94 protein-coding genes and 1 pseudogene (2 of these 95 running past the window's edge) are annotated in these 115,343 nt (G+C 47.9%); 55 read left to right on the top strand and 40 right to left on the bottom strand.

Translation table 11 applies throughout. The annotated features are described in order from the left end of the window. Together AT705_RS14540 and AT705_RS14545 are read right to left on the bottom strand one after the other, a co-directional pair. A protein-coding gene (locus AT705_RS14540; protein WP_058797117.1) for an efflux RND transporter permease subunit crosses the window boundary here: on the bottom strand, positions 1-2,166 show its 5' portion. Its footprint begins 945 nt before the window's first position; only the first 2,166 of its 3,111 coding nucleotides appear in the window; its start codon is at positions 2,164-2,166; its stop codon lies off the left edge, out of view. Between the two features lie 3 nt (positions 2,167-2,169). Beyond that, the gene (locus AT705_RS14545; protein ID WP_058797118.1) at positions 2,170-3,219 is read right to left on the bottom strand and encodes an efflux RND transporter periplasmic adaptor subunit; all 1,050 of its coding nucleotides are present in this window, start codon (positions 3,217-3,219) and stop codon (positions 2,170-2,172) included. Between the two features lie 245 nt (positions 3,220-3,464). On the opposite strand from AT705_RS14545, the gene AT705_RS14550 reads away from it, so the two are divergent. The 5 genes from AT705_RS14550 to AT705_RS14570 all read left to right on the top strand — a co-directional run bounded on the left by AT705_RS14550 (position 3,465) and on the right by AT705_RS14570 (position 7,794). Beyond that, positions 3,465-4,181 carry a DUF2982 domain-containing protein gene (locus tag AT705_RS14550; RefSeq protein ID WP_058797119.1) on the top strand — a complete coding sequence of 239 codons (717 nt, stop codon included), beginning with the start codon at positions 3,465-3,467 and terminating at the stop codon, positions 4,179-4,181. A 12-nt stretch (positions 4,182-4,193) separates the two neighbouring features. Next, positions 4,194-4,526, top strand: coding sequence for a hypothetical protein (locus AT705_RS14555; protein WP_058797120.1), 333 nt, complete (start codon positions 4,194-4,196; stop codon positions 4,524-4,526). 141 nt (positions 4,527-4,667) lie between these two features. Continuing rightward, a complete protein-coding gene (locus AT705_RS14560; protein WP_058797121.1) occupies positions 4,668-6,353 on the top strand; it encodes an Lcl C-terminal domain-containing protein in 1,686 nt (561 codons plus the stop codon). Further along, the gene (locus AT705_RS14565; protein ID WP_049863204.1) at positions 6,353-6,892 is read left to right on the top strand and encodes an Lcl C-terminal domain-containing protein; all 540 of its coding nucleotides are present in this window, start codon (positions 6,353-6,355) and stop codon (positions 6,890-6,892) included. Before AT705_RS14560 ends, AT705_RS14565 begins: the two co-directional genes overlap by 1 nt. A gap of 176 nt (positions 6,893-7,068) precedes the next feature. Then, positions 7,069-7,794, top strand: a complete 726-nt coding sequence (locus tag AT705_RS14570) for a YggN family protein (RefSeq protein WP_049863205.1) — start codon at positions 7,069-7,071, stop codon at positions 7,792-7,794. On the opposite strand, the gene AT705_RS14575 is transcribed toward AT705_RS14570, so the two are convergent. From AT705_RS14575 to zapB, 7 genes are read right to left on the bottom strand one after another with little or no spacing between them, the layout of a single operon-like run. Further along, the gene (locus AT705_RS14575; RefSeq protein WP_058797122.1) at positions 7,781-8,623 is read right to left on the bottom strand and encodes an amidohydrolase family protein; all 843 of its coding nucleotides are present in this window, start codon (positions 8,621-8,623) and stop codon (positions 7,781-7,783) included. The two genes, AT705_RS14570 and AT705_RS14575, sit on opposite strands and share 14 nt — an antisense overlap. After that, a complete protein-coding gene (locus AT705_RS14580) occupies positions 8,620-9,348 on the bottom strand; it encodes an SDR family NAD(P)-dependent oxidoreductase (protein WP_058797123.1) in 729 nt (242 codons plus the stop codon). Before AT705_RS14580 ends, AT705_RS14575 begins: the two co-directional genes overlap by 4 nt. A 9-nt stretch (positions 9,349-9,357) precedes the next feature. Continuing rightward, positions 9,358-9,852, bottom strand: coding sequence for an FKBP-type peptidyl-prolyl cis-trans isomerase (locus tag AT705_RS14585; protein WP_049863208.1), 495 nt, complete (start codon positions 9,850-9,852; stop codon positions 9,358-9,360). 41 nt (positions 9,853-9,893) lie between these two features. Continuing rightward, the gene (locus tag AT705_RS14590; RefSeq protein WP_237113738.1) at positions 9,894-11,387 is read right to left on the bottom strand and encodes a transglycosylase SLT domain-containing protein; all 1,494 of its coding nucleotides are present in this window, start codon (positions 11,385-11,387) and stop codon (positions 9,894-9,896) included. 49 nt (positions 11,388-11,436) lie between these two features. Further along, positions 11,437-12,402, bottom strand: a complete 966-nt coding sequence (locus tag AT705_RS14595; protein ID WP_058797125.1) for a hypothetical protein — start codon at positions 12,400-12,402, stop codon at positions 11,437-11,439. Continuing rightward, a complete protein-coding gene (locus AT705_RS14600) occupies positions 12,403-12,690 on the bottom strand; it encodes a cell division protein ZapA (protein WP_010383298.1) in 288 nt (95 codons plus the stop codon). It abuts the gene before it with no gap. Then, entirely contained in the window at positions 12,690-12,917 is a 228-nt protein-coding gene (gene zapB / locus AT705_RS14605; RefSeq protein ID WP_010383296.1) for a cell division protein ZapB, read from the bottom strand. Before zapB ends, AT705_RS14600 begins: the two co-directional genes overlap by 1 nt. Before the next feature lie 223 nt (positions 12,918-13,140). Here zapB and AT705_RS14610 point away from each other — a divergent pair, with 223 nt between their 5' ends. Next, positions 13,141-13,977: a 23S rRNA (adenine(2030)-N(6))-methyltransferase RlmJ gene (locus tag AT705_RS14610; RefSeq protein ID WP_058797126.1), complete on the top strand. Its 837-nt coding sequence runs from the start codon at positions 13,141-13,143 to the stop codon at positions 13,975-13,977. A 3-nt stretch (positions 13,978-13,980) separates the two neighbouring features. Here the strand turns inward: AT705_RS14610 and AT705_RS14615 are convergent, their stop codons facing one another. Beyond that, a complete protein-coding gene (locus AT705_RS14615) occupies positions 13,981-14,784 on the bottom strand; it encodes a substrate-binding periplasmic protein (protein WP_058797127.1) in 804 nt (267 codons plus the stop codon). Positions 14,785-14,933: 149 nt separating this feature from the next. Here AT705_RS14615 and AT705_RS14620 point away from each other — a divergent pair, with 149 nt between their 5' ends. Then, positions 14,934-16,211: an EAL and HDOD domain-containing protein gene (locus AT705_RS14620; protein ID WP_058798016.1), complete on the top strand. Its 1,278-nt coding sequence runs from the start codon at positions 14,934-14,936 to the stop codon at positions 16,209-16,211. Positions 16,212-16,235: 24 nt separating this feature from the next. Here AT705_RS14620 and AT705_RS14625 read toward each other — a convergent pair whose 3' ends face one another. The 3 genes from AT705_RS14625 to AT705_RS14635 form a co-directional block, all read right to left on the bottom strand. Further along, complete coding sequence (locus tag AT705_RS14625) at positions 16,236-17,723, bottom strand: Ppx/GppA phosphatase family protein (RefSeq protein WP_058797128.1); 1,488 nt, start codon at positions 17,721-17,723, stop codon at positions 16,236-16,238. Positions 17,724-17,733: 10 nt separating this feature from the next. Next, entirely contained in the window at positions 17,734-19,821 is a 2,088-nt protein-coding gene (gene ppk1 / locus AT705_RS14630; RefSeq protein WP_058797129.1) for a polyphosphate kinase 1, read from the bottom strand. A 209-nt stretch (positions 19,822-20,030) separates the two neighbouring features. Continuing rightward, the gene (locus tag AT705_RS14635; protein WP_058797130.1) at positions 20,031-20,534 is read right to left on the bottom strand and encodes a glycine cleavage system protein R; all 504 of its coding nucleotides are present in this window, start codon (positions 20,532-20,534) and stop codon (positions 20,031-20,033) included. A 452-nt stretch (positions 20,535-20,986) separates the two neighbouring features. Here AT705_RS14635 and AT705_RS14640 point away from each other — a divergent pair, with 452 nt between their 5' ends. From AT705_RS14640 to AT705_RS14670, 8 genes are all read left to right on the top strand, one after another. Beyond that, positions 20,987-23,221 (top strand): ABC transporter permease subunit, encoded by a 2,235-nt coding sequence (locus AT705_RS14640; RefSeq protein WP_058797131.1) that lies wholly within the window; start codon positions 20,987-20,989, stop codon positions 23,219-23,221. Positions 23,222-23,236: 15 nt separating this feature from the next. Further along, entirely contained in the window at positions 23,237-24,886 is a 1,650-nt protein-coding gene (gene pstA, locus AT705_RS14645; protein WP_049863217.1) for a phosphate ABC transporter permease PstA, read from the top strand. 29 nt (positions 24,887-24,915) lie between these two features. Then, complete coding sequence (pstB, locus tag AT705_RS14650; RefSeq protein WP_058797132.1) at positions 24,916-25,743, top strand: phosphate ABC transporter ATP-binding protein PstB; 828 nt, start codon at positions 24,916-24,918, stop codon at positions 25,741-25,743. An 86-nt stretch (positions 25,744-25,829) separates the two neighbouring features. Next, the gene (phoU, locus tag AT705_RS14655; RefSeq protein ID WP_058797133.1) at positions 25,830-26,531 is read left to right on the top strand and encodes a phosphate signaling complex protein PhoU; all 702 of its coding nucleotides are present in this window, start codon (positions 25,830-25,832) and stop codon (positions 26,529-26,531) included. A 94-nt stretch (positions 26,532-26,625) separates the two neighbouring features. Further along, positions 26,626-26,778, top strand: coding sequence for a hypothetical protein (locus AT705_RS25305; RefSeq protein WP_157576798.1), 153 nt, complete (start codon positions 26,626-26,628; stop codon positions 26,776-26,778). 303 nt (positions 26,779-27,081) lie between these two features. After that, positions 27,082-27,759 (top strand): TIGR00153 family protein, encoded by a 678-nt coding sequence (locus AT705_RS14660; RefSeq protein WP_010383283.1) that lies wholly within the window; start codon positions 27,082-27,084, stop codon positions 27,757-27,759. 50 nt (positions 27,760-27,809) lie between these two features. After that, positions 27,810-29,078 (top strand): inorganic phosphate transporter, encoded by a 1,269-nt coding sequence (locus tag AT705_RS14665; RefSeq protein WP_058797134.1) that lies wholly within the window; start codon positions 27,810-27,812, stop codon positions 29,076-29,078. Between the two features lie 77 nt (positions 29,079-29,155). Then, positions 29,156-30,076, top strand: coding sequence for a hydrogen peroxide-inducible genes activator (locus AT705_RS14670; RefSeq protein ID WP_058797135.1), 921 nt, complete (start codon positions 29,156-29,158; stop codon positions 30,074-30,076). A 67-nt stretch (positions 30,077-30,143) separates the two neighbouring features. Here AT705_RS14670 and AT705_RS25720 read toward each other — a convergent pair whose 3' ends face one another. Together AT705_RS25720 and AT705_RS24960 are read right to left on the bottom strand one after the other, a co-directional pair. After that, complete coding sequence (locus tag AT705_RS25720; RefSeq protein ID WP_010383280.1) at positions 30,144-30,347, bottom strand: hypothetical protein; 204 nt, start codon at positions 30,345-30,347, stop codon at positions 30,144-30,146. Between the two features lie 164 nt (positions 30,348-30,511). Beyond that, a pseudogene (locus AT705_RS24960) lies at positions 30,512-30,691 on the bottom strand (EAL domain-containing protein); the annotation flags it as partial. A gap of 368 nt (positions 30,692-31,059) precedes the next feature. Between AT705_RS24960 and AT705_RS14680 the strand changes: the two are divergent. The 10 genes from AT705_RS14680 (at position 31,060) to AT705_RS14725 (ending at position 53,348) form a co-directional block, all read left to right on the top strand. Beyond that, on the top strand, positions 31,060-32,298 hold the full coding sequence (locus AT705_RS14680; protein WP_058797136.1) for a hypothetical protein: 1,239 nt from the start codon (positions 31,060-31,062) through the stop codon (positions 32,296-32,298). Between the two features lie 2 nt (positions 32,299-32,300). Further along, positions 32,301-44,690: a SpvB/TcaC N-terminal domain-containing protein gene (locus AT705_RS14685; protein ID WP_058797137.1), complete on the top strand. Its 12,390-nt coding sequence runs from the start codon at positions 32,301-32,303 to the stop codon at positions 44,688-44,690. A 5-nt stretch (positions 44,691-44,695) separates the two neighbouring features. Then, positions 44,696-45,208 carry a hypothetical protein gene (locus AT705_RS14690; protein ID WP_058797138.1) on the top strand — a complete coding sequence of 171 codons (513 nt, stop codon included), beginning with the start codon at positions 44,696-44,698 and terminating at the stop codon, positions 45,206-45,208. A gap of 215 nt (positions 45,209-45,423) precedes the next feature. Continuing rightward, a complete protein-coding gene (locus tag AT705_RS14695; RefSeq protein ID WP_058797139.1) occupies positions 45,424-48,042 on the top strand; it encodes an RHS repeat domain-containing protein in 2,619 nt (872 codons plus the stop codon). Further along, positions 48,039-48,518 carry a hypothetical protein gene (locus tag AT705_RS14700; protein WP_058797140.1) on the top strand — a complete coding sequence of 160 codons (480 nt, stop codon included), beginning with the start codon at positions 48,039-48,041 and terminating at the stop codon, positions 48,516-48,518. The genes AT705_RS14695 and AT705_RS14700 overlap by 4 nt, the downstream gene beginning before the upstream one ends. A gap of 352 nt (positions 48,519-48,870) precedes the next feature. Next, positions 48,871-50,118, top strand: a complete 1,248-nt coding sequence (locus AT705_RS14705; RefSeq protein WP_058797141.1) for an RHS repeat protein — start codon at positions 48,871-48,873, stop codon at positions 50,116-50,118. A 4-nt stretch (positions 50,119-50,122) separates the two neighbouring features. Next, positions 50,123-50,755: a hypothetical protein gene (locus AT705_RS14710; protein WP_237113740.1), complete on the top strand. Its 633-nt coding sequence runs from the start codon at positions 50,123-50,125 to the stop codon at positions 50,753-50,755. Positions 50,756-51,087: 332 nt separating this feature from the next. Further along, positions 51,088-52,059, top strand: coding sequence for a hypothetical protein (locus tag AT705_RS14715; RefSeq protein WP_058797143.1), 972 nt, complete (start codon positions 51,088-51,090; stop codon positions 52,057-52,059). A gap of 276 nt (positions 52,060-52,335) precedes the next feature. Then, positions 52,336-52,959, top strand: a complete 624-nt coding sequence (locus AT705_RS14720) for a hypothetical protein (protein WP_058797144.1) — start codon at positions 52,336-52,338, stop codon at positions 52,957-52,959. A 62-nt stretch (positions 52,960-53,021) separates the two neighbouring features. Further along, positions 53,022-53,348, top strand: coding sequence for a hypothetical protein (locus AT705_RS14725; protein WP_058797145.1), 327 nt, complete (start codon positions 53,022-53,024; stop codon positions 53,346-53,348). Positions 53,349-53,473: 125 nt separating this feature from the next. On the opposite strand, the gene AT705_RS14730 is transcribed toward AT705_RS14725, so the two are convergent. Continuing rightward, on the bottom strand, positions 53,474-55,984 hold the full coding sequence (locus tag AT705_RS14730) for a GGDEF/EAL domain-containing response regulator (protein WP_058797146.1): 2,511 nt from the start codon (positions 55,982-55,984) through the stop codon (positions 53,474-53,476). 267 nt (positions 55,985-56,251) lie between these two features. Between AT705_RS14730 and queA the strand changes: the two genes are divergently transcribed. The 8 genes from queA (at position 56,252) to AT705_RS14770 (ending at position 65,256) form a co-directional block, all read left to right on the top strand. Then, positions 56,252-57,292, top strand: a complete 1,041-nt coding sequence (gene queA, locus AT705_RS14735) for a tRNA preQ1(34) S-adenosylmethionine ribosyltransferase-isomerase QueA (RefSeq protein ID WP_058797147.1) — start codon at positions 56,252-56,254, stop codon at positions 57,290-57,292. Between the two features lie 189 nt (positions 57,293-57,481). Then, positions 57,482-58,606 (top strand): tRNA guanosine(34) transglycosylase Tgt, encoded by a 1,125-nt coding sequence (gene tgt / locus AT705_RS14740; RefSeq protein ID WP_058797148.1) that lies wholly within the window; start codon positions 57,482-57,484, stop codon positions 58,604-58,606. Between the two features lie 33 nt (positions 58,607-58,639). Beyond that, entirely contained in the window at positions 58,640-58,978 is a 339-nt protein-coding gene (gene yajC / locus AT705_RS14745; protein ID WP_010383276.1) for a preprotein translocase subunit YajC, read from the top strand. 21 nt (positions 58,979-58,999) lie between these two features. Then, the gene (gene secD, locus AT705_RS14750) at positions 59,000-60,859 is read left to right on the top strand and encodes a protein translocase subunit SecD (RefSeq protein WP_049865614.1); all 1,860 of its coding nucleotides are present in this window, start codon (positions 59,000-59,002) and stop codon (positions 60,857-60,859) included. Positions 60,860-60,868: 9 nt separating this feature from the next. After that, positions 60,869-61,810 carry a protein translocase subunit SecF gene (secF, locus tag AT705_RS14755; RefSeq protein ID WP_058797149.1) on the top strand — a complete coding sequence of 314 codons (942 nt, stop codon included), beginning with the start codon at positions 60,869-60,871 and terminating at the stop codon, positions 61,808-61,810. Positions 61,811-61,876: 66 nt separating this feature from the next. Beyond that, positions 61,877-62,461, top strand: coding sequence for a hypothetical protein (locus AT705_RS14760; protein ID WP_058797150.1), 585 nt, complete (start codon positions 61,877-61,879; stop codon positions 62,459-62,461). Positions 62,462-62,548: 87 nt separating this feature from the next. Further along, complete coding sequence (locus tag AT705_RS14765; protein ID WP_058797151.1) at positions 62,549-64,336, top strand: bifunctional diguanylate cyclase/phosphodiesterase; 1,788 nt, start codon at positions 62,549-62,551, stop codon at positions 64,334-64,336. A 128-nt stretch (positions 64,337-64,464) separates the two neighbouring features. Continuing rightward, the gene (locus AT705_RS14770; RefSeq protein ID WP_058797152.1) at positions 64,465-65,256 is read left to right on the top strand and encodes a substrate-binding periplasmic protein; all 792 of its coding nucleotides are present in this window, start codon (positions 64,465-64,467) and stop codon (positions 65,254-65,256) included. Position 65,257: 1 nt separating this feature from the next. On the opposite strand, the gene AT705_RS14775 is transcribed toward AT705_RS14770, so the two are convergent. From AT705_RS14775 to AT705_RS14795, 5 genes are all read right to left on the bottom strand, one after another. After that, a complete protein-coding gene (locus AT705_RS14775) occupies positions 65,258-65,881 on the bottom strand; it encodes a hypothetical protein (RefSeq protein WP_058797153.1) in 624 nt (207 codons plus the stop codon). 67 nt (positions 65,882-65,948) lie between these two features. After that, complete coding sequence (locus tag AT705_RS14780) at positions 65,949-66,569, bottom strand: hypothetical protein (RefSeq protein WP_082669002.1); 621 nt, start codon at positions 66,567-66,569, stop codon at positions 65,949-65,951. Positions 66,570-67,029: 460 nt separating this feature from the next. Then, the gene (locus tag AT705_RS14785) at positions 67,030-68,661 is read right to left on the bottom strand and encodes a methyl-accepting chemotaxis protein (protein WP_058797154.1); all 1,632 of its coding nucleotides are present in this window, start codon (positions 68,659-68,661) and stop codon (positions 67,030-67,032) included. Positions 68,662-68,786: 125 nt separating this feature from the next. Next, positions 68,787-69,497, bottom strand: a complete 711-nt coding sequence (locus tag AT705_RS14790; RefSeq protein WP_058797155.1) for a pseudouridine synthase — start codon at positions 69,495-69,497, stop codon at positions 68,787-68,789. 82 nt (positions 69,498-69,579) lie between these two features. Continuing rightward, entirely contained in the window at positions 69,580-69,912 is a 333-nt protein-coding gene (locus AT705_RS14795; RefSeq protein WP_058797156.1) for a 5-carboxymethyl-2-hydroxymuconate Delta-isomerase, read from the bottom strand. A 125-nt stretch (positions 69,913-70,037) separates the two neighbouring features. On the opposite strand from AT705_RS14795, the gene AT705_RS14800 reads away from it, so the two are divergent. The 5 genes from AT705_RS14800 to AT705_RS14820 all read left to right on the top strand — a co-directional run bounded on the left by AT705_RS14800 (position 70,038) and on the right by AT705_RS14820 (position 74,555). After that, positions 70,038-70,835 (top strand): hypothetical protein, encoded by a 798-nt coding sequence (locus tag AT705_RS14800; RefSeq protein ID WP_058797157.1) that lies wholly within the window; start codon positions 70,038-70,040, stop codon positions 70,833-70,835. Beyond that, positions 70,816-71,439, top strand: a complete 624-nt coding sequence (locus AT705_RS14805) for a LysE family transporter (protein WP_058797158.1) — start codon at positions 70,816-70,818, stop codon at positions 71,437-71,439. Before AT705_RS14800 ends, AT705_RS14805 begins: the two co-directional genes overlap by 20 nt. Positions 71,440-71,456: 17 nt before the next feature. After that, positions 71,457-71,957 (top strand): gamma-glutamylcyclotransferase family protein, encoded by a 501-nt coding sequence (locus AT705_RS14810; protein ID WP_058797159.1) that lies wholly within the window; start codon positions 71,457-71,459, stop codon positions 71,955-71,957. Positions 71,958-71,972: 15 nt separating this feature from the next. Next, complete coding sequence (locus AT705_RS14815) at positions 71,973-73,550, top strand: serine hydrolase (RefSeq protein ID WP_058797160.1); 1,578 nt, start codon at positions 71,973-71,975, stop codon at positions 73,548-73,550. A gap of 87 nt (positions 73,551-73,637) precedes the next feature. Continuing rightward, positions 73,638-74,555 carry a histone deacetylase family protein gene (locus tag AT705_RS14820; RefSeq protein WP_058797161.1) on the top strand — a complete coding sequence of 306 codons (918 nt, stop codon included), beginning with the start codon at positions 73,638-73,640 and terminating at the stop codon, positions 74,553-74,555. A gap of 10 nt (positions 74,556-74,565) precedes the next feature. Here the strand turns inward: AT705_RS14820 and AT705_RS14825 are convergent, their stop codons facing one another. After that, positions 74,566-74,859: a DUF4144 family protein gene (locus AT705_RS14825; protein WP_058797162.1), complete on the bottom strand. Its 294-nt coding sequence runs from the start codon at positions 74,857-74,859 to the stop codon at positions 74,566-74,568. A gap of 76 nt (positions 74,860-74,935) precedes the next feature. Between AT705_RS14825 and AT705_RS14830 the strand changes: the two genes are divergently transcribed. After that, on the top strand, positions 74,936-77,488 hold the full coding sequence (locus AT705_RS14830) for an EAL domain-containing protein (RefSeq protein ID WP_058797163.1): 2,553 nt from the start codon (positions 74,936-74,938) through the stop codon (positions 77,486-77,488). 15 nt (positions 77,489-77,503) lie between these two features. Here AT705_RS14830 and AT705_RS14835 read toward each other — a convergent pair whose 3' ends face one another. The 12 genes from AT705_RS14835 to rsmD form a co-directional block, all read right to left on the bottom strand. Next, positions 77,504-78,331: a DUF2797 domain-containing protein gene (locus AT705_RS14835; protein WP_058797164.1), complete on the bottom strand. Its 828-nt coding sequence runs from the start codon at positions 78,329-78,331 to the stop codon at positions 77,504-77,506. 115 nt (positions 78,332-78,446) lie between these two features. Further along, positions 78,447-79,730 (bottom strand): phosphoribosylamine--glycine ligase, encoded by a 1,284-nt coding sequence (gene purD / locus AT705_RS14840; RefSeq protein ID WP_058797165.1) that lies wholly within the window; start codon positions 79,728-79,730, stop codon positions 78,447-78,449. Between the two features lie 15 nt (positions 79,731-79,745). Continuing rightward, on the bottom strand, positions 79,746-80,570 hold the full coding sequence (locus AT705_RS14845; protein WP_049865338.1) for a class I SAM-dependent methyltransferase: 825 nt from the start codon (positions 80,568-80,570) through the stop codon (positions 79,746-79,748). A 103-nt stretch (positions 80,571-80,673) separates the two neighbouring features. Then, positions 80,674-82,260 carry a bifunctional phosphoribosylaminoimidazolecarboxamide formyltransferase/IMP cyclohydrolase gene (gene purH, locus AT705_RS14850; protein WP_058797166.1) on the bottom strand — a complete coding sequence of 529 codons (1,587 nt, stop codon included), beginning with the start codon at positions 82,258-82,260 and terminating at the stop codon, positions 80,674-80,676. A 240-nt stretch (positions 82,261-82,500) separates the two neighbouring features. After that, the gene (fis, locus tag AT705_RS14855; protein ID WP_010374122.1) at positions 82,501-82,791 is read right to left on the bottom strand and encodes a DNA-binding transcriptional regulator Fis; all 291 of its coding nucleotides are present in this window, start codon (positions 82,789-82,791) and stop codon (positions 82,501-82,503) included. Between the two features lie 15 nt (positions 82,792-82,806). Further along, entirely contained in the window at positions 82,807-83,778 is a 972-nt protein-coding gene (gene dusB / locus AT705_RS14860) for a tRNA dihydrouridine synthase DusB (RefSeq protein WP_082669004.1), read from the bottom strand. 242 nt (positions 83,779-84,020) lie between these two features. Continuing rightward, positions 84,021-84,893 (bottom strand): 50S ribosomal protein L11 methyltransferase, encoded by an 873-nt coding sequence (gene prmA, locus AT705_RS14865; RefSeq protein WP_058797167.1) that lies wholly within the window; start codon positions 84,891-84,893, stop codon positions 84,021-84,023. 90 nt (positions 84,894-84,983) lie between these two features. After that, a complete protein-coding gene (gene rpoD / locus AT705_RS14870; protein ID WP_058797168.1) occupies positions 84,984-86,828 on the bottom strand; it encodes an RNA polymerase sigma factor RpoD in 1,845 nt (614 codons plus the stop codon). A gap of 103 nt (positions 86,829-86,931) precedes the next feature. Then, entirely contained in the window at positions 86,932-88,689 is a 1,758-nt protein-coding gene (gene dnaG, locus AT705_RS14875) for a DNA primase (RefSeq protein WP_058797169.1), read from the bottom strand. A gap of 73 nt (positions 88,690-88,762) precedes the next feature. Continuing rightward, positions 88,763-89,209 carry a GatB/YqeY domain-containing protein gene (locus AT705_RS14880; protein WP_010383241.1) on the bottom strand — a complete coding sequence of 149 codons (447 nt, stop codon included), beginning with the start codon at positions 89,207-89,209 and terminating at the stop codon, positions 88,763-88,765. A gap of 18 nt (positions 89,210-89,227) precedes the next feature. Continuing rightward, the gene (gene rpsU / locus AT705_RS14885; RefSeq protein WP_010362466.1) at positions 89,228-89,443 is read right to left on the bottom strand and encodes a 30S ribosomal protein S21; all 216 of its coding nucleotides are present in this window, start codon (positions 89,441-89,443) and stop codon (positions 89,228-89,230) included. Between the two features lie 228 nt (positions 89,444-89,671). Next, positions 89,672-90,250 carry a 16S rRNA (guanine(966)-N(2))-methyltransferase RsmD gene (rsmD, locus tag AT705_RS14890; protein ID WP_058797170.1) on the bottom strand — a complete coding sequence of 193 codons (579 nt, stop codon included), beginning with the start codon at positions 90,248-90,250 and terminating at the stop codon, positions 89,672-89,674. Between the two features lie 288 nt (positions 90,251-90,538). Here rsmD and ftsY point away from each other — a divergent pair, with 288 nt between their 5' ends. The 7 genes from ftsY (at position 90,539) to AT705_RS14925 (ending at position 98,240) form a co-directional block, all read left to right on the top strand. Next, positions 90,539-92,707, top strand: a complete 2,169-nt coding sequence (gene ftsY / locus AT705_RS14895) for a signal recognition particle-docking protein FtsY (protein ID WP_082669005.1) — start codon at positions 90,539-90,541, stop codon at positions 92,705-92,707. A 77-nt stretch (positions 92,708-92,784) separates the two neighbouring features. Beyond that, positions 92,785-93,477, top strand: coding sequence for a cell division ATP-binding protein FtsE (gene ftsE, locus AT705_RS14900; RefSeq protein ID WP_010383235.1), 693 nt, complete (start codon positions 92,785-92,787; stop codon positions 93,475-93,477). Then, entirely contained in the window at positions 93,474-94,460 is a 987-nt protein-coding gene (gene ftsX / locus AT705_RS14905) for a permease-like cell division protein FtsX (RefSeq protein ID WP_049865546.1), read from the top strand. The genes ftsE and ftsX overlap by 4 nt, the downstream gene beginning before the upstream one ends. A 313-nt stretch (positions 94,461-94,773) precedes the next feature. Next, positions 94,774-95,637 carry an RNA polymerase sigma factor RpoH gene (gene rpoH / locus AT705_RS14910; protein WP_058797171.1) on the top strand — a complete coding sequence of 288 codons (864 nt, stop codon included), beginning with the start codon at positions 94,774-94,776 and terminating at the stop codon, positions 95,635-95,637. 135 nt (positions 95,638-95,772) lie between these two features. Further along, positions 95,773-96,510 (top strand): 1-acylglycerol-3-phosphate O-acyltransferase, encoded by a 738-nt coding sequence (locus AT705_RS14915; RefSeq protein WP_049865545.1) that lies wholly within the window; start codon positions 95,773-95,775, stop codon positions 96,508-96,510. After that, positions 96,485-96,820 carry a ribonuclease E inhibitor RraB gene (gene rraB, locus AT705_RS14920; RefSeq protein ID WP_010383227.1) on the top strand — a complete coding sequence of 112 codons (336 nt, stop codon included), beginning with the start codon at positions 96,485-96,487 and terminating at the stop codon, positions 96,818-96,820. The genes AT705_RS14915 and rraB overlap by 26 nt, the downstream gene beginning before the upstream one ends. A gap of 166 nt (positions 96,821-96,986) precedes the next feature. Continuing rightward, entirely contained in the window at positions 96,987-98,240 is a 1,254-nt protein-coding gene (locus tag AT705_RS14925; RefSeq protein ID WP_058798019.1) for an HD-GYP domain-containing protein, read from the top strand. Here the strand turns inward: AT705_RS14925 and AT705_RS14930 are convergent. Then, positions 98,200-98,511, bottom strand: a complete 312-nt coding sequence (locus AT705_RS14930) for a hypothetical protein (protein ID WP_010383225.1) — start codon at positions 98,509-98,511, stop codon at positions 98,200-98,202. The genes AT705_RS14925 and AT705_RS14930 overlap by 41 nt on opposite strands. Before the next feature lie 293 nt (positions 98,512-98,804). Here AT705_RS14930 and AT705_RS14935 point away from each other — a divergent pair, with 293 nt between their 5' ends. Further along, positions 98,805-100,061 carry an outer membrane protein transport protein gene (locus tag AT705_RS14935; RefSeq protein ID WP_058797172.1) on the top strand — a complete coding sequence of 419 codons (1,257 nt, stop codon included), beginning with the start codon at positions 98,805-98,807 and terminating at the stop codon, positions 100,059-100,061. Between the two features lie 42 nt (positions 100,062-100,103). Here the strand turns inward: AT705_RS14935 and mutS are convergent, their stop codons facing one another. Continuing rightward, positions 100,104-102,689: a DNA mismatch repair protein MutS gene (gene mutS / locus AT705_RS14940; RefSeq protein ID WP_058797173.1), complete on the bottom strand. Its 2,586-nt coding sequence runs from the start codon at positions 102,687-102,689 to the stop codon at positions 100,104-100,106. Between the two features lie 24 nt (positions 102,690-102,713). On the opposite strand from mutS, the gene AT705_RS14945 reads away from it, so the two are divergent. Beyond that, a complete protein-coding gene (locus AT705_RS14945; protein ID WP_058797174.1) occupies positions 102,714-103,205 on the top strand; it encodes a CinA family protein in 492 nt (163 codons plus the stop codon). A gap of 65 nt (positions 103,206-103,270) precedes the next feature. Further along, complete coding sequence (gene recA / locus AT705_RS14950) at positions 103,271-104,323, top strand: recombinase RecA (protein WP_010383217.1); 1,053 nt, start codon at positions 103,271-103,273, stop codon at positions 104,321-104,323. Positions 104,324-105,335: 1,012 nt separating this feature from the next. Here the strand turns inward: recA and AT705_RS14955 are convergent. Further along, the gene (locus AT705_RS14955; RefSeq protein WP_058797175.1) at positions 105,336-107,309 is read right to left on the bottom strand and encodes a hypothetical protein; all 1,974 of its coding nucleotides are present in this window, start codon (positions 107,307-107,309) and stop codon (positions 105,336-105,338) included. Positions 107,310-107,552: 243 nt separating this feature from the next. Continuing rightward, on the bottom strand, positions 107,553-108,209 hold the full coding sequence (locus AT705_RS14960; RefSeq protein WP_058797176.1) for a Crp/Fnr family transcriptional regulator: 657 nt from the start codon (positions 108,207-108,209) through the stop codon (positions 107,553-107,555). 309 nt (positions 108,210-108,518) lie between these two features. On the opposite strand from AT705_RS14960, the gene AT705_RS14965 reads away from it, so the two are divergent. After that, positions 108,519-108,749, top strand: a complete 231-nt coding sequence (locus AT705_RS14965; protein ID WP_058797177.1) for a YgjV family protein — start codon at positions 108,519-108,521, stop codon at positions 108,747-108,749. A 57-nt stretch (positions 108,750-108,806) separates the two neighbouring features. On the opposite strand, the gene AT705_RS14970 is transcribed toward AT705_RS14965, so the two are convergent. Next, positions 108,807-110,450 carry an amidohydrolase gene (locus AT705_RS14970; RefSeq protein WP_058797178.1) on the bottom strand — a complete coding sequence of 548 codons (1,644 nt, stop codon included), beginning with the start codon at positions 110,448-110,450 and terminating at the stop codon, positions 108,807-108,809. Between the two features lie 134 nt (positions 110,451-110,584). Between AT705_RS14970 and AT705_RS14975 the strand changes: the two genes are divergently transcribed. After that, a complete protein-coding gene (locus tag AT705_RS14975) occupies positions 110,585-111,085 on the top strand; it encodes a DUF1543 domain-containing protein (RefSeq protein ID WP_058797179.1) in 501 nt (166 codons plus the stop codon). Positions 111,086-111,103: 18 nt separating this feature from the next. Here the strand turns inward: AT705_RS14975 and AT705_RS14980 are convergent, their stop codons facing one another. Beyond that, entirely contained in the window at positions 111,104-111,307 is a 204-nt protein-coding gene (locus AT705_RS14980) for a hypothetical protein (protein WP_010383207.1), read from the bottom strand. Positions 111,308-111,486: 179 nt separating this feature from the next. Between AT705_RS14980 and proB the strand changes: the two genes are divergently transcribed. The 4 genes from proB to gltX form a co-directional block, all read left to right on the top strand. Beyond that, positions 111,487-112,611 (top strand): glutamate 5-kinase, encoded by a 1,125-nt coding sequence (proB, locus tag AT705_RS14985; protein WP_058797180.1) that lies wholly within the window; start codon positions 111,487-111,489, stop codon positions 112,609-112,611. A 128-nt stretch (positions 112,612-112,739) separates the two neighbouring features. Then, the gene (locus AT705_RS14990; protein ID WP_157576800.1) at positions 112,740-113,693 is read left to right on the top strand and encodes a GGDEF domain-containing protein; all 954 of its coding nucleotides are present in this window, start codon (positions 112,740-112,742) and stop codon (positions 113,691-113,693) included. Positions 113,694-113,762: 69 nt separating this feature from the next. After that, positions 113,763-114,128 carry a glutaredoxin family protein gene (locus tag AT705_RS14995; RefSeq protein WP_058797182.1) on the top strand — a complete coding sequence of 122 codons (366 nt, stop codon included), beginning with the start codon at positions 113,763-113,765 and terminating at the stop codon, positions 114,126-114,128. Positions 114,129-114,229: 101 nt separating this feature from the next. After that, on the top strand, positions 114,230-115,343 hold the 5' portion of the coding sequence (gene gltX / locus AT705_RS15000; protein WP_058797183.1) for a glutamate--tRNA ligase. The gene runs 374 nt beyond the window's last position; only the first 1,114 of its 1,488 coding nucleotides appear in the window; the start codon lies at positions 114,230-114,232; its stop codon lies beyond the right edge, outside the window.

The raw sequence follows: 115,343 nt of genomic DNA on the forward strand, positions 1-115,343 counted from the left end.
GTCACTGACAGAGACGCCCAGATCGGCGGCCTTTAGCTTGTCGATACTGATTAAAAATTGTGGAAAGGTCTCTTTATAATCGTGGTCGAGTCTGACCAGGCCCTGGTTGGTGCGTGCACGTTTTAGGATACGATCCCGCCAGTCGACCAACTCGTCGTAGTCATTGCCTTGCAACACGAACTCGATGGGACGAGACTGACCCCCACCCCCTATGCCACGACGCATGATAGCAAAGGCGCGCACATCGGTGACATCACGCATTTTACCGCTTATTTCACCCATGACTTCCCAGGTTGAACGTTTACGTTCGTCCCAATCTGGCATGCCCACAATCGCGACGCCGCCACGGCCTCCCCAACCAGGCACCCTGACCAGCACGCGGCTCAGTTCTTCCTGTTCAACATAAGGCAGTAAACGCTGCTCAATTTCCGCCATATTAGCCGCGTTGTTTTCGTAACTGGCCCCTTCAGGGCCATTCATCATGATGAAGAAGGTGCCGCGGTCTTCTTTGGGCGTTAGTTCTGAGGGGATCTGTTGAAACAGCGCAAAGCTGGCAAAACCGGCCAGTGCAAGGGTCAGGAGCAGGCTATAGCGTCGGGTGATGTTGTCGCTGATCACATTGCGATAGCCAGACTCGAGGCGGCTAAACTGTCTGTCCATCCACTGCGAGAATTTGCTTTCTTTATTACTGGCCTTCAATACTTTAGAACACAAAGCTGGTGACAAGGTGAGCGCTGTGATACTCGAGAAAATCACCGCCGCACTGACGGCTAAGGCAAATTCGGTAAACAAGGCACCAATGCGTCCTTCCATAAATACCAGCGGGACGAACACCGCCACTAACACGAGTGTGGTGGCGATAATCGCAAATCCGACCTCGCGGGCGCCCCGGTAGGTGGCCAGCAATCTGGGTTCACCCAGTTCGATCCGGCGATGGATGTTTTCCAGCATCACAATGGCATCATCAACCACCAGGCCGATGGCGAGTACCAGTGCCAGCAGAGTGAGTAGATTGATGGAATATCCCATGGCGAACAGGAAGGTAAAGGTTGCGATCAGTGCAATCGGCACCGTGATAGCTGGGATCAGAGTAGCGCGAATGTTACCGAGGAACAGAAATATCACCAATACCACCAGGCCCATGGCTATACCCAAGGTGCGATACACTTCAATGATGGACTCGCGAATAAACACCGATGAGTCATAGCTGTCCTGAATGGTGGTCCCTTCAGGCAGGTTACGTTTGATTTTTTCCAGTTCCTTGCGGGCATTGTCGACCACATCCAGGGTATTGGCCTTAGCTTGTTTGACAATGCCCAGGCCTATCATGTTTTTGCCGTTACCACGGAAGGTGCTTTCCACATCGGCCGCTTCGAGGCGCACATCGGCGACTTCACCCAGTCTGACCAGGTAGCCCTGTGCACCGCGTTTGATCACCAGGTTGTCAAAGTCTTCCTGAGTTTTGTAGCTACGTGCAATACGCACCGCGAAGTCACGATCCAGAGACTCAATTTCCCCGGCGGGAAGCTCGACATTTTCGTTCCGCAATACTTGCTCAATGTCGCTGGCGGTGATGTCTCGGGCTGCCATAGCACGCCGATCCAGCCAGATCTTCATGGCATATTTACGTTCACCACCGATACGCACGTTTGAAACACCATCAACCACCGCCAGTCTGTCAACGATAAAGCGCTGAGCGTAATCGGAGAGTTGCAGTGTATCCATGGTCTCACTATTGAGCACAAACCAGGCTATCGGACTTTCATCGCTGTTCGACTTGGACACCTCCGGCGGGCGCACTTGCTCGGGTAACCGGTCCAGAGCACGTGATACACGTTCTCGCACGTCATTGGCTGCGGCGTCGATGTTGCGGTCTATGTTGAATTCAATGGTGATATTCGAGCGACCATTGCGGCTGGAAGACGTGATACTTTTTATGCCTTCAATGCCTGAAATGCGATTTTCCAGTACCTGGGTGATCTTGGTTTCAACCACTTCGGCAGACGCGCCGGTGTAATCGGTGCTGACACTAACAACAGGGGTTTCGATATCGGGATATTCGCGCAGCGGCAACATGGTAAAAGCCACTAAACCAAAGGTGAGCAGTAGCAGGTTGATTACGATGGCAAAAACGGGCCGCTTTACGGCAGTATCTGTGATCCGCACGATTTACCCCTTAACCACAACGGCACTGCCGTTACGAATTTTGGTGGTGCCTTCGGTGATCACTTGCTGGCCTGCAGACAGGCCATCGACAGCAACCCAGCCCTGGAAACGAGATAGCACACTAACTTGTTGTTGTTTGGCTTTGCCTTCACTGATGGTATAGATGAAATGTTTGTCCTGTCTTGGGATCAGGCTCTTCTCCGGTACCATCAGCGCGTTAAGCTCACCCAAAAACAGCGATACGTGTAGCAACATGCCGGGTCTGAGCTGGTCTTGCGGGTTGTCAAAGCTGGCTGTGACGCGAATACTGCGAGTGCTGTCATCAATACGCGGGTCGATATGTGTAATGATGCCTTCAAACGTCTTATCAGGGTACGCATCACTGGCGGCCGATGCACGCATCTTAAGCTGGAGCTGTGCCAGATATTTTTCCGGGACCTGAAAATCGACTTTGATGATGCTGATATCATCCAGTGTCGCCAGCACACTGTTGTTGTCAACAAAACTGCCTACAGACACCAAACGTTGACCCAATATACCGTTGAATGGGGCATAAATGGCCATTTCGGCGAGTTTAGTCCGTGCTGTTTGCAACTGAATTTCCAGCGCATCGACGACGGCATGCTGGCTGTCGAGTTGGGAGCGGGCTGCGGACTGGGTTTTGGCCAATTCTGTCAAGCGTGTTAACTGACGGTGTTCTTCTTTAAGGTTGACCTCTAACTCTTGCACTGCCAACTGTTCTTTAAGATCTTGCAGCTGGGCAAGTTTATCGCCACGCTTCACTCTGTCTCCGTCATCAAAATACAACGCACTAATGTAATCGCTTTGTGCGCTGGTGACATTCAGAGCATGATTGGCGCGTGCTGAGCCAATGGCATTTATTGTAATATCCCGGCTCTGTTGTTCTATCGTGACAGCGGCTACTTGAGTTGGTGCGCCAGAAAATGATTTACTATTACCATTACTGGCGGGCAAATAGAGATAGCCGCAAAGGGCAATAAGCACTAAAATTATAAAAGGAAAGAGGGCTTTACCCGATTGACTGGCGCGCATAATTGATTCTCGTTGACTGCGGGGCTTTAGTGTACAAAAATTCCAAATAGAGCAAATCGTCGAACGTCCTGTATATTTGTGCGTTAACCGAAAAGCGAGTTCCCAAGTTCGTTAAATGTGGAATTTTGTACCCAAAAATTAAGGCGTTATGAAAAAATCCAAGCCATGCCCAAGATGTTTGAAAATACGTAAAATGGTGTTCTGGGGGATCATTATGTACGGTTTTTATTTGTGGTTTTATAGTTATGGTTGAGCCGGTCAGATTACGTGCGCTGGCTAATCGCCACAGCATTGAGTTTATGCTGGTTGGTGCAATAGCGCTGATTGTTATCATGGTGTTTGTCACCTTAAGGGCGACGCCGATCTCTGTGCTTGAAATTGCACTGGCGAGTGCCGCGATTGTTGCGATTATGCTGGGCTTCCTGAAGAGCCAGCAACCCTATTATAGTATTGAAATGAGCCCCGGGCAGCTGGTGTATCACCACAAATTTGGTGAACTCTTACTTGAGCATAGTAATTTTCATTCCAGTGGGGTGCCAAGTGTCACTCAAGGAGTTGAAACGCTTGAGTTAAATGTCGTAGGTATTAAACTAAAGGATATTGATGTATTTTTATCCCACCTGACGCCCAGGTTGGCTGGAAAATTACTGATAGAACAGCGGAATATTTTTTTACAAGCTGTTAAAATACATTGCAGTAATGGCAATTGCCCATCAGAATGGTTGATAGAAGAGGCGAGTTACACCTCAGAAAACGGTCAGCATTATTCTGGATTAATGGCGATGTTTGCAAACCGGATGCAAAACTTTAAGATGCTGACAGGCTACGATTTAATGTTGCCTGCCAATGTACTGGACAGGGATATCTGGCAATTTGCCACTGTCATGAATCGTTGGAAGTTAACACCCGAAGAGGTGGTCAAGAACTTGCATAGTGAGTTGGCTACCTCAGCAATGAAGTAACAGGATAGATAGATGAGCTTTGATAAAGCTTTTATTAAAAGTGGTCGCAATACCCTTATCCATAAAGAGAAAAAGCTCGATTTAGTAGTCGTGAACGGAGAGAATCACCCGAAAATTAAGGTGACTCCTACTGGCTTGCTGCCGTTTAAAGAAGAACTGCCAAGAAACCGTCGCGAGGCAAAAGAGCGTTACTTAGAGGTAGTTCACGTGGCCAGCGTGGATGTGTTCGGTGAAGTTAAGAGGCTGTTGTTTATTCAGGCGCTTGATGGGCGTGAGTATAAGGTAGATTACAGCAAGATAGGCACAAAGTTGTTTGTTCGTATCCACCAGGATAGTTATCTCTAAGCTTTTCAAATGTTCACCACTTTGCACGTACAGTAGAGGCGAGCCTCGTCTGTTGCGCACACTCCCCTGGCATAGACCAACTATTTTGTTGGCAGTGAACACATCACTGTGCAACGAATAAGTAACTTTTTAGGAGTTACCATGCTGAAGAAATCAGTACTGGCTTTAGGGCTTACAAGTGTCTTAAGTGCATGCGGCGGGGGCTCTGATGGTAATGAAAATCCGACAATCAGTGTTAGCGTTAACGCCGGCTCGGACATTACCGTCAACGAAAAGACAGAATTTACACTTAAACCTTTGGGTTCACCTTCCGGTGGGGTGTTTAGCTGGCAGATTGTTTCTGGTCCGGCTGTGGAAGGCTTTCCGCAAGAAGGTGAAGAGCTGGCGGTCACTGCGCCGGATGTAAAAGGAGACAGCGAAATAGAGCTTAAGGTGAGCTATATGGCACCTAATGGCACGTCGGCCAGTGACACTCTTATCGTGAAGGTGCTGTCAGTTAATTTACTACCAAGCGCCAAAATTACCCAAACTGCACCTGAAGACGGCACCGCAAAATATGCCGATACCATTACCTTGTCTGCGGCAGACTCCAGTGATAATGACGAAAATGGCCGCATCGTGGCGTACCAATGGAAAATGCTTGAAGGACCCGCCACGGTTAAAGCTGAACGCACCGATCAGGTTACGCTGAGCTTTGTTCATCCCTTATTAGCTGAGGCGGATACTGTAAAGTGGCAACTAACTGTCACAGATGACGAAGGTGCCAGTGCAACCTCAAGCACGCAACTCTCTTTGGTGGCCAATGATGAATTAGTACTGGCTAATGCCGGGAGTGATCAACAAGTGCAGGAGCTGGACACCGTAACGCTTGATGCCAGCAAAAGTGTCACGGTTGATGGCCAGTTTTCTTGTCTGTGGGAGCAGGTGAGCAATGGCAGTACAGTGACGCTGGCTGATGAGCGAGCTTGTAAAACCACGTTTATGGCGCCGCTCAAAAGTGGCAATCAGGCCACCTCAATTGATTTTAAAGTGACGGTAACCGACAGTGCACAGCGCACTGGTTCAGATACGGTGAACATTGAAATTCTGCCCAAACCCCTGGGTAAGTTGAATGATACCGGGACCGCCAAGTGTTATAACAACAGTACAGAGATCAGCTGCGGGGACACCGATTTTCCTGGTCAGGACGCCGAGCTCGGACGTGACGCCGTGGTGCAGTTTCTACCTAAAAGTGGCCAGGGTAACCAGGCCTTTGACTTTACCAAATTCAGTGCTGAATTTGAGCCGTTGACAGCCGATGCCACAGACTTCAGTTGCGTACTGGACAACGTGACAGGCTTGATTTGGGAGGTCAAAGAGGTCACCGCAGGGATATTGCCCAATACCAGTGAACGCAATGCGCAAAACCATTATACCTGGTATCTCACCGAGGGGGCCAATGTGACACCGGGTGCCGCAAACTCAACGTGTCCACAAGACACACACTGTGGTGTACAAGCTTTGATTAGTGCCGTTAATGACGCCAGTTTCTGTGGTGGTAACAACTGGCGTTTACCGACCTATATGGAACTGGCTAATTTGCTGGATCATAATAGTAGTGGTGATTACTTACTCGACCCTGATTATTTCCCGCATGTTCCGGCTGAAGTTTTGTTAGGCCACCAGTATTACTGGACTACGCAAACCAGTGTGGACGGCACCGATGGCAAAGATGATAACCTGGTTAGGGCGCTCGTCATTGATATGAAAACAGGTAATGATGTAACACGCAATAAGTCACAGACTGCCTATGTCAGGCTGGTTCGTCGTTACGGGGAGGATGACTAATGAATAAAGTGATTCTATCTATCGTCGCGCTGGGTAGTGTGAGCGTTAGTCAGGTCGTCAGTGCATCGCAAATTTGTGCGTCTGAAGGGCCTGTGCCAGACACAACGCCTTCGGAGCAGTTTGTGGTCAATGCCGATGGCACGGTATGTGATAAACAAACTAATTTGATGTGGCAACGTTGTACATTTGGCCAGGTGTACAATAGCGAGAGTAGCAGCTGCGATAACGTTGCACAGGAGTTAAGCTGGCAGCAGGCATTACAAATCGCCAGTGCCCAGGAATTTGCGGGTTACAATGACTGGCACTTGCCGAATGTGAAGGAGCTCGCCAGTATCGTTGAGCATCGCTGCGTGAAGCCTTCCATTAATGAAACCATTTTTCTGGCGACATTGGAAAAAAATTACTGGTCCAGTACCACCGTTGAAGGGACACCAACGAATGCCTGGTTGTTTTCTTTTGGGGATGGCAAGGTCAGTAATGTGTTTAACAAAAGCGCTCAGGCCTATGTCAGGTTGGCCAGATATGCCTTCTGTGAATAGCAGCTCCGGTTAATCGTCCTGTGTTCATGCCGTTAGGCGCAAAAATTGGCCAGTCCTGCCGCAAACTGGTGGGTTGGCCGCATTAAATTTGCTACGCTCACGTTATCTTAAGGTGGAGGTAGCACGTGTTCTCCCTACGTATAATACAATTCCTATTACTACCCGTACTGTGGCTGATGTCCACATCGCTTCAGGCTGCCGGAAAATGTGATGTTGAGCTGGGCCATGGTCTGATCATCACGGATTCAGAGATCCGGATTGTGGATAAAAACCAGACCCGGGTGCAGATTAATAATGACAATCAGCTGCTGATTAAGGGAAAGTGGATCCGTCTGAGTGATCAGGATACGCAACTGCTGAACGAGTATGCGCTTGGGATCCGCGATACTGTGCCTGAGCTGGTTAATCTGGCCACCGATGGTGTGAATTTGGGTCTGAGTGCAATAGAGCAGGTCGTTGAGGGGATGTCTGACAACGACCCTGAGGTGTTAAAAACTCAGCTGCAATATGTTGAGCGTGCCTTGATGGACAAGTTTAAGCGGGGCGAGGACTTCTATTTTATTGCCCCTCAGTCGCTGTCCAAAATTGATGACTTTTTTACTAAAGAGATCAGCGAGCGTATCCACTCTGCGGTACATGGTTCTTTGGGGGCAATTTTAGTGTCGGTAGGGGACGCATTCAAAGCTCGGGAAGGTAACATAGAAGATCGTTTCAGTGATATGGGTCAGCGTATGGAGATCATCTCCAGTGAGATAGATAAATCTCTGAAAAAGAAGGCCTATCAGCTGGAAGAAAAAGCCGACGAATACTGTGAGTGCCTGAATGCGCTGGATAAAACAGAAACCCGTCTGCAAAGCATCGTGCCCAGTCTGGCGGCCTACGATTTAGTTAAGATCCGTTGAATCCATACCAGCGTTTGGCATTGGCATAACTGAGCTGATGCCACAGTTGCTCATCGTGTTGGCACAAGGCCTGGTAGCGTTGCCAAAGCGCTTCATAACTATGTTGAATAAGACATACCGGATGGTTTGACGCAAACATCACCCGCTCGTGGCCAAACAGGGCCAGTAAGCTGTCTAGTTGGGCTTGCAACGGCAAGGACTGGTTCAGCAATTCGTGCCCGGAAAATTTGATGGCGCAGTGCGGTAGCCGTGACAGCTTTTTGGCATTGTCCTGCCAATTATCGCCCTGACCGACTAAGCCGCTGTGGTTGAGGACAATCCGCAGTTGTGGCAGTTGGTGCCCAATGTCATACAGACGTTGCACTACGTCCTGGCGGGTGAGCTCAAACTGGGCTTCAAAGTGCAACCCACACTCACTGAGATAAGCCAGGTTATCGGCAACCTGGGGATTGAGCAGGCGTATTGCATCCTGACCTTCAGTAATATCCCGAATGGCAACCAGGTTAGGGTGTTTCAGGGCATCCAATTGGGTGCGAAAGTGTTTGGCCGAGGCATCTATCTGCGCGTAGCTTACCGCTTTGTAGCGCGGGGCTGGTAATATCTCAGCCAGCCACTCGAGTTCACGTCTTGGCTGGTCGTTATCAAACCCCGCCTCGATATGTACACACCCCTCAAGGCTAAAACCGCTCAGGTTAAATAGCGCTTCGGGGAGGTGGTCCTGACGGATCAGATCCAGGTTTGGCCAGGGGGGCGGGGAGTGTTTCAGCCAGTGATATTGACCCTGCTGGAGTGAAAAGAAATGGAGGTGCGGGTCAATAATCTTATTCATCGTGCTGTATATCCGCCGTCTATGGTTTGCAAACTGCCAGTAATAAAGCTGGCGTCGGCACTGAGTAAAAACGCCACCAATGCTGCAACTTCATCCGCCTGACCGAGTCGCCCCAGAGGCTGAAGCGCGGCTTCTTCGGCAACAATCGCTTGCTTATCCGCCCCACTTTTGTCGCAGTAACGGTCGATGGCCTGATGAAACAGGGGGGTCTCTATGGTACCTGGGCACACTGCATTTGCACGAATATTGTAGCTTGCGTAATCCAGTGCGGTGGTTTTTGCCATAGATGCCAACGCTGCCTTGGTCAGATTGTATGCAAAAGAGTTAGGTTTGCCAACCAGCGCCTGATCCGAAGAGATCAGTACGATACTGCCATCACCTTGTGTCTTCATGGTTGGCAGCACTGCCTGAATGGCGCTGTATGCGCCTTTGACATTCAGGGCAAAAAGTTGATCCAGGGTGTCTTCATCGGTGTCTTCTATGGTGGCGCTGAGATGCTTACCGGCATTCGAGACGAGCGCATCAATGCGTCCTGTGGTGGCAATAATCTCAGCAATGGTGCGACGTACAGCGTCGACGTCACTGACGTCACAGTGACGATAGTCACCATGCGCTGCGCTTTGAATGTCCAGATTAAAAACCTGATAACCCTGATTGAGCAGACGTTCGGCAATGGCTTTACCAATGCCGACGCTGCCACCGGTTACAATGGCAACTTTTTGCATATCTATTCCTTAATGGCTGTGACCGCAACCGCCTTCGGCATGCACATGACCATGTGCGACTTCTTCGGCTGTAGCTTCACGCACAGAGAGAATCTCGATGTCGAATGTCAGTGTTTTACCAGCAAACGGGTGGTTCAGATCGCAATCTGCATTGAAGCGGCCCACTTTGATGATTTGTACCTGGTGACGACCCTGATTTGATTCAACGATCGCGGTCATACCTGGCTTCCAGACTTTGTTGTTGCCCAGACCTTGCAGGTGTTTGATTGGGATGCGCTGAGTCAGTCCTTCCTGGTATTCGCCATAGGCGTCTTTTGGCTCCAGCGTTAAGGTCAGTTTATCGCCCGCGGCTTTGCCTTCCAGCCCCGCTTCCAGTCCAGGTAACATGCCTTCGGCACCGTGCAGGTAAACGAGTGCGTCTTGTCCGGTGCTGGTTTCCAGCTGCTCATCTGCTTCGCTCAGCGTGTAGTGGAACTCAACCACCGTATTTTTTGCGATCTGCATAGTAATCTCTATATTTTCGTAGTGTTGTAGTGACAGGCATTCTACGGATCGCGTTTCGGCTTGACCAGTGTTTTTAACTCATCCAGGTAATCTTTAGAAGCGTCAGTCCCGGCACCTGCTGGTGGTGTTGAAGCGGCTTCAACCGGCAAATGCAGGATCAGTGTATCGCCGGGAGAAAGCAGGCTTTGTGTAGTCAGCTGATTCCAGTCGAGCAGATCTTTCATTGGTACCTGATACTGACGGCTGACAGCCCACAAAGAATCGCCATCCTGGATCACATGATGCTTTTCATAGGTTGCCACTTTTGCCGGTCGTTGTTGCTGCAGATAGGGGCTAATCTCATAATCCACTGTAAGATCGTCCTTCGCACGGGCTCTGTGAATAAGGAGCATTTCGCCAACTCGGATCAGATCCCGGGTTTTGTTATTGAGCTGTTTAAGCTGTGCCACACTGGTATTATGGCGTCTCGCGATGCCATACAAGGTGTCATTGAGCTTAACCTGATAATGCGTACTGAACTGGCGACGATAGAAGTCAGTGGCAAACAACTGTTGCTGATCCATGGGCAGCAGGACCTTAAATGGGCCATTGGTCGGGCTTTGGTGGCGCAGATATCCGGGATTGAGTTGATGTAGCCGTTGCTTATCAATATTGAGTAAGCTGGCAAGAATACCAAAATTAAATGGTTGCCCGACATCCAATACCGTTGTTTGTGCCTGATTCGCCAAACTGGGGCGTTGCAGCCCGGTCTGGGGGTGTTGCAACAGGTAGCTCAGCGCCAGCAACTTGGGTACATAGTCGGCGGTTTCTCTGGGTAACTTCAGGTCCCAGAAGTGGCTAATGCGATTGTGCTTTTGATTGTAGCGAATGGCCGCTTTGACGCGCCCCTCGCCACTATTATAGGCCGCCAATGCATGTAACCAGTTGCCATTAAACCTTTGTCGCAGATACTGTAAATAGTCGAGTGCAGCGTCGGTTGCAGCCAATACGTCCTGACGCCCATCATACCAGTCATTACTTTGTAACCCGAAGTGGTAAGCGGTGGCATCGACTAACTGCCAGACACCGACAGCCCCCTGGGAAGAGCGTGCCGTCGGTCGAAAGTCACTTTCGACAAAGGGCAACAAAGCGAGCTCCATAGGTAACTTACGCTGTTCGACTTTCTTCACTATGTGGTAGAGATAAGGGGCAGCACGCTCATTGACACTTAACAGGTAATTCGGTTGTGACAGGTACCATTCGACGCGTTTTTGCAGTCGTGCATTGGGCGAGATATCAAAGCTCAGATTCGCCGCGATGTATTGCCACAACTCCTGATATGCTTGTGACTGCTCGGTGATCGCTGGTAAGGGGGGCGGAGTTTCCGGTTGTGTTGTCACAACGGATGGTGCTGCCTGGGCTGGCTGATTCAATACCTCAGTGATCTCAGTCGGGGTTGCGTGCTGAGGTGCAGTGCTGAGACATGCCGTCAGCAGCATTGAGCATAATACGATGACACCGCAGCGTAACGGGCTAAATACGCGCCACCAAGACATAGAAAAATCGGCCTGAAATCCTCATAAGCTTCACTATACTGGCTGACGATTATTTATTCAAAGCCTTCTTGTGGCTGAGTACTTTAATAGCCTGAGTAAAATGTTGCGTCAGTTGCACTTCATTGTATGCCTGGTTCTGGTACAGAGTAGTAACACGCTGTGGCATCTGAGTGTTGCTTTGGGCCTGTTGTTGTGCCAGATCCATAAATGTGATTGGCAGTGCCAGTTGTTGTGCTTTGTAGGGCTTACCAAATGCGGGCATGACCCATTTTAATGTGGGTATGCTTTGCAGGGCTTGCAAACTGTGTTGCCAGGTGGCGTGGCGCACATAGGGAAGCAGGTTTGCACTGTGTCCGGCAAACAGTGCGCCGTGCTGCGCACTGAATATACTGAGATCATGGCCGCTTTGGCCTTTAAACTGGGTAAGTTGAAGTGTCAGACCACCGAGTTCAAGTGTTCGGGGTTGTAAGGATGGGGCTGTCAGGGCGATACTCTGGAGTGTTTGCCAGCGGGCCAGCCGTTGCTTGGCTAGCGCTACGCGCTTTTGCCACGGAGTCTGTTGCTCTGCCGGAAGTTTACTGAGCCGCTGTTCACTGAGTTCGATGCTTTTCGCAAAGTTGGCGAGCTGTGTGTCTAGTGCTGTGCGCATCGTGCGTTCATTCAGCTGTGGAGCGTCTGGCAGGTGGACACTGGCATCCGGAAAGGCCTGTTTAAGCAAAGCCAGCCCGGTGAGCTGGCGCGTCTCGCTTGACGTCGCAATCAGATGACAGAGCGGGGTAGTGAGGCGCGCCTTAAGTTCATTGATCAGCTGCTCCAGTGCAACAAAATCGCCGTGGCTGTCAATTAGGGCACTGCAGGTATTGCCTTCGATTAAAGCCATATTGGGCAAGATATTGCGCGCTTTGGCTTCGGGGGCGATGAGTGTGATCTGTGGGGAAACCGTGTGCCAACTGGCGGCGATGACGGGGGGCGTCAGTGTTAGCAGGAGAATGAAAACAGAGAGCAGGCGAAACACCTAATTGCTCTCTACTTGAGTACTGATACGTTGCGTGAGTTGCTGCAGCGTTTGCTGGGCTTGTTGGGTATCACTTTGCAGTGCCAGCAACTCATGACACAAGTGCAATGCAGCAAGCAACAGGGCGTTGTGATCGCTGCGCACGGTGTCGCGTTGACGCATTTCGTCAACCCGGCCATTTAGCAGGTCGACGGCGTCAATCAGCGCTTGTTGTTGTCCTGGCGTACAGGAAAACTGATGGCTTTTTCCCAGCAGGGTGACGGTGACCTGTTCGGGCGACTCTGACATTAGCCTGCCTGACTAGCACTCTGCAGTTTTTCTAGCAGCCCACTCAGCGTTGAGCTGGTTTCTTTTTGTTTTTCTTCGCTTTCTAGCACTTCCAGCTGAAGTGTCTCATTTTCGTCAATTAGCTTGCTGTTTTGTTCTTTCAGTGAGTTTACCTGTTCGGTCAGTGTATTGTTTTGTGCAATAAGTTGATCAATCAGTTGCTCGAGTTGAGGGAGAATTTCTTTCATATTAAATGCGCTCATTATCACTGTGTTTATGTCATGCAAATGTAAAGCAAAGTGGGCTGCAAAGCTAGTGATTAGGGCAGGTTATGCTGATTTTTGTCTCGTTTTGAGCGATAATGACAAATACTAACTAATTTGTTCATTTATGGTTCAGCTATTGAGGTAACAAAGTGCCTCTACAGGCGCCTATGAGATGAACAATGCCCACCTAAATTAGGAACGGATAATGCTCAGTTATCGACATTCATTTCATGCAGGTAACCCTGCCGATGTTATTAAACATCTGGTACTGGCACAAGTGCTGGAGTACATGACACGTAAAGACAAGCCTTTTGATTATATAGACACGCATTCAGGTGCTGGACTGTTTGAACTCGCGGCCAAAGATGCACAAAAGACGCAAGAGTATTTACAGGGCATTGCCAAGTTGTGGGCGTATGCCGGTCAGGTCAATGCCATTCGTGATTATGTGGATGTCGTCAAGTCACTGAACCAGGATACACTGGCGTATTATCCTGGATCACCAAAAGTCGCTGAACAGTTTCTGCGTAAACAGGATAAAGGTTGGTTTTTTGAGCTGCATCCGCAGGATCTGAAGTTGCTGGAAAAAAACACCGGGCATAAGCGTTCTTTGCGTGTGAAAGGCGAAGATGGTTTTAAGGGCTTAATGGGACTGGTACCCCCTCAATCTCGCCGTGCCTGTGTGCTGATGGACCCGCCTTATGAAATAAAGTCGGATTATGAAGTGGCTGCTCGCTCAATCATCAAAGCGCACAAACGTTTTGCGTCAGGTACTTATATGATTTGGTATCCAGTGGTCGAGCGCGCCCGGATCGATCAGATGGAGCAAACCCTGATTGAATCTGGGGTGCGGAATATTCAGTTGTTTGAACTGGCTACTGAAGCCGATACTGAGGAACGGGGTATGACGGCGTCGGGCATGATAGTTATCAACCCACCCTGGACCCTTAAAGCGATAATGGATGAAGTGCTGCCTGAGCTTGTTCAGCACCTGTCTTCAGAAACGGGGTTTTTCCGCAGCGAACAGCTGGTGGCGGAATAAGTTTCACTTGTTGCCCGGTGTCTGTCCGGTAGCAACGCGTTGCAGGTAGTCGGTTTCGATCCGGGTGATTTGCCCGGTGTCGCGCAATGTCTGGATCGCCCTGTTGAGTGCCGGTAACAGGTGGGCGTGTTCAGCGCGCAGGCGAATATGTAAGGCACCATGAGAATGCAGCTGGTTAAAATGCAGCGCTACATTATTCTGAGCAGACCAATATTGGGCGGGCAGATCGCCTATAATAGCGATATCGATCCGCCCTTTGTTTAGCGCTTGGATTAGGGCGCGCTCAGACTCAAAGTCAACCCGGACAAACTCATTGTCGTCATGGTAATAATAACCTCTTACTGTGCCCACTATCCTACCCACCAAACTGTTAATTGGGGTCGTGGCGACGCGTGTGACCACATACTCACGAATGGGCAGCATGGGGTCAGAAAAAACAAATTGTGGATCGGTGAGCTGTGAGGCTTTCAGCCAGGCTGGGCTGATCAGGTCAAAGTCAATTTTGCCTGATGCCAGATAGCGGTTAGTACGCTTTGTGGGTAACACAATATTTTCGCCTTCAAGTGCCGACTGCGTGAGGATCCGTGACACTAACTCAGGCAGTATACCTGGGTGCTGTGGGTCGTTGGTGAAGTAGGGGTAGAAGGTACCTGAGCCACTGATACTGTATTTTAAAGTGACTGCTTCGCGAGTGGCGGGTGTGTCAGTACGCTGGTCAACAGGTGCGGCGAGGACGCCCTGGCCAGATAAAAGCCACGAAGTAAGTAAAAGCAGGATGCAAAAAGGCGAAATAAGTGTAAAACTCATAAGACCTATGATAGTAAAAGAGAGGCGGTCCCGGCAACTGCCTGATGCACACTTTCATGTTCCCCCAAGTAGTGAGAAAATAGTTTGCTCAGGGGCCTGAGTTTTCATATGCTGGGACAATGGAAGCCTTTAAAGTACAAGAGTTAAGGATGTTAATGAGCGGTCATATTGCCAAGTCAAAAAAAGACGCGGTGCAATATATTGCACGCCAGGCCATTTTCAATCGTGAACAGAGCGTGGCTGCCTATGAATTGTTGTATCGGGACTCACATAATAACGCCTTTCCAATCGGGGTCAGTGATGGCCAGGCGACAGGACGGTTGTTTTTTAACTCTCTGCTTTTTATTGGTGTAGAACGGCTTGCCGCAGGCGTGCCTGCATTTATCAACTTGTCAGATGAAACTTTGCTTCAGGAGCTTCCAAAGTTACTTCGGCCTCAGGGACTGGTGATTGAAATCGTTGAACGTTCAACCAATCTCGATGAGCTGGTGATGACCGTCACGAAACTGAAAAAGTTAGGGTATCGCTTTGCGTTAGATGATTACGACGGTGACGAGCGTTGGGAAGTCTTATTGCCGCTGATGGATTACATCAAAATCGAAGTACTTGAGCCGGTGATTAAAACCACCATGATGCTGAAAAAGCTTAAGCGACGTTTTCCCTCCACCAAAGTGATTGTTGAGCGTATTGAAACCCTGGAGCACTACAGTTTTATTAAAAGTGCCGGGGCTGATTACTTTCAGGGCTTCTTCTTTGCGGTGCCTGAAATGCTTAATCATGGTAACGTCGAGCCCTCTAAAATGGTAGTGCTTGATTTATTGCGTTGTACCGCCAAAAAATCCCTGTGTTTCAAAGAAATCCAACAAAGAATTGCCAAAGATCTCAGCCTGACCGCGCGGGTACTAAAACTGGCCAATGCCAAAGCCGGGGAAGATAAAATCGAGATCCGCTCGATTGCACAGGCTGTGGTCTATCTGGGCGAGGATGCAATTCGTCAGTTTGTTAAAGTACTGGCTTTAAGTGAGTTGGGGGCAGATAAGCCCAGTGAACTGACGAAGCTGGGTCTGGCGCGGGCGAAGTTTCTTGAACAATTCTTGCTGCCGGGTGGCGATGAAATGGCACAACAAGGCTATCTGATTGGTCTGATGTCGGTGCTAGATGCGGTGCTGGATGTGGAGTTGTCGGTTATTGTCGATGAGTTCTCACTGGATCCAGATCTCAGCAGTGCGTTGCTGAGTTATAAGGGGTTGATAGGTGGCGCATTGCGCCTGGCGATTGAAGTTGAGCGCAATAATATTCAGGAAGCTGAGCTGATCCTCAATGCGATCCGCCCGGCATCCAGCCTTGAACTCCTCTTCTGCCTGGCGTTGGACAGCCGGGTCTATGCCGATGAAATTTATGCTGTCGTGAAAGAGGAAGTCGCCTGAGCCCGCTAACCGGGCTTGAGTCTGTTAGCCCACGGAGGGGAACATCAGCGTCATATTGAGGGTTTTCCAGTAGGCTTGCTCCTGTTGAAGATCAGCCACAAACAGGGAATGTTGGGCGAGCCAGTCAGGCTCGAATGTAAGCAGTAAGCTATCGTCCATCGCCTCCAGTGTAAATTTGGCAACCTGATCGATTTGCCGTTTTTGGTGTACCAGAATAGCCAGTCGCAGTAAGGTCAGTAGACGGGCAAAATGGGTCAGATCGGCCTCGACCATAGTTGACAGTTCAGTGCGTTTGATTTTCTTGCGATGAAAACGGATCAGGGTGCCCAGCAGCTGCTGTTGCTCCTGAGTAAAACCGGGCAGCTGTGCATTGAGCACGATATAAGCGCTGTGTTTGTGGATCCCTGAAGAGTTAATCGCTAACCCTACTTCGTGCAATCTGGCGGCCCAGCGCAGCATTTGCAGGTCGAATTCACTGAGCCCCCAGTTCTGGCGCACCATGTCGACCATCTGATGAAGTGTCTCGCAGATATGTTCAGCATGTTGCTTATCAACGGCATAATGCTCGCCGACTGCACTGATGGTGCGGGTGCGAATATCAAACTCATCATTTTGCGCCATCTCCTGTAACAGGCCTTCACGCAATGAGTTATCGCAATAGGTTAGCTCGTCAATATTGAGCTGTCTGAATGCCCCGATCAGAATCGCCAGGCCGCCGGCAATGCTGGCATAACGCTCCTCGGGTAACGCTTTAAGGTTGAGTGTATGGGGAGAGTCGGCCTCAATCAGACGTTGTTTTATCTGCTCCAGCACAGCCAGGGTCAGGGTATCCTGGGCAAATAACTCCTGGGCTATGGCAGACAAGGTTTTGATGGTGCCGGACGTGCCGATACAGGTTTTCCAACCGGCTTTACGGTAGCTGGCGGAGATGGCCTCAATGTTTTGTTCAGCTTTAATTTCGGCTTTGGCAAAGCGTTTGGCTGTCATTTTCAGGTCTTGAAAATACCCGTTACTGAGCGTGACACAGCCGATATTACGACTGGTGAGTAATTTGTGATCCAGGTGTTTGCCAATGATAAGTTCGGTGCTGCCACCACCAATGTCAATGACCAGGCGGTTATCCTCACTATGAATGTGGTTTGCTACGCCCTGATAGATAAGGCGGGCTTCTTCCTGACCAGAAATGACGTTGATTTTAAAAGGAAATGCTTTTTTTGCTCGGGCCAGAAAATCACGTATATTGCGACAATTGCGCAGCGTGTAGGTCGCGACAACCTGTACGCTGTGCTTATCAAAATCCTGTAAAGTGGCGGCAAACTGTTGCAGTACGTGCAGCGCCCGTTCAATGGCTTCCTCGCTTAAGTTGAACTGTTCGTCCAGACCGGCGGCCAGAAACACACGCTGCTTTTCTTTGTGCAACAATTGCAGACGACCATCGACTTCCCGCGCGACGACTAAATGAAAACTGTTCGAGCCTAAATCAACGGCCGCGATGGAAGGGTATGTGGTCATAAAGCTGCCCTCATGTATTGGATTGATTACTTTCCCACTTTTTCAGATGGTCATAGATAGCTATCTGGGAGCGGATCTTCTTCTTATTACCGCGACGAACATAGAGATTCTTCTGTTCGCTGTCAATGATCCGAGCTTTGGCCCTGTCCTTGAATTGCAGCTCAAGAATATCGATGATCAGTTGCTTGAGTGATTCATCGTAGATAGGCGCACCCACTTCAACCCGGTGATCCAGGTTGCGGGTCATCCAGTCGGCAGAAGAAATGTAGACCTGTGGGTCACCGGCATTTTCAAAGACCATCACCCTGGGATGCTCTAAAAAGCGGTCGACAATACTGATAACTTTGATGTTCTCACTAAAGCGGGGTAATCCGGGTACCAGGGCACACATGCCGCGAATGATCATGCGGACTTTCACGCCTGCCATCGACGCATTGTACAAGGCGTCTATGAGCTCTTTGTCTACCAGGTTATTAACCTTGACGGTGATCTTGGCCGTTTTACCCGCCTGAGCGTTTTTACTTTCCTGATTAATCAAAGCCAGGATTTTCTCTCGCGCATTGAGCGGAGAAATCATCAGGTGTTTAAAGTTAAAGGGTCGGTAGCTGCTCTCAATAAACTTGAACACGTCGTCACACTCATCACAGATCTCCGGGTGTTTTGTGAATAAGCTGAAGTCGGTGTAAATACGTGCTGTTTTTTCATGGAAGTTACCGGTGCCGATGTGGGCGTATTTCACTATCTGGCCTTTCTCTTTGCGGTGTACCACGCACAGTTTACTGTGTATTTTCAGTGCCGGGATCCCCACCATGACCTTGATGCCATAGTCGCTGAGCATTTTCGCCCATTCAATGTTGTTTTGTTCATCAAAGCGGGCTTTGAGCTCGACCATCACGGTGACTTTTTTACCGTTCTTGGCAGCATTGATCAGCGAAGACATCAATCTTGAGCGGGACGCGACACGGTAAATATTGACCTTGATCTGAGTTACTTTGGGATCAAAGGCGGCCTGGCGCACATATTCAAGCATGTGATTGAACGTGTGATAAGGATAATAAAGCAAAATATCTTGTTTGGAGATTGCCCGAAAGATGCTTTGGTGTGCATTGAAGGCTTCACTTTGCAGAGGCGGCAGTGGTTTATTTTCCAGATAGCCACGGCCGACATTAGGAAAGCCGATGAAATCGCGGAAGTTCCGGTATGGACCGCCCGGGATCAGGGCGTCCTGACTGGTCACGCCAAGGCGTTTTTTCATCACCTTGAGTATCTCTTCTGGCATCGCTTCGTCATAGGTCAGGCGGACAGGCTCAGCATATAAACGTTGCTTGAGACCCTTCGACATTTTATCCAGCAGGCCTTCTTCTATTTCGTCGTCGAGGTTGTACTCGGCATCTCGGGTCAGTTTTATCTCATAGCCTTCAATGCTGTCAAAACTCAGAAAGTTTCTGAATACTTCGTTAAGGAAGAAGCGCACGACTTCATCGAGCATGACAATGGTTTTGTGACGACGGGTTTTTTCCGGTGGCAACAGAATAAAGCGTTCCAGGCGATCCGTGGGAAGCTCAAGCAAAGCGTGATGTTGTTTATCACCGCGCATTTCGACAAACAGATAGGTCAGTGCGTCATTGATGTGAGCAGAGTAATCCTTGCTCTCGCTAAGCAAAATCGGACACATGTGCTGTAGTACTTGATCTTGAAAATACTTTGCCAGCCACTGCTGGTGAAAATCCGACAGCTCAGCAGGTTTTTTGATATGAATGTTGTGTTCGTTCAGATCAACCAGGATCTGATCATAAATATGTGAAAACTTCTTGCCCAGTTCCAGCACTTTCTTATTCATCTGGTTGAGCAGGGCTTCGTCTTCGTCAAAGTCCGTATCGGGCAGATTACTCAATAATATGCGACGTTTTACGTCAGCAACACGGACACGGAAAAATTCATCTAAGTTATTGGAAAATATACCTAAGAATCTGATTCGCTCGATAATTGGGTTACTTTTGTCTTTGGCTTCCTGAAGCACGCGCTCGTTAAAAGAGAGCCAGCTCAGCTCCTTGGCAAAGTAGCTGATGGTAATGGGATCGTTAGATAATGCCTGCATCTTTCTGTCCATGGTAATTTAAAGCTGCGCGTAGAATATGTCGGTAGTGTGACACTTATATGACATATGCTGTCATGTCACCAAATTATCAACAAAGTGTAGACCAATCTGCCTGATTTGCTTTGTTTGATATCAAAGTGTCCGTACATTGAAAGCTGATAGGTAGAATGGCCGGTAAGGCACTGTAATGACCTTACCGGATAACGCTATTAAGGTTGTTCAACGTCTACGATCAGATCGCTGGTGATTGCTTCAAGCGCTTCGACAACGTTGTCTTTTAGCATGCCAGCTGGCAAGCTCACGGTGGCAAATGCGCTAAATATCGGTACTCCCCAATTTGGTGCGCTCTGTTGTTTAGAGTTAAGGTGGGTAATATTCGCCCCCTTATGTCGGATCACAGCTGCCAGCTCCTGTACAATGCCAGGTCGGTCATTACCCGTGATCACCAGATTTAATGTTTCCGGCTCTGTGCCGTCGGTTTGCTCGCCATTTGCAATCCGCACCTCCAGATCCGGGATATCAAGTACGGCGTTTTGTAGCTCTTGTAAGTGCTCCTCTGCTACTTCAACCTGTACTATCCCTGCAAACTGTCCGGCGAAGTGGCTTAAGTTACTGGTTAACCAGTTACCGTGGTGGTTAAGAATGGTTGAGGAAACTCTTTCAACGAGACCTGGTTGGTCCTTGCCTATAAGTGTTAGTACTAACTGCTTCATATCACATGTCTCTTATTATTGGTGGCTCGGTATCTAAGCCCTGAATGAAAGCGAATAATCGCTCTATAAGCCTAGTAAATGAAACTTATTTGTCTACTTCCGATAATGGATACAATGTAAAAAAATGCAAAAATCACCGGTGTCACTGTAATCCAGACCTTACTTCGGGTGTTAAGTTCCTTTGACAGCACGTAATACCATTATTTCCTGACGCCCTGTGCCGTGTCTTTCTCTGTGTGTGGGAGATTTTTTTCGAGGCAATATCGGTACTTTGGTGTAAAGTTGGGAACGGTTTGTCTGTGCTTTGATGCGCCAGACTGAGAAAATACGCCAAGGACAGTACCGAATCACCGCCAGTCTGTAAAAGCGGGCAGACTTGGATTTAGGTGTAACACAACTGTCATCTTGATGAAATATAATGCGCCGCAGTTTGATTATGAAAGGGTATTTTGATGACTTCCAATCCGCAAAAACCATCCTTTAAAACGGATAGAAGCCGTCTCTTAAAGGACCGCTTTGCCCAGTTTGGCATTACCTCAGGTGGGGTAATGGTATTGGTCGCTTTGCTATTGATATTCTTCTATTTGCTTTATGTTGTACAGCCTATTTTTGAGTCCGCTAAGGTCGAAAAACGGGTTGACATTGCATTGTCTGCCGAGAAGCGCTACTTGGCGCTGGGTGTAGAAGAGCAAACAGAGATTGCGTATCTGCTGGACAACACCGGTCAGGTTGATTTTTATCAGGTAAAAGGCGATAACACGGGCTCGCTGCTGAGCACTTTGCAAACACAGCTTGATGGCCAGATCACCAGCTTCGCGAAAAGTGCACCATTTTTAGGTCAGTACGCGTACGGCCTTGATAATGGTGAGGTGCAAATCCTTAAGCCCAGTTTTGTGGTGACTTTTCCGGGTAATCAGCGTGTGATGAAGCCACGTCTGGGTTATCCGCTGGATGGCCAGCAGTTGTTGGTTGATGAACAGCGCCAGGCACTGAAAAAGTTTGCCTTCAGTCATTACGAAGACAAAACTGCCGTAGTTGCACTGACAGCCGATAAGCGTGTGATCTTCGCATCGTTTGCGGCCGAAGAAAATATGTTTTCGGGTGAAATGGAGTGGCAGGTAACGCGCACTGAGTTACCTATTGAAGGCCGTATTGACGATCTGCTCATTTCGCCAGACACAACACGTACTTTTGTACGTTCTGCAAATCAGATTTATATCTTTGACACCCGCTTTGCGGACGATGTCACGCAATTCCAGTTATTGGCAGCCAACGAAGAAAATGCCAACCTGGTCAGCATGGCGTTGTTGGCAGGTGCCAACTCGCTGATGCTGGCAAACGACAATGGCGAAGTGTCGCAGTGGTTTGAAGTGAACACGGACGATGGCCGTGAGTTTGCCAAAATTCGTGCTTTTGACAGCGATAAGAGTAAGCACATGACAGTGCACAGTGAGTTTTATCGTCGTACTTTCTTTACCACCACAGAGCAAGGTGAGCTGGGTGTTTACTACACCACCAGTGAAGCTGAGTTATGGCGCGGTAAAGTGGCAGAGCAGGCCATTGATGCCTTCGCGATTTCACCGCGTGCCAATGCAGCGCTATTGCTAACCGGCAATCAGGTGAGTGTGTTTGAGATCCACAATGAGCACCCGGAAGTAACCTGGTCGGCATTGTGGCAGGAAGTTTGGTATGAAGGTTACCCGGAGCCAGCCTATACCTGGCAGTCCACGTCTGCCAGTGATGACTTCGAATCTAAATTCTCATTAGTGCCGATTTCGTTCGGTACGATTAAGGCGGCGTTCTATGCCATGCTGTTTGCGGTTCCGATTGCCCTGTCTGCGGCGATTTATACTGCTTACTTTATGTCGAGCGAGTTGCGTCGTGTGGTGAAGCCAACGGTTGAAATCATGGAAGCACTGCCTACCGTTATTTTGGGTTTCCTGGCAGGTCTGTGGTTAGCGCCGCTGATCGAAAGCCACTTACCTGCGATTGTCGCTTTACTGTTATTGCTGCCACTGGCCATTCTGGGTACGGCGCTGGGCTGGACTAAGCTTCCTAAAGCCATTCGTCACTTGATCCCGGACGGCTGGCATTCAATCTTGCTGATCCCGGTTGTCCTGCTGGTTGGCTGGGTGTCATTTGCCATGAGTGATGTGATTGAAGGGTGGATGTTCGGCGGTAACGTACGTCAGTATCTGACTAACGAACTAGGCCTGACCTTTGACCAGCGTAACTCTCTGGTTGTGGGTATTGCGATGGGCTTTGCGGTTATCCCGACGATTTTCTCGATTGCTGAAGATGCGGTATTTAGCGTGCCTAAACACCTCTCCAATGGTTCATTGGCATTGGGGGCAACCCAGTGGCAAACCTTAGTTCGTGTTGTGCTACTGACTGCCAGCCCGGGTATCTTCTCCGCAGTCATGATGGGTCTCGGTCGTGCCGTGGGTGAGACCATGATTGTACTGATGGCGACGGGTAACACACCGATTATGGATTGGAGTATCTTCCAGGGGATGCGTACTTTGGCGGCGAACATTGCGGTAGAAATGCCTGAATCGGAAGTAGGCAGTTCACACTATCGGATCCTGTTCCTGGCAGCCTTTGTATTGTTTATTTTTACTTTCGTATTTAACACGATGGCTGAGTTTGTACGTCAGCAGCTGCGTGAAAAATATAGCTCAATGTAACTGGAGTGAGATGACATGGTAAGACAGTGGTTTAAGTCAGGATCTCCGTGGATCTGGATGACAGGTGGTGCGGTCAGCATCAGTTTGATCTCGGTACTGGGTCTGCTTGCAATGATTGCGTGGAAAGGTTTGAGCTTTTTCTGGCCTTCCGAAGTGGTGGAAATGCACCTGCAAGGCTCGGTTCAGAAACAAACAGTCATTGGTGAAATCTACGACAGAGAGTTAGTGCCTAAATCGCGACTGGAAGCGACTGGCCTGGATTTTTCTAATCACCCAGGCGAGTACATCGAGCGCTTATTGGTAAAAACGGGTAACCGTGAGTACGTTGAGCTGGATTTCCGTTGGATCTTGTCCACCGATATCCAAAGTCAATCAAAACCGGCGCAGCTAGCGGTCTTTGAACGTACTAAAAATGGTAACTTCTACGGGTACGTTGAGCGTGTTATTCGCGACGGTCAGGTTGTCACTGACAACCCGGTAGAAGCGCTGGAAGAGATGGTTGAACGTGCTGTAGATCTGAACGATGAAGCGCTTGACCTGCAAAATGGCGAAATTGGCCACATTAACTACGAGCTGGAGCGTTTACGTCTTAAAGAGCGTGCTTATCAGCTGGATAATGAACTGACGCCTGAAATCATCGCTGATCTGGAAGCACGACGTGCTGCCTTACGTGATGAATACAAAGTGCTGGAAAAGACGCTGTTTGAACTGCGTAACGGTGCGAAACGTGACCAGGTCGTGGTGCGCGACATGCGTGGTGAAGAAGTAACACTGCCTTTGTATCAGGTATTAGACTTCTGGTTCCCGAATGACATGGGTTTCTTTGCTAAACTGGGCCACTATATGTCGCAAATTGGTAAGTTCATTAGCGATGACCCACGTGAAGCGAATACTGAGGGCGGGGTATTCCCGGCCATCTTTGGTACTGTGTTCATGGTTATGCTGATGGCGGTGATTGTGACCCCATTTGGTGTGGTTGCTGCGATTTATCTGCATGAGTATGCGGCTAAAAACGCGGTGACTAAGATGATCCGCATCGCGGTGATCAACCTGGCAGGTGTACCGTCTATCGTATACGGCGTATTCGGCTTAGGTTTCTTCGTTTATATGCTGGGTGGTTCACTTGATGCCTTGTTTTATCCAGAAGCTGCACCGAGTCCGGTATTTGGTACGCCAGGCGTGATTTGGTCAGCACTTACACTGGCAATCCTGACGCTGCCTGTGGTGATTGTATCGACTGAAGAAGGCTTATCTCGTATTCCAAGCACAGTGCGTCATGGTTCACTGGCACTGGGCGCGACCAAAGCCGAGACTTTATGGCGTATTATTATTCCTATGGCCAGCCCGGCAATTATGACCGGTCTGATCCTGGCGGTTGCCCGTGCAGCCGGTGAGGTTGCACCGCTGATGCTGGTGGGTGTGGTGAAAATGGCACCGACCTTGCCGCTGGATGGTAACTTCCCGTATATTCACCTTGACCGGAAGTTTATGCACCTGGGTTTCCATATTTATGATGTGGGCTTCCAGAGCCCGAACGTAGAAGCGGCACGTCCTTTGGTTTATGCGACCGCCTTCTTACTGGTAACTGTGATCATTGCACTGAACATCACTGCAATTGGGATCCGTAACCACCTACGTGAAAAATTCAGAGCTTTAGAGCACTAATAGTAAAGTATTTAAATAGGTAAACATTTATGATTACAGTAGCGCCACAGGTAAATAATGCAGGTACCAGCAAGAAGTTGGATCTGGAAAACTTGAGCCCGGAACTAACCGCGTTAGAGATCAAAAACCTTGACCTTTACTATGGTGACAAACAGGCTCTGAGCAATATCAACATGTTGATCCCACGCGGTCAGGTAACGGCGTTTATCGGTCCGTCGGGTTGTGGTAAATCGACGCTATTGCGTTGTATCAATCGCATGAATGACCTGGTCGACACGTGTCGTATCGAGGGCGAAATTAACCTCAATGGCACCAACATTTATGATAAAAGTGTCGATGTAGCGGCTCTGCGCCGTAATGTTGGCATGGTATTCCAGCGCCCAAACCCTTTCCCTAAGTCTATTTACGAGAATGTGGTTTACGGTCTACGCTTACAGGGTGTAAAAGACAAACGTAAGCTGGATGAAGTGGTTGAGCGCTCACTGCGTGGTGCTGCTTTGTGGGATGAAGTGAAAGATCGTTTGCACGACAGTGCATTTGGTCTGTCGGGTGGTCAGCAGCAGCGTCTGGTTATTGCACGTTCAATTGCGATTGAGCCGGAGGTATTATTGCTGGATGAACCTACCTCGGCACTGGATCCTATCTCGACTTTGGTTATTGAAGAGCTGATCAATGACCTGAAAGAAAAGTACACCGTGGTGATCGTTACTCACAACATGCAGCAGGCGGCGCGGGTATCCGATCAAACAGCCTTTATGTATATGGGTGAGCTGATCGAATATTCAGATACTAATACTCTGTTTACAACACCGACTAAGAAGAAAACCGAAGACTATATCACAGGTCGTTACGGTTAAATCATCTGGCTCTGCACAGTGCGGAGTCAGCGCAAGCGCCGCGATAGCGGCGTTTACCGAGTGTTGAAACAAATTAGGAACTGATTATGGAACATAATATTAATAAGCATATCTCTGGCCGCTTTAATGAAGAGCTGGAGAACGTTCGTAACCATGTATTGAGTATGGGCGGACTGGTTGAGCAACAGCTAAATCTGGCCCTCGATGCGGTGAGCCATTGTGATGAAACCAAGGCGCGCAAAGTCAGCGAGAACGACTATCAAGTGAATGCCATGGAAGTGAGCATTGACGAAGAGTGTACTCGCATTATTGCAAAGCGTCAGCCGGCAGCCAGTGACTTGCGATTGGTTGTTGCCATTGCGAAAACCATTGCTGATCTGGAACGAATTGGCGATGAAGCGGAGCGCATTGCGAAAGTAGCACTGGACTCTTTCACCAAAGATCAGCAAGACTTGCTGGTGAATGTTGAAAATATGGGTCGCCTGGTTTCTCAGATGCTACACGATGTGCTGGATGCGTTTGCCCGAATGGATGCGCAGCGTGCATTTGAGGTACATAAAGAAGACGCCAAAGTGGACCGTGAATATGAAGCGCTGACGCGTCAGATCATGACTTACATGATGGAAGATCCGCGTTCAATTCCTAAAATTATGGACCTGATCTGGTCGGTTCGATCATTGGAGCGCATCGGTGATCGTTGTCAGAATATTGCAGAATACGTAATTTATTTCGTTAACGGCAAAGATATTCGCCATACTTCTCAGGAAGACATCGAAAAGACACTATAGTACTAAAAATATGCAAGTACCAATAGTAGACACTGTGTTGTTTTTTATCTATAACTGTTTGTGAGTAAAAAGTAATCAATAGAAGGAATGAACTATGAAACTAGCTCTGAACAAAAAAAGTATGAAACAACTTGCGATGAAAAATAAGTCACTCAATGACAAAATGACGCCCCAGGTTGCCGGGGGAGTCGGGCCCATGCATACGGAGTTAACGTGTTATCAGGATTGCTTTGTAAAAGAAGTATGATCTGATTTGGGCATGGACATGAGCGAGCAATATGCTCGCTTTGTTCGAGTTAATTCCGCTCAGGCTTGCTCATACGTAACAAAATTATCCAATCGCTATACAGGCTTTATCTGACTATTTTTTCTATGTTTATTGTAGAGTTAATCAAAAAGATGGCTGCTGTATCAGAGTGGCAACCTGACTGTTTGTTAAACGTGATTGTGCCGTTAATCAGAACTTCACACGAAAAAGCGTTCACAATTTGGCTTAATACTGTAAAATTGCGCCCTGCACATGCATATTAATATGATTTAAGGGTCAGTTATGCCTAGTAATGCATTTTTAGGAGTGTTCGCAAAGTCTCCTATTAAGCCGATTGAAGAGCACATAAAGATCGTCCATCAAGCCAGTGAAACCTTGATCCCGTTCTTTAATCATGCCTTCAAAGGGGAATGGACCGAGGCCGATGCGCTTCGTGTGCAGATCCGTAACCTGGAAAGAGAAGCAGATACATTAAAACGTGAAGTGCGCCTGCACTTGCCACGTGGTCTGTTTATGCCAGTAGAACGTACAGATTTACTGGAACTCATTACCCACCAAGACAAGATCGCCAATAAAGCCAAAGACATCGCTGGACGCGTAATTGGTCGTGAACTGGAGATCCCTGAATCAATTCAAGCCGACTTTTTGGCGTATCTGACACGTTGTGTTGATGCGACCAAACAAGCCTCAGAAGCCATTAACGAATTCGATGAACTGCTGGAAACTGGTTTCCGTGGTCGCGAAGTTGCACTGGTCGAAAAAATGCTCGTTGAACTGGATGCCATCGAGGAAGATACCGATGAGATGCAGATCCGTATTCGTATGGGATTACGCAGCATTGAAAGTGAACTCAATCCGATTGATGTGATGTTCTTATACAAGATCATCGAGTGGGTTGGTGAGCTGGCAGACATTGCTGAGCGCGTAGGTTCACGACTGGAGCTGATGCTGGCGCGTTAAGCGTGCATCATCTGCCTTCACACAATTAGTTAAGAATTAAAGGTTTTACAATGGATATCATTGCATCCTATGGCACGCTATTGATCATTATAGCGGCCGCAGTTGGTTTCTTTATGGCCTATGGTATTGGTGCGAACGACGTAGCCAATGCAATGGGGACATCGGTTGGTTCTAAAGCACTGACCATCAAGCAGGCGATCATCATCGCGATGATTTTTGAATTTGCCGGTGCCTACCTGGCCGGTGGTGAGGTAACGTCAACGATCCGTAAGGGGATCATCGATTCAACCCCATTTATGGACATACCTGAGCTTATGGTACTGGGCATGATTTCGGCCCTGTTTGCCGCAGGTACCTGGTTATTACTGGCTTCAATGTTAGGCTGGCCGGTCTCGACCACGCACTCTATCATTGGTGCCATCATTGGTTTTGCGCTAGTAGCTGTGGGCAGCGAAGCCATTCAGTGGGGCAAGGTTGCAGGTATCGTGGGCAGCTGGATTGTTACCCCAGCCATCTCAGGCTTTATTGCCTACCTGATCTTTATGAGTGCGCAGAAGCTGATTTTTGACACGGACAAGCCGCTGGAAAATGCGAAGCGCTATGTGCCTGTGTACATGGGTCTGGCTGGTTTCGTGATGTCACTGGTTACTATCAAAAAAGGCCTGAAGCACATCGGTGTTGATCTGGGTGCGGTAGAAGGGTACGCACTGGCTATCGGTATTGCCGTGATTGTTGGTTTGATTGGTAAAATGGCCATCAACCGCCTGAAGATTGACCCGAATGCGGATAAGCAAATGCACTTTAACAACGTTGAGAAAGTGTTTGCTATCCTGATGGTACTAACGGCGTGTTGTATGGCGTTTGCGCATGGTTCGAACGACGTTGCCAACGCGATTGGTCCTTTGGCTGCAGTTGTAAACATCGTTGAGCACAATGGTGAAATTGCCAAGAAAGCTGCACTAGCATGGTGGATCTTGCCACTGGGTGGTTTAGGTATCGTGGTCGGTCTGGCTGTATTGGGTAAAAAAGTGATTAAGACCATTGGTGAAGGTATTACGCACCTGACGCCAAGCCGTGGTTTCGCTGCTGAACTGGCTGCGGCATCGACCGTAGTAATTGCATCGGGCACAGGCCTGCCAATCTCAACAACGCAAACCCTGGTTGGTGCGGTACTGGGTGTTGGTATGGCACGCGGTATCGCCGCTCTGAACATGGGTGTGATCAGAAACATTGTGGTTTCGTGGGTTATCACGTTGCCAGTTGGCGCTGCCCTTGCTATTGTTATATTCTACATTCTGAGAAGCGCGTTCGGCGTTTAACAGAAAGGACAGACTTTTAGCTTGAAAAGATCTCAATGCCTTTGGTGTTGGGGTCTTTTTATTTGTGGGTATAAAAAGTGAATAACTTACCAAGCATTAAACAGTTACAGTATTTAATTGCCGTACATCAGCACCAGCATTTTGGTCGTGCCGCGGAAGCTTGTTTTATTGGCCAGTCAACCCTGAGCAGTGCCATTCAGAATCTGGAGGAAACGCTGGGGTGCCAACTGATAGAACGTGAAAACCGCAGTCTGATGTTTACGGATGTGGGCGAAGAGGTCGTTGAGCGTGCCAAGCGTATTATTGGTGATACCATCAGTGTGGTGGAATTGACTAAGAGCTTTAAACACCCGCTGTCAGGTAAACTGGTTTTGGGGATCATTCCTACTATTGCCAGCTTTATTGCCGCGCCCCTATATCGCTTTTGTAAAGATGCTTTCCCTGAGTTACAACTGGTTCTGGTAGAGGATACCAGCGATCGCTTACTCGACAAGCTGGAGCAGGGTCACATTGATATGGGCATGCTGGCATTGCCCTACCGGACAGAAAAATTTCACACTCAGGTCATTGCCAGGGACCATTTTTCTTTAGTGCGTCATCTCGACTACCAGGTACCTGAGCAGCTGGATGATTTTAATGTGTTGCCCGAGCAAAGTGTCTTTCTACTGGAGCGGGAACACTATATGACCGATCATGCGCTCAGTGCGTGTCACCTCAATCGCAGTGCCTGTATCAACCCGTTTGAAGCTGCCAATCTGCATACCTTGCTGAGCATGGTGGAATATCAAAACGGCGTGACCTTTTTGCCACAGATGGCGCTCAACGCCGGGATCCTGGAAGGTAAACCTATGGTTGCGACGGCGCCGCAACCTGATGCCTACCGAGAGATTGGTTTGCTATGGCGTAAAACCACCGGACGGATCCGTGATTTTCGTTTGTTCAGTGACAAAGCGGGTGACTTTGTTGCACAGCATTGCAACGAAGTGAAAAACTCGTAACAAAATCATGAAGGGCTGTAGCCCTTCATGTCTGATAGTCAGTGCTGAAATGAGCCGTGAAGTGCGGTTATGACTCCAAAGAACCCAACTGGCGGCTTGATTTGAGGTCGGGTAAGAATAATAAATAAACCCACACCACCAGGTTAAAGTAAGGCACTAAGCCCAGTAGGGTAAAAAATAGTTTAGGGTAGCCTTTGTGACTTGCGCTTCGGTAACATTGTACGGCGATAACAACGTATATGAGCAACAATATAATAGACAGCTGTACCATTGCGATTCCTCCATTTCCATAGCCAGACGTGTCCAAATCCGTTGAATGTCTTGTAAATACCTGTGTTTCAGGTATTTAAAGTGACACGTCAAAATGTACGCTTAATTATAGATGAGAATTACCCAATAGGCAGCTATATTTTAGTCGAATTTTGTACAAAAAGACTAGCAGGCTGTTTTCTCAGATAAAATAGTTTGCAGCACGGCAGTGAGCTGCTCGACGGGCAATGGGCGCGAAATGTAGTAGCCCTGACCGTAATCAATGCCTATCTCCTTGAGTGCATCAAAGATCTCTTTACTCTCTACATATTCAGCCACTGAACGCTTATCCAGCGAGTGACTGATGTATCACAACATAGCTCTATGATTTAATACCAATCCGCATTAATACACTAATCAACAGGAGATTTATCCGCGTCAAGATTGGCTACTTAATTGTGCGGATTGGGATATCTTTTCAGATATGCTGCGCATTCATACGTGCCATCTGACCGCACAGGGTCATATCATAATTGCTCTAACCCAAATACGATATGCAGCTTGGAAAGCTTTTTTTAACAAAATGCGGCGATAAATTCCCAATGTTTTATTGCTTATTTGTTTCTTGGGTGATTGTTTTGTTTTTTTAAAGTGTTTCCCATGTTCCGCTGTTTGAAATAATGTAATTTTAGAGTTATTATTCGCGCCGATTTTGACCCTTGTATGGAGACGTTATGGTTTGGCAAACAATTGTGACCGGGATATTCTTTATTGCTATGCTCTTGCATTCATATGCACTAGCGTTTGATTCAAATGCCCAGCCCGGCCACTGTGGGTCTTCACCGTCCGGGCCACCAACACCTTCGGGCGCTCCACTGGATCCGGATATCGGCCCGGGAGGTGACCATCCAGATCCTGATAGCCTGAAGTTTCTCAGGTCACTATGGGTCCCGACCATCAAGCAGTTTGATGTCAGTATGGCAGAGTCTGAGAGTGCCTTAACGCTGAGTTGGAGTGTCACGGGAACGTCTCATCTGAGGTTATTCAGATACAGTGCCAATGGTCCCTGTTTGTTGCTGGATACTCGCGGGGTTGAGCTTGCCCGTCAGGGAACGTTTACCGACTTAACTGCAATGTCCGCAGGTACGCACTTCTACCGATTGGTAGCAATCAATGGTAAGAATAAAGTTTTTGTTGATCAGTTTAATCATGTTGTAGGTGATGAAGTTCTGAATGGGGATTCTGCACTGCTGTTTGATGCAGAAAATAGAGATATAAACCATAGGACCGTCGTACACCACTTAGACAGTATTTTCTTTGCCACACATGATAACAAACTGGTGAAATATTCTAATCAGGGCGGAAGTTGGGCATTTGATTGGGAGGTTGCGCTTAGCGGTGTAGTATCAAATCGTCCTGTTTTCAGTGACGGATACGTCTACTACTCAGTGAGCTTGTTGCGTGAAAGAGGGCAGGTTTGTCGAACACAAATCAATGACGTTGACCAGCATGTATGCTCGGGTATTCGAAACAGCAATATTATTGCAAGCCCAGTCCTGGTAAAGGCTGCGAAGCCTGATTCCGGTGTATTTTCATTCTTCAGCACGCAGCCAGCTAAACAGGAATTAGCAGGTGTCTATGCGTTTTTGCGCAATGGCAGTATCGAAGTACTCGACTTTGCTCAGCATGCGAGAACCGTTGCACGCTTTCAAGTCCCCCCAGAGATTTCTATGAATGTGCTAACTGCCCCGGTAGCAATCACAGAAACCTCGCTCGCAGAGCATTCAGATCCTCAATTTATATATCGTGAAGGAAATAGTGTGTTTGGATTGCAAATGCCAATGGTGGAGGCCCGGCAGCAGTTCTCCATTTATGGCCTATGGTCATCTTTATTTGGCGAGGATGAACAGAGCGAACCTCTGCCGCTGGCACAGCCAGTCACTTTGGATGTTTTGTGGAAACAGGAGTTGTAATTGTGGCCATTATTCGAGTTTTAATCGCTGTATTTTTAATTGCGAACAGTCCATTAATATGGGCTGTTAGCCAATGTAACAGCTCTGTCCCAAGTCTGACCATTATTCAAGGAGATGCCGCCAGCTTCACAATCCCCGATATTAATAAGTTTACCATAAACCCGGGAGGGGGCTTTGTTCTCGATTTCCGTCAGGGCGGTGAATTGAAGATTAACGGCGTCACCACAAAGCGATATGTTAATGGATTGAGCTCACGCGCTAACTCCCCGACAGTGTCAATCGCCGATCTGAAGCCTGGTACCAATAAGCTCATCCTGAATTGGACTGATCATTGGGAAAAAAATGACGCTAACCAGTCCAGCAGGGTTTATTCAGGGCAGTGTAAAATTACCGTTATTGTTGCCAAACGAACCATCCCTGTATTTTCCGACCCGGTTATTAATGGCACGCTCAGTGATGGAAAGCTGGCTGCAGGTATGGATATCAGTATTGGCTTCAAGGTCAAGGATGAAGGGAGAGATATAAATAAATTTACAATTTCAGGCGGTCTGGTCGGCGCAGAAGCTGATCAGGCGTGTAGCACCGATACGTATGATAAAAATCATACGCTCACCTGTAATTTAAGTTTGACATCACCACCGGCTGGGGATTACAGTTATCGGGCATCAGTTCAAGATAATCAAAATAATAAGGCCCTTTCAAAACGTGTTAAGTTTACTGTTCTGAAAAGGAACACCGAGCCCACAGTAACGATTAAAGGGATCGTGAATTCTGTAGAGCAGACAGGTAGCTTCATTGATGTTGGACAGGAAGACGAAGTTTCGGTTGTTGTTAAAGCCAGTGATGCAGATCAGGAGTCTTACAATGAACTGAATGAAGCGGTGTTCAGAGTCGGAAGTGGAAATTTCACTGGTTTTAGTGGTGGCGATTTGTGCACCAGCCAATCTGGATGCCGTGAGTATATCGGGGAGATTAGCCAGACTACCCTTGTTGAGGTGAAGGTGAGAGATGCAGCAGGTGCTGAAGCAACCTCTGGTCTTACCTTTAATTATGTGACCGCGCCTGAAGTACAAATCAGTGTGAGTAACGACGCACCGTTTTATGATCAAGCATTCACTGTTAAAGCCGAAGTCACTGATAGACACGGGTTCAACGCTGAAAATTCAGCTTTGATGTTATGTCGTGTTCCGAGCGGTAGTCGACTACCCAGGAATCAGGCGTGCGCGGGAAGTAGCAAAGTGGCAGATTGCAATGATGCTGCGGGCAACAATAATGTGTACTCCTGTGAATATAAAGAAAATACCAAGCCAGATCAGACGCTCTCTCCAGGTGGATATACCTATTATACCTATGTCAAAAATCTTAAAGGATTACAAGGAAGCGAGGCATCCGTTAATGTCAATGCTCAGCCCTATTTGAGCACCCGAATTGAATATGTTCAGCCAAGCAATAGCTCTGTTCTTGAAGGTGACCCTGTAACATTTAGCGTAACAGCCTTTTCACAGAGCACACGGTCAGAGTCAATAGACTATGACGACGTGCAATTTTTGCTGGATGGTTCGCCGGTCGATAACACAGACCTTAAGATTGAAAATGTCAGGCATTGTGACGTAAACAAACCGCAACCGAAGGATAAGATCCGACTCTGTACAGATAGTGATAGTAGCTTTGATCTGGTCTGGACGCCTGAGCAGGCATACCAAAATATCACTATTTCTGCACAACTGGTGGATAATGTGGGTAACGAGAGTCGCTCTGATTCCACTGTTTTGAATATTGTGTCACGTGAAAGCGTGAGCCCTTCGGCCCCACGTATTAACGTACAGCAAGCACCTGACAACATTCGCACTCGCGTGATCTCATTGTCAAATATCTACAACACCGCTGAGTTGGCAGTTAGTGCAAAGATAGATAACCAATCTGTAACGATTGAAGGCACAGGCTACAGCAGTGGAGAAGTATGGACAGGCCGGGTCACAACCAGCATCCAGAATCATGGTCAGAACCTGGTTGTAACAGCTCAGGGAAAACGTAGCTTAGATGGACGGCAATTAGCAGGACCCGCTGTCACTCATGATCACACTATTCAATACACTTTGCCCGACAAGCCGCAGGTTTCAGTTGCGCTCAGAGAAGACAAGAGCACGCCGGGTCAGTACGTGTTAACTGTAGAGCACAGTGATACGAAAGAGCTCATTTTTGAGGAAATTGCTGAAACCGCGACAGTACTTTACAGGCCTGCTAGCAAAGAAGCGGTCACTGGAAATGGGTCGTTCTCAGACACAATCAGCGTAGATCTTGCCCGCTCTCATGGTAAGAAGCTGTCCGTATGTGTTAAAGGCAGAAACTATCACCCTGAAGACGGTAAGCAGTTTCAGGCGACTTTCAGTGAGCAACAGTGTGCCAACAAAATTGTGCAAGACCCTGAAAAATTTACTTCAGGCGCGCCAGGCAAGCCTGATATTGCCATTCAGGGAGATCAAAAAAACTGGAACAGAGTGAATGTTACTGTCACGGGTGGAGCAAATACAGAGCGTCTGAATGTGCAGGCTACCTTGGACGGGGAGCCAGTGACCATTTCAGGTAGTGACTACGACCAAAATACAAGGAAGTGGACGGGCTATCTGGACACCCATTACGACCAAAAAGGGATGCAGCTGGAAGTTGAGGCCGCTGGGTATAAGACCGTACAAACAGACGATGGAAATTGGCATACTGAGCTACACGGGCCAACGGAGTCAGACACTTACACCATTACTTATCCCGCGCCTGCAACGCCAGATAAACCGACTGTTGAACTAGACGAACCGGTCAATAAATCAGGTCAGTATAGGTTAACGGTAAAGCGACCCGCAGCACTCAAGCATGCCAAAGCACTGGATATTGTTGCGACGTTGGGTGATGTGTCTATAAACGTATCCGACAGGATCCCTGTTACCGAGCAGTCAGTATCTGATCTTAGTTTTGACATAGCGACGGTTGAGCATGACCACAGCAAAAAGCTTGAAGTCTGTGTTAAAGCCGTGAATTACCATAGCATTGACGGAGCGCAAAGAGACCCCGTTTTTGGCGAGCAAAACTGCAAAAGTGAACGCGTTGACTATGGTGAGCCTGACGACCCCGGAGAGCCAGTAATTACCTTAACTCAGGCTGAGGTGGGTGTTTATTCTATAGATGTAGGCAATCTGAGCAAAGCCCATGCCCTGAACATCAAAGCAACGATGGATGGAGAAGTACTTGTTGAGGGTTCTGAAATAAAGTTTCAGGGCGTTTCTTACAATCACAGTGTCGCAACCAAGTATCAGCATCATGGCGCAACACTGACTGCGTGTGTTTATTTAGTTAGGTATCGTGAAATACTTAAAAATGGACGCATCGAGTATGATGAACATGCCCGCAAAGAGGGCAAAGCTGTGTGTCACTCCACCGTTGTGTCTCATCAACTACCCATCCCAGGTGTTCCCAGGTTCACGTATTTTCCCCAAGACGGTAAGGCTGCCGGGGACTTTCTGTTGGGCTGGCAAAACAGCGAAGATGCAGCCAGAGCATATTTCAAAGTAACCTCCTGGAAAGGGAGTGTTGCGGATAAGTTCAAAGATGATAACCAATTGACCGTGGTTAAATTCAAAGAGCAGTTACAGCACCGAATTAACAAGCCGTATCTGGGTCAGTTCAGCTATGAGCTCTCAGCCTGCAATATTCAGGACTTGTGTAGTGACGGCCATCAGATAACCGTCTCTAATGTTGTACCATTGTTAGAGCAGGCAACCTTGCAGGTACATAGTGAAAAGAGCGCAACGCTCACTCTAAATGGACGGTATTTTGACCCCCAATCGTCAGAATTGTTCATGCGATTGCGCAGCACCGGAGAAACATACAGCTTTAATAATGCCAGCCTGACTGTCACCGAAAATAAAGTTGAGACAGAGATTAGCTCACAGCACATTATCGACGGATATCATGATAGTGGCTTATATCTGGCTGTGAATAACGGTGTTTACCAGAATGGTGAACAAGTGATTACAGATACGGTGTTAGACGGCAGTGGCCTGGAAATAACCTCAGATTTAATGGGGCGCTCAGTGACTGTCAGTAATAATGGGTTTCTGTATGCCGGTACTGAGATGGGGTTATCAGCATTTAAGATTGAAAACAAAGGCCTCAGTCATCAATGGACTCATCTGACCGATCCTCAGCTAGCCAATGAGATAAATACAATCAAGGGAGTCGCGGCCACGCCTGTTGTGGTTAGTAGCCAGGGTTTTGATGATTTATATTTTGGCGCGCTAAACCACACTTTTTATAAAGTTCGCCACCAAATCAATGCGGGTTACTTCGCCGACCGACATCTTGAAAAGTGGCGATTTATGACCCGTGGAGCAATTTTAGCGCCAGCGCAGCTAGATACTGACAATAATGTCTATATTGGTTCAATGGACGAGGCTTTGTATTCACTGGATACAGATACGGGTCTGGCGAACTGGCATTACGCATTTCCCTATTCCGGCGGCATTGATGTGGCTCCTCAGCTCTCCGCATCCGGGCACATCTATGTGACGACAGTCGATGGCAACATGCATGAGATTGATCGTAGCATGATCAAAGCCAATGCAATTAAGTGGCAATCACTGGATGAACTCGCTGAAGCATTTGCAGACGAACTGGCTGAATGGGAATCTCTATATTGGCATCCGGGGCAATCTGATACGAATGCGATTGTTGTGGCCAAAGCTTACTATATTTTGATGCAAAGGCCGCCGACTAAGGCGCAGCTTAGCTTTTTGACGTATCTGCTGACCAAGGGATATCCGTTAAATGAAATTATTTTTACACTGATCAGCGGCAACCCTGAACTGGCCAATACCGATAATGCCGGGTTTGTGAATCGTTTGTTCGAGTACCTGACCGGTAATGAGCTTGCGTTAGATAGCAGTTTATCTTTGGGAGGCAAAACTCAGGCACAATGGGTCCAGGCTTTGAATTCCGGGGTAACCCGAGCGCAGCTGGTCTACCTGTTACTCAACACTGCAAATGCCGAGTACAGCCAGGTGGTATATAGCTCATTGTATTATTTTTATGGTTATTGTCTGGCCTCAAAAGGTTGTACATATTATCCAGACAGCGATGGAGATGGCCTGAATGATCAAGTTGAGCTGCTAACGGGCCGCAATCCTCTGGATCCAACCGATGGCCTGGGAACACCAACACTGAAATTGACTCAAAACATCAGTGGAAACCTGGTCTTTGAGGCGGAGTCGAGTGGTGATATTGACGAGTATCAGTTTGAATTAAGCGTAAATAACCAGAGTTTTAATTTAACGCGATACTTTGAAGCAGAGGATAATCACCCAAGCAGATCATCTTTACCCGGCGACCAAAGTGAACTGTATTATGCGCTGGCGAACGGTGAGTATCGTTTCAGGGTCAAAGCTTGTATCCGCATATCTCTGCCGAATAGTGCGCAGGATAGACACTGTAGCCTGAATTACTCAAACGTAGAGTTCTTACACTTAACTAACAGTGGCGTCGATGCGCCCATTAGTTTAGTCATGCCCTATCACCAGGCAGGTAAATCAGCGCCGTCGAACGAAGTTTTGACAGCCAGCGCCCGGTTTGCCGCCACGTTAGGCAGTTTCAGAGTCAGTGAATCCGGTGCCGCGAATTATAGTTTGCCACTGATGGTTCCTGAAGGGATCGCAGGTGTGACTCCACAAGTATCGCTGAATTACAGTAGTCAAAGTGGTGATTCAAATGTGGCGCTTGGCTGGAGTTTGGAAGCGGGGTCTGCCATTAGCCGATGCAGACAAACAAAGGCACAAGATGGCCAGTTTAAAGGGCTTACCCTGGACACAGATGACAGGTTATGCCTGGACGGCCAGCGGCTCATCAGTACCGGTAAGCAGCACTATGACAGTGGCTTTGCTGTGCTGGACAGTTACATAACAGAAATAGATAGCCAAATTAGAGTGGTGAAAGTCAGTACTAATTCGGGCATTAAATTTATTGTGCAGGGTAAAGATGGCTCCGTTAAACAATATGGAGGAAGTCCGGATCTTGAAATTCGCTTGAAAGATTCTGATGACAAAGAGCAAACGCTTAGTTGGTTGTTACACAAGGTGTATGACAATCTGGAAAATGAAGAAACGGCCATTGAATATCACTATAAACGCATCGCTGATAATGATCATCACGAAACAGTTTTATCTAAGATAACCTACAGTGACAATCGTATTGAGTTTGGCTATCAAAGTGGGCCTGTCAGAGCCTCGGCATATGTCGATACGGCGATCACAAGCCAGCTGGCCAGGCTGTCTAATATCCGAATGCTTAACCACCATGGATATGAACTATCAGAATATCAGTTCACATTTAGTACCTTAGCGGATGGCCGCCGTACACTGGATGAGGTGGCTCAGTGTCGTGGAACGATCTGCAAGCGTCCCGTGAAATTTCGCTACAATGACGCCGCGACGGCGCTCACCTTTGACAGCGCCACTACGCTTCTTTCTGCAGGGCAGGCAAGCACTATAGCCGCTTTTTCACTGGCGGATTTACAAGGTGATGGCAAGCCTGAAATGGTGGTTCTATACAGAACCGCCACACACCGTTATGTACTGTGTGCCTACGAAGGCACGCATCAAACAGATTGCCGGGATGTAAACAGAGAAGATCACGATGAATCGGTGGCGATTGCGATTTACGACCATGACAATGACGGGCGGCAGAGTGTCCTGATCAACATTAAATCGCGTAAAGACGGTATCAATCGACCTTACTGGCAGCAATTTGGTATTGAGAACCACAGCTGGGAGCAGCAAACATTACCTTTTGAAAAACCAAACTGGTTTATGCGTGAGCTGAAGCTGGCCGATATGAATGGTGACGGATACGTCGATGCGGTGTTCAAAAATGAGCAGGATGCAGCGGATCAGTATATCTACGCGAGTGTATTTAACACCCAGACTAAACGTTTTGATAAACCTGAAATACTGGATGCAGACATAACGAGTGTGAACGCCGACTTCACCGAAAAAGGCAGCGACTGGGTGCTGTTGGATATGAACTTTGATGGTCTGGCGGACATCGTGTCGTTCAAATGTCGCCAATTCACTCACTGCGATGAAAACAAAGTGAATCGCCTCTATGTGCATTACAATCAGGGCATGTCTGCACTCAATCATTTGAGTTGGTTCAATACCTTTACTGCCAGTCAGGTAACCACCGGGACTGAATTAAAACACCTGACCCCTGCTGATATTAATGGCGACGGCTTGGTAGACCTGATTTATATGGACACCAGCGCCAGCGATGAGGAGGTGAAACGCTGGAAAGTGCTCATTAACCAGTCCAGTGAACGAGTAGAGTTTGAAGCGGTATTCGTGCAGGAAGCACGCAGTGACACAGGAGGTGCAGGGCTTGCAACGGATAAGTTTGCTCCCATCGTCGCGGATGTTGATAAAAATGGCCGTGTTGAACTGTACTTCAAAAGCAATAATGGTGCACTGTGGTTCGCTTATGAGTGGTCACCGGAGCTGCAAACTTTTGTAAAGTCAGACCACCACTTTAGTACTCCGGACATCTCCCCTGAACAAGGTGACTATGCTTTTTATGCTGATCACAATGGGGATGGCGTTGCAGAAATACTATACAAGAGCAAGAAGCACCTCAAAATGCGTTTTAACCAAACGCAAAACCCTTATGAAGGCATGCTCGCTGAGATCACACAAGGCGCAGGAAATAAAACCAACATTACTTACGGGCTGATGAATGAGCCTGCGGTGTACTCTGAGCTTGATGAGGTACTTGATGAAGATGCGCGTTTGTTTCAGCAACAGGGGTTGCTGGTAACAAAAGCCATTTCGGCTATGCCTTTAGTGCAGCGTGTTACCTCAGACAGCCCTGCCTCTGACAACAGCCTGCTGAGAAGTTCGGTAGATTATCATTACCGGGGCGCACGGGTACAGTTTGGTGGCCGGGGCTGGCTGGGCTTTAAGCAATTGGAGACATCGACGGACAAAGCGGATAGCACGGGTACTTCATACACCTTTACGACAACAACGCAGTACCATCAAGCGTTTCCATTAACCGGAATGCCAAGTAGTACACGAAAACAGTGGCAGGGGAATGAGGTGATTTCTGCGGCGCAGAATACCTATGAAGTAAGAAGCTTTGCGCCGTTAGCCAGCGGGGCAAGTGCTCATCAGGTATATCAGTCATTGAGCAGAGAATGTAGCTCGCGGATCGATAGCAATATGTTCATCAGCGGCTATGCCTGCAACGCCACGTCGATTACTCAGGACGAATATGCCAATGTTACTCAGACAATTACGACACAGTATGATTCAGATATTGATTTTGAACAGTTTGTAACCAGTGGGGGGAATGCCACTCTACTTTCCAGTGTTACAACCGTAAATACCTATGAAAGCAGCGACACAGGACTTCGGCTGGGGCGTCTGATTTTAAGTGAGGTAACCCATGAACAGCCAGAGATGACGGCACTGACAAGGCGCTCTGAATTTGAGTACTACGATGAAAGTAGTGACCATGCATGGATGCTCAAAAAAGCAATTACGGCAAAGGGACAAGGGTGCCATCTGGAGCTGACTAAAACCTATAGCTATGATGAGGTGGGCAATACAACAAAGGTGTCAACGGAAAACTCCGGGTGTATTGAGGACAAGCAGGTACGTTATCTGGAGACCGTTTACGATGACGAAAAGCGCTACCCGAAACATACAAAGCAGAATTACTATAAAAGTGGTGAGTATGACCCGCTCAAGCAGCTGGAAATCACAGGTGATGAGGTCACAAAGCGCAATGCATTTGGCCAGCCCCTGGTCGTTGAGTCTCCCGGTGGCAGCCGGACGGAGTTTATGTATGACACCTTTGGCAGCCAGATAGGTAGCTATCAGAATACGGGCGCACAAAGTTATCGCTATGCAACTGCCTGTGATTTGCCTGGCTGTGATATTCAGCTTGAGAAGTATGTAAATGGTGAGTTGGTTCAGCGTGATAGGGTCGATAGGGTTGGGCGCACCTTTGAAACACAAACGCGTACAGTACTTGGCAACTGGCTGAGCACACGATACAGCTTTGACAAATATGGCCGTGCTGTGACTGTCAATGCGCCAGATCAACAGGCTGTGACCACGCAGTATGATGTTTTTGACAGAGTGACACGTGTACAAGACCCTAACGCAGATATTACGACGGTAAATGAGCAGTTTGGGCTGACATCGACGGTTACTTTGACAGGCAATGTGCCTGAAAATAGCCAGTTCAGTAGTACGACCTACAATGAGTCTGGGCAGGTTATATCCGTTGTTGATGCCAACGGGAATACCTTGTCTTACGGGTATGACGTGTTAAATCAGCGCGTGTGGACCCGCTCATCAGCAGATGGCAACAGTAAGGTAGCAGAAGTCAGTTACGATCAACTGGGGCGTAAGACGCAGCAAAAAACCGTTGATTTGGGTACCTGGTCTTATACCTATAACGCCTTTGGTGAACTACTGTCACAAACCGACGCCAGACAGGTTAAGACCCATTTTGAGTATGACTCATTGGGCCGTAAAACTCGCCAGTGGCAAACTGTGCCGGACAGCGCTTACCGTGGTTCAACATCGGTGTTTTTGCAAACGGATATTATCAACGAAGGGGCCAGTGAATGGCTGTATGGAGGCAGTGCAGAGACTTACTTCCAGCTTAAAACTGCGACTCAGGGCAACGACTGGAAACAGCATTATTATTACGACCACTTTGGCAGGCTGGTGTCAACCCTGACAGGGTTATCGGGCACCACTCGCTGTGATGAGCATGTCACATTCAATACCCGGGCGAATGACCTGAGGCTTAGAACAGAGCCGAACAACCCGCTCATAAACCCAATAACCAGCTTGTGTGTTATTCAGCAAACGGCGTTTGACGAATATGGTCGGGTTAGTATTCAGCTTGATGATTATCGTCGCTCTGGGGCAGGGCGATACTATGAAGCCAGAGGTATACGCAACCACTATCAATATGGCCAGCTTAAGTCTCGTCAGGAGGCGCGAGAAGGGACACATGGTGAGGTGTATTACAACCTGACCGGACTTACAGCACGAGGACAGGTTAGCAGCTATGAGAAAGGGCATATCGCGGTAAAACTGGGCTATGCCAGCAATGGCATGATTGCGAGCATCAGTACACAAGGCAACTACAGCTATGTACAAAACGAGCATTATGAATTTGATGGCCTGGGCAATCTGACCAAGCGGACGTTAACGAACCGGGACACAGAGCGTTTTGGCTATGACAAGCTTAATCGGATAACACATATCAATGGTAGCCCGCACTTCAGTTATTCGGCCAGCGGTAACCTGTCAACCAAGCTTGATGGCAATAAAGAGTGGACACACCACTATGGTGGCATTGGTATTGCGAAACATGCCCTGACGACCCGGGAATATCAGAAAACCGTTTCGCAAGACGGTATTGGTGGCCCGATAGACAACCCCTTTGGTGGCGGAGCACAGGTGTACTCGTCGAGTAATTTCAGTGTATTCGGTGGCTCAGCAAACACATCTGTACACACTGCGACTGAAACCAGCGCGTTTGCTGGTGGTTTCACACAACCCAGAAAGGTCACGGTTTACGAGCGTTTTAAATATGATGCCAACGGCAATCAGACGCAGATGCAAACAGCAGAAGGGCTGATTGTGGATACGCGTGATTATCGGACGCTGAAATACACGACGAGAAACAAAGTCAGCGAAGTGACGGGCAATTCAGAGACGGTGCAATTTGCCTACGATGCGCACAACCGTCGTTATAAACGCACGGATAAGCATCAAACGGTGTACTATGTTGGTGCGCTGGAGCTAAGTGTCGACAACAGTACAGATGAGCATTACGTTAAACGCTACATTGGCAATGACGCAATGCAAATCTATTACAGCTCAGGTACCAGTAAGCTACAGTGGCTGTTTACAGATCACCAGGGTTCCATTGTCGCGGTAACCAATGCGTACTATAAACTGCTCAAACGATTCAGCTATGACGTATTTGGTAAACAGTCGACATCGGCCTTTACATTCCAGGAGCGCAATAGCGGGCATGTTGCATTACACCTGACCTTATCTGTATTTAACTCCGTACCACCGAACCTGCGCGGCTATACCGGCCATGAGCCAGTCTCACTGGGTGGGGACAACCGCATCATTCATATGAATGGTCGGATTTACGATGCAGAGACTGGCCGCTTTATGCAGGCAGATCCGGTGGTGCAGGCGCCTTCGAATCTTCAAAATTACAATGCTTATTCTTATGTGCTGAATAATCCTTTGAGTTATACGGATCCGAGTGGGTATTTGTTTAGTGCACTGAAAAAGGTTAATAAGAAATTAAAACCTTTCACTAGCCTTATCGTTGGTGTTGGCCTTATTTACATTACGGGTGGGACTGCAAGTTGGTTTGCTTCTTCCTGGTATGGCGCGGCGACAGCTGGAGCCATATCCGGCGCCGCTGGGGCGGCAGCCAATGGCGGGAACATCCTCAAAGGAGCACTCACGGGCGCTGCAAGTGCAGCTGCATTTTATGGTGTGGGCACAGCATTTGGTAAAGTTGAGTTTGGCAGTATGCTCCATGCTGGGAAAATTGCAGCGCATGGCCTGGTCGGTGGTGTAATGGCCGAATTACAGGGCGGTAATTTTGGTCATGGCTTCGTTGCAGCGGGCGTGACACAGGCATTTGCACCGGGTATCGACACCATTGATGCTGGATCTAGCTTTAGTATTGCCCGAGTGGTTGTGTCGGCTATTGTTGGTGGTACAGCTTCTAAACTCTCTGGTGGTAAATTTGCTAACGGTGCAGTGACTGGCGGATTTTCAAGGATGTTTAATGATGAGATGAAGCATCAGCAAAAAAGTTCTAGAAAATCAAAAATACAGAGTAAAACAAGTAATAGGGAAGAAGGAAAAATTTATATAACCGGGCACCGAGTTGCAAAAACAGCGATACATCTGGCAATTGAATATACTGGGGAAAATGGTGCAGAGTGGATAAGTGCTGGTCCAGAAGGTTTGACTATAGAAGGTGCGCAATTGCTTGTTAGTGGGCAGACAGCACAACGCCCAACGGATATGCCGTCAGAAAATTTCACTGTTGGTGAGGTCATAGCCCCTGAAGGAATGACTAATGCGGAATATTTCAATCAATTGAAATCCGCACAGCTAATCTATTGTAACTGCGTCGATTATGACCTTTTTCCCGGTATTATGAATAGCTACAACTCAAATAGTTTTGTTAGTGGCATAATTCAGGCGACTGGCGGTACTCCCACGGTCGACTTAAGTTTCTATTACGGTGGTGGCAAGCCTTTGCCTGGTAAATATTTTGGAAAGAAGGAATAGATAGATTGAGATACATCATTTTAGTTATATTTTTAACTTTGACCGTCTCATGCCAGCGGTATACAGATACTTTTCGTTATATTTCTTTGGAAGGGAATGAAAAAGTTGTTGAGGTAGCGAGCGGGATTATCAATAACCCAAAGGTGAAGCTTGAGAAAGAAATCGTTCTGTCTTATAAGCTTGAAAGGGAAAATTACAGTATTTTCTTTACGATTGACAGTAGTGGATTAATGCCAAACATCATTGTGTATTCTAAAGGGAGACTAGAGCAAATAGCGCCTAAAATTGTCCCAAAAAGGTTTAGAAAAAATAAAAAAAATAGTATTTCTCACTGCAATCTTAGTTACATTGTTCGCGGTGAGACAGCTTTTGAAATTGTAGTGCCAACATGCTTTGATTTTAGTGGCGGTAATTTTATTTCTTTTGACGTCTTAATTGACTCAGAAGTAGTTGGCAAAGAAGATCTTAAGTTTACTTTGAGAGAAGCAGGAGAATATGAAACTTTTGATGGGATTTAGTTTGAGTTGGTTACATGGACATATATGGACGCTCCAGCGATGTCAAGCCGAGTAGGCCTGCGAGATAGCGAATTATCGTTATCTCGTTCGTTATGTTACCCGTGTTGCCATGCCTGATGTTTGGTCCAGTCCGCAGTAAATTTGTTGCTCTAAAGATTTGCAGAGACACTCATTCAAGATTGGCTTGCAGTTGACAACTTTACTGGTGGGTGTCTTTGCAAGATACGCGATCGGGCACCACTCGCTGTGATGAGCATGTCACATTCAATACCCGGGCGAATGACCTGAGGCTTAGAACAGAGCCGAACAACCCGCTCATAAACCCAATAACCAGCTTGTGTGTTATTCAGCAAACGGCGTTTGACGAATATGGTCGGGTTAGTATTCAGCTTGATGATTATCGTCGCTCTGGGGCAGGGCGATACTATGAAGCCAGAGGTATACGCAACCACTATCAATATGGCCAGCTTAAGTCTCGTCAGGAGGCGCGAGAAGGGACACATGGTGAGGTGTATTACAACCTGACCGGACTTACAGCACGAGGACAGGTTAGCAGCTATGAGAAAGGGCATATCGCGGTAAAACTGGGCTATGCCAGCAATGGCATGATTGCGAGCATCAGTACACAAGGCAACTACAGCTATGTACAAAACGAGCATTATGAATTTGATGGCCTGGGCAATCTGACCAAGCGGACGTTAACGAACCGGGACACAGAGCGTTTTGGCTATGACAAGCTTAATCGGATAACACATATCAATGGTAGCCCGCACTTCAGTTATTCGGCCAGCGGTAACCTGTCAACCAAGCTTGATGGCAATAAAGAGTGGACACACCACTATGGTGGCATTGGTATTGCGAAACATGCCCTGACGACCCGGGAATATCAGAAAACCGTTTCGCAAGACGGTATTGGTGGCCCGATAGACAACCCCTTTGGTGGCGGAGCACAGGTGTACTCGTCGAGTAATTTCAGTGTATTCGGTGGCTCAGCAAACACATCTGTACACACTGCGACTGAAACCAGCGCGTTTGCTGGTGGTTTCACACAACCCAGAAAGGTCACGGTTTACGAGCGTTTTAAATATGATGCCAACGGCAATCAGACGCAGATGCAAACAGCAGAAGGGCTGATTGTGGATACGCGTGATTATCGGACGCTGAAATACACGACGAGAAACAAAGTCAGCGAAGTGACGGGCAATTCAGAGACGGTGCAATTTGCCTACGATGCGCACAACCGTCGTTATAAACGCACGGATAAGCATCAAACGGTGTACTATGTTGGTGCGCTGGAGCTAAGTGTCGACAACAGTACAGATGAGCATTACGTTAAACGCTACATTGGCAATGACGCAATGCAAATCTATTACAGCTCAGGTACCAGTAAGCTACAGTGGCTGTTTACAGATCACCAGGGTTCCATTGTCGCGGTAACCAATGCGTACTATAAACTGCTCAAACGATTCAGCTATGACGTATTTGGTAAACAGTCGACATCGGCCTTTACATTCCAGGAGCGCAATAGCGGGCATGTTGCATTACACCTGACCTTATCTGTATTTAACTCCGTACCACCGAACCTGCGCGGCTATACCGGCCATGAGCCAGTCTCACTGGGTGGGGACAGCCGCATCATTCATATGAATGGTCGGATCTACGATGCAGATACGGGTAGGTTTATGCAGGCGGATCCGTTTGTTCAGGCACCTTCGAATCTTCAGAACTATAACGCTTATTCTTATGTGTTGAATAATCCTTTGTCTTATACGGATCCGAGTGGGTATTTGTTTAAAAAGCTTTTTAAGGGAGCTATGAAGGCGACGGGAACGTGGCAAATGCTCCGTGCTATTGGTCAAGTCCCTTGGCTAAACACCATAGTCACCGTAGGTCTCAACTTTATTCCAGGCTGTCAGGGTTGGTGTGCCGCTGCGGCAACTGCGGCATATAGTGCGGGCTCTACCTTTGCAACTACGGGAAGTTTAAATAAAGGACTAACCGCTGGCTTGACAGCTGCGGCAATGCCCGGAGGAGGAAGTGTCGAAGCAATACTTGCAAGTGCTGCGATTGGAGGCGTTTCTTCTAAATTGATGGGCGGTAACTTTGGTCACGGGTTCTTTGCAGCTGGACTGGGTGCTGCTGCTGGAAACATTGGCAGAGGGATCAGAAATCCAATAGGTCAGGTCGTGATTGGTGCTATAGTCGGTGGCACCGTTTCGAAAGTCACTGGCGGCAAGTTTGCCAATGGTGCATTCAGTGCAGCTTTTGCTGCGGCGATGAGGGCGGATTGGGGTGTTGAAGCTCGGCTCCAAAAGAAAGGGTTAGTGAATAAATATCTCGGTAACGGAGATCAGCACGATGGTCCGGGTGTGCCTCAGGAAGTCCGAGACGCTATAAGAAGTATGATTGATGCAGGTGAGTATGAGGGAGCTGCGCACATAGCAGCAAATTACCTTGGCAAAAGTCTAGGTGAGTATTCCGGGTTAATGATTGATATGAATTCTAGAGCTGGAGAATTTGGAGAAGTAAACAGAGACCTAAGTCTTACTTTAGGTCGAGATGCATTTCACAGTGTTTCTACTTTAATTTCAACAGTTGGTCATGAGTATGTTCATCTAGGACATAGACTCAGTGATGGTTTTATTAACTCTAATTACAATGCTCGGCAATCGGAAGTTGCGTCCTATCAATGGGAGTTAGACAACAAACATATTACGGGGTTATCAGGCCGTGCATTGGATAATGTCCGCAAACAGATGAACTTTCACGGTAGTGCTCTGAGTGAAAGTGACTACTGGAGAGCTAGAGATAATAATATAAGGTGGAAAAAATGAGGCTTTTATTGATTTTTATTTTCTTATTTAATTTGGGCTCTGCGGTAGCACGTGAAGACCTTGAACTAAATATAAGCTACGTAGGTTCTGATTTGTTAGTTACTTTGTTTAATCGGGGAAGGGAAAACACTTATTATCTTAAGGATATCAACTTTTGTATGTCTGCTCCCAAGGGTATAAACGTATTCTTGAAAAATGAAGCCGGGACTGTCTTTCGTCATTCATCTTTCTTAAATCGTATGTGTTATGCACCAAAAGATGGGCTAGCATCGAATTATGGTGTTATGCACTTGATTGATAAAAAGGACATTACTCAGAATAAATTCAGTATTGTTGGAGGTAAAGGTGGAGAACCTCTTGAGCCGGGTGTATATGAGCTAGGAGTTAAAATTTGTAGCAGTATGAAAGATTACAAACTAGCCGATTGTATCTATAGCAATAGTTTGCCCTACACCGTTAGTACTAAGTTAAAGTAGAAACTAAATACAGGCACTCAAAATTGGCGCTCAGTGAGCGCCTTTTTTCTGTGCAATGACGCCAGCGCCGTGTGCAGTGGAAACAAGTACTAGCATGCACAACTGACCAGCGGAGGATGCATTTGCGGCCAGTCCCACCAGATGGCTGTGCTGCCGAAATTGATGGCTCGCGCTGTTGCATCGTGATGGCTTCTGCTGGTTTGTATTGAAATGGCGGCTGTTAGCTTCTGTGTACTAGGAGGGTTTCTTCAGATTGTGAAATCGCTTAAGTAATTTTGGAATATAGATTTGCAGAGACACCCATTCAAGATTGGCTTGCAGTTGACAACTTTATTGGTGGGTGTCTCTGCAAATGAGGAGTTATTGGGCAGAAGAAACCGGTTTGTTGCTTCATGAGCTGCCGGCCAATATGCGAAGCTACACCGGCCACGAACCGGTCACCTTTGGGGGGGACAACCGCATCATTCATATGAATGGTCGGATCTACGATGCAGATACGGGTCGATTTATGCAGGCGGATCCATTTGTGCAAGCGCCGACGAATTTGCAGAACTATAACGCTTACTCTTATGTGTTGAATAATCCGCTGTCATATACGGATCCGAGTGGGTATTTGTTTAAGAAGCTTGGGAAGTTTATTAAGAAGAACTGGCGGACGATAGCGGCGATAGGCATATTAGCGGTTACAGGGTATGGTGTAGATCTATTCACAGCATTCGAAGCTTATGGAGCAGCAGCAACAATAGCGGCTACAGGCGGAGCCCTTGCAGGGTATGTTGCAACAGGCAGTGCCAAAGGGGCAGTTATGGGGGCTTTGTCTGGCGCTGCATTTTATGGAATTGGCCAGGCATTTGGTGCTTCAAGTGGCTTCCTGAAAACAGGCGGTATTGGTCACTTAGGTAGTCATGCTCTTGCCGGTGGTATCATGGCAGAGTTACAGGGCGGCAATTTCGGCCATGGTTTCTGGAGTGCAGGGATTACAAAAGGCGCACAAATAGGTCGACTTGTTCCGAGTAACTTAGCAGCAGGTACAATTGCCTCGGCTGTGATTGGAGGTACCGTTTCACACATTACAGGTGGAAAATTTGGGAATGGCGCGACGACGGCTGCGTTTCAGTTCACGTTGAACCACTTCGTTAATGATAGTAAATATCCGTTTAGCAAAGAAGCACAAATGGACGAAAGTCATCCGATTCCAGATGAAATTCTTGAGCTCTATGAGCAATACCAAGAGGGAAAATTCAAAAGTCTAGTCGGTGTAAATAAAGCTGCTGGAGAGTCTGCTGAAGAGTATGTAGCGTCTATTTTGAGGGAGAAAGGTTACATCGTACTCGTTAAGGGCGTAACGCTAAAAGTTGATGGAAGCATTAGATATCCTGATTTAACACTTTTCGATGGAAGGACTGAGGAGTTAGTGTCGTTCATGGAAGTAAAGTTAAATAATTCTAGACTTATATCAAGGCAGATACGAAATGATAAGATCATTCAAACAAAAGGCGCAATGGTAACAAGGACTCCATCACCAACACTTTTACCCCAAGGTGAAATAGGAAAAACAAATGTCGAGCTCTTTAGGATTTATTACCAAGATCAAGATTGATGTTATGAAAAAAACAGAACTGAGAAAAATTGTTGAAAGTTACGAGTTTAAAAAAGGTCCGTCGGTTGATAGTTCCCTTATATATTTTTATGGTATCGATGAACGATACTCGATAGGGATAATTATATCTAATCATAAAGTTGGAGATGTACCTCAAGTTCAGTACGGTATTTATGATCGTTACCTTGCAAAGGTATGGGGGAATGTTAGTGGCTTTGATATGGCTGAGGATTATTGTTTAACAATACAGCACCCATTGAATTATCGAGTTTTGCGAGATGGTAGAGTGCTGCCTATTGAGCAAGTCTTTGATGAAAAATTCTTTAGAGCTTTCATAGAAAGCTTTATAGGAAAAAAAGATGAGTTAGTTGAACAGTATGTTGCTTCACTAAATAGCTTTAATTATCCAGAACCACTAATTCCTGACGAGAACTTTTTTGAAGCACTTGCCAAGAACCAAGGCGTGTACTTTGGGTTTATGTTTAAGTTATCTAATGGTGAAAGGGTTACGCTGGATGATATTGAAGTACAAAGAGATGAACTAAGAAAAACGTATGGACTAAAAGGGTTTATAAAGAGAGATCTCGCGCTTTTAGAAAGCTATATACAGAGTAACAAGGACAGCTGCCTTGGTTGATAGCATATTTTGTTAACTCCCATTGGGAGTTAAGGTGACACCCATTCAAAATTGGCGCTCAGTGAGCGCCTTTTTTCTGTGCAATCACGCCAGCGCGGTGTGCAGTGGAAATCAGCGCTGGCATGCACAACAGACCAAATATAAAAGACACCCAATCTAAAGCCCCAGGTAGTTACATGGACAGCCACCTAAAACGACGAGGTTGAATGGACCCTATGTTCTAGATTGAAGTGCACCACTATGGGGTTGAATGGACACCCGCCCTAAACTGGCATGGGGAAGCTACGCCGTCTACCTTTAGGTGATACTCAATGGATTGAGGATGACAAATTATGCCAACTGCAAGGAAAAAGCAGGTCAGCCTATCGGATACCAAATACTATCACTGTATATCCCGGTGTGTTCGCCGGGCATTTCTGTGCGGCGAAGACCGCGTAACGGGCAAGTCTTATGAACATCGGCGAGACTGGGTTGAGGAAAAATTGCTGACCCTTACTAAGGTGTTTTGCATTGATGTGTGTGGCTACGCGGTGATGAGTAACCACACGCATATTGTACTGTATGTAGATGATAAGAAAGCACAAAGGATATCAGATAGAGCAATCGTACTTCGCTGGCATAAACTGTTTAAAGGCAACTGGCTGACGCACAAATTCATTAATGGAGATGAGTTGAGTGCATCCGAGTACAGTATGCTGGCAGCTGATATTGCTGAATTTAGAATCCGCCTAGCGAGTATCAGCTGGTTCATGCGGGTGTTGAATGAAGACATTGCCCGCAAGGCCAATAAAGAAGATGGTTGTACAGGCCGGTTTTGGGAAGGGCGATTTAAGTCACAAGCCTTGCTGGATGAAGCGGCATTGGCAGCGTGCCTGGCTTATGTTGACCTGAACCCAGTCAGAGCCAAAATGGGAGAGACACCGGAAACGTCAGACTACACCAGCATTAAAAAGCGTATTGAGCATGCACAGCAAGGCAAGCAACCCAAGAGCTTACTGCGTTTTGCAGGTAATCCAAGAAAGCACATGCCCAAAGGACTACCGTTTGAGCTGGCTTATTATATTCAACTGGTTGAGTTAACAGGCCGATGCATGCGTGCAGATAAGCGAGGTTACATCAGCGATAGCCAACCATTGCTGACACGATTGCAAATAGAGCCAGACAACTGGCTCAAACTGACTACGCAGTTTACAAAGGTCTTTCATGGTGCTGTGGGGCGAAAGCAAGCGATGACCGATTACTGTGAGCATCTTCGCAAAAGGCGACGCGCCAATTTGACTCAGTGCGAGCGGTTACTGGGTTAACACTTTTATTTTAGTAGCATTTCAATTTATCCAGGTTCAGGCTTGGGTATGTTCTCGTATTGTCCGAATCTGATTATTTACCAGCATTTCATACTTAAACTTACAAGTTTCACTATTGGAAGCCTGGCATTCAATAGCCTTGCATTTCGACTTTGAAATTGTCCACAATTGGTGTGTGAATTTACTGGTGGGTGTCACTTAAAATTTTTAGGACCGGATTTAATATTGGGATTAATGAAGGTATGCAATTTACTAACGCAATACTGGAGTTGACAGGTGGCTGATTTTTTAGCAAGTGCTTTAGAAGCAGGTTTTGCATATTCAGATAGAAAAAAGAACAGACTTAAAAAAGAGCTAATTCCGGGTTTTACCTGGGAGATAGTAATGTTAGAAGAAAGCTGGAATGACCTAGAAGAAGTTGGTTTTTATCTATGGTCACCACTTTTTTCCAAAGTAATGTCAAACTTATTTACCGAGCATAATGAATTGGCAAATGAGTACTATGATAGAACTCTTGTGGATGACGAAGAGGGATGCCTCGGGTTTTCTTCCGTTGGTTGGGAGGAAGGGCCTGATGGAAAGAAACAGCTTTATTCAGCTGCTACCTACCTCGAAGGGTCAACTTTCTTTGAAACGCTACAAAGCCAAAAGAATGAAGAAGATATATTCAACCTTTTATACAAGGGGATTGGAGTTCAATTTTTGGCTGTAGTAGAAGGACTCTGGGTATACCTTTACCTTCTTAAGAGAATGGGTTTATGCAGTACTGAAATCTTGAGTGAAATAAATGGTAGTGAAAAACCTTTACCGGTAAAAACAGCTAAACCAGTTGATTTAGCACTGTTGGGAGTATTTGAAAAATCATATGAAAAAGCAATTAATGGGGAAAACCGAAAATGAAGATACGACACATATTTGTATTTCTTTTAGTGCTTTTTTCTAATTATGCAAGGAGTGATAATATGGTTACTGCTGAAAGTATTGCAGAAAACTTGCCTGTGGTTATTTATGCAGATATATACGATGCAGAAAGCGAAAGTAAATATTTAAAATTCATCGAATGTGTTGCTAATGGTGCTGTTGATAAACTTTCTCCTCAGGAGTTAAGTTCATTTAATAAGGAATTACAGGCATTTTCTGAAAAGGTAGATCAGGCTATGGGTAACATGGAACTGATCTTACAATCTGGGCCTCCACGGCCATCTACAGAGCTTATTGGCTTTATAAAAACCTTACAACCTATCATTGAGGGTTGTGAGAAAAAGTTAGGTATTAGAGTCGAATTTTAGCTCAATTTGTAAGAGCTCAAAGCCCCAGGAACCCGCCGGGGCTTTTTTGTTGAATTGTTGATTAGACACCGACCTAAAACTGTCGTACCAATTTAGAACATAGCGTCAAACCCTGCACAAAAAGACTAGCAGGCTGTTTTCTCAGATAAAATAGTTTGCAGCACGGCAGTGAGCTGCTCGACGGGCAATGGGCGCGAAATGTAGTAGCCCTGACCATAATCAATGCCTATCTCCTTGAGAGCATCAAAGATCTCTTTACTCTCTACATATTCAGCCACTGAGCGTTTATCCAGCGAGTGGCTGATGTCATTCACGGCTTTTACCAGTGCCAGATCTATGGGGTCATTGAGCATATCGCGCACAAACGAGCCGTCAATCTTAACATGTTGAGCTGGCAGCTGTTTTAAGTAGCTAAAGGTACTGAATCCGGTACCGAAATCATCAATAGAGAAGTGGCAGCCGAGCTCATTGAGCTTGGCAATCATCGCCTGTGTGGCGCTGAGGTTGTTGATACTGGCTGACTCAGTGATCTCAAAAATGATTGCACTGGCCGCGACCTGAAACTCCGCCAGGCAAGACTGAATATGGGGTAACAGGCGTTCATCGAGGAAAGATTGCGCGGATAAATTGACGGAGACCTGATGTAATTCAGGATGTCTGGCAATGGCGCGAATGCACTCGCGGATCACGCACTGATCCATCAGATAGGTATCGTTTAGCAACTCCAGTGCCGGGATAAACTGGTTTGGGTAGACCAGGTTGTCGTCTATACGCAGTCTTAATAAAGCCTCAAAATAGGCCACTTGATTGCGTTTAAAATCCCAAATTGGCTGGTAGTGCAGTTCAATGTGGTTATTTTGCAGCGCCTGACGAACATTGTGTCCCCATTCTAGGCCGGTTTGCAAGGTGCTGTTTTGCGCATCTTCTTTGCTGTAGCAGTGAACCAGGTTACGGCCTAAGTTTTTCGCAATATACAGCGCGATGTCGGCCTGCTTAAGGCACTCACTGGGATCACTGTTCTGGTGTGTGATCTGTGCTAAACCAATTGAGCAACTAATGGTATAACTGGCTTCTTCTGAATGAAACTGGTGATGCTCAATGGCACTGCAGACACTCTCAGCCAGCATATGTGCATCCAGCAGGGGAGTATGTTTCAGTAAAATCGCAAACTCGTCACCCCCAATGCGGAAGATCAGGTGCTCATCTGCAATGTGCTCACCAAACAGTTGCGCAACCTCTTTGAGCACAATGTCACCTTGCTGGTGCCCTTTACTGTCATTGATGATCTTAAAGTGGTCCAGATCAATATAGATCAACGCATGTTCAAGCTGTGCGTCTTGCTTAGCCTGTTCACAGAATTGGTTTAATTGCTGATCGAAGTAGTAGCGGTTATGCAGTCCCGTCAGGGTGTCGTGTAAGGCAAGGTGGCGTAACTGAAGTTCAGCCTGCTTGCGCTCGTGAATATTGTCTATGGTTGCTGTAATGGTGGCAGTGCTGGTGACGTTTTTTATCAGCTGAAAACGACATTCAACCCAGATTGGGCAGAGGTTACTTTGCATCACCTGTAGTTCAAGCAGCGCCGATTGTTGCTCGCCTTGCTGGACCTTGGTCAGGACGGTCGCCAGTTTTTCCCGGTGCTCTGTCAGTACGTAGTCGAACATACTGGTATGCATGCTGGCCTTGAGTTTGTGACCCACCAGCTGCTCCCAGGCCGGATTTAAAAAGCGGATCACGCCCGCAGTGTCCAGTTCCATCACCACCGTATTGAGATGCAGCAAAATGCGCTGGTGTGCCGAGAACAAGTCTTTGTACCGTCGCTCACTGCGACTCAGCTGCTCAACTTTTTCGGCAAATTCGGCGTAACTCACCATAAAGTCTTCACGACGGGCTGCGTGGTCGCATACTTTGCTGAGTAAAGACAGATCATAAGGTGCCCGGACAAAATCGGTAACGCCCAGCAAGAGCAGTTGCTCGGCATAGTCGGCATCACGGTTGTCTATGATGGTTACAATGGCCTGACTGGGTTTGTGCTGCAAAATATTGGCAACCAGCTCCTTACCTGAGTCACTGTGTGTTGCTGTGGCATCCAGCAAGACAATGGCAAACTCATTTTGTAAAAACTGTGACATCGCCCCATTGGTGGTGGTGACGTGGGTGGTTGTAAAGTTCAGGGACAAGTGCTGACAGATCTCATCGGCACGTGTTTGATCCGGCTCGAGTAACAACAGGTTTAAGCGACTGCTTTTTTCCAGATGTGTAGATAAAACATTTGCCAGTACCTGAGGCAGTACATCCTGACGCTCCAGAGGCAATACCGCATCTATGCTGTAACTGCGAGCTGTGGTTTCGGCAATACGCTCACAATAGGTGGGAGGCGTCAGTACAATCGGGGTATTCTTTGGCGTTTTTAATAGTCCTGAGCGCACCATACGAGAAAATCGCCAGCCATCAATTTTTCCGACATTCAGCCCGGTAATGATCAAATCTACGGCTTGTTGCTTTAATACGCCCAATGCCGCTTGTGTATCACTGTGCTCAACGATGCGAAAGACATTGAGCGAGGACAAGGTTTTGACGATCAGCTGGCGCTCTTGTTGATCTGCATTAACCAGCAATAGTGTGAGTTGCTTTGCCATGGTGTTACTGCCTTAAACCCATGAAATAAGTAAACAAGTTTTTGCCCTTTCAGTCAGTGATATGGCTCGCTCTGCGCACCTGATATGTACCCGGAACTGAGAGGGACACAATGCGGCACGTTTTAGCTGCGAAATTTCGTACAATAGCGCCTAGATTAAAGCTATTTTTCTATACTGACAAGCGTTACATAGTTTTACCTCAACACTTGATTTAGCGTAGGCGGATCACTAGACTTGGCGCCTATTTGCATTAATTTGAGGTCTTCTATGCGCGTTGCTGACTTTAGTTTTGAACTCCCTGATGAGCTGATCGCTCGCCACCCTAAAAAAGAACGCTCCAGTAGTCGTTTGTTGACACTGGATGGCAACACTGGTGATTTACAGCACAAAGTGTTCAAGGACATTGTCGATTTGATCAATCCGGAAGATCTCATTATTTTCAATAATACCAAAGTGATCCCGGCGCGTATGTTCGGCCAAAAAGCCACGGGTGGTAAACTGGAAGTATTGGTTGAGCGCGTATTGGATGAGCACAGTGTGTTGGCACACGTGCGAGCCAGCAAATCGCCCAAAGAAGGCGCAGAGATACTGCTGGAAGGTAAGGCCAAAGCCACTATGGTTGCCCGTCACGGCGAGTTATTTGAGCTGAAGTTCCACGGCGATGCATCGGTGTTATCGATTCTGGACGAGATTGGCCACATGCCGCTGCCTCCTTATATTGACCGTCCGGACGAAGAAGAAGACAAAGAGCGCTATCAGACGGTGTACGGTGAGAAGCCGGGCGCCGTTGCAGCGCCGACCGCAGGTCTGCATTTTGACGATGCGCTGATGGCCCAGTTAAAAGACAAGGGCGTTGAGATGGCGTTTGTGACGCTGCACGTTGGGGCGGGGACTTTCCAGCCTGTGCGTGTGGATGATGTGAATGACCACCAAATGCACTCTGAGTATATTGAGGTACCTCAGGAAGTCGTTGATGCCATTGCCGCTGCACGTCAGCGTGGCGGTCGGGTTATTGCGATTGGCACGACCTCGGTGCGTTCACTGGAGTCAGCAGCCAAAGCGCATCCGGATGAGCTGAAGCCCTTTTATGGCGACACCGATATCTTCATTTACCCGGGCTATCAGTTCCAGCTGGTTGACGCCATGGTGACCAATTTTCATCTGCCTGAGTCTACCTTGATCATGCTGGTGAGTGCCTTTTCGGGGCAGTCGCATATCATGCATGCCTATGAGACGGCGATTGCCGAGCAATATCGTTTCTTTAGTTACGGTGATGCGATGTTCCTGACCAGGCAGGACAAGGCGTAAATGATAAAAACCCAGCATTAAGGCTGGGTTTTTCTGTTTTAACCCCTGAATTCTGTGGCCCGGCGCTTTAAAGTGCTAATTTAGCCCCAATATTATTGCCACTATGGTAGAATCGGACGGTTTTCAGTATAGCCAGGTATCGCATCTGGCTAAGAGTAAGTTGGACTGTTTTTCCGACCAGAGGTAAGTATGAAATTTGAATTAGATTGTACACAGGGTAAAGCGCGTCGTGGCCGCTTGATCTTCGATCGTGGTGTCGTTGAAACACCGGCATTTATGCCCGTGGGGACCTACGGTACCGTTAAAGGTATGACGCCAGACGAGCTAAAAGACACGGGTGCACACATCTGCCTGGGTAACACCTTTCATTTGATGTTACGTCCGGGCACCGAGATCATCAAACAACATGGTGATCTGCATGATTTTATGAACTGGGATAAGCCAATCTTAACTGATTCGGGCGGTTTCCAGGTATTCAGCTTAGGGGCTATGCGTAAGATCAGTGAAGAAGGCGTATTGTTCCAGTCTCCGGTCAACGGTGAGCGGATCATGCTGTCTCCGGAAAAAGCGATGGAAGTTCAGCGTGATCTGGGCTCTGACATTGTAATGATCTTTGATGAATGTACGCCTTATCCTGCGACGGAAAAAGAAGCGCGCGACTCCATGGAGTTGTCATTACGCTGGGCTAAACGCTCGAAAGAAGCGCATGGCGATAATCCATCCGCTCTGTTCGGTATCATCCAGGGTGGCATGTACCCGGAGCTACGTGCTGAGTCTCAGGCAGGATTGGAAGATATTGGTTTTGATGGCTATGCGCTGGGTGGTTTGTCAGTGGGTGAGCCAAAAGAAGACATGATCAATATTCTCGATCACTGTGCTTACAAGATGCCAGAACAAAAACCGCGTTACCTGATGGGCGTGGGCAAGCCAGAAGATTTGGTTGAAGCGGTACGCCGCGGTATTGACATGTTTGACTGTGTGATGCCAACCCGTAACGCGCGAAATGGCCACCTCTTTATTACTGGTGGTGTGATTAAAATCCGTAACGCGGTACATAAAACAGACACAGGTCCATTGGATCCTGAGTGTGATTGCCACACGTGTAAAAATTACTCACGTGCTTATTTGCATCATCTGGATAAGTGTAACGAAATCTTAGGTGCGCGTCTTAATACTATCCATAACCTGCGTTATTATCAGCGCCTGATGGAAGGGATGCGTGAGGCCATTGCGGCCGGTACGTTTGAACAGTTTGTGGCCGATTTCTATGCCCGACGTGACAGGCCGGTTCCGCCGTTGGCTGACACCGAATAACAGTTTGCAATAAAAATTAAATGAGGAAGAGCTATGAGCTTATTTATGTCTAGCGCGCATGCCAGTACGGCAGCCGCAGCACCAGCCGGTGGCGAGTGGAGCATGTTGATCATGCTGGGTATTTTTGGTCTGGTATTTTATTTCCTGATCTACCGCCCGCAAGCGAAGCGTGTAAAAGAGCATAAAGATCTGATGGGGGCGCTGACCAAAGGTGATGAAGTACTAACTCAGGGTGGCCTGGTTGGTAAAATCTCTAAGGTTGCAGAAGACAAAGATTTTATCGTTATTGCCCTGAATGATCAGGCGGAAGTAACGGTACAAAAATCAGCGGTATCAGCTGTGCTACCAAAAGGCACAATGAAGTCGCTATAAACTAGCAATAAGGATGATCCAGTGTTAAACAAGTATCCAATGTGGAAATATTTACTTGTGCTCGCTGTATTGGCCGTAGGTATTTTATACGCTACACCAAACCTGTATGGCCGTGACCCGGCCATACAGGTTTCTGGTACTAAAGGTACCAATGCCGATCTCAGTGTGCTCGACCAGGTAAATAAAACACTTAAAGACAATAGCCTCACCGTCAAATCGACTGCCCTTGAAAATGGCCAGGTGTTGATCCGTTTCACCAATGTTGAAGATCAGCTAAAGGCGCAGGATCTGCTGCGTAATACCCTGAGTGACGATTATATCTCCGCCATTAACATGTCGCCTGCACAGCCTGACTGGTTAAAGAATTTAGGTGCAAACCCAATGAAGCTGGGTCTGGACCTGAGCGGTGGTGTTCATTTTACGATGGAAGTGGACATGGCAACGGCCATGGACAAAGCATTCGAACAGATGGAACAGGATTATAAGAGCGATCTAAGAGAAGAAAAACTACGTTATCGCTCTATTCGTCGTGTAGCCAACAGTGACCGTATTCAGGTGGTCATGCGTTCTGATGAAGACAGAGATGCGGCTGAGCGTTTTCTTAAAAAACGTTACCCGGGCAATCTGTTTATCAATGACAGCAGCAACGGCCTGGCGTTTTTCTCAACGCTGAGCGAGCCTAAAATCAAAGAACTGCGTGACTACGCCATCAAACAAAACGAAACCATCATTCGTAACCGGATCAACCAGCTGGGCGTGGCTGAGCCGAACGTACAACGCCAAGGTGCGGAACGTATTATCGTTCAGCTGCCAGGTGTGCAGGACACCGCGCGTGCAAAAGAAATCTTAGGCGCGACTGCAACGCTGGAATTCCGTGAAGTTGACCAAAATGCCGATGCCCGAGCGGCGGCGCAGGGTCGTGTGCCTCCGGGTTCTGAAGTGATCATGCACCAGGCCGGTTATCCTGTTGTTGTGAAAAAGCGGGTGGTACTGGAAGGGTCGCACATCACTGGCGCACAGTCTGGTCTTGATGAGTATCAACGCCCTAAAGTAAGCATCAACCTGGATAGCAAAGGTGGTGCGAAAATGAGTGCCTTTACCAAACGCGCGATTGGTAAACCGATGGCAACTGTTTTCATTGAATACAAGCCGTCAGGTAAAGTCGACAAAAATGGTAAAGCGCTGCCGCCAATCAAAGTGGAAGAAGTCATCAATGTGGCAACTATCCAGGCGCGTTTGAACAGTTCTTTCCAAATCACTGGTATTAACACGCCGGCAGAAGCCCATAACCTGAGCCTGTTGCTGCGAGCTGGGGCACTGGTTGCACCGATCCAAATTGTTGAAGAGCGTACGGTGGGTCCTAGCTTAGGTCAGGAAAACATCCAGGCTGGTATGACTGCGGTTGTGCTGGGCTTTGCGTTTGTACTGGCATTTATGCTGATGTACTACAAAGGCTTTGGTCTGGTTGCGAACCTGGCGTTGGCTGCCAACCTGGTCATGATTGTGGGCGTTATGTCGATGATCCCAGGGGCCACGCTGACGTTACCTGGTATTGCCGGTATTGTACTAACTGTCGGTATGGCAGTTGATGCTAATGTACTGATTTTCGAGCGTATTCGTGAAGAGCTGGGTGAAGGACGTAGTCCTCAGCAAGCTGTTCATCATGGTTATGACAGCGCCTTCAGCACCATTTTCGACGCCAACATCACCACGCTGATTGCTGCGGTGATCCTGTTCTCAGTGGGGACGGGTCCGATCGCAGGTTTCGCAGTGACACTGGCTATTGGTATCTTAACGTCGATGTTTACAGCTATCGTCGGTACTCGTGCGGTGATCAATGCGGTCATCGGTGGCAAGCGAATTAACTCGCTTTCAATCTAGGAGACGGACATGCAGTTATTAAGAATTAAAGATACCATCCGTTTTATGTCGGCACGTAAAGTGTCAATGGCATTTTCTGCGCTACTGATCCTGGCATCTATTTTTAGCCTGACGTTCAAAGGCATGAACATGGGTCTGGATTTCACTGGTGGTACGGCAGTAGAAGTGGGCTTTTCGCAGCCTGCTGACTTACCAAAAGTACGTAGTACGCTGGCAGAGAATGGCTTCCCGGATGCATCGGTCACGCTGTTTGGTTCAAGTCAGGACGTGCTGGTACGTTTGGCCCCGCGGGATGATGTGAAAGCTGAAATCCTGGGTAACCAGCTGGTTGATGCGCTGAAGCAGGTCGACAGCAATGTTGAAATGCGCCGTATCGAGTTCGTTGGCCCGAGTGTGGGTGAGGACCTCAAAGAGCAGGGCGGTCTGGCAATGCTGACTGCACTGTTGTGTATCCTTATCTATGTCGCGTTTCGTTTCGAATGGCGTTTCGCGGTGGGCGCAGTTGCCGCTTTGTTCCACGATGTGATCCTGACCATGGGCTTGTTCTCATTGCTGGGACTGGAATTCGACCTGACGATCCTGGCCGCGATCCTTGCCGTGATAGGTTACTCACTGAACGATACTATCGTTGTATCGGACCGGATCCGCGAAAACTTCCGTAAGGTCCGTATCGATGACACGTTGGAGATTATTGATATCTCGTTGACGCAAACACTGAACCGGACATTAGTGACATCAATCACAACCATTCTGGTATTGGTTGCCTTGTTTGTCTGGGGTGGCCAGACCATCCATGGGTTTGCAACGGCCTTGTTATTCGGTGTATTCATCGGTACTTACTCATCAGTCTATGTCGCCAGTTCAGTAGCGGTTGCGATGGGCGTGAGTAAGGAAGACCTGATCCCGGTTGAAGTGGAAAAAGAAGGCGCCGATCTGGATGCCATGCCATAATTAGCCAACTAGCTAACGGAAGCCGCGATTGTATCGCGGCTTTTTTGTGAGAACGGGGGAAATACTATGCGTAAGGAATGTGCAGCGGCACTCGTTTGCTTATCTCTATTCGGGTGCACGGAGCCATCAGGGCAGGCGGCTAATGCCCAGGCTGCGACATCTGATCAGCAGGGCAGTGGCATTGAACCGTATGCGCTGTTAGCCAGCGAGTTACTGACAGACATTCGTATCCAGCGTGATGCAGGGGTGATCCAGGCGCGTGCAGATGACCTGATACAGCAAAGTGATGTGGTCCTGGATGCCTTTAAACTGGCTTATCCACAGTGCCGGTCTTATCTGGATATGGTATTGACGCTTAGAGCGTCTTTGGCAGAGATGTCTCTTGCAACACTGGAGCAAGACTATCATGGCGATGGCAAGTTGCCTGAGTTACCCGATCCGGTGTGCTATCATAGCAAAGATTTGGTGGTGCATCCTGCAACGGTTTTGGTGATGGCAAAAGGGGGACTTGCAGGCGACGACGCGTATTTGGAAGCAGAGCTGGAAATGGTTGAGGCCATGGCTCATATTGAACAGGTAAAACAAGCGTTTAGGCGCGCTGAGGTGAGTACGGAGCAACAGCAAGTTGCAAATGATTCAACATCAAATTAGGTACATTCGTCTTTTTGACATATAACTGTCATGTAAAATTGATAATTTGCTCGATTATCAATCAACCCTCATCTTGGTCATCAAGCAGTGGACTCAACGCAGATCCTTTTGGATGAAATCATCGCTAACAAAACCGTTTATACGGCATTCCAGCCAATCTATGACTTGGCAAAGGAGCAGGTGCTGGGCTTCGAGGCTTTGAGCCGCGGCAAGCGTGGTTCTGTGTTGGAGCAACCTGATAGTTTGTTCGCTGCTGCCAGTCGCTATGATAGGCTGTCGGAGCTGGAATTGTTGTGCCGTCAAAGGGCCATTACACAATTTGTGGCGCAACAGTTGCCCGGTAAGCTGTTTCTCAATGTCAGCCCAAAGGCACTGCTGGATCCCCGTCACCCAAGAGGAGAGACCTTACACCTGGTCGAACAGGCCGGACTGGCAGCCAGTCGTATTGTGATTGAAGTGACAGAGCAGGATAAGGTCGATGATGGCTTCTTGTTGTTAAAGACCATAGCGCATTACCGCCAGCTGGGCTTCACGATAGCGATTGATGACTTAGGTGCCGGATACTCCGGGCTGAAGCAGTGGTCAGAATTATGCCCTGACTTTGTGAAAGTGGATCGCTATTTTATTGACTATTGCGACCAGAGTATCGTTAAACGAGAGTTTCTCAAGTCTATTATTGAACTGGCTAAGGCAACCAATACTGCGGTGATCGCAGAGGGTATTGAGCGTATGGAAGAGCTCGCATTGCTGGAGCAATTAGGGATTGTTAATGCGCAGGGGTATTTGTTGGCCAAGCCAAGTGAGCAGCCCTGCCTGGAGATGATCAATCTGGCACAGCATCGTCATAGTGGCAGCAAGGATAACCCATTTGAGCAGTCTATTGCGATTGGCTGGTTGGCCAAGGATGTTGCTGCAATTCACATCTGCACGCAGTGCCTGGATGCTCATCGACATTTTGAACGGGATAAACGGCTGATGAGTCTGACAGTCGTGAATGATGCAAGGCAGCCTGTTGGCTTGCTGCACCGGGATCAACTGACTGAAGTGTTTGCTGCCCCCTATGGTCATGCTTTATTCGATAAAAAGCCAGTGACCGAGTTAATGGACAAACAACCGCTGATTGTCGATGAGCAGGAACAACTCGACAGTGTCAGTCAACTGATCACCGAGCATGAATTCGATATCAGGCGTCATATTATCATTACCCGGGAAGGGTGTTATCTGGGCCTGGCACCTTTAAGGGATATCCTAAAGCATATTACGGACGAAAAAATCCGCCATGCGCAACACGCCAACCCGCTGACTATGCTGCCGGGTAATGTGGCTATCAATGAGGCCATTGAACAACGCTTACGAGCTATGCATGGATTCTCATTGGCTTACATCGACCTTAATCATTTTAAACAGTTCAATGACCTTTATGGTTACGCCAGTGGTGACAGTGTGATTAAACTGCTGGCGGAGGTGACTGTTGCTGTGTGTAAACACAGTCACTGCTTTGTCGGCCACATTGGTGGCGACGATTTTATGGTGGTGTTTGACAACGACGATGCTGAAAACCTGTGCCATGAGATTATTCAGCGGTTTGAAGCTCAGTCTAAGGCTTTCTTTACGCCAGAGCATGTCGCTGCTGGCGGTTACTGGGCCAGTAATCGTGAAGGCCAGAAGCAATTTGTGCCGTTACTGACCTTATCCATCGGGCTGGTATCGCCGGATGTGGAATCTTGTAGTAACAGTCATCAGGTTGCAGCATTGGCAACGGATGCGAAAAAAGAGGCCAAGCGCTATCGCAATAGTTATTTGTTTGTCTGTAATCGCCGCAAGCCCAGTGCACCGGTCGTGCGGTTAGAGGCGGTCAGTAGCTTAGCGACTTAATTTAGCCAATTACGACAACATAATCTCAGTTGAGTATTGTTGCAGTTAGGTGTAGTTTGGAGGTCAGGGTGATATGTCCTTTGATTGCACAATACAGGACTGACAATTCAATATGAGCTAGGTGGTGTATGGTAAAACGGGTTATTTATCTGATGCTGATACTGCTTGGTGTAGCGGCCGAAGCTAAGTCTACCATTTATGTTGCAAAGGAAATGCGGCCCCTCTATGACCGGGATTTGTTTCTTTATGAATTGCTCGACTTATCACTAAAAGCGGCAGAATACCCGGTTGATATCCAACATGTTAAAGTCCACCCTCATCAACAAAGAACCTTATTGGCCCTGAGCAAAGGTGAGGTTGACCTGCACTGGAGCATGTCGAGTCCCGCGCGAGAAAAACTCGCCATCGCAGTTAAGTTTCCACTATTTGATGGTCTGATAGGCAAGCGTGCGCTGCTGGTACATCGTGCACAACTGACACGCTTTGAGGCTGTTCAGAGTAAAGCTGGACTCGCTAAACTGGTTGCTGTTCAGGGACATGATTGGCCGGACACTAAGATACTGGCTGCTAATGGATTAAAGGTCAGGCCAATTGTGAATTACCAGGCGATGTTTGACTTGGTGAACAATCAAAAAGCAGACTATTTTCCTCGTTCGGTGGTGGAGGTAGACTCTGAGCTGGCGGCACAATCAGCCACTGAACTGGTCAAACTGCCCGGTGTATACTTGTCTTACCCGGCACATTTCTACTTTTTTGTGAATAAGCAAAAGCCTCAACTGGCAGCAAAGCTGGCGCAGGGCTTGAAACGCATGAAAGACAACGGCCAGTATGAGCAGTTACTGGCGCGCTATTTCGACCTTTCTTTCTTAACGACGGCACAGCCTATTTATCTGGACAATCCATTCTTTCATACTGACTGAGTTATGTTTCTCTGTCATACAGGATGAGGCGTCGTTTTTGATAGGTGAGCAGGGTGAGGACCAAGAGAATGCCACACACCGATGAATAAAACAGATAGCCCGTTATCTCAAATGCATAGAAGAAGAAGGTGATGTCATATCCTCTGCCATTACGCAGATAGTTTTCGAATAAGGCTAAAAAGCTAAAAATGGCGGTGAGCAAACATAGCCACGGCAGCAGCGTATCAGCAAATGTGTAATAGATGCTTCTGTTTGGAAAGAGGCGTTTGCTTATCTCCATTCGGTAGATCAACAACACCAGCAAAATCAGCTCTTTGATAAAGTGCAGGCCAAAAATGAGACTGTTTTGGAACAGGCGGTTTTGCGTTTCTGACGTCAGGCTGATCAGGCCGGTGGTGAATAGCAGGTTTTCATAAACAATAGGAAACAGGGCCAGCCCTGTTAAACCGCACAGGTTCACCTCTCTCAGTCGGACGCCGATAATAAACAGGCCAATGAGTAAGAGTGAGTATGCTGAAAAGACGTAGAAAGTTGCGTCACGAAGAATGACCAAGAGCAGACTGAGTGCGACTGTGGCCATCAGCAAGGGTTTATTGATAGAGCGAAAATGGACCGCGAAGACCATGCATCAAATCCCTGGATGTGATTAAGACAAACCTGTCGCTGGACTATACAGGTTTGCCTTTCGAATGTTAACTCCGTTTTTTAATGGTCGGTACTTTTAGCTCGTAGGCTTCTTTGTAGGAGATCACCGTCAGCGCAACCAACATGGCACAGATGGTAGAAAAGATCAGGTAGCCTGTAATTTCAAAGGCGTAAAAGAAGAAGGTAATATCGTACCCCTTAGCATTACGGAAGTAGTTTTCTATCAGTGCAAAGAAGCTCATGGCTGCACCTATGAGATAGAGCCAGGGCATGATGCTGTCAGCAAAGGTGGCGCGGATCTGGTGTTTTGGGAACAGCCATTTGGTGATTTCTACGCGATAGGTGAGTAGCACCAAAATAAGGAGCTCTCTGGCCATCGAAAGGCCGAATATAATGCTGTTTTGTAGCAGGCGATTTTCTTCGTCTGAATACAGGCTGATCAGGCCAGTGGAAAACAGCAGGTTTTCGATCAGTATGGATGACAAGTTCATCATTGCGAGGACGCAAATATTGATGTCTTTGATCCGCAGTCCGATCAGGAAAACCAAAGAAATGATTGCAATACAAGAGAGGATGAACACATAGGTTGCATCCTGCATAATAAAAATGACTACTACCATCACAACGTATGGTAGTAGTAGGTCTTTAATAGATAAATCCTTTGTCATGTCGAAGTACGTTTTGTCTCTAGTTTTTGGGAAGTTTGTTGGCCTTTAGGTCTAACAGGGTGTAACACACTGGAACCGGCAGCGACTTTTTGGCAATCAGTAAATGAAAGAGATTTCATATTGATGTTCCTTATGTCATTGTTGTTTGCCTAACCAAAACGACTACAATAACTGGCTAGTCTGCTTCTAGAGTATAGGCACTGCATCCGCCTCTGCTCATTCATCTTAAAACTACGCTAATGTCACGCAAACGTAATTTAGATGAACTGGGTGTGCTTAAGACCTATCATATATGATTTATTTCATACTGCACAACACAAGGTCTATTAAGCTCTGGTTAATAAATTTACCACCTAGTCCGAAAAAGTGAAATGAAATTTTTCATATAACTTTAATTAAATGTTAATTGTGTTGTTCGTTTAACATTTTCTTCTTGAAAATCTGAATATTAACTATGTAGCTAAACTTTAAATTTCGCCATTTCTTTTTCCAGTTGATGCGTGAGTGCCGTGATGCTGTCGGTCGCCTGGTGCGCATGATGGGAGACCTGCGCCGTCTGGCTGGCAGTATCAGATATGGTGACTACGCGGTGAGCAGTGTCTTCTCCGGCTGCGAGCTGTTCTTTTGCCGCTTGCGCAATTTGGTCACTCATTTGCGATATTGCACTGAGCGATTCAGCCACGCGTTTTAGCGCTTCACTGGCTTCGTTTGACATTGTCACGGTTTTTTCACTGGTGGCGATACTGAGCGTCACTGAAGCCTTAGCTTCCTGAGTTGCAGATTGCAGGTTACCAATCATGGTATGAATTTCTTCTGTGCTGCTTTGGGTGCGTTGTGCCAGTTGCCTGACTTCGTCGGCAACAACGGCGAACCCGCGCCCTTGTTCACCGGCACGCGCCGCTTCAATTGCGGCATTCAATGCCAGCAGGTTGGTTTGCTCGGCAATGCTCTGGATGACACTCAGTACATTGGCAATGTTCTTCACTTCTTCATCGAGCACCTGAATATTATTGCCTGCGCTGTCGATTTGCTGCTCCAGCAGAACAATGGCTTCAGAGGCTTTGGTGGTGAGCTTATCGGCACTTTGTCCCTGGCCTTCTGCTTGTTGCACCGAGTCAGCCGCTTGTTCTGCATGCTCAACCACAGTTTGTGCAGAAGCGGTGAGCTCGGTGATCGCCGAGGCCACCATTTGGGTTTCTTCGCTCAGGCTGCGAGTGAGTGACTCCAGCTCATTTGAGCGTGCTTCACCATTGTGGCTTTGTTCATTGAGTGAATCACTGACCGATTTTAGCCCCCCAACCACACCTTTTAGCCCTTCTTGCATATACTCCATACCTGCCAGAATACTGTCCGGTTTGGCGTTATCATTGTGGATCTGTGAGGTCAGGTTACCGCGCGATACTTCCTGAACGATGTCGAGCACGTCATCCAGCTCAGCGCCCAATTTGTTGGACAGAGACAAGCCAAAACGGGTTAACGCAAAGGTCAGTGCGACAGCGATAAGTAATGACAAAGACGCGAGCCAGCTTGCAGTATCCCAATAGCGCTCATCGACTTCCTGATAACTTATCCCGGTACCTACATACCAGCCGAACAGTGGGGTTTTTTGCACGACTGAGGTCATGGCCGCGACGGTGCCATTACGCTGTGATGTCCAATTGTAGGTAATGATACGGTTTGTTTGTGAGCCGACCAGGCGTTCCACCATGCGCCCGATACTGTTACCGTTTGCATCTTTAAAGTCGTTGAAGCTGGTGTCGTGTAAATGTGGGTCGTGTGGCGCAGCGATGAAATTGAGCTCACTGTCTACCACGTACACGTATTCGGAGTCATGATACTTATTTTCGCGTAAAATTTGCGATGCGAGTGTTTTGGCCTGTTCCTCTGTCAGGGTTCCGCTGCGCACAAACCCTTCAAACTGCTGCACTATGTTGGTTGTGCTTTTCATCAGTTGATTGATACGCGCAATATTATCTGTTTCGCTTGCATGTCTGAGGGATTGCAGCCCCACGATTGCCACCAGAATGAGTGCGACAAAGATAGAAGCTGCAAATAGGATGATTTTTGTTCTTAAAGTAAGTGATGAAAACACGTGATGCCCCTGTAGCAGAACCTGATTTAATGATTAACACGAATTCCGTATTGTGGAAAGCTGAAAAAGGTCATTATAACCGTGATCTTAGATGATTTTTCCTCACTATAGGGGGTGACAGCGTTTTACCTTGCATTAATTATGTTAACTTCCGTATCGCTGAGTAAGCGGTACTCTCCGGCTGCGAGTTGTGTATCCAGCTCGATACCCGCAACATTCTCCCGGTGCAGTTCCACCACCTTGTTACCGACCGCTGCTAACATACGTTTTACCTGATGATACTTTCCTTCGCAGATAGATAAGCGTAGCGCATACTTATCCAGCTGCTCCGCTATGGCGGGCTGAGTGAGATTTTTTTCGTTATGCAACGCAACACCCTGACGTAGTTGCTCGAGTGCCTCTTCGGTGAGTGCTTCTTGTGTTTCAACCAGGTAAGTTTTGTACTTTTGTTTCTTTGGTGAGGTGATTTGATGAGACCAGTCGCCATCATTGGTAATTAGAACGAGTCCTGTGGTATCCAGGTCCAGTCGTCCTGCAACATGAAAATCTTTTAAGTTGGGCTCGTCCAACAGCTCAAAAACGGTCGGATGCAGGTCGTCCTGATTGGCGCATACATAACCTGTGGGTTTGTTCAGCATATAGTAACGCTTACCCAAATAAACCAGCGGCGTCTGGTCCCACTCGACCAGATCATCCTGCCCAATTGAATAATCCGCTTTGCTGATCGTGACACCATTGACAACGGCTAGGCCTTTTTTGATCCCGATTTTGACTTTACTGCGAGGCAGCTCCTGAACGTGACTGACAAACTTATCTAAACGGCAGGGGAATTTCATAGTGATTGCTCTGTAAATTGAATACGACCCGCAGGTCAATGCAGGCGAGCTGAGGTCAGCTCTGAATTAGGGCTATTATACGTCAGTTCTTACGGTAGATCTCTGGGTCTAAGTCATAGGGATGAACACTGAGGTGGAGTTGCTCACCATTGACGAGTGAATGCAGGGCTTTGAGTAGTGTTTCACTCAGCAGTTGCTTTTGCGCGACCGTTCTGCCAGCAATAATGTGGGCTTGCACGTGTATAAAACCTTGATGGTTGCTACCCAGTTGATAGTCGTTATAGGCAATTGCCCGGGTTTTAATAGATGCAGGATCAAATAGCTGAGTACGCTCAGCGCCCTGGTGGACGGCCTGGACAAGCTCGTAAACGGAAATATTCAGATGGGCAGAGTGTTCAATGATCAGATGAGGCATGGTATCACAAGGTATTTGTCGCTAATATGGCAATATGATATGAATCTTTTCTTGCAATGCCAAGTGATTAGTGGGCAGTGACATAGCCCGGAACAGGTAAACTTTGATACAGAAGACAGGATATTATGCTGGCGATATTTAAATCTAAACCGCTACTGGAAGACGCTCAGGCTCAGCAGTTAATTCATTTGTTTGGCTGGGCGGTTGAACATTTTGACGTCGACTTTTTTCTCCGCCACACCCGGATTGTTGAGCCAACCGCGCAGGATTTCCCGGATCAGGTCAACAGCGTCGAGCAAATGGCACAGACAGTATTTGGCCGGGTGCGTGATTATGCAGGGTTGCAGCACTGGCCAATTGCTTTACTGCCACCTCAGCAAATGCCGATGCAGCAGACTTTCCCCAACTTTTCGCTCAGTGGTGGATTGCGTGGAGCGCAGGTGTCGGTGTCGGAGCAACCAGCTTTACCGATCGCGCTGTCCTATAACCCCAATCAAATCAATCAGCCCCAGGATATGGTCGCAAGTTTAGCAGGTTCCCTGGCGATGATTTTGATTCACCAGGTGGGCAAGTTACCTCCTGGCGGTCAGGAACACTTACCTGTTGCCGCCGATGTGCTGGCTGTGTACATGGGATTTGGTGTGATGTTGAGTAACAGTGCGTACCATTTCAGAGGGGGATGCGGGTCTTGTTATAATGCGTATGCCAACCGGCAGGCTGCCCTCAGTGAGGCAGAAACGATTTTTGTACATGCTCTGGTGTGCCATTTTAAGCCACAATATAACGGTGCAAAACACCTTAAACCCCATCTTAAAGGTATGTATAAAAAGGCCTGTAAACAGCTTCAGGGTATTTTAAAAACGTCTCCGGATCCCGTTTTACTGGCACTGGAGGATCGCAGTCGTGTCGCCTTATCTGGATGAGTTCGTTTTGATTGCACTGGCACATTTTTTTGCGGTCGCCAGTCCCGGACCTGACTTTGCCGTTGTATTGAAACAAAGCATCAGTTTTGGCCGACGTACTGCCCTTATGACCAGCGCAGGAGTGGGTTTAGGGATATTGGTACATGTCACGTACTGCCTGCTTGGGGTTGCATTGTTGTTATCACAATCACCGGCGTTATTTAATGCGTTTAAATATCTGGCTGGGGCATACCTGGCGTATATGGGAATTCAGGCGTTACGCGCCAGTGCGAAGCCTGCCTCACAGCAAGACAGTACAGCTACGGCAGGACAGGAAAGTGCAATGCAGGCACTGCGACGCGGCTTTTTGGTCAACGCACTTAATCCAAAAGCGACCTTATTTTTCCTTTCCTTGTTTACCCTGGTGATTGATCCCGACACACCACAGTCCGTACAACTTTTCTACGGATTGTATATGGCTGTGGCGACCTGGTTATGGTTTTCTTCTCTCTCAATGGTACTGAGCAAAGCCTCTGTCCGTGGCTTTTTTCAACGCGCCGGGCATTGGTTTGATCGTGGAATTGGGGTGATTTTACTGCTGCTGGCACTCAGAGTCATACTTTAATAATGCCGGGAGTCATAATGGCAGACAGAGATATACTAAATTTTGCTTTTGGATCAAATTTAACCCCTGCGCGCTTGCTGGCGCGTTTACCTGCGGCTCAATTGCTTGGCACCGCCTGCCTGCCAGGCTTTACCTTAGGGTTTCGTCATCTTGGTCAGGATGGCTCGGCCAAATGTTCCATTGAACCAGATGACAGCGCTGGGGCATGTGTGCACGGGGTGCTGTATGCCTTAACTGAGCAAGAAGTCGCGCAGTTAGACCGTATCGAAGGTGAAGGTTATCAGCGCCAAGATGTAGAGGTGATCCGCGCCTGCGGTGCGCGAATTACAGCGCACTGTTACCTCACACAACATTTTCACGACGACTTGCTGCCGTTTTCCTGGTATCTGGAGCATGTGCTGCGGGGCGTGCAATACCATCAATTTCCCGCGTCCTATCAGCAGCTGCTCGCTAAGCAGCCATGTACCCTGGATTTGGATTATCACAGGGCCCGACGGGAGTTGTCCATTCATCAATAAGGAATAGCAATACACATGAAGTACCAAGTTAGCAAAGGCCTGATCGCCGCCATGATCTTGTCGGTGAGTCATTTTTCTGCGTTGGCTGAGCAACCTGCGCCAAGCGTGAACATAGCGGATGTGGAACAGGCAGTCGCTGCAGCGATGGAAAGGTTTCACATACCAGGCATTGCACTTGCTGTGGTAGAACACGGTGAGGTTGTATTGAGCAAGGGATATGGGGTACGCCATATCGCTCATCAGGATAAGGTGGATGCCGATACCTTGTTTGGTATTGCTTCGAATAGTAAGGCATTTACGGCTGCCGCACTGGCGATACTGGTCGATGAAGGCAAGGTGAGCTGGGAAGACAAAGTCATCAAACATATTCCGGAGTTTCGCTTGTCTGACTCTTATGTAACGCGAGAAATGACGATAGCTGATTTGCTCAGCCATCGTAGTGGCCTGGGTAAAGGAGCCGGAGATTTAATGATTTGGCCTGATACGGATAAAACCATGGCCGATTTACTCAAAGGCATAGCACATTTACCAATAAAGAGCAGTTTTCGCAGTACCTATGCTTATAACAACCTGATGTTTGTGGTGGCGGGCGAAGTCGTACACCGGGTCAGTGGACAGAACTGGCGAGATTTTGTTGAGCAGCGACTGTTCAAACCAATGGGGATGCATACGTCAAAAGCTGGATACTCACGCATTCCCCAAGAGAATAATAACAGGGCGACCGGAAGTATCTACTGGGATGGCCAACTCACGCCTTTCTTTGTTGACTACTTAGAAGATTTTCGTGGCGCGGGTGCCATTGCTTCCAGTGCCAACGATATGAGCCAGTGGCTAAAGACTCAGCTGGCCGCAGGTAAAATGCCAAATGGCGATGTGCTATTTCGCGAAGTACAACAGGTTTACATGTGGCAGCCATTTATTATGCGCTGGCCAAGTGAAGCGGGTAAGGCATATCAGCAACAGTTTCGAGGGTATGGACTTGGCTGGGGGATAGAAGACTATTTTGGCCATAAAAAAGTGGGCCACGCAGGTGGGATCCCGGGCATGGTCTCTCAGGTGGCCATGATACCGGGTAAACAACTGGGTGTGGTGGTACTGTCTAATCAACAGGCCTATCCGGCTCTGACGGCCATTATTAATGAGGTTTTTGAAGATGCGCTGGGTTTGCCTGACACAGACTGGGTTAAAGAAGCGGCTGAAAAATATACTCAGGAACGTGAAGAGGCCTATCGTACTGCGGGTGTGGTGAAGCTAGACAAACAGCAACCACCACTGGCTAACCAGGTGTACACAGGAACGCTGGTCAGCCCCTGGTATGGCGAAGTGGTGGTGGAAGAGCTCAATGGTGAGCTATACATTGATTTTACCCATACCGCAATGCTGAAAGGGAAACTGCAACATCATACAGGTAATACCTTTGTTGTGAGGTGGCAGCACCCTATGTTAGAAGCAGACGCTTACATTGATTTTACTGTGTCTCCATCACAACAGATCGAAGCTGCGAGCATGTCCTGGGTGAACCCGGATATTACCGATTTCAGTTTTGATTTTCATAACTTGCAGCTTAAAACTAAGGCGCTTTCAACACAGTAAGCCGGCAGGTTACACCAAAGTATCAGGGCCCGCGCTACAGGGCTCTGATACACTCATATTATGACTCTACGAAGGACTGATTTTGCTATGCGTACTGCATTGATCACTCACCCGCTTTGTCGTAAACATAAAATGATTGCGGATCATCCTGAATGTCCGGAGCGACTGGATGCCATTTCAGATCGAATTCTGGCGTCCGGATTAAATGTGGCCATTGAATATAAAACGGCACCAAAGGCGACACTGGAAGACATTGCGCGCGTGCACGACCAGGCGCATATTAGTCGGGTGTGTGAGGCATTGCCCGAGTCAGGCCTGGCTGAGCTGGACGGTGATACCTGGTTATGCCCCGATTCAATGAAAGCGATTGAGCGTGCGGTCGGGGCTGGTTTATTGGCCGTTGATGAAGTACTTGCGGGCAAGCTGGATGCGGCTTTTTGCGCGGTGCGTCCACCGGGGCATCATGCCAATCAACACAGCTCTTCGGGGTTTTGCGTATTCAATAACCTGGCTATTGCGGTGGCTTATGCCCAGCAACAAGGCGTGGAGCGAATCGCGGTGCTCGACATCGACGTACACCATGGCAACGGGACGCAGGATATAGTACGCGATGATCCCCGGGTACTGTTTTGTTCATTATTTCAATATCCTTTTTACCCTAATACAGCGATTGAAAACACGGATTCTATCTTGAATTCCCCGCTACCAGCTGGCAGCGATGGGCGAGATTTTCGTGCACTGGTGGAACAGCAATGGTTACCCAAGTTGGCGGAATTTTCACCTCAGCTTATCTTCATCAGCGCCGGGTTTGATGCGCACCTTGAGGACGATATGGGAGGGCTGAGCTTTGTGGAGCAAGATTATGTCTGGTTTACAGAGCAGGTGATTACCTTCGCCAGAGCACACTCATGCCTGGGTATCATTTCCTACCTCGAAGGTGGCTATGATCTGTCATCGCTGGGGCGCAGCGTTGAATGTCATGTCCGTGCGCTGGCCGAAGCCTGAGTTACCTCAATCAATGGATATCTTCTAACAACTCGAAGGCCTCTTTGACACTGCACTGGTTGAGTTTAGACACGCAGCATTGGCCTTCCTGCACTAAGGTTTGTTGCACTAATCGGGTGAGTTCATCGGCCGATAGGGCAGGCACCTGCTGCCCCGAACGAGTCAAATACTGGCCATCAGAATAGATACAGATCCCCTCGTCAGCGCCTGCATAATGGCACATTTCGGTCAATTCAGCCTCATTGCTGACATAAGCGAGACTTTGGTCTAACCATAATAGGAACGGGTAAGACTTTATTGTCATTATTTGTTCTTGGTCAAGGTTGTTTAAATTGTCTTCATTATACTCGATTAGATTGGCTGAAAGCGAGGCTGTGCTTATGATAGGCGATACACGTCAACTGCAAATTAAAGATGTTTATTCTAATAACCTGCTGTGTTGTGACTACACAACGCGTTTATATGATGCGTTGAGTCTGATGCGCGAGCGGCGGGTCAGTTCGATATTTATTGAGCAGGACGGCAAGATCGTCGGGATTTGGACAGAGTCAGACTGTGTCAGTCTGGATTTCGAGCACAATGGCCTGGCACAAACTGCCATAGGTAATATTATGAACTCACCGGTACATGATATTCTGATCAGTCAAACGTTGAGTGAAGCCACGATTAAGTTTCACCAATTGGGGATCCGTCACTTGTTAGTGAAAGACGCCCACAACCAGCCGCAGGGCGTGGTATCTCTGTCGGATATTGTGCGCAATCAGGGGTTAGACCACTACCTGCATTTTCGCCCCATAGAAGATCATTTCGAGTCACAGATCAGCACGCTGGATGCCCAAGCTTGTATTTCCGAGGCGATTCATGCGATGCGCCGGGACAAGACCACCGCAGTGCTGGTATATAATCAGGCATTGGCTGAGTATGGCATTATCACCCAACGGGATGTGGCCTATGTGATCCTGAATCAGGACTGGCGTATGCCCTGCTGGGAATTGGCCAGCTATCCGATGGAATCCATGACCCCCAAAGACAGTCTGTTCGATGCTTACCGCTTGATGACGGCACGTTCAATTCGTCATCTGGTGATCCGCGAGCCCGGCTCACATGCAGTGATGGGTTTGCTGGCTTTGAAAAATGTCCTGACAGAAATAGAAACCGCTTACTGTAGCGAGCTGGAAAAGGTGCTGGCTCAGCGGGATCTGGCATTGCAAAAGTCAGAAAAAAACCTCTATTTGGCTAACCGCATCATCGATGCTTCGCTCGATGGCATTATGATCACCCGGGCCAATGGCGAAATCATCCAGATCAACCCTGCATTCAGTGCGTTGACGGGGTATCAGGATTATGAGGTGCTGGGCAAAAACCCCAACCTACTGAGTTCGGGCGTACATGGTCAGGATTATTATGAAAGGATGTGGTCGGAACTGTCACATAAGGGCGTTTGGCAAGGGGAGATCTGCAATAAGCGAAAAAGTGGTGAAGTGTATGTTGAGTGGCTGACCATCATTGAGATCAATGAGCCCTACAGTGATGATGTGCTCTATGCTGCCATTTTCAGTGACATCACCGAACGTAAAAATGCGGAAGAGAAAATTGCCCGACTGGCGTATTTTGATGAACTCACAGGCTTGCCTAATCGCCGGCTATTTTACGACAGGTTGTCCATGGCGTTGGCCTCGGCGCAGCGAGATAAGCACAAGCTCAGTGTGATGTTCATCGATCTCGATCGTTTTAAGGAGGTCAATGACACCTTAGGTCACAGTGCCGGGGATAAACTGCTCAGCCAGGTTAGCGAGCGGATAAAAGCCATCCTGAAGCCTGGAGACACACTGGCACGTCTTGGGGGAGATGAGTTTGTGGTGCTACTTACTGAAGTCGAGCATATGGAAGATGTGGTAGGCTTTGCCGATCAGGTGCTCAGTGAGCTTAGTGTGCCCTTTGCACTGGGTGAGCTAAATGTGGCGGCGACTGCATCACTGGGGGCTGCAATCTACCCTGAGGATGGCCTGGACAGTGAGAGTCTGCTTAAGCATGCCGATGTGGCCATGTATCGCTCTAAAGAGTTAGGGCGCAATTCTTTCCAGCTGTACAAAGCATCGATGAATGCGCGTTCGCTTGAACGCTTGTCTATGTTGAGTCGCTTTCAAAGTGCCCTCGAAGGCGGCGAGTTTGAACTCCATTATCAGCCATTACGTTGTCTGACGAGCGGTCGGATTATGAGTGTAGAGTGTTTGTTGCGCTGGCAAGACCCAAATTTGGGCACCATCTCGCCAGCCCAATTTATTCCGCTGGCGGAAGAATTAGGTTTGATTGTTAAGTTGGATCAGTGGGTGATCAACGAAGCCTGTCGACAAATGGCTCTCTGGTTGAGAGAAGGGCTGGATATGCGTCGTATCGCGATCAATATCTCTGCCAGTCACCTTAGTCAGGGAGATCTGGTGATGACCGTGGCCAAAGCGCTGGAACAGCATAATCTGGATGGTCGTTATGTCGAGCTGGAGCTGACCGAGACCAGCTTTGTCAGCAATTTGCATGATGCCAAGGTCATGCTGAACAAACTAAAAAATCTGGGGGTCTCGATTGCGCTTGATGATTTCGGGACTGGGTATTCGGCGCTGAGTTATCTGACTAAGCTGCCCATCGACATACTGAAAATCGATGCCAGTTTTATCGCCAAAATACCGGATGAATATGGCAACAGTGAGATTGTAACGGCGATTGTCGCGATGGCCAAAGCGCTGAATTTACATGTGGTGGCAGAAGGGGTTGAAAAATCCGTACAGCAGAAGTTTTTGCAAAAGCTGGGGTGTCACACGATGCAGGGATATCACTATTGTCGGCCACTGCCTCAGTCAGACTGGCTGAACTTTTACCGTTCAGAGCGGGGGGTGAGTGAGCTCGCTCCCCCACAACGACGGGTAAGCGGCCGTTAACTGGCCGCGTATGAACTAGTCCAGACCCACCGAAACTTCGTATGAGGTGAACTTACGGATATTGATCACACCCGTGTCAAAGATCAGGTACTGGCCTTTAATGCCTTGCAGTATGCCACTGACAACGGGTTCTTTATCAAAGTTAAAAGAACTGATCTTGCTCGGGTAGTCGGTTACCGGGAAGTTCAGGTCCACCACGTCTTCATCGAGACGCTCAATTGCTGTGGCGCCAAACAGTTCAGCCAGCTCGTCTAGCTTAGCCTGGATCTGTGGGATCAGTTCTACTGCGGATGCTTTAAGGTCCAGTTCTGGATTAACGCCTTTGAGCATATTGCGCCAGTTGGTTTTATCAGCAATAAATTCCGCGAGAGCTACTTCCACCAGGCCCGATTGCAACCGGGTCTGCACTTTGAAGATGGGGACTGCCTGCGTGGCGCCTTGATCTATCCAGCGTGTCGGGATTTGGGTATGACGGGTGATCCCAACCTTCAGGCCAGAGGTATTTGCCAGGTACACATAGTGCGGGATCATACAGTGTGTTTCGCCCCACTCTGGCTCACGACAAGTGCCTTGATCATAGTGGCAGGTTTCGGGCTTCATGATACACATGTCGCAACTCGCTAGTTTTTTCATACACACAAAACAGTGGCCCTGAGAGTAACTCTTCTTGGTTTTCTTACCACAATTACAGCAGAAAATGTTGCCACTAAATGTGAGCGTCAGACGCTTGCCAATCAGCTCGTTCAATGGCAACAGATCGTCGCCCACAGGCAGCTGATAGTTTATGGTTGGTGCCGATGCACAATTCAATTGTGCCTGCATCTTACGTAGAGTACCTTGCATCTTTACGCCCCTAAAGATGGTTGAAATAGGCGATCCTAGCAAAGCGTGACACAGAGGTGAAGAAAGAGGGAGAAATAAAAAACCGGGTCAGAGACCCGGCTTTGCGTTATGTATTTTACTGCTCGCGTGCAATGGCACGATAGGCGATGTCGGTACGGTATTCAACACCGTCCCAGCTAATCTCCTGTACCAGTGCATACGCGCGCTTTTGTGCTTCTGTGACGGTGTGGCCTAGTGCAGTAGCACACAGGACACGACCACCAGCTGTCACGACGGCGTCACCATCTTGCTTAGTGCCCGCATGGAAGACTTTTTCACCTTCCGGATAGGTAACACGTAAACCAGAGATAGCATCTCCTTTCGGGTAGCTGGCTGGATAGCCCTTGGCTGCCAGAACGACACCCACAGCGGCGCGAGGATCAAACTGAATTTCAGTCTGGTCCAACTCTTGTCGGTTAGCTGCTTCAATCAGGGTAACCAGATCAGATTGCAGACGCAGCATGATAGGTTGCGTTTCCGGATCGCCAAAGCGACAGTTGTATTCGATCACTTTTGGCGTACCATCAGCCGCAATCATCAGACCTGCATACAAGAAGCCCGTGTAAGGATAGCCTTCTGCCGCCATGCCCTCAACGGTAGGTGTGATCACCTCATCCATGATGCGCTGGTGGATCTCTGCAGTTACAACCGGAGCAGGAGAGTATGCGCCCATGCCGCCCGTGTTAGGACCTTCATCGCCATTATAAGCGCGCTTGTGGTCCTGACTGGTGGCGAATGGCAAAACGTTCTTACCATCAACCATCACGATGAATGAGGCTTCCTCACCTTCGAGGAACTCCTCGATCACAACGCGGCTACCAGCGTCACCAAAGGCATTGCCCGCCAGCATATCGCGAATGGCGTCTTCAGCTTCAGCTTCAGTCATTGCCACGATCACGCCTTTACCGGCAGCCAGGCCATCTGCTTTTACAACGATTGGTGCGCCTTGTGCTTTCACATAAGCCAAAGCAGGCTCAATTTCTTCAAAGGTCTGATAAGCTGCCGTTGGGATCTGATGGCGAGCTAAAAAGTCCTTAGTGAATGACTTAGAGCCTTCTAATTGAGCAGCTCCCTGAGTTGGGCCAAAAATAGCCAGACCCGCTTCTCGGAAGCGGTCAACGACGCCGATCACCAGTGGTGCTTCGGGGCCAACAATTGTGAGTTCAACTTTGTTGTCCTGGGCAAAAGCCAACAGGGCATCGATGTCCTCAACACCAATGGCCACATTTTGCAGTTTTGGCTCAAGGGCCGTGCCTGCGTTGCCTGGGGCAACAAATACAGTTTTTACAGATGGGTTTTGTGCAGCCTTGAACGCCAGAGCGTGTTCACGGCCGCCGCTGCCAATGACAAGTATATTCATGGCAATTGATTCCTATTAAAGCTTTTTGAATTTCAGGGTCATTCGATCGCTTTCCCCGATGGCCTTGTATTGCTCGGCCTTTTCATCACCCAAAGCTAAACGTGGTGGTAAAGTCCACACACCTTTCGGGTGGTTGGCGCTGTCCAACGGGTTGGCGTTGATTTCACTGCTTGCAACTAATTCGAATCCAGCTTGTTTAGCCAGGTTGATGACATAGTTTTGCTTCATATAACCAGAACGCTTCTGGTCTTCATCATCACGATGCTCAGGTAAACGGTGCGCAACAACGCCCAAAGTGCCACCTGGTTTCAGCGCTTTATTGAAAGCCTGAAAAGCAGCCAGCACACCTTCGTCACCCTGACGCATGTACCAGTTATGGACGCTACGGAAGATCAGTACCATGTCAGCGCTACCAGCAGGGGCAATATCAACGTGTGTGCCTGGTGCAAATTCGGTGATTTTGACTTCACTAAAGCGCGCATCTTCAGCGACTTTTTTCTTGAAGCCGTCCAGAGAACGTTTGAAGTAACCTTCACTGTTTTCCGGGAAGTGTGCTGCGTAGTAAGTCCCCTGGCCCTTAACAACCGGTGCCAGAATTTCACTGTACCAGCCACCACCAGGGGCAATTTCAACAACGGTCATATTTGGCTGAAGACCAAAAAATGCCAGCGTTTGCTCCGGGTGACGATACTGATCGCGTGCACGGTTATCAGCCTTACGTTCTGCGCTCGCCACTGCTGAGCTAAGCTCGCTGGACGCACCGCTTTCAGTGGTGCTGTTACAGCCACTCAGGGCGGTCAAAATACCTGCTGCGATGATAGATTTAATGGCAAATTTCATAGTCAGTTCCTTCACTGTCATTATTGTGATTGTCTTTTACTCACAATACTGGAAATTAGCGCAAACAAAAAGCGCGAAACGGTGAAGGTTTCGCGCTCATCGATTAGTGACGGAAATGACGCATGCCAGTGAAGACCATGGCCATGCCTGCTTCGTCGGCTGCGGCAATGACTTCTTCATCGCGCATCGAGCCGCCTGGCTGGATCACCGCAGTGATACCAGCTTCCGCTGCGGCATCGATACCGTCGCGGAACGGGAAAAAGGCATCAGAGGCCATAACAGACCCTTTGACTTCCAGGTTTTCATCAGCGGCTTTGATACCGGCGATCTTTGCAGAGTAAACACGGCTCATCTGGCCGGCACCCACACCTATGGTCATGCCATCGCGTGCATAAACGATTGCATTCGACTTAACGAATTTAGCCACTTTCCAGCAGAACATCAGATCTTTGAGCTCTTGCTCGGTGGGCTGGCGCTTAGACACGACTTTCAAATCGCTCGCCTGAACCATACCCTGGTCGCGGTCCTGAATTAGGACGCCACCATTGACACGCTTAATGTCAACGCCGGTTGTTGCCGTTTGCCATTCACCACATTCCAGCAAACGGACGTTCTTCTTCGCTGCCACAATTTGTGCCGCAGCGTCAGAGATTTTAGGGGCAATGATCACTTCAACGAACTGACGTGCAATGATGGCTTCAGCCGTGTCGGCATCCAGCTCACGGTTGAAAGCAATGATGCCGCCAAATGCAGACGTCGGATCGGTTTTGAAGGCACGGTCATAGGCGCTCAGGATGTCTTTATCTTCTGCCACACCACATGGGTTCGCATGCTTGACGATCACACAGGCAGGTTCTGAGAAGCTCTTCACACACTCAAGGGCCGCATCGGTATCCGCGATGTTGTTGTAAGACAGTGCTTTACCCTGAATTTGTTTTGCCGTCGCCACTGACGCTTCTTCAATGTCGTTTTCAACGTAGAAGGCTGCGTCCTGATGCGAGTTTTCACCGTAGCGCATATCTTGCTTCTTAGTGAACTGCATATTGATGGTGCGCGGGAACTTAGTGTCTTCGGCAGCCTCTTCGGTATAGTCCGGGACCATTTTACCGAAGTAGTTCGCGATCATGCCATCATACTGCGCTGTGTGCTCATAAGCTGCAATCGCTAGATCAAAGCGCGTCTTGTACTCAGTTGAGCCATTATTCGTTTTCATCTCGTTGATAACGCGGTCATAGTCAGCTGCATTCACAACAATGGTCACATCTTTGTGGTTCTTCGCAGCAGCGCGAACCATAGTTGGACCGCCGATGTCGATGTTTTCAATGGCATCTTCCAGTGAGCAGTCAGCTTTTGCAACGGTTTGTGCAAAGGGGTATAAGTTGACTACGACCATATCAATGGCTGAGATGTTGTTGTCTGCCATCACGCCTTCGTCCTGGCCGCGACGTGCAAGAATACCACCGTGGATTTTCGGATGTAGGGTTTTGACCCGGCCGTCCATGATTTCCGGGTGACCGGTGTGGTCAGATACTTCAGTAACAGGAATGCCGTTCTCGGCGATGAGTTTACAGGTGCCGCCAGTTGACAGGAGTTCAACGCCTTGCTCGCTCAGAGCACGGGCAAATTCAACGATACCGGTTTTGTCTGACACGCTAAGCAGCGCGCGACGAATTGGACGATGTATATCCATGATGGTTCAGGTTTCCTCAATGATAAGTTAAGGGCTAGCTTAGAAGTGCTGTATTTTAGCCTAACTTGGCTCAGAAAACGATTGAAAATGCGTGAGTGAGATTGAGAAAAACGGGGTTGCTTTTGGCTGTTTGCCATTTATTGCAGGTGAATGTTCGGGTTACAACAATAATTGCTCAATAAAAGCGACGTAAACAAAAAAAGCACCCAAAGGTGCTTTTTTTGTTCGGCTGTGAACAGATTAGTTCATACCGTACTTTTTCAGTTTCTTACGCAGTGTACCACGGTTGATACCCAGTAAGATTGCAGCACGAGTCTGGTTACCACGTGTGTAAGTCATTACTTCTTCAAGTAGTGGTGCTTCAAGCTCAGAAAGAACTAACTCATAAACGTCTTGTACGTCCTGACCGTTAAGCTGTTTCAGGTAGTGGTGTACAGCTTTTTTCACTGCATCGCGAAGTGGTTGCGGTTTCTCTTGTGACTGAACATGAGCGTTAGTGATAAATGGAGAAGTCACATTTTGTTCGAACATCTTTATGTCTCTTTCTTAGTTAGCTGCTAGTGTTTCAAAATAGTGTTCTAATGTCTCGACTTGCGCATTGGCATCATCCAGAGCATTGAATACTCGCCTAAATTGACCTTCTTGGTCATGGGCCTGCATATACCAGGACACATGTTTGCGTGCGATGCGTACACCCATTGGCATACCGTAGAACTGATGGAGGTTTGTCAAATGCTCCATCAAAATGCTGCGCACTTCGGATAACTCCGGAGCGGCTAGCGTTTCTCCAGTACGCAAATAATGGTCAATCTCTCGGAAAATCCAGGGACGACCTTGGGCTGCTCGACCAATCATGATGGCATCTGCGCCCGTATATTCCAGAACCTGCTTGGCCTTTTGCGGAGAGTCAATGTCTCCATTGGCCACCACAGGAATGCCAACCGCTGCCTTGATCGCCTTGATCGTGGCGTATTCAGCATCGCCTTTATACATACATGCGCGGGTGCGCCCATGTACGGCCAAAGATGCAATGCCATTGCGTTCGGCAATGCGGGCAATCTCAATACCATTGCGATTTTCCGGGTCCCATCCAGTACGGATCTTTAGGGTGACAGGGACGTCGACTGCGTTGACCACGGCCTGAACTATCTCTTCCACAAGTTCCGGATATTGCAATAATGCTGAGCCTGCCAGCTTTTTATTCACTTTCTTAGCGGGGCAGCCCATATTGATATCTATGATCTGCGCGCCATTACTGACATTGAACTGCGCTGCTTGTGCCATCAATTCAGGATCTGCTCCGGCAATTTGTACGGAACGAATTCCTGACTCGCCGCTGTGATCCATGCGGTTCATTGATTTATCGGTTTTCCATACCTTCGGATTTGAAGACAACATTTCTGACACCGCCAGCCCGGCACCTAAGCGCCGACACAATTGTCTGAAAGGCCTGTCGGTGATCCCCGCCATTGGCGCGACCATTAAGTTGTTTTCAAGTTGGTAAGGACCAATACGCACTGCTGTTCAATCCGCCTCTTTTCAAGGGGCGCTAAGTTTACGGTTTTTTTTGCAAAAATCAAAGGCTATAAATTGAACATAAGTGCTTTTTTTTTGAGCTTGACGGGTTGACTTTTTATAACAAACTGACTGAAGGTCATAATTGTTTTAAAATTAACCGTTTTTCATTTCAAGTCGGTGGGGATGACGCTGTAAAAAATGCGTAAAGCCTGTTAACTAAGGACTTTACGCGTGATAAGGCACTAACCTTTTTTTCCGCTTACTCGGGTCCATTCACCTTCCTGAGCAATGGCATCTAGCGCAAGGAAAGGGGCATAGACATCGGCAACAGATTGTGCCTGTTCTTCCAGGATCCCCGACATGGCAATTTCACCGCCCGGTTTAAGAAAACCCAGGATCACTTCGTGAAGCTCTCTGAGAGGCTGAGCTAGGATATTTGCAACCACGATATCTGCAGAAAACTCAGGCTGGTTCTCTGGCAGGTAGACTTCCAGCTGCTCGGCTACGCCATTACGGCTGGCATTGTCGCGACTGGCAACCAGTGCCTGTGGATCGATATCGATGCCGATCACGCGCTCTGCCCCCAGTTTGATCGCCGCGATCCCCAGGATCCCGGAGCCACAGCCAAAGTCGACGACGGTTTTGCCACTTAAGTCTTGTTGTTCCAGCCACTTCAGGCACAGCGCGGTGGTCGCATGGGTGCCTGTGCCAAAGGCTAGTCCAGGGTCAAGCAGGACATTCACGGCGTCCGGATCGGGTATATCGCGCCAGCTGGGACAGATCCATAAACGCTCACCGAATTGGATCGGGTGAAAGTTGTCCATCCACTCTCGTTCCCAGTCTTTGTCTTCCAGCTGTTCCAGTTTGTACTTTAGCGGCACATCGCTGGCGGTCTTTAAATAGTCCACAACGGCTTGCATATCGTGATTTGCTTCAAACAAACCAATCACGATGGTTTGTGGCCACAGTAGCACTTCGCCGGGCTTTGGCTCGTATATGGGGTTGTTTTGTCCGTCGATATACGTGACAGATGGACAGCCGATTTCCATAAGCAAATCGCTGTAATGGTCGGCGCTGGTTTTGTCGGCATCAATGCGGATCTGGATCCAAGCCATAGTTGTTACCTATTTATAAATCAGGTCTTGAGACCTATGAGTAAACTAAAAAGGCCGCAGATGCGGCCTTTAATGATTTTGAATGAGCGCTTAGCCTTTGACATCCAGGAAGCTCTTCAGTAGATCAGAGCGTGATGGATGACGCAGCTTTCGAAGCGCCTTGGCTTCAATCTGACGGATACGTTCACGTGTTACGTCAAACTGTTTACCAACTTCTTCCAGTGTATGGTCGGTATTCATGTCGATACCAAAACGCATGCGCAGTACTTTTGCTTCTCGTGCCGTCAGGCCTGCAAGTACCTCATTAGTGGCGCCACGCAGGCTTTCCATCGTGGCTGAATCCACCGGCGACTCAATCGTGGTGTCTTCGATGAAATCACCCAGATGCGAATCTTCATCATCACCGATTGGGGTTTCCATGGAGATTGGCTCTTTGGCAATTTTCAGCACTTTGCGGATCTTGTCTTCTGGCATCATCATGCGCTCTGCCAGCTCTTCCGGGCTCGGCTCACGACCCATTTCCTGTAGCATTTGACGCGAAATACGATTCAGCTTGTTGATCGTTTCAATCATATGCACTGGAATACGGATAGTACGTGCCTGGTCCGCAATAGAGCGGGTGATTGCCTGACGGATCCACCAAGTTGCATAAGTAGAGAACTTATAACCACGACGGTACTCAAACTTATCAACGGCTTTCATCAGACCAATGTTACCTTCCTGGATCAGATCCAAAAATTGCAGACCACGGTTGGTGTATTTCTTGGCAATTGAGATAACCAGGCGTAAGTTGGCTTCAACCATTTCTTTCTTCGCACGACGGGCTTTCGCCTCACCAATACTCATACGACGGTTGATGTCTTTGATACGTTCAATGCTCAGGCCTGTGCTTTCTTCAATGGCCGTTAGCTTGTTCACACAGCGCTCGATCTCTGGCTTAACTTGTGCCAGCTTAGCTGAGTGTTTGTCGCCTGCGGCAATTTCTGCATCGACCCAGGCCATATCTGTTTCATTGTTGGCGAAGTGCTTAATGAAGGTTTTCTTCGGCAATTTCGCTATCTGGCAAGCTTGCTTCATGATGATACGTTCTTGTACTCGAACGCGATCCATCATGTCACGCATGTTATTTACCATGCGGTCAAATTGCTTTGGTACCAGCTTGAACTTACGGAACAGCTCACCAATTTCAGCGATCGCAGCTTGTGAATCCGGATGCGCACGGCCTTTTACTTCAAAACACTTACGTGCATTGTTGTATAGGGTTCTTAATTCTTCGAAGTGCTCGCGCGCAATTTCAGGATCCGGGCCAGTATCAGCATCTTCCGAATCGTCGTCGTCTTCATCGCCATCATCATCTTCATCGTCGAGATCTTCTTCGCTGAGCTCTGAACCGATATGCGTTGCTGAAATGGGGGCTTCATCGTCTTCCAACGAATCAAAGAAGCCAGAAACGATGTCGCTCAGGCGCATCTCCTCGGCTTCGTATTTGTCCCATTGCTCCAGCAGGTAAGTAATGGCTTCAGGATACTCGGCAACCGAGATCTGAACCTGATTAATCCCTTCTTCAATGCGTTTCGCGATGAGAATTTCGCCTTCACGCGTCAGCAGTTCAACCGTGCCCATTTCACGCATGTACATGCGTACAGGATCTGTGGTTCTGCCGATTTCTTTTTCTACCGTTGCCAATGCGGCAGCCGCTGCTTCGGCTGCATCCTCGTCGGTCGTGGTTTCCTGCATCATCAGTTCATCGGCATCGGGTGCAGATTCTGCTACCTGGATACCCATATCATTGATCATGCTAATGATATCTTCTACTTGATCCGAATCTATGATGTCTTGTGGAAGGTGATCGTTAACTTCTGCAAAAGTTAAGTAACCTTGCTCTTTACCTTTCTGAATCAGAAGTTTGAGTTGTGACTGAGGAGATTGATCCATAGAGATTATTGCTTCCACTCTGATAAAGTTGTTACAACGGGCGTCAGCTAAAAACCACACTATTTTGGTTGACGCAGTGAATAGAACATTATAACAGCAAAAATTAATTTTGACCAGTTCTTCGCGCACCTAACGCTTGAGTCAGGAGCGCGCATTCCAGTCGTTCGTCGCTGTTTAAACCTTCTGTTTTGTCTTTTATTAATAAGGTCTCAAGACGCAAATTTAAACACTGATCTTCAATAAACTGAAAAGTGTTTTTAAATTCATCAATGAGCTTTTCTTCATCAATGTTATGTTGCCAGGTTGCCAGTTTATTGAGTGCTGAATATTCAGGCGTGTCCCTAAAAGCTTCAAGGATGTGTGCCGTCGTATAATCAGGTCGTGATAAACAGGTGGCCTGTAAAGTCAGGAACAAGCGCATACCGGGCAAAGGGAGTTCTGCCAGATCCGGTAAGTGTTCGACAACAGATGCCAGACCTGGATGCTGTAGCAACAGACCAATCGCCCTGCGCATTGGCGTGACTTTAAATTTACGTTCAATGGCATGCTGCTTTCGCGGTGTCGCCAGCTTGGCACTCAGTTGCTCACGGGTACGACCGATCAGGCGCGCTAAAGTAGTCAGTAAAGACTCCTGATAATACTCACTGGGTACTTTTTCTATCAGAGGTAGTGCTTCACTGAGTAACTTGGCTTTACCAGCATCGGTCGTTAAATCACATTGTTCTGACAGTCGGGCAAAGAGCACCTTACTATAGTCTTGTGCATCAGACAGGCGCTGTTCAAATGCTTCTTTGCCTTCCTGTTGCACTAAGGAATCGGGGTCTTCACCATCAGGCAGAAACACAAAGCGCAGTGATTTACCGTCTTTTAAATTGGGCAGCGCATGCTCCAGTGCACGCCAGGCGGCATCTTTACCGGCCCTATCACCATCATAGCAACAGATGACGTCATCTGTGTTACGAAATAAAGTTTGCATATGTTCCGCTGTGGTCGCTGTGCCCAGTGCTGCTACGGCATAGTCGATGCCATATTCAGAGAGAGCGACGACGTCCATATAGCCTTCGACTATCAGTACCTGTGCGAGCTGACGATGTGCTTGTTTGGCTTCATAAAAGCCATATAACTCAAAGCTCTTATGAAAGATCCGTGTTTCCGGTGAGTTAAGATATTTAGGGCCCTGATCTTGCCCCATAATACGACCACCGAAGGCGATCACCCGGCCGCGCTTATCACGAATAGGGAACATCAACCGGTCGCGGAAAAAGTCGAACTGGCGGCCAGGGGATTTCTCTGTCGCGAGTTTCAATTCAACCAGTTGTTGGCGTTGTGCCGGGTTGCGCGCCAGGGTGCTAATAAGCTGATCCCATTCGGGCGGTGCAAAGCCAATCTGAAATTTATCGATGGTTTGCTGTGACAGGCCACGCCCGGTGACGTAGGCTTTAACCTCCGCTGATTTCTGATGCTGATTGAGTTGCTGCTGGTAGTAACGCGCAGTTTGTTGCATCAGATCGTAATCGGACTTTTTCTCTTCAAAGCTTCTTTGTGGTCCGCCCAGGCCTTGCTCTCTGGGGATCTCCAGACTGAACTGACCCGCTAATTCTTCAATAGCATCGACGAATTCGAGCTTGTCGTATTCCATTAAAAATGAAATAGCATTGCCGTTAGCACCACAGCCAAAACAATGATAAAACTGCTTATCACGAGAGACGGTGAAAGAGGGGGTTTTCTCGTTATGAAAAGGGCAACAGGCCTGATAATCTTTGCCGGCTTTTTTCAGACCAATACGGTTATCGATTAATTCAACGATGTCGGTTCTGGCCAACAGGTCGTCGATAAATTGTCTTGGGATTTTTCCTGCCATTTTTACCCTATCGCTTAGACGAAGAAACCGAGCGCTAGGCTCGGTTTACTTATAATCATACTTGATGCGGGGCTTATGCGCTAAGCTTCTGTTTAATCAAACCTGAAACTTTGCCCATATCAGCACGACCTTCAGCTTTTGCCTTGATCACGCCCATTACTTTGCCCATATCCTGCATACCAGCGGCGCCAGTATCGGCGATTGCAGACTCGATCAAGCTTGCTATCTCTTCTTCACTCAAAGGTTGAGGCAAGAAGGACTCTAGCACAATGATCTCACCCGCCTCTACGTCCGCTAAATCTTCGCGGCCAGCGTCTTTATACTGAGTATAAGAATCGCGGCGTTGCTTTACCAGTTTCACTAACACGGAGGTAATACCTGCGTCGTCCAGTGTGGTCTGGTTGTCGATTTCTCGTTGCTTAACTTCAGCAAGGGCAGCACGAATAGCAGTAAGACGAGGTTTGTCTTTGGCTTTCATTGCCGCTTTTTGCGCGTCTTTTAACGTAGCTAACAGGCTCATATGCAAGACTCGCAGCGATTAGTATAATTTAACGCGACGTGCGTTTTCGCGAGAAAGCTTTTTCATGTGACGCTTAACAGCAGCCGCTTTCTTACGCTTACGCTCAGCTGTTGGCTTTTCATAGTGCTCGCGACGACGAACTTCTGAAAGGATACCTGCTTTTTCACATGAACGCTTGAAACGACGAAGTGCTACGTCAAACGGTTCGTTCTCTCTTACTTTAATTACTGGCATTAAAAATTCACCTACCTAATTAGTGAGCTTTGCTCTAATCGACCAAAAAACGGTCAATTGGTTCAAAAATGGTGCGGTATTGTAAGCCGAAGCATTACCGCATGTAAAGTCTAAATTATAGTTAAAATTGCACCAGCTGTCATGCCAGAAGCCCGAAGCCACAGTGGACATGAGCATTTATACTAAACTGTCCATTAATTCAGCAGGTTAGTGTAAATGTAGGATTGGTCAAGTGCGCTGGTAGAGGCGACAACAAACCTGTCCGGCTTGTTTTTCTTTCAAAATAGTCCAGTTCTCAGGGAATATGGGCGTACTCTCGCGTTCAAATTCGACATAAATGAGGGCGTCTTCATTTAGCCACTGGTTGGCTTCCAGCAAAGCACAACAGGATTGCACCATATCGCGTCTGAACGGTGGGTCAACAAATACCAGGTCAAATGTGTGTGCTGCCGGGGTAGCCAGTTTATTCAGGGTATCGCCCTGCTCGACCCGGGCATTGTCGACCTTGAGTGTGTCGGCGTTTTGTTGCAGCTGTTGTGCAACCTGCTTATCAAATTCGAAGAAGGTGGCACTGTGCGCAAACCGTGACAAAGCTTCAAAGCCCAGACTACCAGAGCCTGCAAAGCAGTCGAGTACTTTGGCGTCTCTGACATCCTGCATCAGCCAGTTAAACACCGTTTCTTTGACTCGGTCGGTGGTTGGTCTGAGCCCTTCAACGTCTTTAACGGGCAGCTTTCTGCCTCGAAATCGCCCACTGATCAATCGGATATGCCCTGATACCGGCTTTTTTGACTGCTGCTTTCTCATTTTTTACCAACTACGCGCAAAAGATAACGGTCAGTATACCGCATCCGGGGAGGTGTATAGCAAGGTTTATTATGACGCAGTGCTTTTATCAGGCAGATATCACTAAGCTGTGATTTTTCATCCTATTGGAACATGTTACACTGTCGCTCCAGTAATGATAGAGCTTGTTATCAGCCATTTGCATGGCCTGTCAGGTCTTCCTACAGAGAGCGGTCAGTGCATTTGGAGTATCTGCGCAAACAAGTTCTCACTAATTTGATTGCACACTAAAACGGTATTTAGCGAGTTATGGGTAAAAAGAGCAAAATTCTATCCTGGTTAGGATTTGGAAAATCAGATAAAAAGCAGCAAGAAGCTGAACGAGAAGCCGCTCGCTTGGCCGAAGAGCAGGCTCAGCGGGAAGAAGCTGAGCGTTTAGCCAAAGAACAGGCCGAGCGTGAAGAAGCGGAGCGTTTAGCCAAAGAGCAGGCAGAGCGTGAAGAAGCGGAGCGTCTAGCCAAAGAACAGGCCGAGCGTGAAGAAGCGGAGCGTTTAGCCAAAGAGCAGGCAGAGCGTGAAGAAGCTGCGCGTTTAGCCAAAGAGCAGGCTGAGCGTGAAGAAGCTGCGCGTTTAGCCAAAGAGCAGGCAGAGCGTGAAGAAGCTGCGCGTTTAGCCAAAGAGCAGGCTGAGCGTGAAGAAGCGGAGCGTTTAGCCAAAGAGCAGGCAGAGCGTGAAGAAGCTGCGCGTTTAGCCAAAGAGCAGGCAGAGCGTGAAGAAGCGGAGCGTTTAGCCAAAGAACAGGCCGAGCGTGAAGAAGCTGCGCGTTTAGCTAAAGAGCAGGCTGAGCGTGAAGAAGCTGCGCGTTTAGCCAAAGAGCAGGCAGAGCGTGAAGAAGCGGAGCGTTTAGCCAAAGAACAGGCCGAGCGTGAAGAAGCTGCGCGTTTAGCTAAAGAGCAGGCTGAGCGTGAAGAAGCTACGCGTTTAGCTAAAGAGCAGGCAGAGCGTGAAGAAACAGAGCGTTTAGCCAAAGAGCAGGCTGAGCGTGAAGAAGCTGCGCGTTTAGCCAAAGAGCAGGCAGAGCGTGAAGAAGCGGAGCGTTTAGCCAAAGAACAGGCCGAGCGTGAAGAAGCTGCGCGTTTAGCCAAAGAACAGGCTGAGCGTGAAGAAGCTGCGCGTTTAGCTAAAGAGCAGGCAGAGCGTGAAGAAGCTGCGCGTTTAGCCAAAGAGCAGGCAGAGCGTGAAGAAGCGGAGCGTTTAGCCAAAGAACAGGCAGAGCGTGAAGAAGCTGCGCGTTTAGCTAAAGAGCAGGCAGAGCGTGAAGAAGCTGCGCGTTTAGCCAAAGAGCAAGCGGAACGTGAAGAAGCCGAGCGTCTTGCCAAAGAGCAAGCGGAACGTGAAGAAGCTGCGCGTTTAGCCAAAGAGCAAGCGGAACGTGAAGAAGCCGAGCGTCTTGCCAAAGAACAGGCCGAGCGTGAAGAGGCAGAGCGTTTAGCCAAAGAGCAGGCAGAGCGTAAAGAAGCCGAGCGTCAGGCTCAGGAACAAGAAAAGCCGAAGAAGAAAGGTTTTTTTGCTCGTTTGAAGCAAGGCTTGCTGAAGACTAAGACCAACATAGGTTCCGGCTTTGCCAGTATTTTCCGTGGTAAAAAGATTGACGATGAGCTATTCGAAGATCTTGAAACACAGCTATTAACGGCTGACATTGGTGTCGAGACAACCATGAAGCTGATAGATAATCTGACTGATGCAGCGGACCGCAAACAGCTCAAAGACGGTGAAGCGCTGTATGACCTGATGAAGCAGGAAATGGCAGACATCCTGAAGGATGCAGAAAAGCCGCTAGAGATCCCGGCCAATAAAAAACCATTTGTGATTTTGATGGTGGGTGTGAATGGGGTTGGTAAGACCACCACAATCGGAAAAATGGCGAAGCAGTTCCAGGCGCAGGGCAAGTCTGTGATGCTGGCTGCCGGTGATACCTTCCGGGCTGCAGCGGTAGAGCAGCTGCAAGTGTGGGGGGAGCGTAACGATATTCCTGTGATTGCGCAGCATACTGGTGCAGACAGTGCATCGGTTGTATTCGATGCCTTCCAGGCTGCACAGGCCCGTGATGTTGATGTGTTAATCGCAGATACGGCTGGTCGATTGCAGAATAAAGATAACCTGATGCAGGAGCTTGAAAAAATTGCGCGGGTTATGAAGAAACTGGATCCGGATGCACCACACGAAGTGATGCTGACCATAGATGCGGGCACAGGCCAAAATGCGATTAGCCAGGTGAAACTATTTGATCAAGCTGTGGGTCTGACTGGCATCACCCTGACTAAGCTGGATGGTACCGCCAAGGGTGGGGTGATCTTTGCGGTTGCAGATCAATTCAAGATGCCTATCCGCTATATTGGTGTAGGTGAAAGTATTGACGATCTGAGAACCTTTAAGAGCGATGACTTTATCGAAGCACTTTTCAGTCAGGATAATTAAGACAGACAGGTGCTGCTCTGATCCCGCTTGTCGGGATCAGGTAAAGCGGAAGCAGTATAACAAAAGCAGGGCAGGCAATGATCAAGTTTGAGCAAGTCAGTAAAACCTATCCCGGTGGACATCGGGCGCTGGAAAAGGTCAGTTTTGAGCTCACCAAAGGGGAGCTGGCGTTTCTGACTGGTCACAGTGGTGCAGGTAAGAGTACGCTGCTGAAGTTGATCAGCCTGATGGAACGGCCCTCGGCCGGGCGTGTTGCCATCAATGGTGTCGATCTGAATCAAATTAAAAATAGTCAGGTGCCGTATATTCGTCGCGACATTGGCATTATTTTTCAAAATCATCGTCTGCTGGAGCGTTATAACGTTTTCGACAATGTGGCGCTGCCGTTGGTTATTGAGGGGACCCATCATAATCATATGACCAAGCGAGTGCATGCGGCACTCGACAAGGTTGGCCTGTTAGACAAAGTAAAGTGCCAGCCGAGCACTTTGTCTGGTGGTGAGCAGCAGCGCGTGGGGATCGCCCGTGCAATTGTGAATTCGCCTCCTTTACTGCTGGCAGATGAGCCGACTGGTAACCTGGACCCGGAATTGTCGATGGAAATACTCAAGTTGTTTGAGGACTTTAACCGTCACGGCACGTCGGTGCTGATTGCTACACACGATCTTGGCCTGATTGCACGAATGAAATACCGCAGTCTGACACTGGATCATGGCCGTTTGATTCAGGATCCTCTGCTAGGCACGTCGCTGCCAGGAGACGCGCTATGAGTTTATTATTCAAAGGTCGCGGCACGCAAAACGATAAACAAAGCAAATCGGTGATCCTGAAGTGTTACTTCTTCATTATTACGATATTGCGTCAGGGCGTACACAGCTTAGGTGAAATGTGGCGTACCCCTTTGGCGTCAATGATGACCATTTTGGTGCTGGGTCTGAGTCTGACTTTGCCAACCACCCTGTATGTGGTGGTTAAGAATGTGCAGAAAGTCAGCAGCGGCTTTCAGGAAGCGGCTGAGATCTCTTTGTTTGTCAAAGACAGTGTCAGTGAACAGGCAACACAGACTTTGGTAAAGCGGCTAGCACTTTACCCTGAAATTGACACTGTTAGTTTCATTGGCAAAGACAAAGCGCTGGAAGAGTTCAAATCCATTTCCGGATTTGGCCAGGCATTGGATTATCTCGAAGAAAACCCGTTGCCCAGCGTCGTCCTGGTGACACCGACGGTTCGTCATCGCAGTGCACAAGCTGCTAATACTCTGCTAAATAAGCTGGAGCAGGAAAGAGAAATTGAGTTTGGTAAGCTAGATATTGAATGGCTTGAACGCCTCAATGCCCTACTTAGCTTGCTTAAAGAAAGCGTGATCACCATCGGCTTACTGCTGCTCAGTGCTGTAGTGCTTATCATTGGTAACACCATTCGCTTGTCTATTATGGATAAGAAAGAAGAGATCCAGGTACTTAAGCTTGTTGGTGCGACCAACACATTTATTCATACGCCGTTTTTATGGACCGGGATCTGGTATGGGATTATTGGCGGCTTGATCGCCTTTATTTGTGTCATGTTGATGTTGTGGTGGCTGGAATCAGCCGTTGCCCTGGTGGTCGGCGTGTATCAAAGTAACTTTGTACTACAGGGATTATCTGGCTCAGAGTTGCTGTGCCTGCTATTGCTGGCCGTGGCGCTGGGCTTTATTGGGTCTTTTCTATCGGTAAGAAAGTACATTAAAGACATCGAGCCAGACAAGGTGTAGAACTGTGCTCAGTTGTAATGGCTAAGAGAGTGCTAACTGACGAATACTTTAGTACTCTCTTAGGGCAGATTAGCACTCTAAACCCGCCAAATTAGCACTGTCAGATATTGCAGCTGGCATTATCTGAACATCCGCTTACCATAGGTATTTTTTTGAAGCCTAAAATATCTATTTAAAATCAACGGTTTAATTATTAATTAAAGTGTAATAATAAAAAGCTTGATCTTTGAGGCTGAAAAGTAGTAGATTGCATTTAGCACTCTAAGGTAAAGAGTGCTAAAATTGGCAAAACGAATTATCACTGAGGTGAAAAATGAGTAAAGACATTTATGCGATGGCACTGACCGCTGGGCAACAAAGCGCGAGTATAGAAGGCTACCTACAATCGGTAAGTTCTATCCCGATGCTGGACGCTGAGCAGGAAAAAGCGCTGGCAACCCGCCTGCATGAGGATGGGGATTTGCACGCAGCTAAGCAGCTCATTATCTCTCATTTGAGATTTGTGGCCCATATTGCCAAAAGCTACTCTGGCTATGGCCTACCACAGGCAGACTTAATCCAGGAAGGCAATATTGGACTGATGAAAGCCGTAAAACGCTTCGATCCGACAGTTGGTGTGCGCTTGGTGTCGTTTGCTGTACACTGGATCAAAGCCGAAATTCATGAATACGTCTTAAAGAACTGGCGTATTGTTAAAGTTGCCACCACTAAGGCGCAACGTAAATTATTCTTCAACCTGCGTAAAAACAAGAAACGTCTGGGTTGGTTTAATCAGGAAGAGATCACCACAGTTGCAAATGAACTGGGTGTCAGTGAAAAAGAAGTACGTGAAATGGAATCGCGAATGAGCGGCCAGGACATGGGTTTCGACTTAACTTCGGATGATGATGATAACAGTCCGAGCAGCAGTTTTTCACCGGTTCAGTATCTGACAGATGCAAGCAGTGACGTTGCAGAGGTCATTGAAGAAGAGCAGTGGCAGGAGCAATCTCAAAACCGTCTTATCGCAGCAATGAAGACGCTGGATGAACGTTCTCAGGACATTGTGGCCGCACGTTGGCTGTCTGAAGATAAAGCGACGTTACAAGATTTGGCGGATAAATATCAGGTTTCAGCGGAACGAGTTCGTCAGCTGGAAAAATCTGCAATGAAAAAGTTACAGGCTGCGATGAGCTAATCGCTTAAGCTCCCTGAATAAAATTTAAAATGCCGCTCAAGTTAGCGGCATTTTTTATGGCTGAAACAAAATTGAGCTTACAAGTGTAAGCCTATTTGATTATAATGCGCCGACTTGATAATAGGAGTCTCTATTTTGTTAGCTGTAGTTCGAATTCTGGCAATGGCGCTGTTTATCATCCTCAGTTGTCTGGCTGGCCTGACATTGAGCCTGATCCGCCCTTTCCATGCTAATAACGTGCATGTGGTTGCGTCCTGGTTTGGCAAGATGTCGCGTGTGATCGGGGTTAAGCTCGAAATCTCAATTGATCCTGGTGCGAAAGATCTGGGCCCCGCAATGTATATTGCCAATCACCAGAATAACTATGATTTATTCACCTTACCTGCTGTGGTGCCGCACAACACCGTGAGTATGGGCAAGAAAAGTCTGAAGTGGGTACCTTTTTTCGGTCAGTTGTACTGGTTATCCGGCAATATTCTGATCGACAGGGCGAATCGCACTAAAGCGGTGAACACGCTGGATAAGTCCATAGCAAAAATTAAGCAACGAGGGATGTCATTGTGGATGTTCCCAGAAGGAACACGTAGCTACGGCAGAGGCTTACTGCCGTTTAAGACCGGTGCGTTTCACACTGCCCTGAGTGCTGATGTGCCTGTTGTGCCGGTCTGTATGAATAGTACGGCTGGCCAGATAAAGCTTAACCGTTGGAATAACGGTACAGTGTACATTGATGTTCTGGCACCAATCAGCCTGGACAAAGACATACCCGCACGTGAGCATGCCAAACAGATCCATGCTAAAATGGCAGCACATATTGCACAGTTAGACGAAAAAGTGAGAGCAGCAAGTGGAAAATTGGCAAGAGATCAGTGAAGACATCGTTGATTCGTTGTTAGAAGATGGGTCAAACCCGGATACCTTGTACGAGGTAGAGCACCATTTTGTCAGCGAAGAATTTGAAAAGCTGGAACAGGCAGCACTGGCTGCATTTAAACTTGGGTATGATGTTGAAGATCCGGCAGAGCTTGAGCTGGAAGATGGCAGTAAAATCTGGGGTTTTGACGTTGTCGTTGAAGCTGAGCTTGATGCCGCAGTGATTATGGAAGATGTCACTAAGCTGGTTGAAATTGCCACACACTGTGGTGTTGAGTACGATGGTTGGGGTACCTATTTCCAAGAATAATCCCACGTTGTAACATCAGGTCAGGTGCCAAAGCAGCCCTGATCTGACATTTTTGTTCATAATATCTCATCCTTTTCTATTAAACTCACTGCAATGACTAGACAATTAAGTCTAGCCTATGCATATTAATGCAATTTACACTGCCGCCAGGCATCATGCGAGCGATATGCGAGTCACCCTTCCTATTGAAGAGTTAAAACCCGGCATGTTTGTGGACAGCGTTCATAAACAAAAGTCAGGTGCTGAAGTTAAGATTAAATCTCGGGGTATGGTTCGGGATGAAGCTATCATTGCTCGTCTGGTTGACAATGGGGTGGTTGAGCTGAACATCGACTTTGCCCAAAGTGACATTCCTGTTCCCGAAAAATACCAGCAATCCCAGGAAAAAATGGATGCCACTGAGGCTGAGTCAAAAAAGCAGACGACACCGCAAAAATCAGATAGCACCACCAAATCTCCTCCCGCTAAAGAAAAAGTCATCAGCCTGGAAGAAGAGTTTGCGAATGCAGCCAGGCAATTTGAACAGCACAATAAACAATTACAAATGCTGTATGGCAATCTGACAGCGGGCATGCAAGTTGATATGACGTTGATCAACGACATCAGTCAGGAAATTGTAGGTTCGGTACTAAGAAACACCAATGCGATGGCGATTTTAACGCGGATTAAGGACAAAGAAGGCTTTAATTGGCGTCATATGATCAACTGTGCGATTTTAGTGACTGTGTTTGCAAAGTATCTTGGTCTGGGTAAAAAGGTGATTGAACAAATGGCCATTGGTGCCATGCTGCATGATGTTGGGCATACCAAAATACCTCAGGGCATTATCGACAAAAGTGGCCCCCTTAATAAATTAGAAATGAAAACCATGCAACGCCATGTTGCGCAGTCATTGGGACTGACGCGCGGTGCGCCAGGGATTACACCTTTGATGCTGGATATGATAGTCAGCCACCATGAGCGTCTCGATGGCAGCGGCTATCCGCGTCGTTTACAGGGCATGCAGATCAGTAAAGCTGCGCGTATCATGGCGATTGTGGATGTGTACGAGGGGATGACTGCGGAGCGTCCTCATCGTGATGGCGATGAGCCTTTGGTTGCGCTACGATATTTGCTGGCTAATAAGGCTCAGTTTGACCCTGTACTGGTACAGCACTTTATCAAATGCATTGGTGTGCACCCTGTGGGCACCATAGTGAAACTCAGTAATGAACGCCTAGCATTAGTTTTAGAGGGAAATCGTGGCGCGCCGACTGCACCCAAAGTGCGGGTGTTCTACAACACCAAGCATATGCACCATATCACGGCCAAAGACATTGATTTAAATGAGCAGGACAAAATCAAAATCGCTTCTACAGTCCGACCATTGGACTACCAGATCAATTTATCCCGTCTGTTAAAAGATCATCTGCTTGCTTAAGTTTGCGTTTCTGCCATTGCGCAGATAGTAAAGCACCGGCCAAGCAGCTAGCCATCATCAGGATCCACACTAATGTGCCTTTTTCGGTATGTAATGCCAGGCAGCTGCACACCAAAGCCAGTAGGGCGCTCAGTATCGCAGCCAGCCAGTAATGGTTGAGTGGGTTGTCGCATTGTCCGGCCCGCTTGCAAGCGCAGTAGTTAGCTTTGCACAGGCTGAATACGCTGAGTCCACAGAATGTCAGTGCACCGATCATCAATACTGCCAGCATAGACCTAATCTCCCTACAAGTGCCTCAAAATCGCAAGGCGGTGAATGTGGCTAAGAGTATATGCGAATCGGTATCTCGATTCAATAGTAATGAGAATTAATATCATTTGGGTGTGTAAAGCAGAGGTTAGAGTAATTGCTCTTCACCTGATCTTATCTGTAAATAACTTGCTTGATCTGCTTTAAAGTTGTCCAATTGAGTTGTTAAAAACGCTTAAGTTGCGGATTTTTGCTTTTCTTTTCTGTACTGTGTGAGCAATTTTTTATTCTTGTGAATAACATTTGAGGTTGAGAATGAACACAGTACTACGCGCATTGATGGCGACAGGTTTGATGGTGGTGTCTTCACAGTCACTGGCAGCTGCATTTCAGTTGGCGGAACAGAACGTTTCTGGATTAGGTCGTGCTTACGCCGGTGAAGCAAGCGCTGCAGATGATGCGTCCGTCGTTGCACGCAACCCGGCGTTAATGAGTCAGTTTCAGGGGATCCAGGTGAGCGCTGCAGCCATGTATGTAGAACCGGATGTAAGCTTGCAAGGTACATCAACCAATAATGGTTTACCGGCGAGCTTGCTTGACGATGACAGTATCGCTCCCAGTGCCGTGGTACCCGCTGTGTTTATGACAGCGCGTCTCAACGACCAATGGTCTGTTGGCGCGGGTGTGTACTCGCAATTTGGCTTGGCAACTGAGTTCGATAAGGAATACGCTGCGGGTCAGTTAGCAGGTGATACTGAAATTGTGACCATCAATACCGGTGTGTCAGTGGCCTATGAAATTGATCCGCAATGGACACTGGCATTGGGTCTGAACCATGTCTATGCCGATGCCAAAGTGATCCGCCATTTGGGTGCCAATCCGTTACAAGCGCCGGCCAGCACGGAAGTGGTAAACCTCGAAGGTGACGACAGTGGTTATGGTTGGAATCTGGGTCTGAGTTATCAGATTGATACAGACAATCGACTTGGTTTTCACTATCGCAGTGAAACGGATATTACCTTTGACGGCCACTTTAGTAATCAGTTGCCAGCGTCATTTGGCGGCACCAATGGCGTGGCATTGCCTGGCACGCTCGAGCTGACCTTGCCTGCGATGGCCGAAATCTCAGGAACACATAAACTGACTGAGCCAATGACCTTGCACTACAGTGTACTCTGGACGGGTTGGAATAGTTTCCAGGAGCTTGAAGCTCAGGTTGCAGGTAAGCCGGTATTTAACAAAAAGGAGCTGTTTGATAACTCATTACGCTTCTCTGTTGGGGGGGATTATCAATGGAGTTCGTCATTGAAGTTGCGTGCAGGTCTGGCGTATGACAGCTCGCCTGCCAATGAGTCACATATGTCTATCTCAATCCCGGATACTGACCGAACTTGGTACTCTTTTGGTGCAGAGTATCAGGTGAGTGAGACTGCCAGTGTGGATTTTGGTTTGAGTATCCTGCGTGGTAAAACTCAGACCTTTGTTGAGAAAGACAGCTTGGGTAGCGAGTGGGGTTTTAAGTCCAAAGGCCATGCCACGGTTGTGGGCATTCAGTACAACCATAGCTTCTAACTTGAATAGAAAAAAGCGGCTTGAGAGCCGCTTTTTTAATGTTTATAGAAGTGCTTTCAATTGATAGAGTAAGTCATGGGCAGCACGAGGTGACAGCTCGTCCGGGTCAAGCTCTGCAAGCATTTGTTCGACTTCAGACGGCCCACTGACCAAAGGCAGACTTTGTTGCATTTGGGTGGTCGGGGCTGTCTGCGGGCTTTCGACCACACTCTGGTGCTGCTCCAGCAATGCCAGCTTGCGCTTTGCCATGGCTAATACCGCTTTGGGTACTCCTGCGAGTCCGGCGACTTGTAAACCAAAGCTCTTGCTTGCAGCACCTTCCATCACCGTATGTTTAAAGGCGATGGTGTCATTGTGCTCAATGGCATCCAGGTGCACATTAACCAGGCCTGATTGTTGCTCTGCTAGCTCGGTCAGTTCGAAGTAGTGGGTTGCGAACAGGGTTTTGGCGGCAATTTTACCCGCCAGATAATCGGCAGTGGCATAAGCCAGAGATAAGCCATCATAGGTACTGGTACCTCGACCAATTTCGTCCATTAAGACTAGAGATTGGGCCGTCGCATTGTTGAGTATGGTGGCTGTTTCTGTCATTTCGACCATAAAGGTTGAGCGTCCAGAAGCCAGGTCGTCACTGGCACCAATCCGCGTAAAAATGCGATCCACTTTGCCTATTTGCGCAGCACTGGCGGGCACGTAACTACCAATGTGTGCCATCAGCACTATCAAAGCAGTTTGGCGCATATAGGTCGATTTACCGCCCATATTAGGACCCGTGATGATCAACATCTTGCGATCAGCACTGAGGTGAACCGGGTTGGCAATAAAGGGCTCTTTGCTGACCTGTTCAACCACCGGGTGACGACCAGCTTCAATGTGGATCTCATCGCCATTACTCAGCTCAGGTTGACAGTAGTCCAACGTTTGTGCGCGTTCTGCCAGCGTATTGAGTACGTCGAGATCAGCCAGCGCTGCCGACATGGTTTGCAGCTGCTCGATGTAGGGCGCGATCAATGTGAAGAGCTCTTCGTACAGTTGTTTCTCGAGTGCCAGCGCCTTGCTTTGGCTACCCAGTACCTTGTCTTCATGTTCTTTAAGCTCGGGAATGATATAGCGCTCATTGTTTTTCAGCGTCTGACGGCGGATATATTCGGGCGGTGCCAGATGTGAGTTGGCTTTGCTGATCTCAATATAAAAGCCATGCACTTTGTTGTAACCAATTTTTAGTGTGCTGATCCCGGTGCGTTCACGCTCTCGTTCTTCCAGCTGGTCTAGTACATCGGTTGCGCCCTCACTGAGGGCCCGCCATTCATCCAGCTCTGCGTTGTAACCCGGGGCAATAACACCGCCGTCGCGGATCAGCACCGGCGGATTATCTATGATGGCGCGCTCCAGTAAATCCTGGAGTTTTGGTAAGGTCGGAGACTGTGCACGGATCTGTTGTAGCCTGGGATCACTGCTTTCTGCCAACAGTTGATGTAATGGGGGAAGTGCCTGCAATGCATTGCGCAGTCGCGTCAAATCTCTGGGCCGGGCATTGCATAACGCCAGGCGTGCGACCACTCGTTCAATATCACCGATTTGGCGCAGACCGTCATAAACCTCAATATTGAGCTGTGACTCGATTAAGCTGGCAATGGCATTGAGCCGCGCATTAAGCTCGTCACGGTTACGTACCGGTGTGTGAATCCGGCGTTTGAGTAATCGAGAGCCCATTGGTGTGGCGGTTTTATCCAGCACTTGTGCCAGGGTGTTCTCTATACTGCCTGACAGGTTAACGGTCAGTTCAAGGTTTTTACGCGTGGCGGCATCCAGAATGACGGCGTGTTCGTTTTTTTCCAGGGTAATGGCACGGATATGAGGCAATGCGGTGCGCTGCGTGTCCTTAACGTATTGCATGACACAGCCTGCAGCGACCAATCCGGCCTTGGCGTCTGCGACGCCAAACCCAATCAGGTCTTGTGTACCAAATTGCTGGCATAGCAAATGAGTAGCCGTATCCAGATCAAATTCCCAGTCTGGACGTCGTCTGGCACCTTTTACTTGCTCAAGTACCAGCAAGTTGCTGAATGATTCGGGGTAGAGTAGCTCCGCCGGCTGCAATCTTTGCAGTGTTGAGGTGAGCGCTTCATCGGTGGCTAACTCGACGATGTTAAAGCGCCCCGAGTTAATGTCTAAATAGGCGACGCCGTAGTGTTGTTTTTCCTGCCATAAGGCGGCGAGTAGATTGTCCTGGCGCTCCTGTAGCAGCGCTTCATCAGTGACTGTGCCTGGCGTGACGATGCGTACGACTTTACGTTCAACGGGTCCTTTACTGGTGGCCGGATCGCCGACCTGCTCACAGATAGCGACGGACTCGCCCATCTGAACCAGACGGGCCAGGTAATTCTCAACAGCGTGATAAGGGACGCCCGCCATTGGGATGGGCGCACCGCCTGCCTTACCCCGATGTGTCTGTGAAATGTCCAGTAACTGCGCGGCGCGAATGGCGTCATCAAAGAACAGCTCATAGAAATCACCCATACGATAAAACAGCAGAATATCAGGGTGTTGCGCTTTGATCCTAAGATACTGCTGCATCATAGGGGTTTGTTGTTTTATAGTATGTTCGGAATAAAGATCTAACGACATTACTTATACCTAAAGGAAATGAGTATGGAGCTTCATACTGAGATAGCCAGCCTGGCGGCACAATTGGGGGCTATTCTAACCAATAACGAGCTGACAATCACTACCGCAGAATCATGTACTGGGGGTGGGATCAGCTATGCGCTGACCGATACGCCCGGGTCATCGGCGTATATTGAACGTTGCTTTGTCACATATAGCAATGAGGCAAAATCCCAATTGCTGGGGGTGACGCCAAACACACTGGCTGAGTTTGGTGCGGTTAGCCAGCAAACGGTCCAGGAAATGGTGCAAGGGGCGGCGAATGCTGCCCGGGCCGACGTTGCCATTGCAGTATCTGGTATTGCCGGACCTGGTGGCGGATCATTAGAGAAACCGGTTGGTACTGTGTGGTTTGGCTTCTATTTACAGGATAAAGTACTGTGTGAAGTCTGTCACTTTACTGGGAATAGAGCTGAAGTTAGAGTTCAAGCTATTGAATTTGCAATAAAAAGAATAATTTCTCTACTAAATGGTTAAATTAAGCTTGATACTGTAATTTCATACAGTATACTTGTCGTCAATACGCTAGATTGGAGAAGCAAATGAACGATAACAAACAAAAAGCGCTCGACGCTGCATTGTCTCAAATTGAAAGACAATTTGGTAAAGGCTCTATCATGAAGCTGGGCGATAGCCAGGCACTGGATATTGAAGCCGTTTCTACAGGCTCATTGGGGCTGGATATTGCTTTGGGTATCGGTGGCTTGCCAACTGGTCGTATTGTTGAAATTTATGGGCCTGAATCATCGGGTAAAACAACCCTGACGTTGCAAGCCATTGCAGAAGCGCAAAAACAAGGTAAAACGTGTGCCTTCGTTGATGCAGAGCATGCCTTGGACCCAGTCTACGCTGAAAAGCTGGGCGTGAACGTCAATGACCTGCTGGTCTCTCAGCCTGATACGGGTGAGCAGGCACTTGAGATCTGTGACATGCTGGTACGTTCAGGTGCCGTAGATGTGGTGGTCGTTGACTCCGTAGCAGCACTGACACCGAAAGCAGAAATTGAAGGTGAAATGGGTGATACCCACGTTGGTTTGCAGGCGCGTTTGATGTCTCAGGCATTGCGTAAGCTGACAGCCAACATTAAGCGTTCAAACACGCTGTGTATTTTCATTAACCAGATCCGTATGAAGATTGGTGTGATGTTCGGTAACCCGGAAACCACAACGGGTGGTAATGCGCTTAAGTTCTACGCGTCAGTGCGTTTGGATATCCGTCGTATTGGCTCTGTTAAAGAGGGTGATGAGGTTATCGGTAACGAAACCCGCGTAAAGGTTGTTAAGAACAAAGTTGCCCCGCCATTTAAGCAAGCTGAATTTATCATCATGTATGGTGAGGGGACGTCGAAGCAAGGCGAACTTATCGACCTGGGTGTGAAGCACAAACTGGTTGATAAAGCCGGTGCTTGGTTCAGCTACAATGGCAATAAGATTGGCCAGGGTAAAGCAAACTCAATTAAGTTCCTGAAAGAAAACACCGCCATTGCTGATGAGATTGAAGGCAAGCTGCGTGAAATGTTATTGCTTCAGGCAACCATTAAGCCTGAAGAAGGCGAAGATCAAGGTCTGGCAGATGTAAAAGACCTGGAACTATAACGACTACTAGCGTAGCGGAGCACTCAGCAGTTCATATGGGTGCTCCTTTCGATTATGTGAAACATGACACGTTTGCCTAACTGTCTGATTTTAATAGTACTTACTATTGCACTCTTCCGATAATACCCTCTTTTTCACCTCTTTTAGTACTCACGGTTATGTTCAGGCGCATTGTGTAGTTCTGAGCCCACCTCTGTCAGTCTTGTATCATTGTCCATTTGTTATAGCTGCTTTCAGAGTGATCCTCCTGTATTGGCTGGGGCGGTATTTTGTTATGTTGACAGTTCGTGGCGCCATATCTTTAAGACACCAGATAAGCGCATGATGGGCCCCTTGTCGAAATGATGGATGTGATACCAGTTCGCATCAATATACAACTAATTGGAGAGATTAGGTCAGCCGATAATTGTACTAAAAACTTCTCATTTAACACCTTTATCTGAGGTATGCGTTCGCAAATTTTCGCCTCGCCTATATGGATATAGGTACCTCAGTGATAGCTGGAGGCGTGAGCGGCGTGCTCGCCGGGATTTACTCGTCTCAAGATTGGTTACTTAATTATGAGGGTTGGTATAACAAGGTTTAGATTTACATCTTAAACAGGGGATCTGCCAGCTTTACTTAGCTGCTTGCTGTTTGAATTAAGAAAACGCCACGGCTCATATGGCATAAATACAGCGGTACATGCTTAGTATCAGATGAAGTTTGGCTCGACAGGTTGTGTATGTAACTGGCTAGGCTTATGCCGATAAGAGGCACAGATAGAAAGGTCGCAATAAATGTGTCGCATCGATTAGATATTAAAATAGCTTAATGTCGCCTCAGGTGGCCCCAATTCCGACGATAATAATGTGGGAGGCTTGTGTATATGAACTGCAGTCGTGTTTGGTTGGCTCGTAAAATAACTGGCATAACGCTTAATGATTAATAAAACGCACAATGATGGTGTTGTCTTGCTCAGGAAATAAAAAAGCCGCGTAAAACGCGGCTTTAATTCAGTTTACTTTAGTGATTAGTTACCACCAGTACCTGTTACAGGCTGGTCAGTGATAGCACACGGCACTGGAATATCAAGCGTAGCAGCTGTGGTATTAGCTTCAATTGCTTGAGTGAACCAAGTGTTGTTGTTCGGGTTCTTATAACGAACAGTGTAAGCTGCATCGTCACCACCTTCCAGTGTTACGTCGAACTGACCTGATGGGTAGAACGTCTTAACGAAGCGACCGCCACGGAACAGTTGTGCAATAGTCGGTGTAGAAACCGGTGTTGCAGGGACGTCGGCCGTGTCATTGTTATTACACACGAACTGAGGAGTTAGTGGCTTAACGATGTTGCTTGCAGGTGCAGTTGTTAGCTTAAGTGTACCGTTGTTCAGGTCACACAAGTTAGTGAAGGTTACAGCAGTAGCTTCACCATCTGATGCGCCACCTACAGTAACGTTGTCACCAGTAACTGCATTATCCAGAATGTTCACACCGTCTTTCATCATTTTCAGTTTAACTTCAAATGAAGGAGGGTTTCTGAATGTGCCTTTAGTTAAGTCTGAACGGTTGTATGCACCGATAAGTAGACGGTAGCTGTTCGCTTCAACCAATACGTCTGCGTATACCTGGCTAGGCTGGTCGTTTGCGTCAACAATGTCGAAGCTCAGGCGACGGTCGTCACATTTCTCAGCATCTATAATGTATGTGAAGAAATCCAGGTTCCAGTAAGACAGGTGGTTTACAGATACTGCAACGTCGTGCGTTGCCGCATTTTCATCTGCATCTGCTTTAACTACACCGTAGCTCTCGAAAGACCATTTACCAGCATCTTCGTCATAGCTCCAAACAGGGAAGATATCGTTAACTTGAACCTGACGAGTATCAGCAGCTTGAGTACATACACCGTTTGCAAACAGACCAGTACCCTCAGCTTCTGCAACTGCAGCAACAGCTTCAGCACTCAGGTCATCACCTTCATATGTCATAGGACAAGTGTTGATGGTTTTTTTGTCTACTTTCATTGCTACTTTAATAGCACCGTCGCCGAAGTTATCAACTTTTGTACCGTTTTCGTCAACTAGTTCGATTGCAACAAAACCACCAGTCGTGAACGAGCCTTCACGCGCTGTGTCATCAGCGTTGTTAGGATCTTCAGCAACAGTCAGTGCCAAGCCGCCAGGGAATGCATCAAGAGAAGAATCTTGCGCCGCAACACCATCTTGTTCGCTTTCTGAACGAGTTGCTTCATTAGCGAAATATGCAACAGTTAGCGTAGGCACTGATTCTAATACGTTATTATCTGCGTCACGGAATACTGTGCCGTTCTCTAAAGTAACTGCAACACCACCTGCCGCTTTGTTTTTATTCTTCTCAGCATCAAGGTCTTGAGTCAGAGTAATGCTGTCTGCGCCTTCGATAGCTAAACCACCGTCCGCTGAGTATGAAGTTGTAACACCTTCACCCGCCAAATCTTCAAGTGTACTTGTAGCTGCAATAATCGGTGCTGCGTCTTCAGCCTGCTCTAAGGTGCGTGCTGTCAGGCGGATCTGATCTGCAACGTCTGTCTCAGTTGTTGAAATTTCAACAGTACCTGAGTTAGACAGGAAGCCTTCAGCCGTTACAACAAAATCAAAGGACAGGCCTGTTTCTGGAATCGCACCAACTGTGAACGCAAAAGAACCACCAGTAGCTGCTCTATCTTCATCAGTCAAAGCTGCGCCCGCTGTGCTCAATACACTAGCTGCATTATCACTCGTGAAGCTAATAGTTGCACTTACATCATCGCTAAGTGGCTGGCCTTGTGAGTCAGTAACAACGATTGAGAATGAGCCAGCTTGTTTTTCAACAACCTGATCTGTAGGAGGAGTAGCAACCTTTTGGGTTGGCTCCGGTGGCGGCTGGATATCAACGTTATTGTCATTGTCGCTAAAACAGCCTGCTAAACTAACTGTAACGCCCAGTGCCAGGGCAAGTTTTGTTAGTTTGAATTGTTTGTTTCCCATGATTTTTACCTTTTCCTTTAAATCCAAGTAAACTGAGAGTAGTCACTAATGCTCTGCAGATGTAAGTGAGCCTTGCCCCGCACGCAAATTAGTGTCTAGAGGATAAGCCCACATTAATTTTTCGTCAAGTGAACTGCTCGATCTTTATCCAAAATTTCACATAAAATAATAACCTACTGATGTACTTTTCGGTTATCGCGCCACTTCTGTTAATAATCCAATATCCAGAAGCATTATAAGTAATTAAATTTGTGCAAACGCATCGATAAATGCCTGTAATTTAGCCATGTCTACAGGCTTTAGTCCCTCAGATGTTCTCACTATTAACCCTTTTTCAACAAGTTCACTGACGACTCGGCGATAAGCGCGCTCTGTGGTTGCAAAACGCTCAGCTTCTGCGCTGACGGTAGAGTATGCTCGCAGTAATGCAGGGTGGTTGTTCTCGGCTCTGAGCAAACAGTCTTTGGCGATGTTATAGCTTAGTGGCAGCAATAGCTTGTCGAGGTTTATTTTTTGGTTTTCTGTAAACTTTGCTGCAATAGTTTGTGCGGTGTATAAACTCAACTCGGGTTGCGCGAGCAACAGCTGTCGCCAATGTTTCAGCTCGATCAAGTTATATTGCACATTATTCAGACAGGTAACCGTGTAAATACATGGCTGATTATTCAAGGCTTCAATTTCACCTATTAAGGTGTTGTTGCAGTCCAGCTGGCCTAATAGCAGGCGACGGCCATTACCCACATCATAACTAAAAGACACCGTACCACTTCTCACCAAGATCAGCTTTGTGAGTGGTTCATCCTGATGAATGAGCACTTCTTTTTTTGTGTGCTGAAAACTATTACCAGCGAAGCTGAGCAGTTGTTCCACCAAGGTGGTTGAAAAATGATATTGAAACATCTAGATGGCTCTTCGGACAATTGTCCTATTTATTAATTTGTTATGAAGATAGCATGCGTGTCATCGGTTTCATGCTAACTCACCCGATTGAGAGGCTAAGTGCTTTTCACCCCCGTTCCCGTGTTAGAGCTTATTTCAGGTCCTAATTTCTGTGGGGTTTAGTGAGTTAGCCTTTTTATTCAATGTCGCTTGCATGACGACAGTGTGCTATATGCAAGCCAGCGCCAATTAGACACGTGCTATTATCCTGCATTCTGAGTCTTGGTGTCTACACTGAATAATGCTAACTCAACTGCGAGGAGAGAACAAATGACTTGGGAACTTTTAGGTTACATTGCGTCCGCTTTTTTAGTCGTCTCTCTCATGATGTCCAACGTGGTCAAGTTACGTTGGTTCAATCTCGCAGGGTGTATTTGCTTTACCATCTATGGGGTGATGATCACCGCCTGGCCCGTTGCATTAACTAATGGGTTATTGGCGCTTGTGAATATTTATCACCTGGCAAAGCTACACCGTTCAGATAGCGACGCTTCCTCCTAAAAGCATCTACATATGAGCGGCAAGTCGCGCCGCTCCTGGTTGCTGTCTGTTACAGGCTTAATCGTGTGAATAACGCAGCTGACCTGCAATCCAAGTCTGTTTGACCTGGATGTCTCTGATCTCCTGTTCTGGCACTTTAAAGTAATCTTTATCCAACAAAATAAAGTCAGCCCACTTGCCTTGCTCCAGACTACCCAGTTTAAACTCCTGAAAAGCGGCGTAGGCAGCATCTAACGTAAACGCCTGTAAGGCCTGTGTTCGTGTCAGCCGTTCATGATTGCGCCAGCCCTGTTGCGGGTGGTGCTGTGCATTCATGCGCGTGATTGCCGCGTGTAAACCATGAAACGGGTTGGCCAACTCTACCGGGAAATCTGACCCTGCTGCCACTTTACTGCCTTGTTGCAAAAAGGTTTGCCAGGCATAGGCCCCTTTGAGCTGCTCATTGGTGAGCCTTTGCTCTGCCATGTGCATATCCGAGGTAGCATGTACGGGTTGCATTGAGGGAATGATATCCAGGGCCTTAAATCTCGGTATGTCACCCGGTTCAACAATTTGTGCATGCTCTATTCGGTTTCTTAACAATTTACCACCGATGGTTTTAAAGACACTTTCATAGCTGTCCAGCACCAGCCGGTTGGCACGGTCGCCAATGGCATGCGTATGCGCACTAAAGCCGTGTTTTACAGCCTGCGCTATTAATTGTTCAAGGTGCTGCGGCTGTTCAAGCATCAGGCCTCGGTAGCCCTGGCGGTCTTTGTAATCTTTCAGCAATGCAGCTCCGCGGCTACCCAATGCACCGTCCGCGTATATTTTAACACTACGAATAGACAGCATATCGCGCTTATCTTTGTACACTCCCGCTTTTAACATACTGTCCAGCTGAGGGTCTGCGGCGCTGAGCATGGCATAGATACGCAGCGGTAAGGTCTGGCTTTGTGAGCGGTTTTGGTAAAGTTTCCAGGTTTGTTTATCGATACCTGCATCATGCGCGCTGGTTATACCCAGGCTGAGTAAATGCTCACCGGCTTTGTTCAAAGCCCGATTAAGGTGCGCTGTGGATGTGGGGGGGATGTGTTTTTTTACAAGGTTCTCTGCTTTGTCGATAAAAATACCAGTTGGATCCCCGGATGTGTGACGAAGGATCTCGCCGCCAGCAGGAGAGGCCGTTTGTGCATCAATGCCTGCCAATGACATTGCCATACTATTAACCCAGATGGCATGGCCATCAACTCGCGTCAGGACCACTGGGCGGTCTTTGACAAACTTGTCCAGATCCGCCGCAGTCGGAAAGCGATTAGGCGTCCAGCGTGTTTGATCCCAGCCACGGCCGAGGATCCAGCCTTTGGGATTTTGGGCGCTAAACGCCTTAAGTTGCTGACCTACCTGCTCTACTGAGTTGGCATCACGAATATCGAGTCGGGATAGATTATTGCCCAGGCCAATGATATGGCCATGTGCGTCAACTAGTCCTGGCAGTAAGGTCATACCCTGCCCATCAAATTTAATGGCTTTTGGGTATTGGACTGCAAGTTGTTTGTTACCTATCCGGACGACTTTACCATCCTTGATCACTAAGGTCGCAAAGGTCTTTACTGCGCCGCTGCGGGTGGGTGTATAACCGTTGACATTGTGTATCAGTGTAAACTGAGCCATGCTGATCCCACTGTACAAAGTCAGGGCCAGACAAATAAACCGGATCATGGCGGGAGTTTCCTTGTGTTATTTTATTTGTTTAGCAACCAATACCGCATTTTGTCTTAAAAAGACATCGAACTGAGACGGAAAAACGACTGTGGTAACATAAACTGATATTTGTTCTTTTTATAGGGTCAATAATGCAGTTATTTATGGTTTATCTGGGCGGCCGTTTGAGTGGCTGTCACATTGAAATGCATGACATTCGTTTTGTGGTTGGTACACGTATTGAAGACACATTTGGTGCGCTAAAGCAGCAATGGGTTGGTGACAGAGACAAAGTACACATGGACAGCTATGTTGCGCTCAGACATATCGATGGATATCAGATAGACCTGGTCAGTGAGCCTCCCCTTCAACAGCCCAATTTATATTTTGTGAATCTGGGTGGTTATCGCCATGATAGTCTGGCAGAGCAACATGCATTTGGCTTGTTTGTCGCCCCAACAGCACAAGCGGCCAAAGACCGGGCGCTGAACACATTACTGCCTGATACCGAATTGCGCCATAAGGATGATTTGTATGCTGTGGATGACTGTATGGTGTTGGATCTTATCGATGGCAAGCACTATGTTCAGCTGACGCCCAGCGGTCAGTCCCAGCCCATCGTTCCGCAGTGGTTTGGCTACCATAAGTTGTGATGATGCCGCTGCCCCGTTTTATTCTTCTTTGTCTGCTTTAATGGCGATCCTGATGGCAATAATGACAATCGCAAACATCAGAAAAGGCAGCGCTGCTAAGGCATATTCTGCAATATGACTGTCCTGATAGTTAGGCTGTAAAATAAAGTGGCCACCAATACACAAAGCGATACTTACAAAGAGTAAAGGTAACATTTTTAGTTCTTTATTTGGTTTGCTCATGATCCCAGCCTGTTCATTACTTTTCGTCACAGGCTTTTTAAACGAGTTGGCTCGACAACGCAAGTTAATGCGGGCGTTTCTTTGATCCAACTCCTTTTTTGCAGTGCCATTTTTTTGCACTCCTCTTCGTGATATAACAAAGCTTAATGCCTGTCATTTATACAGTGAAGGAATGAGGAATGAAGAAAAGTAAGGTTATCGTGATTAAGTTGGGGACCAGTGTGCTTACTGCCGGTACAGATAAGCTCAACAAGCCACGTATGATCGATATTGTCACTCAGTGTATGGCACTCAAACAACAGGGTTATTTACCCGTATTGGTGTCCAGTGGCGCTGTGGCTGCGGGCAGAGATGCGGTCGAGCACAGTGTCGGCGTTTCGATAGCAGAAAAACAAATGCTGGCGGCCATTGGGCAGGGTCAATTGATCCACTTATGGCAGTCTTTGTTTGCGCTATTTGATCAGCCTGTGGCACAGCTACTGCTAACACGCGCAGATGTAGAAGATCGGGAGCGCTACCTTAATGCCCGCGATACCATAACGCAGTTGCTGAAACACCAGGTGATCCCCATTGTCAATGAGAACGATGCCGTTGCCACATCAGAAATAAAAGTAGGTGATAATGATAACTTATCTGCGCTGGTGGCGATTCTGGCCAACGCCGATAAGCTTATGTTGCTGACCGATCAACCCGGTCTGTTCACGGCGGATCCCCGCAGCAATCCCAAGGCCACGTTAATCTCTGAGGTCGAGTTTATTGATCAGTCATTGATGGCGCTGGCGGGTGGGGCGGGCAGTAAGTTGGGCACGGGCGGTATGTATACAAAGCTTGAAGCCGCACGTACTGCACAACGGGCCGGGATCGAGACCATCATTGCCAAAGGGGCAGAACCTCAGGTGATTGAACAGGTGATGGCGGGTACTGCACAAAGCACCACATTTGTACGCTTTGGTGCACCGCTTGAGGGACGTAAAAAATGGCTCATGTCAGGCCCTAAATCAACAGGGTATGTGCAATGTGACCCCGGTGCGGTGGCTGCCATCGCGCATCAGGGGGCAAGTTTGTTGGCGAAGGGCATTGTGGCTATCGGTGGCGAGTTTGCACGGGGCGATGTGATTGAAGTACGTGACCTTGACAACCAATTGCTTGCCAAGGGGCTAGTCGCTTTTGATCATCAGGAAATGGACCAAATCAAACGTCTGCATAGTAGTGAAATCCCCCTGGTTTTGGGTTATCCCGCGTCTAATGTAGTGGTGCATCGAGACGATCTGGTGTTGCTGGATATCTACGCCGGCTCACTCTAAGTTTTAGCCTTTGCTGCCTGGCTGAGTCTGTTATTCACGGGCTCAGGTCAGGCCTATTTTGCAGGTAGGATTGAAAGCTGGTAAATAAGCGCTAATCTTTAAGGTGGGTCTGAATACCGGGCAATTACGTGACTACCTCCACTTGCGGACACGAATACACCATTAGCTTGTTAGAGCTAAAAGAAGAGCAAGCGTTGTATCAGCAGTTTTGCGACATTCTGCAGTCGCTGCTGCCAGAACAGCCCTTGAGTTTTTTTATACGCCCTAGCTTGTCTCACAAAGAAGCGCTAAAGCTAATTTACCAGCAACATGTCAGTAAACCCTTGGCACTGCACGAGATGCTCGAGAAAGTCCAACTATGTATGGGCAAACCTGTGCTCATCAGTAAATCCTACACCTGTATGCCGCTGCGGCTTGACGATCAAATGATTGGCTTGCTGTGGATCTATGAGGCGTTAACTCCGGCTAGTTGCAATCTGACTGCACATCTGATGAATGTGTTTTTTCATCAGTTGCATACTCTGGCGCTGGCTCGTATTGACCCCTTATCTCAATTACTCAATCGCCAGACCTTTGATGAGAAAGTCCTCGAAATCGCGTCAGGCCAGGGCTTTTTGCAACCCCGTGATGAACCGGATCCCCGTCGCTGGTACCTGGCTTTGTTCGACATAGACCATTTCAAGCGCGTCAATGACTCCTTTGGTCATGTGATAGGAGATGAAGTGATTTTATTGACCGCTCAGCACCTGAAAGAGAATTTCCGGGCCGAGGACTATGTGTTTCGCTACGGAGGAGAAGAATTCGCAATCTTGTTTCAGGCGCACAATGATAGCGAAGCCCAATCTTTGTTAGATCGCGTACGCGGCGTGATCCGTTCTGTGACGTTTCCTCAGGTGGGGCAGGTAACCCTGAGTGTTGGCTTTACGGATGTGACGGACGTGATGCAAGTGTCCGAGCTGGTTAATCAGGCCGATATGGCGTTGTATCACGCCAAACAACATGGCCGGGATCGGGTCATTTTTTATGGCACGCTGGAGGGCGTCTCTTTGCAGGTTACGACCTCAGATATTGAACTTTTTTAAGTCATTCGGTACCAATTTTCCAGCAATTCTGTGGTATTCTACGCGCCACAAGAATTCTGGAGTATGACAATGAAATTAATCCGTATGCTGCTTGGCAGCCTGATTTTACTGTTTGATTTTATCTTTACCCCGCGCAGTAAAAAGCGCCCGGCAGAGGCGCAAGCCAAGTTGGATGCGCAAACCGCCAATCTGAAACTGTACCAATTCAAAGGGTGTCCGTTCTGCGTTAAGGTACGTCGTGCCGCCAAACGGGAAGGCCTGAAACTGGAAACCCGTGATGCTAAGAACAATCAGGCATATCGTCAGGAGCTGCAAGAGCAGGGTGGCAGAATAAAAGTGCCTTGTTTGAGGATTGAAGAACAGAACCAGGTAACCTGGCTGTATGAATCGAACGACATTGTTGATTATTTACAAAAGCTTGAGCAAGCTGCTTAATCACGACATTCGGCAAACTGGCTGTCAGCGGTTTGCCCGTACAAGGGGCTATGCTAGCATTAGTCCCATGACCTCATTAGACACAATTTAAGAGAAAAAACATGACTATCCGCACGCGTGTTGCACCGTCACCGACGGGCGATCCCCACTTAGGTACAGCCTATATTGCGTTATTCAACTACTGTTTTGCCAAGCAGCAAGGTGGTGAATTTGTTCTGCGTATCGAAGATACCGATCAGCAAAGAAGCACCCCGGAGTCAGAGCAAGCAATTATGGACAGCCTGCGCTGGCTTGGCCTGGAGTGGGATCACGGACCGGATGTCGGCGGTGACTTTGGTCCTTACCGTCAGTCTGAGCGCAGTGACTTATATAAAAAATATGCCCATCAACTGGTGGAAGAAGGCAAGGCGTTTTACTGTTTTGCAACGGCTCAAGAGCTCGACGAAATGCGTGAGCAGCAAATGGCTGAGGGTTTACGTCCTAAGTATGATGGCCGTGGCCTGAAACTGACTGAGGAAGAAATTCAGGCAAACCTGGATGCGGGCAAACCTTATGTGATCCGTATGATGATCCCAGAAGAGGGCAGCTTTAAATTTAACGACTACCTGCGTGGTGAAATTGAGATCCCGTGGGAAAATGTCGACATGCAGGTACTACTGAAAGCGGACGGCTTCCCAACCTACTTCCTGGCCAACGTGGTTGACGATCACCATATGCAGATCAGCCATATCTTCCGTGGTGAAGAGTGGATCAACTCAGCGCCTAAACTGCTAAAGCTGTATGAAGACTTTGGCTGGCAAGCACCGGTTCTTGGCCACCTGCCATTACTGCGTAACCCGGATAAGTCGAAATTGTCGAAGCGTAAGAACCCGACTTCTATTAACTACTATAAAGAAATGGGTTACCTGCCAGAAGCGGTATTGAATTACCTGGGCCGTATGGGTTGGTCTATGCCTGATGAGCGTGAAAAATTTACACTGGCTGAGATGATTGAACACTTCGACATGAAGCGCGTGTCTTTGGGTGGTCCGGTGTTTGATATCGACAAGCTGAGCTGGCTAAATGGCCTGTGGATCCGTGAAGATCTTAGCGATGAACAGCTGATTGAACGCTTTGTTGACTGGAAGCTCAATGGCCAGATGCTGGCACGTGTGCTGCCAGAAGCGAAAACTCGCATTAATACTTTGTCAGATCTGGTTGGCCTGGCGGGTCACT

Source organism: Pseudoalteromonas rubra (genome assembly GCF_001482385.1).
Taxonomy (GTDB): Bacteria; Pseudomonadota; Gammaproteobacteria; order Enterobacterales; family Alteromonadaceae; genus Pseudoalteromonas; species Pseudoalteromonas ardens.

Excerpts from the sequence above, each read along its gene's own strand:
- AT705_RS14620 (WP_058798016.1), top strand. The coding sequence starts at position 14,934 with ATGTTAATGAGCGGTCATATTGCCAAGTCAAAAAAAGACGCGGTGCAA.
- AT705_RS14550 (WP_058797119.1), top strand. The coding sequence starts at position 3,465 with ATGGTTGAGCCGGTCAGATTACGTGCGCTGGCTAATCGCCACAGCATT.
- AT705_RS14725 (WP_058797145.1), top strand. The coding sequence starts at position 53,022 with ATGGTTACTGCTGAAAGTATTGCAGAAAACTTGCCTGTGGTTATTTAT.
- pstA (WP_049863217.1), top strand. The coding sequence starts at position 23,237 with ATGGTAAGACAGTGGTTTAAGTCAGGATCTCCGTGGATCTGGATGACA.
- AT705_RS14825 (WP_058797162.1), bottom strand. The coding sequence starts at position 74,859 with ATGACAATAAAGTCTTACCCGTTCCTATTATGGTTAGACCAAAGTCTC.
- AT705_RS14715 (WP_058797143.1), top strand. The coding sequence starts at position 51,088 with ATGCCAACTGCAAGGAAAAAGCAGGTCAGCCTATCGGATACCAAATAC.
- AT705_RS14820 (WP_058797161.1), top strand. The coding sequence starts at position 73,638 with ATGCGTACTGCATTGATCACTCACCCGCTTTGTCGTAAACATAAAATG.
- dnaG (WP_058797169.1), bottom strand. The coding sequence starts at position 88,689 with ATGGCAGGAAAAATCCCAAGACAATTTATCGACGACCTGTTGGCCAGA.
- AT705_RS14700 (WP_058797140.1), top strand. The coding sequence starts at position 48,039 with ATGAGGCTTTTATTGATTTTTATTTTCTTATTTAATTTGGGCTCTGCG.
- pstB (WP_058797132.1), top strand. The coding sequence starts at position 24,916 with ATGATTACAGTAGCGCCACAGGTAAATAATGCAGGTACCAGCAAGAAG.
- AT705_RS14930 (WP_010383225.1), bottom strand. The coding sequence starts at position 98,511 with ATGCTGGCAGTATTGATGATCGGTGCACTGACATTCTGTGGACTCAGC.
- ftsY (WP_082669005.1), top strand. The coding sequence starts at position 90,539 with ATGGGTAAAAAGAGCAAAATTCTATCCTGGTTAGGATTTGGAAAATCA.
- AT705_RS25720 (WP_010383280.1), bottom strand. The coding sequence starts at position 30,347 with ATGGTACAGCTGTCTATTATATTGTTGCTCATATACGTTGTTATCGCC.
- AT705_RS14780 (WP_082669002.1), bottom strand. The coding sequence starts at position 66,569 with ATGACAAAGGATTTATCTATTAAAGACCTACTACTACCATACGTTGTG.
- rpoH (WP_058797171.1), top strand. The coding sequence starts at position 94,774 with ATGAGTAAAGACATTTATGCGATGGCACTGACCGCTGGGCAACAAAGC.
- AT705_RS14590 (WP_237113738.1), bottom strand. The coding sequence starts at position 11,387 with ATGTCTTGGTGGCGCGTATTTAGCCCGTTACGCTGCGGTGTCATCGTA.
- AT705_RS14555 (WP_058797120.1), top strand. The coding sequence starts at position 4,194 with ATGAGCTTTGATAAAGCTTTTATTAAAAGTGGTCGCAATACCCTTATC.
- AT705_RS14625 (WP_058797128.1), bottom strand. The coding sequence starts at position 17,723 with ATGACCACATACCCTTCCATCGCGGCCGTTGATTTAGGCTCGAACAGT.
- AT705_RS14760 (WP_058797150.1), top strand. The coding sequence starts at position 61,877 with ATGCGTAAGGAATGTGCAGCGGCACTCGTTTGCTTATCTCTATTCGGG.
- rpsU (WP_010362466.1), bottom strand. The coding sequence starts at position 89,443 with ATGCCAGTAATTAAAGTAAGAGAGAACGAACCGTTTGACGTAGCACTT.
- AT705_RS14770 (WP_058797152.1), top strand. The coding sequence starts at position 64,465 with ATGGTAAAACGGGTTATTTATCTGATGCTGATACTGCTTGGTGTAGCG.
- AT705_RS14845 (WP_049865338.1), bottom strand. The coding sequence starts at position 80,570 with ATGAAATTTGCCATTAAATCTATCATCGCAGCAGGTATTTTGACCGCC.
- AT705_RS14560 (WP_058797121.1), top strand. The coding sequence starts at position 4,668 with ATGCTGAAGAAATCAGTACTGGCTTTAGGGCTTACAAGTGTCTTAAGT.
- phoU (WP_058797133.1), top strand. The coding sequence starts at position 25,830 with ATGGAACATAATATTAATAAGCATATCTCTGGCCGCTTTAATGAAGAG.
- AT705_RS14995 (WP_058797182.1), top strand. The coding sequence starts at position 113,763 with ATGAAATTAATCCGTATGCTGCTTGGCAGCCTGATTTTACTGTTTGAT.
- AT705_RS14955 (WP_058797175.1), bottom strand. The coding sequence starts at position 107,309 with ATGGGAAACAAACAATTCAAACTAACAAAACTTGCCCTGGCACTGGGC.
- AT705_RS14640 (WP_058797131.1), top strand. The coding sequence starts at position 20,987 with ATGACTTCCAATCCGCAAAAACCATCCTTTAAAACGGATAGAAGCCGT.
- purH (WP_058797166.1), bottom strand. The coding sequence starts at position 82,260 with ATGGATATACATCGTCCAATTCGTCGCGCGCTGCTTAGCGTGTCAGAC.
- zapB (WP_010383296.1), bottom strand. The coding sequence starts at position 12,917 with ATGAAAGAAATTCTCCCTCAACTCGAGCAACTGATTGATCAACTTATT.
- mutS (WP_058797173.1), bottom strand. The coding sequence starts at position 102,689 with ATGTCGTTAGATCTTTATTCCGAACATACTATAAAACAACAAACCCCT.
- AT705_RS14775 (WP_058797153.1), bottom strand. The coding sequence starts at position 65,881 with ATGGTCTTCGCGGTCCATTTTCGCTCTATCAATAAACCCTTGCTGATG.
- AT705_RS14680 (WP_058797136.1), top strand. The coding sequence starts at position 31,060 with ATGGTTTGGCAAACAATTGTGACCGGGATATTCTTTATTGCTATGCTC.
- AT705_RS14835 (WP_058797164.1), bottom strand. The coding sequence starts at position 78,331 with ATGCAAGGTACTCTACGTAAGATGCAGGCACAATTGAATTGTGCATCG.
- AT705_RS14585 (WP_049863208.1), bottom strand. The coding sequence starts at position 9,852 with ATGCAGATCGCAAAAAATACGGTGGTTGAGTTCCACTACACGCTGAGC.
- queA (WP_058797147.1), top strand. The coding sequence starts at position 56,252 with ATGCGCGTTGCTGACTTTAGTTTTGAACTCCCTGATGAGCTGATCGCT.
- recA (WP_010383217.1), top strand. The coding sequence starts at position 103,271 with ATGAACGATAACAAACAAAAAGCGCTCGACGCTGCATTGTCTCAAATT.
- AT705_RS14570 (WP_049863205.1), top strand. The coding sequence starts at position 7,069 with ATGTCCACATCGCTTCAGGCTGCCGGAAAATGTGATGTTGAGCTGGGC.
- AT705_RS14815 (WP_058797160.1), top strand. The coding sequence starts at position 71,973 with ATGAAGTACCAAGTTAGCAAAGGCCTGATCGCCGCCATGATCTTGTCG.
- rsmD (WP_058797170.1), bottom strand. The coding sequence starts at position 90,250 with ATGAGAAAGCAGCAGTCAAAAAAGCCGGTATCAGGGCATATCCGATTG.
- AT705_RS14635 (WP_058797130.1), bottom strand. The coding sequence starts at position 20,534 with ATGAAGCAGTTAGTACTAACACTTATAGGCAAGGACCAACCAGGTCTC.
- AT705_RS14830 (WP_058797163.1), top strand. The coding sequence starts at position 74,936 with ATGATAGGCGATACACGTCAACTGCAAATTAAAGATGTTTATTCTAAT.
- AT705_RS14965 (WP_058797177.1), top strand. The coding sequence starts at position 108,519 with ATGACTTGGGAACTTTTAGGTTACATTGCGTCCGCTTTTTTAGTCGTC.
- AT705_RS14945 (WP_058797174.1), top strand. The coding sequence starts at position 102,714 with ATGGAGCTTCATACTGAGATAGCCAGCCTGGCGGCACAATTGGGGGCT.
- AT705_RS14935 (WP_058797172.1), top strand. The coding sequence starts at position 98,805 with ATGAACACAGTACTACGCGCATTGATGGCGACAGGTTTGATGGTGGTG.
- ftsX (WP_049865546.1), top strand. The coding sequence starts at position 93,474 with ATGAGTTTATTATTCAAAGGTCGCGGCACGCAAAACGATAAACAAAGC.
- prmA (WP_058797167.1), bottom strand. The coding sequence starts at position 84,893 with ATGGCTTGGATCCAGATCCGCATTGATGCCGACAAAACCAGCGCCGAC.
- tgt (WP_058797148.1), top strand. The coding sequence starts at position 57,482 with ATGAAATTTGAATTAGATTGTACACAGGGTAAAGCGCGTCGTGGCCGC.
- purD (WP_058797165.1), bottom strand. The coding sequence starts at position 79,730 with ATGAATATACTTGTCATTGGCAGCGGCGGCCGTGAACACGCTCTGGCG.
- rpoD (WP_058797168.1), bottom strand. The coding sequence starts at position 86,828 with ATGGATCAATCTCCTCAGTCACAACTCAAACTTCTGATTCAGAAAGGT.
- AT705_RS14960 (WP_058797176.1), bottom strand. The coding sequence starts at position 108,209 with ATGTTTCAATATCATTTTTCAACCACCTTGGTGGAACAACTGCTCAGC.
- AT705_RS14710 (WP_237113740.1), top strand. The coding sequence starts at position 50,123 with ATGAAAAAAACAGAACTGAGAAAAATTGTTGAAAGTTACGAGTTTAAA.
- AT705_RS14600 (WP_010383298.1), bottom strand. The coding sequence starts at position 12,690 with ATGTCAGAGTCGCCCGAACAGGTCACCGTCACCCTGCTGGGAAAAAGC.
- AT705_RS14660 (WP_010383283.1), top strand. The coding sequence starts at position 27,082 with ATGCCTAGTAATGCATTTTTAGGAGTGTTCGCAAAGTCTCCTATTAAG.
- AT705_RS14880 (WP_010383241.1), bottom strand. The coding sequence starts at position 89,209 with ATGAGCCTGTTAGCTACGTTAAAAGACGCGCAAAAAGCGGCAATGAAA.
- ftsE (WP_010383235.1), top strand. The coding sequence starts at position 92,785 with ATGATCAAGTTTGAGCAAGTCAGTAAAACCTATCCCGGTGGACATCGG.
- ppk1 (WP_058797129.1), bottom strand. The coding sequence starts at position 19,821 with ATGCAGGCATTATCTAACGATCCCATTACCATCAGCTACTTTGCCAAG.
- AT705_RS14925 (WP_058798019.1), top strand. The coding sequence starts at position 96,987 with ATGCGAGTCACCCTTCCTATTGAAGAGTTAAAACCCGGCATGTTTGTG.
- AT705_RS25305 (WP_157576798.1), top strand. The coding sequence starts at position 26,626 with ATGAAACTAGCTCTGAACAAAAAAAGTATGAAACAACTTGCGATGAAA.
- AT705_RS14610 (WP_058797126.1), top strand. The coding sequence starts at position 13,141 with ATGCTCAGTTATCGACATTCATTTCATGCAGGTAACCCTGCCGATGTT.
- fis (WP_010374122.1), bottom strand. The coding sequence starts at position 82,791 with ATGTTCGAACAAAATGTGACTTCTCCATTTATCACTAACGCTCATGTT.
- proB (WP_058797180.1), top strand. The coding sequence starts at position 111,487 with ATGAAGAAAAGTAAGGTTATCGTGATTAAGTTGGGGACCAGTGTGCTT.
- AT705_RS14705 (WP_058797141.1), top strand. The coding sequence starts at position 48,871 with ATGAGGAGTTATTGGGCAGAAGAAACCGGTTTGTTGCTTCATGAGCTG.
- AT705_RS14730 (WP_058797146.1), bottom strand. The coding sequence starts at position 55,984 with ATGGCAAAGCAACTCACACTATTGCTGGTTAATGCAGATCAACAAGAG.
- AT705_RS14810 (WP_058797159.1), top strand. The coding sequence starts at position 71,457 with ATGGCAGACAGAGATATACTAAATTTTGCTTTTGGATCAAATTTAACC.
- AT705_RS14545 (WP_058797118.1), bottom strand. The coding sequence starts at position 3,219 with ATGCGCGCCAGTCAATCGGGTAAAGCCCTCTTTCCTTTTATAATTTTA.
- AT705_RS14795 (WP_058797156.1), bottom strand. The coding sequence starts at position 69,912 with ATGCCTCATCTGATCATTGAACACTCTGCCCATCTGAATATTTCCGTT.
- AT705_RS14575 (WP_058797122.1), bottom strand. The coding sequence starts at position 8,623 with ATGAATAAGATTATTGACCCGCACCTCCATTTCTTTTCACTCCAGCAG.
- AT705_RS14580 (WP_058797123.1), bottom strand. The coding sequence starts at position 9,348 with ATGCAAAAAGTTGCCATTGTAACCGGTGGCAGCGTCGGCATTGGTAAA.
- AT705_RS14790 (WP_058797155.1), bottom strand. The coding sequence starts at position 69,497 with ATGAAATTCCCCTGCCGTTTAGATAAGTTTGTCAGTCACGTTCAGGAG.
- AT705_RS14980 (WP_010383207.1), bottom strand. The coding sequence starts at position 111,307 with ATGAGCAAACCAAATAAAGAACTAAAAATGTTACCTTTACTCTTTGTA.
- AT705_RS14970 (WP_058797178.1), bottom strand. The coding sequence starts at position 110,450 with ATGATCCGGTTTATTTGTCTGGCCCTGACTTTGTACAGTGGGATCAGC.
- AT705_RS14615 (WP_058797127.1), bottom strand. The coding sequence starts at position 14,784 with ATGAGTTTTACACTTATTTCGCCTTTTTGCATCCTGCTTTTACTTACT.
- secF (WP_058797149.1), top strand. The coding sequence starts at position 60,869 with ATGCAGTTATTAAGAATTAAAGATACCATCCGTTTTATGTCGGCACGT.
- AT705_RS14565 (WP_049863204.1), top strand. The coding sequence starts at position 6,353 with ATGAATAAAGTGATTCTATCTATCGTCGCGCTGGGTAGTGTGAGCGTT.
- AT705_RS14665 (WP_058797134.1), top strand. The coding sequence starts at position 27,810 with ATGGATATCATTGCATCCTATGGCACGCTATTGATCATTATAGCGGCC.
- AT705_RS14975 (WP_058797179.1), top strand. The coding sequence starts at position 110,585 with ATGCAGTTATTTATGGTTTATCTGGGCGGCCGTTTGAGTGGCTGTCAC.
- AT705_RS14800 (WP_058797157.1), top strand. The coding sequence starts at position 70,038 with ATGCTGGCGATATTTAAATCTAAACCGCTACTGGAAGACGCTCAGGCT.
- yajC (WP_010383276.1), top strand. The coding sequence starts at position 58,640 with ATGAGCTTATTTATGTCTAGCGCGCATGCCAGTACGGCAGCCGCAGCA.